This window comes from Chryseobacterium sp. JUb7 (assembly GCF_024806495.1).
Classification (GTDB): domain Bacteria; phylum Bacteroidota; class Bacteroidia; order Flavobacteriales; family Weeksellaceae; genus Chryseobacterium.
The window spans coordinates 1-115,343 of sequence record NZ_JANUFF010000008.1 but is presented as its reverse complement, the minus strand read 5'-3'; the positions used below and the strand labels follow the sequence as shown (position 1 = coordinate 115,343).

The 115,343-nt window shown below is 35.6% G+C and carries 92 protein-coding genes and 1 pseudogene (1 of these 93 running past the window's edge); 39 read left to right on the top strand and 54 right to left on the bottom strand.

The window, feature by feature from the left end; genetic code table 11:
* From M2373_RS15220 to M2373_RS15105, 24 genes are all read left to right on the top strand, one after another.
* A protein-coding gene (locus M2373_RS15220; RefSeq protein ID WP_259111902.1) for a DUF3526 domain-containing protein crosses the window boundary here: on the top strand, positions 1 to 847 show its 3' portion. Its footprint begins 599 nt before the window's first position; only the last 847 of its 1,446 coding nucleotides appear in the window; its start codon lies off the left edge, out of view; it ends in the stop codon at positions 845 to 847.
* Entirely contained in the window at positions 848 to 2,194 is a 1,347-nt protein-coding gene (locus M2373_RS15215) for a DUF3526 domain-containing protein (protein WP_259111901.1), read from the top strand.
* Positions 2,188 to 2,883, top strand: coding sequence for an ABC transporter ATP-binding protein (locus tag M2373_RS15210; RefSeq protein WP_259111900.1), 696 nt, complete (start codon positions 2,188 to 2,190; stop codon positions 2,881 to 2,883). Before M2373_RS15215 ends, M2373_RS15210 begins: the two co-directional genes overlap by 7 nt.
* A gap of 364 nt (positions 2,884 to 3,247) precedes the next feature.
* Positions 3,248 to 3,607, top strand: a complete 360-nt coding sequence (locus tag M2373_RS15205) for a prevent-host-death protein (RefSeq protein ID WP_259111899.1) — start codon at positions 3,248 to 3,250, stop codon at positions 3,605 to 3,607.
* A 177-nt stretch (positions 3,608 to 3,784) separates the two neighbouring features.
* On the top strand, positions 3,785 to 4,126 hold the full coding sequence (locus M2373_RS15200; RefSeq protein ID WP_259111898.1) for a nuclear transport factor 2 family protein: 342 nt from the start codon (positions 3,785 to 3,787) through the stop codon (positions 4,124 to 4,126).
* Between the two features lie 88 nt (positions 4,127 to 4,214).
* Positions 4,215 to 4,805 carry a hypothetical protein gene (locus M2373_RS15195; RefSeq protein ID WP_259111897.1) on the top strand — a complete coding sequence of 197 codons (591 nt, stop codon included), beginning with the start codon at positions 4,215 to 4,217 and terminating at the stop codon, positions 4,803 to 4,805.
* 322 nt (positions 4,806 to 5,127) lie between these two features.
* On the top strand, positions 5,128 to 5,685 hold the full coding sequence (locus tag M2373_RS15190; protein WP_259111896.1) for a hypothetical protein: 558 nt from the start codon (positions 5,128 to 5,130) through the stop codon (positions 5,683 to 5,685).
* Between the two features lie 55 nt (positions 5,686 to 5,740).
* Entirely contained in the window at positions 5,741 to 6,193 is a 453-nt protein-coding gene (locus M2373_RS15185; protein ID WP_259111895.1) for a lipocalin-like domain-containing protein, read from the top strand.
* Positions 6,194 to 6,216: 23 nt separating this feature from the next.
* Positions 6,217 to 7,185, top strand: a complete 969-nt coding sequence (locus M2373_RS15180) for an NAD(P)H-quinone oxidoreductase (RefSeq protein ID WP_259111894.1) — start codon at positions 6,217 to 6,219, stop codon at positions 7,183 to 7,185.
* A gap of 150 nt (positions 7,186 to 7,335) precedes the next feature.
* Positions 7,336 to 7,809, top strand: a complete 474-nt coding sequence (locus tag M2373_RS15175) for a Dps family protein (RefSeq protein ID WP_259111893.1) — start codon at positions 7,336 to 7,338, stop codon at positions 7,807 to 7,809.
* A 68-nt stretch (positions 7,810 to 7,877) separates the two neighbouring features.
* The gene (locus M2373_RS15170; RefSeq protein ID WP_259111892.1) at positions 7,878 to 8,573 is read left to right on the top strand and encodes a LytTR family DNA-binding domain-containing protein; all 696 of its coding nucleotides are present in this window, start codon (positions 7,878 to 7,880) and stop codon (positions 8,571 to 8,573) included.
* Between the two features lie 75 nt (positions 8,574 to 8,648).
* Complete coding sequence (locus M2373_RS15165; protein ID WP_259111891.1) at positions 8,649 to 10,856, top strand: hybrid sensor histidine kinase/response regulator; 2,208 nt, start codon at positions 8,649 to 8,651, stop codon at positions 10,854 to 10,856.
* Positions 10,857 to 10,887: 31 nt separating this feature from the next.
* Positions 10,888 to 11,439, top strand: coding sequence for an antibiotic biosynthesis monooxygenase (locus M2373_RS15160; protein WP_259111890.1), 552 nt, complete (start codon positions 10,888 to 10,890; stop codon positions 11,437 to 11,439).
* 502 nt (positions 11,440 to 11,941) lie between these two features.
* Positions 11,942 to 12,763: an alpha/beta fold hydrolase gene (locus M2373_RS15155; protein WP_259111889.1), complete on the top strand. Its 822-nt coding sequence runs from the start codon at positions 11,942 to 11,944 to the stop codon at positions 12,761 to 12,763.
* 258 nt (positions 12,764 to 13,021) lie between these two features.
* Positions 13,022 to 14,068 carry a cupin domain-containing protein gene (locus tag M2373_RS15150; RefSeq protein WP_259111888.1) on the top strand — a complete coding sequence of 349 codons (1,047 nt, stop codon included), beginning with the start codon at positions 13,022 to 13,024 and terminating at the stop codon, positions 14,066 to 14,068.
* A 5-nt stretch (positions 14,069 to 14,073) separates the two neighbouring features.
* The gene (locus tag M2373_RS15145) at positions 14,074 to 14,766 is read left to right on the top strand and encodes a YoaK family protein (RefSeq protein ID WP_259111887.1); all 693 of its coding nucleotides are present in this window, start codon (positions 14,074 to 14,076) and stop codon (positions 14,764 to 14,766) included.
* Between the two features lie 10 nt (positions 14,767 to 14,776).
* On the top strand, positions 14,777 to 15,238 hold the full coding sequence (locus tag M2373_RS15140) for a redoxin domain-containing protein (protein WP_259111886.1): 462 nt from the start codon (positions 14,777 to 14,779) through the stop codon (positions 15,236 to 15,238).
* A gap of 2 nt (positions 15,239 to 15,240) precedes the next feature.
* The gene (locus M2373_RS15135; protein ID WP_259111885.1) at positions 15,241 to 15,747 is read left to right on the top strand and encodes a thioredoxin domain-containing protein; all 507 of its coding nucleotides are present in this window, start codon (positions 15,241 to 15,243) and stop codon (positions 15,745 to 15,747) included.
* Positions 15,748 to 15,774: 27 nt separating this feature from the next.
* Positions 15,775 to 16,455, top strand: coding sequence for a YoaK family protein (locus tag M2373_RS15130; protein WP_259111884.1), 681 nt, complete (start codon positions 15,775 to 15,777; stop codon positions 16,453 to 16,455).
* 497 nt (positions 16,456 to 16,952) lie between these two features.
* Positions 16,953 to 18,353 (top strand): glycoside hydrolase family 28 protein, encoded by a 1,401-nt coding sequence (locus M2373_RS15125; protein WP_259111883.1) that lies wholly within the window; start codon positions 16,953 to 16,955, stop codon positions 18,351 to 18,353.
* Between the two features lie 5 nt (positions 18,354 to 18,358).
* Positions 18,359 to 21,967, top strand: coding sequence for a DUF4450 domain-containing protein (locus M2373_RS15120; RefSeq protein ID WP_259111882.1), 3,609 nt, complete (start codon positions 18,359 to 18,361; stop codon positions 21,965 to 21,967).
* Between the two features lie 192 nt (positions 21,968 to 22,159).
* Positions 22,160 to 24,295, top strand: coding sequence for a hypothetical protein (locus tag M2373_RS15115; RefSeq protein WP_259111881.1), 2,136 nt, complete (start codon positions 22,160 to 22,162; stop codon positions 24,293 to 24,295).
* Positions 24,296 to 24,601: 306 nt separating this feature from the next.
* Positions 24,602 to 25,648 carry a GntR family transcriptional regulator gene (locus tag M2373_RS15110; RefSeq protein ID WP_259111880.1) on the top strand — a complete coding sequence of 349 codons (1,047 nt, stop codon included), beginning with the start codon at positions 24,602 to 24,604 and terminating at the stop codon, positions 25,646 to 25,648.
* Positions 25,649 to 25,849: 201 nt separating this feature from the next.
* Positions 25,850 to 26,293 carry a nuclear transport factor 2 family protein gene (locus M2373_RS15105; RefSeq protein WP_259111879.1) on the top strand — a complete coding sequence of 148 codons (444 nt, stop codon included), beginning with the start codon at positions 25,850 to 25,852 and terminating at the stop codon, positions 26,291 to 26,293.
* A 97-nt stretch (positions 26,294 to 26,390) separates the two neighbouring features.
* Here M2373_RS15105 and M2373_RS15100 read toward each other — a convergent pair whose 3' ends face one another.
* From M2373_RS15100 to M2373_RS15030, 15 genes are all read right to left on the bottom strand, one after another.
* On the bottom strand, positions 26,391 to 27,542 hold the full coding sequence (locus M2373_RS15100; RefSeq protein ID WP_259111878.1) for an alpha-hydroxy acid oxidase: 1,152 nt from the start codon (positions 27,540 to 27,542) through the stop codon (positions 26,391 to 26,393).
* Between the two features lie 75 nt (positions 27,543 to 27,617).
* Complete coding sequence (locus M2373_RS15095) at positions 27,618 to 29,003, bottom strand: FGGY-family carbohydrate kinase (RefSeq protein ID WP_259111877.1); 1,386 nt, start codon at positions 29,001 to 29,003, stop codon at positions 27,618 to 27,620.
* Between the two features lie 430 nt (positions 29,004 to 29,433).
* Positions 29,434 to 30,714, bottom strand: a complete 1,281-nt coding sequence (locus M2373_RS15090; protein ID WP_259111876.1) for a sugar isomerase — start codon at positions 30,712 to 30,714, stop codon at positions 29,434 to 29,436.
* An 89-nt stretch (positions 30,715 to 30,803) separates the two neighbouring features.
* A complete protein-coding gene (locus tag M2373_RS15085; protein WP_259111875.1) occupies positions 30,804 to 32,906 on the bottom strand; it encodes a bifunctional aldolase/short-chain dehydrogenase in 2,103 nt (700 codons plus the stop codon).
* A 295-nt stretch (positions 32,907 to 33,201) separates the two neighbouring features.
* Complete coding sequence (locus M2373_RS15080) at positions 33,202 to 35,283, bottom strand: RagB/SusD family nutrient uptake outer membrane protein (RefSeq protein WP_259111874.1); 2,082 nt, start codon at positions 35,281 to 35,283, stop codon at positions 33,202 to 33,204.
* 18 nt (positions 35,284 to 35,301) lie between these two features.
* Positions 35,302 to 38,343 carry a TonB-dependent receptor gene (locus tag M2373_RS15075; protein ID WP_259111873.1) on the bottom strand — a complete coding sequence of 1,014 codons (3,042 nt, stop codon included), beginning with the start codon at positions 38,341 to 38,343 and terminating at the stop codon, positions 35,302 to 35,304.
* Positions 38,344 to 38,653: 310 nt separating this feature from the next.
* A complete protein-coding gene (gene rhaT, locus M2373_RS15070) occupies positions 38,654 to 39,742 on the bottom strand; it encodes an L-rhamnose/proton symporter RhaT (protein WP_259111872.1) in 1,089 nt (362 codons plus the stop codon).
* A gap of 500 nt (positions 39,743 to 40,242) precedes the next feature.
* Positions 40,243 to 41,391 (bottom strand): glycoside hydrolase family 88 protein, encoded by a 1,149-nt coding sequence (locus M2373_RS15065; protein WP_259111871.1) that lies wholly within the window; start codon positions 41,389 to 41,391, stop codon positions 40,243 to 40,245.
* A 377-nt stretch (positions 41,392 to 41,768) separates the two neighbouring features.
* Positions 41,769 to 42,545 carry a rhamnogalacturonan acetylesterase gene (locus tag M2373_RS15060; RefSeq protein WP_259111870.1) on the bottom strand — a complete coding sequence of 259 codons (777 nt, stop codon included), beginning with the start codon at positions 42,543 to 42,545 and terminating at the stop codon, positions 41,769 to 41,771.
* Positions 42,546 to 42,548: 3 nt separating this feature from the next.
* Positions 42,549 to 44,429, bottom strand: coding sequence for a rhamnogalacturonan lyase (locus M2373_RS15055; protein WP_259111869.1), 1,881 nt, complete (start codon positions 44,427 to 44,429; stop codon positions 42,549 to 42,551).
* 241 nt (positions 44,430 to 44,670) lie between these two features.
* A complete protein-coding gene (locus M2373_RS15050) occupies positions 44,671 to 45,468 on the bottom strand; it encodes a DUF4350 domain-containing protein (protein WP_259111868.1) in 798 nt (265 codons plus the stop codon).
* A 244-nt stretch (positions 45,469 to 45,712) separates the two neighbouring features.
* Positions 45,713 to 48,484, bottom strand: a complete 2,772-nt coding sequence (locus tag M2373_RS15045; RefSeq protein WP_259111867.1) for a glycosyl hydrolase — start codon at positions 48,482 to 48,484, stop codon at positions 45,713 to 45,715.
* A gap of 173 nt (positions 48,485 to 48,657) precedes the next feature.
* Positions 48,658 to 49,980 carry a rhamnogalacturonan acetylesterase gene (locus M2373_RS15040; protein ID WP_259111866.1) on the bottom strand — a complete coding sequence of 441 codons (1,323 nt, stop codon included), beginning with the start codon at positions 49,978 to 49,980 and terminating at the stop codon, positions 48,658 to 48,660.
* Between the two features lie 3 nt (positions 49,981 to 49,983).
* Positions 49,984 to 52,839 (bottom strand): glycoside hydrolase family 2 TIM barrel-domain containing protein, encoded by a 2,856-nt coding sequence (locus tag M2373_RS15035; protein WP_259111865.1) that lies wholly within the window; start codon positions 52,837 to 52,839, stop codon positions 49,984 to 49,986.
* A complete protein-coding gene (locus M2373_RS15030) occupies positions 52,839 to 54,218 on the bottom strand; it encodes a glycoside hydrolase family 28 protein (RefSeq protein ID WP_259111864.1) in 1,380 nt (459 codons plus the stop codon). The genes M2373_RS15035 and M2373_RS15030 overlap by 1 nt, the downstream gene beginning before the upstream one ends.
* A gap of 396 nt (positions 54,219 to 54,614) precedes the next feature.
* On the opposite strand from M2373_RS15030, the gene M2373_RS15025 reads away from it, so the two are divergent.
* Positions 54,615 to 55,559, top strand: a complete 945-nt coding sequence (locus tag M2373_RS15025) for an MBL fold metallo-hydrolase (protein WP_259111863.1) — start codon at positions 54,615 to 54,617, stop codon at positions 55,557 to 55,559.
* A 61-nt stretch (positions 55,560 to 55,620) separates the two neighbouring features.
* Here M2373_RS15025 and M2373_RS15020 read toward each other — a convergent pair whose 3' ends face one another.
* The 3 genes from M2373_RS15020 to M2373_RS15010 form a co-directional block, all read right to left on the bottom strand.
* Positions 55,621 to 56,694 (bottom strand): NADH:flavin oxidoreductase/NADH oxidase, encoded by a 1,074-nt coding sequence (locus tag M2373_RS15020; RefSeq protein ID WP_259111862.1) that lies wholly within the window; start codon positions 56,692 to 56,694, stop codon positions 55,621 to 55,623.
* Between the two features lie 64 nt (positions 56,695 to 56,758).
* Positions 56,759 to 57,145, bottom strand: a complete 387-nt coding sequence (locus M2373_RS15015) for a nuclear transport factor 2 family protein (RefSeq protein ID WP_259111861.1) — start codon at positions 57,143 to 57,145, stop codon at positions 56,759 to 56,761.
* 121 nt (positions 57,146 to 57,266) lie between these two features.
* Complete coding sequence (locus M2373_RS15010) at positions 57,267 to 58,151, bottom strand: AraC family transcriptional regulator (protein ID WP_259111860.1); 885 nt, start codon at positions 58,149 to 58,151, stop codon at positions 57,267 to 57,269.
* Between the two features lie 224 nt (positions 58,152 to 58,375).
* On the opposite strand from M2373_RS15010, the gene M2373_RS15005 reads away from it, so the two are divergent.
* The 5 genes from M2373_RS15005 to M2373_RS14985 all read left to right on the top strand — a co-directional run bounded on the left by M2373_RS15005 (position 58,376) and on the right by M2373_RS14985 (position 62,810).
* Positions 58,376 to 59,464 (top strand): NADH:flavin oxidoreductase, encoded by a 1,089-nt coding sequence (locus tag M2373_RS15005; protein ID WP_259111859.1) that lies wholly within the window; start codon positions 58,376 to 58,378, stop codon positions 59,462 to 59,464.
* Positions 59,465 to 59,794: 330 nt separating this feature from the next.
* On the top strand, positions 59,795 to 60,160 hold the full coding sequence (locus tag M2373_RS15000) for a DsrE family protein (RefSeq protein WP_259111858.1): 366 nt from the start codon (positions 59,795 to 59,797) through the stop codon (positions 60,158 to 60,160).
* Positions 60,161 to 60,243: 83 nt separating this feature from the next.
* Entirely contained in the window at positions 60,244 to 61,128 is an 885-nt protein-coding gene (locus tag M2373_RS14995; RefSeq protein ID WP_259111857.1) for an AraC family transcriptional regulator, read from the top strand.
* Between the two features lie 41 nt (positions 61,129 to 61,169).
* The gene (locus M2373_RS14990; protein WP_259111856.1) at positions 61,170 to 61,640 is read left to right on the top strand and encodes a nucleoside deaminase; all 471 of its coding nucleotides are present in this window, start codon (positions 61,170 to 61,172) and stop codon (positions 61,638 to 61,640) included.
* A gap of 207 nt (positions 61,641 to 61,847) precedes the next feature.
* Entirely contained in the window at positions 61,848 to 62,810 is a 963-nt protein-coding gene (locus M2373_RS14985) for a beta-1,6-N-acetylglucosaminyltransferase (protein WP_259111855.1), read from the top strand.
* A gap of 99 nt (positions 62,811 to 62,909) precedes the next feature.
* Here the strand turns inward: M2373_RS14985 and M2373_RS14980 are convergent, their stop codons facing one another.
* Positions 62,910 to 64,895 carry an ATP-binding protein gene (locus M2373_RS14980; RefSeq protein WP_259111854.1) on the bottom strand — a complete coding sequence of 662 codons (1,986 nt, stop codon included), beginning with the start codon at positions 64,893 to 64,895 and terminating at the stop codon, positions 62,910 to 62,912.
* 190 nt (positions 64,896 to 65,085) lie between these two features.
* A complete protein-coding gene (locus M2373_RS14975; RefSeq protein ID WP_259111853.1) occupies positions 65,086 to 66,216 on the bottom strand; it encodes an alpha/beta hydrolase-fold protein in 1,131 nt (376 codons plus the stop codon).
* A 379-nt stretch (positions 66,217 to 66,595) separates the two neighbouring features.
* Here M2373_RS14975 and M2373_RS14970 point away from each other — a divergent pair, with 379 nt between their 5' ends.
* A complete protein-coding gene (locus tag M2373_RS14970; protein ID WP_259111852.1) occupies positions 66,596 to 67,984 on the top strand; it encodes an MACPF domain-containing protein in 1,389 nt (462 codons plus the stop codon).
* Between the two features lie 56 nt (positions 67,985 to 68,040).
* Here the strand turns inward: M2373_RS14970 and M2373_RS14965 are convergent, their stop codons facing one another.
* Positions 68,041 to 69,918: an amidohydrolase gene (locus M2373_RS14965; RefSeq protein ID WP_259111851.1), complete on the bottom strand. Its 1,878-nt coding sequence runs from the start codon at positions 69,916 to 69,918 to the stop codon at positions 68,041 to 68,043.
* A gap of 645 nt (positions 69,919 to 70,563) precedes the next feature.
* Here M2373_RS14965 and M2373_RS14960 point away from each other — a divergent pair.
* From M2373_RS14960 to M2373_RS14950, 3 genes are read left to right on the top strand one after another with little or no spacing between them, the layout of a single operon-like run.
* Complete coding sequence (locus M2373_RS14960; protein ID WP_259111850.1) at positions 70,564 to 71,316, top strand: hypothetical protein; 753 nt, start codon at positions 70,564 to 70,566, stop codon at positions 71,314 to 71,316.
* A gap of 19 nt (positions 71,317 to 71,335) precedes the next feature.
* Positions 71,336 to 72,079 carry a hypothetical protein gene (locus tag M2373_RS14955; RefSeq protein ID WP_259111849.1) on the top strand — a complete coding sequence of 248 codons (744 nt, stop codon included), beginning with the start codon at positions 71,336 to 71,338 and terminating at the stop codon, positions 72,077 to 72,079.
* Positions 72,080 to 72,109: 30 nt separating this feature from the next.
* Positions 72,110 to 72,877, top strand: a complete 768-nt coding sequence (locus tag M2373_RS14950; RefSeq protein ID WP_259111848.1) for a hypothetical protein — start codon at positions 72,110 to 72,112, stop codon at positions 72,875 to 72,877.
* A 101-nt stretch (positions 72,878 to 72,978) separates the two neighbouring features.
* Here M2373_RS14950 and M2373_RS14945 read toward each other — a convergent pair whose 3' ends face one another.
* Together M2373_RS14945 and M2373_RS14940 are read right to left on the bottom strand one after the other, a co-directional pair.
* Positions 72,979 to 73,605 (bottom strand): response regulator transcription factor, encoded by a 627-nt coding sequence (locus M2373_RS14945; RefSeq protein WP_259111847.1) that lies wholly within the window; start codon positions 73,603 to 73,605, stop codon positions 72,979 to 72,981.
* Positions 73,605 to 76,595: an ATP-binding protein gene (locus M2373_RS14940; protein WP_259111846.1), complete on the bottom strand. Its 2,991-nt coding sequence runs from the start codon at positions 76,593 to 76,595 to the stop codon at positions 73,605 to 73,607. The genes M2373_RS14945 and M2373_RS14940 overlap by 1 nt, the downstream gene beginning before the upstream one ends.
* A gap of 231 nt (positions 76,596 to 76,826) precedes the next feature.
* Between M2373_RS14940 and M2373_RS14935 the strand changes: the two genes are divergently transcribed.
* Entirely contained in the window at positions 76,827 to 77,540 is a 714-nt protein-coding gene (locus M2373_RS14935; protein ID WP_259111845.1) for a hypothetical protein, read from the top strand.
* 322 nt (positions 77,541 to 77,862) lie between these two features.
* On the opposite strand, the gene M2373_RS14930 is transcribed toward M2373_RS14935, so the two are convergent.
* Both M2373_RS14930 and M2373_RS14925 read right to left on the bottom strand, forming a co-directional pair.
* Positions 77,863 to 79,404 carry a T9SS type A sorting domain-containing protein gene (locus tag M2373_RS14930; RefSeq protein WP_259111844.1) on the bottom strand — a complete coding sequence of 514 codons (1,542 nt, stop codon included), beginning with the start codon at positions 79,402 to 79,404 and terminating at the stop codon, positions 77,863 to 77,865.
* 268 nt (positions 79,405 to 79,672) lie between these two features.
* Positions 79,673 to 80,992 carry a sorbosone dehydrogenase family protein gene (locus tag M2373_RS14925; RefSeq protein ID WP_259111843.1) on the bottom strand — a complete coding sequence of 440 codons (1,320 nt, stop codon included), beginning with the start codon at positions 80,990 to 80,992 and terminating at the stop codon, positions 79,673 to 79,675.
* Positions 80,993 to 81,906: 914 nt separating this feature from the next.
* On the opposite strand from M2373_RS14925, the gene M2373_RS14920 reads away from it, so the two are divergent.
* Positions 81,907 to 82,833: a YihY/virulence factor BrkB family protein gene (locus M2373_RS14920; protein WP_259111842.1), complete on the top strand. Its 927-nt coding sequence runs from the start codon at positions 81,907 to 81,909 to the stop codon at positions 82,831 to 82,833.
* A gap of 244 nt (positions 82,834 to 83,077) precedes the next feature.
* A complete protein-coding gene (locus tag M2373_RS14915) occupies positions 83,078 to 83,563 on the top strand; it encodes a hypothetical protein (protein ID WP_259111841.1) in 486 nt (161 codons plus the stop codon).
* A 106-nt stretch (positions 83,564 to 83,669) separates the two neighbouring features.
* On the opposite strand, the gene M2373_RS14910 is transcribed toward M2373_RS14915, so the two are convergent.
* The 6 genes and pseudogenes from M2373_RS14910 to M2373_RS14885 form a co-directional block, all read right to left on the bottom strand.
* A complete protein-coding gene (locus M2373_RS14910; RefSeq protein WP_259111840.1) occupies positions 83,670 to 85,469 on the bottom strand; it encodes a hypothetical protein in 1,800 nt (599 codons plus the stop codon).
* Positions 85,470 to 85,790: 321 nt separating this feature from the next.
* Positions 85,791 to 86,372, bottom strand: a complete 582-nt coding sequence (locus M2373_RS14905) for a TetR/AcrR family transcriptional regulator (protein WP_259111839.1) — start codon at positions 86,370 to 86,372, stop codon at positions 85,791 to 85,793.
* 73 nt (positions 86,373 to 86,445) lie between these two features.
* A complete protein-coding gene (locus M2373_RS14900; RefSeq protein WP_259111838.1) occupies positions 86,446 to 87,198 on the bottom strand; it encodes a glucose 1-dehydrogenase in 753 nt (250 codons plus the stop codon).
* A gap of 144 nt (positions 87,199 to 87,342) precedes the next feature.
* Positions 87,343 to 87,855 (bottom strand): methylated-DNA--[protein]-cysteine S-methyltransferase, encoded by a 513-nt coding sequence (locus M2373_RS14895; protein ID WP_259111837.1) that lies wholly within the window; start codon positions 87,853 to 87,855, stop codon positions 87,343 to 87,345.
* Positions 87,827 to 89,265 (bottom strand): annotated as a pseudogene (locus tag M2373_RS14890) (MFS transporter). Before M2373_RS14890 ends, M2373_RS14895 begins: the two are co-directional and overlap by 29 nt.
* A gap of 1 nt (position 89,266) precedes the next feature.
* Positions 89,267 to 89,830, bottom strand: a complete 564-nt coding sequence (locus tag M2373_RS14885; protein WP_259111836.1) for a TetR/AcrR family transcriptional regulator — start codon at positions 89,828 to 89,830, stop codon at positions 89,267 to 89,269.
* A gap of 200 nt (positions 89,831 to 90,030) precedes the next feature.
* Between M2373_RS14885 and mug the strand changes: the two genes are divergently transcribed.
* Entirely contained in the window at positions 90,031 to 90,543 is a 513-nt protein-coding gene (gene mug, locus M2373_RS14880) for a G/U mismatch-specific DNA glycosylase (protein WP_259111835.1), read from the top strand.
* A gap of 3 nt (positions 90,544 to 90,546) precedes the next feature.
* Here the strand turns inward: mug and M2373_RS14875 are convergent, their stop codons facing one another.
* From M2373_RS14875 to M2373_RS14860, 4 genes are all read right to left on the bottom strand, one after another.
* The gene (locus M2373_RS14875; RefSeq protein ID WP_259111834.1) at positions 90,547 to 90,948 is read right to left on the bottom strand and encodes a hypothetical protein; all 402 of its coding nucleotides are present in this window, start codon (positions 90,946 to 90,948) and stop codon (positions 90,547 to 90,549) included.
* A 105-nt stretch (positions 90,949 to 91,053) separates the two neighbouring features.
* Positions 91,054 to 91,902 (bottom strand): cupin domain-containing protein, encoded by an 849-nt coding sequence (locus tag M2373_RS14870; protein WP_259111833.1) that lies wholly within the window; start codon positions 91,900 to 91,902, stop codon positions 91,054 to 91,056.
* 5 nt (positions 91,903 to 91,907) lie between these two features.
* Positions 91,908 to 93,875, bottom strand: coding sequence for a hypothetical protein (locus tag M2373_RS14865; protein WP_259111832.1), 1,968 nt, complete (start codon positions 93,873 to 93,875; stop codon positions 91,908 to 91,910).
* Positions 93,876 to 93,932: 57 nt separating this feature from the next.
* Positions 93,933 to 94,808, bottom strand: a complete 876-nt coding sequence (locus M2373_RS14860) for a DUF2608 domain-containing protein (protein WP_259111831.1) — start codon at positions 94,806 to 94,808, stop codon at positions 93,933 to 93,935.
* 592 nt (positions 94,809 to 95,400) lie between these two features.
* Between M2373_RS14860 and M2373_RS14855 the strand changes: the two genes are divergently transcribed.
* Positions 95,401 to 96,432 carry a YncE family protein gene (locus M2373_RS14855; protein ID WP_259111830.1) on the top strand — a complete coding sequence of 344 codons (1,032 nt, stop codon included), beginning with the start codon at positions 95,401 to 95,403 and terminating at the stop codon, positions 96,430 to 96,432.
* 184 nt (positions 96,433 to 96,616) lie between these two features.
* Here the strand turns inward: M2373_RS14855 and M2373_RS14850 are convergent, their stop codons facing one another.
* From M2373_RS14850 to M2373_RS14760, 19 genes are all read right to left on the bottom strand, one after another.
* Positions 96,617 to 96,958, bottom strand: a complete 342-nt coding sequence (locus M2373_RS14850) for a YfbM family protein (RefSeq protein ID WP_259111829.1) — start codon at positions 96,956 to 96,958, stop codon at positions 96,617 to 96,619.
* Positions 96,959 to 97,166: 208 nt separating this feature from the next.
* The gene (locus M2373_RS14845) at positions 97,167 to 97,769 is read right to left on the bottom strand and encodes a 3'-5' exonuclease (RefSeq protein ID WP_259111828.1); all 603 of its coding nucleotides are present in this window, start codon (positions 97,767 to 97,769) and stop codon (positions 97,167 to 97,169) included.
* A 356-nt stretch (positions 97,770 to 98,125) separates the two neighbouring features.
* Entirely contained in the window at positions 98,126 to 98,905 is a 780-nt protein-coding gene (locus tag M2373_RS14840; protein WP_259111827.1) for a hypothetical protein, read from the bottom strand.
* A gap of 140 nt (positions 98,906 to 99,045) precedes the next feature.
* Positions 99,046 to 99,501 (bottom strand): hypothetical protein, encoded by a 456-nt coding sequence (locus M2373_RS14835; RefSeq protein WP_259111826.1) that lies wholly within the window; start codon positions 99,499 to 99,501, stop codon positions 99,046 to 99,048.
* 178 nt (positions 99,502 to 99,679) lie between these two features.
* On the bottom strand, positions 99,680 to 100,183 hold the full coding sequence (locus M2373_RS14830; RefSeq protein ID WP_259111825.1) for an SMI1/KNR4 family protein: 504 nt from the start codon (positions 100,181 to 100,183) through the stop codon (positions 99,680 to 99,682).
* Between the two features lie 162 nt (positions 100,184 to 100,345).
* The gene (locus M2373_RS14825) at positions 100,346 to 100,864 is read right to left on the bottom strand and encodes a DUF2911 domain-containing protein (RefSeq protein ID WP_259111824.1); all 519 of its coding nucleotides are present in this window, start codon (positions 100,862 to 100,864) and stop codon (positions 100,346 to 100,348) included.
* Between the two features lie 35 nt (positions 100,865 to 100,899).
* Positions 100,900 to 102,591, bottom strand: coding sequence for a sodium:solute symporter (locus M2373_RS14820; protein WP_259111823.1), 1,692 nt, complete (start codon positions 102,589 to 102,591; stop codon positions 100,900 to 100,902).
* A gap of 100 nt (positions 102,592 to 102,691) precedes the next feature.
* Positions 102,692 to 105,187 carry a PIG-L family deacetylase gene (locus tag M2373_RS14815; RefSeq protein WP_259111822.1) on the bottom strand — a complete coding sequence of 832 codons (2,496 nt, stop codon included), beginning with the start codon at positions 105,185 to 105,187 and terminating at the stop codon, positions 102,692 to 102,694.
* Positions 105,188 to 105,343: 156 nt separating this feature from the next.
* Positions 105,344 to 106,021: a hypothetical protein gene (locus M2373_RS14810; protein WP_259111821.1), complete on the bottom strand. Its 678-nt coding sequence runs from the start codon at positions 106,019 to 106,021 to the stop codon at positions 105,344 to 105,346.
* 463 nt (positions 106,022 to 106,484) lie between these two features.
* Entirely contained in the window at positions 106,485 to 107,003 is a 519-nt protein-coding gene (locus M2373_RS14805) for a hypothetical protein (protein ID WP_259111820.1), read from the bottom strand.
* A 67-nt stretch (positions 107,004 to 107,070) separates the two neighbouring features.
* Positions 107,071 to 108,225: a hypothetical protein gene (locus M2373_RS14800; protein WP_259111819.1), complete on the bottom strand. Its 1,155-nt coding sequence runs from the start codon at positions 108,223 to 108,225 to the stop codon at positions 107,071 to 107,073.
* 227 nt (positions 108,226 to 108,452) lie between these two features.
* Positions 108,453 to 108,854, bottom strand: a complete 402-nt coding sequence (locus M2373_RS14795) for a hypothetical protein (protein ID WP_259111818.1) — start codon at positions 108,852 to 108,854, stop codon at positions 108,453 to 108,455.
* Between the two features lie 423 nt (positions 108,855 to 109,277).
* Positions 109,278 to 110,231, bottom strand: coding sequence for a DUF6624 domain-containing protein (locus M2373_RS14790; protein WP_259111817.1), 954 nt, complete (start codon positions 110,229 to 110,231; stop codon positions 109,278 to 109,280).
* A gap of 287 nt (positions 110,232 to 110,518) precedes the next feature.
* Positions 110,519 to 110,968, bottom strand: a complete 450-nt coding sequence (locus M2373_RS14785; protein ID WP_259111816.1) for a hypothetical protein — start codon at positions 110,966 to 110,968, stop codon at positions 110,519 to 110,521.
* 360 nt (positions 110,969 to 111,328) lie between these two features.
* A complete protein-coding gene (locus M2373_RS14780; RefSeq protein WP_259111815.1) occupies positions 111,329 to 111,850 on the bottom strand; it encodes a hypothetical protein in 522 nt (173 codons plus the stop codon).
* Between the two features lie 198 nt (positions 111,851 to 112,048).
* Positions 112,049 to 112,528, bottom strand: a complete 480-nt coding sequence (locus M2373_RS14775) for a DUF2947 family protein (protein ID WP_259111814.1) — start codon at positions 112,526 to 112,528, stop codon at positions 112,049 to 112,051.
* A gap of 272 nt (positions 112,529 to 112,800) precedes the next feature.
* On the bottom strand, positions 112,801 to 113,391 hold the full coding sequence (locus M2373_RS14770) for a DUF6624 domain-containing protein (protein WP_259111813.1): 591 nt from the start codon (positions 113,389 to 113,391) through the stop codon (positions 112,801 to 112,803).
* 83 nt (positions 113,392 to 113,474) lie between these two features.
* On the bottom strand, positions 113,475 to 113,621 hold the full coding sequence (locus tag M2373_RS14765; RefSeq protein ID WP_259111812.1) for a hypothetical protein: 147 nt from the start codon (positions 113,619 to 113,621) through the stop codon (positions 113,475 to 113,477).
* Positions 113,622 to 113,743: 122 nt separating this feature from the next.
* A complete protein-coding gene (locus M2373_RS14760) occupies positions 113,744 to 114,712 on the bottom strand; it encodes a YhcG family protein (protein WP_259111811.1) in 969 nt (322 codons plus the stop codon).
* Positions 114,713 to 115,343: the final 631 nt, after the last annotated feature.

Here is a 115,343-nt window from a genome sequence, read left to right as displayed (position 1 = left end):
AGCATTGATGTCGGATACCACAACCCGGGCCGATGTTTTCACCAGATTAGCGGCTTTACTTCCGGCCTATATGATCTATTATTTTTTCATCAGCACCTTAACAGTTGTTATATCTGCAAACAGCAGAGCATTATCATCAGCTCTTATCAGTCTTATCGGCTGCTGGCTTTTTCTGATAATCTTTCTGCCAAAAGGCATTCAGTTTGCAGCTCAAAATGTATATCCCATTCCGTCCCGTATTGCTTTTGAAACCGAGCTGGAAAAGGATATTCTGAAATCCGGAGACAGTCACAATCCTGATGACTCTCATTTTAAAATGATAAAAGACTCTTTACTTGCCCATTATAAAGTCAGCAATACTAATGAACTTCCCTTTAACTACAGTGGTTTTGTCATGAAAGAAGGTGAAAAAATAAGCTCAAGAATATACATCAGGCATCAGAAAGCATTACAGGACATTTATAACAGGCAACAGAAATTCTCAGATCTCTCAGGATTTCTGGATCCTGCCATTGCTGTTAAAAATTTTTCAATGACCGCAACAGGAACCGATCTTTTCTCTTACACTCAGTTTCAGAAACAGGCGGAAGAATACCGCTACAAAATGGCTCAGCGCCTCAATGATTTACAGATTGAACACATCAGCAATGTAAAGCCCGAAAAAGGCGGTCCTCCAGCAATCATTGATAAAGACAACTGGAAAAAATTCCCTGATTTTAATTATCAGTATGCTTCTTTTTCTGAAAGTATCAAAAAACAATGGATGCCTGTCGCAGCGCTATTTTTTTGGCTGGCCGGATGTATAATTATCATAGAAATAAGTGGAAGAAAATTAAAATTAATTTAAATGAATCACTATTTATATAAACAGTTTTACCGCAACAAAGCATACATCATTGCCTTGCTGTTTTTATTGATTGCCGGATTAATGGCAATTTATACCGGAAAAAAATTTCTGGACCGAAACGAAGAAATCATTGCTAAAAGCGGCATATTTCAGAAAGAAAGTATTGAGAGAAATGCAAAATTTCATAAGGATGATTTAGGGCTGGTGCTTTATTATATTAAATTCAATTTAGTCAATGAAGCTCCTAAACTTGCGGCCTTAAATATAGGAATGAGGGATTTAAACCCATCGATACAGGGAGTTACCATAAGAAATCTGGAAGAACAGCGTTATAATTCAGATTTTTACAATCCTGCCAACGCTGCTGTCGGAAACTTCGATTTCAGTTTTGTTCTGGTATTCCTTTTTCCTTTGATTATCATTGCGTTTTGCTATAATCTTATTTCCGAAGAAGAAGAACACGGAACCTGGAAGCTCCTTTCGGTGCAAAGTGTCAACCTGAGAAGACTTCTGGATATGAAAATGTTTATACGATTCATCGCCATAAGTATAATTTATCTTCTATTGATCATTATTGCAGCTATTTGGATAAAAATCCCTCCAGATCATTATTTTATTGCTTTTATCATAAGCGGATGGCTGTATATTATCGTTTGGTTTGCACTATGCCGATGGATCATCTCATTCCGAAAATCTTCAGCCCGAAATGCATTGCTCCTTCTGATCATATGGGTCAGTACGAACTTTATTATCCCGATGAGCACTAATATGGTGATTCAGAAACTCTTCCCTGTTCAGGAATCTCTTAAAGCTGTAATGCAGCAGAGAGAAGGCTATCACAACAAATGGGATGAAGCTAAAAACCCGACTATGGAAAAATTTTATGAGGTATATCCTCAATTCAGAAAATTTACGGCAGAGGAAAACGAAGCATTTACATGGACATGGTATTATGCCATGCAGCATATGGGTGATCTGGAAGCGGCAGCATCTTCAAAACAGTATTCGGAAAAAATGCTTACCCGAAATCAGATTTCTCTGTATCTGGGGTATTTTCTTCCTAATATCCATACACAGCTAGCAGAAAGCTATCTTTCAAAAACCGACATGAGCAATCATCTGCAATATGCCTCTGCACTGAAGAAATTTCATGAAGAAAAGCGTTTATTTTTCTATCCTCTTATTTTCTCCGGAAAAAATGCAGACTCTGTCAACTGGACACAGCAGGCGGTAAGCATTTTCAGATCTTCTGAAAAAATAAATTTCACCCAGCTTTTCTTGCCCTATCTGCTTTTCATTGGTCTATTTATCATCCTTCCATACAATAAATACAGAAAATTATGCTAAAAACAATTAATCTTCATAAAAAATATAACGATTTTACAGCTCTTCAGTCTCTTAATCTTGAGATACAAAAAGGTGAAATTTTTGCCCTTCTCGGACAAAACGGCGCGGGAAAAAGTACGACGATCAATATTCTGTTGGGGCTCATTCAGGCCACTTCAGGGGATGCTTTCATTAATGATATATCTGTAAAAAATCATCCTGAAAAAATAAAAAAACATTTAGCCTATATCCCTGAAACTGTACTGTTGTATCCCAATCTTACAGGAATTGAGAATCTGGATTTCTTTTCAAAAATTGCAGGATTCAATTATACTAAAAATGAACTGTCAATTTTATTACACCGTACCGGATTGCAGGAATCAGCCCATGAGAAAGCATTGGGAGGATATTCAAAAGGGATGCGTCAGAAAGTAGGCATTGCCATTGCTCTCGCTAAAGATGCGAAAGTCCTGCTGCTTGATGAGCCTACTAGCGGACTTGATCCCATTGCGACCTCGGAGTTTACAGAAATTATTCGTCAGCTCGGCAAAGAAGGCAGAACCGTTTTAATGGCCACCCACGATATCTTCAATGCGGTGAGTGTAGCCACCCATATCGGAATAATGAAACAGGGCGAACTGGTTCAGAACTTGCCTTCCAAAGCATTTACAGCTGAGGAATTACAGAATTTATACCTCAAAACAATTTAATTCAGATTTTGATGTGAAAATCCGGAGAAGCTGTCCCATAACTATTTTTGAATGTCATGAAAGCCTACTGGTGAAGTTCAGAAATATATAAAAGAATACAAGACCTTAATTTTAAGAAACTTTAACTTAAAATATGCTGTTTCGGGCTGCTTTTCCGATTTTCCAACTCATCTTCTTATTTTATTTTAAAATTTATGAAATAGAAAAATACCTTTTACAACATTGATTTTCTTAGAGATAGAAGCAAAAACAAGATAAACGTTCATTATTTATTGATATTTGTAAAAAGATTTATTTGTACTTACTGCCCATTTTATTTTGAATCCTTTCAGCTTCTGCCTAAATTTGTAAAAAATTTAAATTAATGAACTATAAACTTGAGCTCAATACGCAAGAGCCTAATTCTAACATTGTTTTTAACACAATCGTATTTGATGCGTTCAAGGTCAATATAGTGGAAAGATATATCGGAAAGATGAATTATAATCCGAAATTATTCGAAGTTATATTTAAGGTCAGAACGCTGAATGACGAACTTATCAATAAAAAAGACGGTAATGTAAAGGTAAAAATAAAGGACGCCGACTTTGATACTTACCACAGATTAACGAGCCGACTGAACTCTTATGATTACAAAAATAAATTAATCAACAGAACGGAGGTAGATCAGGAATATGTTCATTTTATTCTGAGTTTGGTGATTATGAATTATCAGCTTAACTAAGCTTTTATTAAACTTATCCAAGGCTTCTCCAGAAAGTGCTATAAGAATACTTGATCTTTATAAATCCAAAGATTCAGTATTCCAAAGTGAATGTAATTGACGGCATACCGTTTGAATATTTGAAATAAGAAGTCATCTGACAGTCATTCTGTTGACTGTTATCATAACAACACTCTTATGGATAATAAAACAATTTTAGAAAAAGCCAATGCAGCCATTGCGGAGGGAGATCATGAGACCTTCCTCTCCTACTGCACAGAAAATACAATCTGGACCTTTGCAGGAGATCAGATACTTTCCGGTAAAGAGGAAGTACGCCGTTATATAGCTGATGCCTACAGAAAACCTCCAAAATTCAATGTAGATCATCTCATTGGCGAAGGAGATTATGTAACTGCAGTGGGTACAATAAGTTTATTCAATGAAGATTCCGAATGGACAGAATATCATTATTGTGATATCTGGAAATTTGAAGCCGGAAAGATGGCTGAGCTGAAAGCTTTTGTCATTGAAAAATAAATTTTAAGATCAATTGTTCAGGTCTTGCAGCATTTTAGATCAAGATTCTGAAATGTGAATAACAAACAAAGGTTTAAATAAAGTCAGCATGAAAAATATAGTATTGATTGTCTTCATTTTTACCGGAATGATCACTTATTCGCAGCAAAAAGAAAAACAAAACCACTTTACAGTACTTGTCCGTGAAGCAGAGGGCGACCTCAACAAAGACGGATTAATGGATAAAGTCACAGTTTCAATGGATACTGTTGATGCATCACAACCGCTGAAATTAGAAATATTTTTCTTACAGCCCGATCATCAGTTTAAAATCATAATCTCTTCGGCAGATATCCTGGACTCCCAATATCCTAACGGAAAATATGGTGGAAATCAAATTCCTGATATCTCTATTGAAGATGGTTATTTTATCTTATATTCAGAAATTAAAAATGTTCATAATCAATATAAATTTTTATTCAGAAACGGAAAATTTGAATTGGTTAAGCTCTCAAAAGTGAGCTGGGATGGTAAAAATACAACGACAGAAACTGAATTTGATTTTATCAAAGGAAAAAGAACCGAAATTGCCCAGGCCTTAGGTTCAGAAAAACCAATCAGGAAAGATGAACAGAAAATTTCCATAAAGCCATTACCCGATCTTCAGAATTTAAAGACATTTGAAAACAGGCTGAAATAGCCGTATTTACTAAAATAAAAAATAGCCTGATGTTTAAAATATCAGGCTATTTTTTTATGAACACATGCTCTAAACTTTTCTTAGAGCTTTTCCAGCTCGCCGTACTCGCTATTTTCTGTATTTCGGCGAGCCTCTGGCTCGCCGAAATACAGAAAATGAGCTCAAACAAATACTTTGATCTGGGCTAGGATGACAATTATCTTCTCAACGATTGTTTTTTTCTTTTCAACGACAATTATTGCCTGTTGGATGAATAGCAGCTCCTGTTCTTGGGGGATATCTCTAAATTTACATCAGTTAAAACAATTAAAAATAAAACATTATGGAAATTATTCAAACATCAGAAAACGCATTATCTCACTCTACTGTAACAGCGATTATTAATGCCCCTATCGAAAAAGTAAATATTGCAGACTGGTTATTAAACTTACCGGATGCCGAATACCAGAGATGCTCAACTCAGCATATCGGAGCTGCAATCTCTACGACATTTGATGGCGAACCGGTGTCTTTAAATGTAGAAACAATCGGTGATGCCTTAATGGTACAACATTATGTAGCCGATGTTTACCGTCCGGATTACTGCCGTATGCTTTCAATTTCAGATTCCATTACTCAAAACGGCCGCACAAAAGTTCAGGTTTTATGGGAACTGAAAGCTACAAAAATTGACGAAAACACCTGTCTTTACACCAATGAAATTCACGCAACCGCTACTCCGGAAATGTTTGAATATATAAAAGAGCACGGTGTTAACTTAGCTGATGCAGCAGCAGCAAGACAGGCAGCTTCTGATGCACATAACCACGAAGAAACACCAAATTTTGCAAAAAGCATCGAAAACAAAGCACTGACAGGAAAATATAATCAACCTTTTTAATAAAAAAAAATAGAAATGAGTGTACTTCGGTACGCTCATTTCATTTACAAAAGTTATGGAGAAAACATTATTTGAAAAACTGACAGGTACATGGACTTTGGTAGACTTAATTGAAGTTCCTGTGAATAATGATAAAATAGCGCTCCCTATGGGTGAAAAACCAAAAGGATTGATCATTTACAGTAGTGATGGCTACATGTCAGCGCAAATTATGAATCCGGATCGTAAAAATTTCATTCAGGAACAGTGGACAAATGCCAATCCGGAAGAGTATACGCTGGAGGCTTCTACCTATCTTTCTTATTCAGGTCCTTTTCATACTGATGATGAGAAGCAGATGGTGAGCCATACTCTATATGTTTCGCTTTTTCCCAACTGGACGGGACAGACTCAAAACCGTAAAGTTCTTTTCAAAGACGGATTGTTACATCTGGAAAGTGAAAAACCATTCATGAACAATTCACGGATGGTCATCCATAAGCTTACCTGGAAAAGAGTGAAAATTTAATATAAATCTTAATTATAACACCTATGAAAGCAGTAGTTATTACAAAATATGGCGCTCCGGAAGTGCTGAAGTTACAGGAATATGCAACTCCTGAAATCAATGGAGATCAGGTTTTAATTGAAGTAAAAGCAGCAGGACTGAACCGTTCTGATATCTTTCAGAGGGAAGGAAATTATCCCGCTCCTCAAGGTATGTCTGCCGAAATTCCAGGTTTGGAAGTTTCCGGAACTATCGTCCAGTGTGGGCCTCAGGTGGTTGGCTTTAAAGCAGGCGACCATGTATGTGCACTTCTTGCAGGTGGTGGCTATGCCGAATACGTCAGCGTACGCGAAGGTCAGTGTCTCCCGATTCCTTCAGCCTTGAGCTTCACAGAGGCAGCCAGTCTTCCGGAAACCGTTTTTACCGTCTGGTCAAATGTTTTTCAACGCGGAGCACTTAAATCCGGAGAAAGCCTTTTAATTCACGGCGGAAACAGTGGTATTGGGATTACAGGCATTCAGCTGGCTCATGCATTGGGTTCAAAAGTCTTCGTAACGGTCGGTTCAGAAGAAAAAGGTAAGAAATGTCTTGAGCTGGGAGCTGACGCCTATATTAATTATAAGACACAGGATTTTGAAAAAGAACTGCAGGAGGAAGGTATTGATGTTATTTTAGATATGATCGGAGGCAGCTATTTAAGTAAAAATGTGAATATTCTGAATCCGGAAGGCAGACTCGTTCATATCAATGCTGTAGACGGCAGCCATGTTGATCTCGACATCTGGAAGGTCATGCTGAAGCGCCTGACTATAACGGGAAGTACATTAAGAAGCAGAGAATATGATTTTAAAAAGCAGCTTGCCGGAGAGATTCAGAAATATGTCTGGCCTTTGATAGAATCCGGAAAATTTAAACCTGTTATTTTTCAGACTTTTCCGTTTTCTGAAGCCGCAGAAGCGCACCGTATGCTTGAAAAAAATACACACACAGGTAAAATTATACTTGTCCGTTAAATGATTAAGCCGAGCCATCAAAACATAATACCTTTTCAACGATCCATAATGCCTGTTCGTCGAATTTGAAATGATTAAAACAGGCTTACAATCTACCTTTACTTCACAAAACGAGCAAAAATGCTTTATAAACTCTAAAAATCAATTATTATGAAAACAAAAATTGGAATTACAGAAAAAAATACAGAAGCCGTTTCTAATGAATTGGCAAAATTATTGGCTGACGAATTTGTACTTTATACTAAAACCAGAAATGCGCACTGGAATGTTACCGGTGATAATTTTCATGCCATGCATATTTTCTTTGAAAATCAATATAAACAGTTAGATGATCTTATTGACAGTGTTGCTGAGCGTATGCGTAAAATCGGACATTATGCTCCTGCAACGATGAAAATTTATCTGGAACTCACACATCTTACCGAATACAGTGACAGAACAAATGATGGCTTAGGCTACATGAAAGACCTTTTGAGTGACCATGAAAGCATTATCGACTTTTTGCGTGGAAATATCACCCCTTTTGCTGAAAAGTATAAAGATTACGGAAGCAGTGATTTCATTACCGGCTTAATGGAAACCCATGAAGAAATGGCCTGGATGATCCGCTCATACTTCAGATAATCGAAGGTCTGAAACATAAAAAACAGAAACTAATAAGTATATTTGTATGAAACCATAAATATACCACCATGAAAGCCCTGATCGTTGATGATAATGATATCGCAAGAGCCACACTGGCTCATCTGGCAAAACAAATTCCCGGCCTTACAGTTGTCAACCAGTATTCCAATGCTATAGATGCCTATAATCACTTGCAGAAAGAGCAAATCGAAATATTATTCCTGGATATTGAAATGCCTGAAATGACTGGTATTGAACTCACAAAAAACCTTTCAGGAAAAGATACTATTATCATTTTCACCACATCAAACAGAGAATACGCACTGCAAGCTTTTGAGCTGAATATTGCGGACTATATTTTAAAACCTGTAATGCCGGCAAGATTTTTACAGGCGGTGAGCAAAGCTCAGTCTATACTTGAAAGCAGGAAAGAGAATATCCAGATGACTCAGGATGAGTTTTTATTCGTGAGAGATTCCAATATTACAAGACGTTTAAAACTTGATGATATTTTTTATGCAGAAGCCATGGGTGATTATGTAAAATTCTACACCCGGGAAAAAATGTTTGCGATCCACGGAACGATGAAAAGTGCGGAAGAGCGCCTCCCAAAGAATGATTTTATAAGAGTTCACCGGTCATACATTATCTCTGTGAGTAAGATTGATACCTTACAGGATGGCGGAATTATGATCAACGGAAAATTCATTCCTGTTGCTGATGCTTACAGAAAAATACTCAATACAAGAATGAACGTTTTTTAAGAGAAATCGATTGCATTATCAGCTCCTTGTTCTCAATCTGACTGAATCAGCTCTCAGTCATTATACCTTTTATTTATGATCAATACCTCTTTTATCATGGGAAACAAACGGTTTAGTTATTTTATCATTCTTACATTCATTGCAGGAACTGTATTATTGGTAGCTGTTCAGATCAATTCGGCTAAGAATACAAAAGCACTTATCCAAAATAATAATACTCTCTTGAATGAGCTGCGTTCGAGCAATCATCTGAGAGAAATAGACCGCGATATTTTGGGAGTTGAAAGCAGAATAAGGGCATCTATTGCCACTAATGACACCACCCACCTGGAAGGTATTGACCAGAAAATAAATCAGATAGAAAACTTTCTCGATTCTTTATCAAAAGACAATGTAGATGCCGAGGAAGAACGCCTTATACACAGACTCAGTGTTCTTGCCATGGAGAAAAAGACCACTAAAGAAAAATTATTACAGCGGTATAATTCTTTGGGAAATATGGATGATCAGACCTCTATTGCCAATCCTCGTGCAAGAATGATTTCAAATGAAATTACAACAATTACGGCAAAAATCTATGAGACCAGAAAGCTGCATATGGTAGAGCTCAGTAAACGGAGTGAGGAAATGGGAAGAAAAGCAAGACTGTATGATAATTCTCTGCTTGTACTTCTTGTTCTGAGCGGCGGCGTTGTAGGATTTCATATCCTCCGCCAGTTCCGCAGACAGCAATTATTGATAGAAGGGTTGGATATTGCTGAGAAAAAAGCGTCTGTAGCAGCACAGACCAAAGAAAATTTTCTGGCCAATATGAGCCACGAAATACGGACTCCCCTGAGCGGAATTTTAGGGTTTACCAATTTGCTTCAGAAAAGACCACTGGATCAGACCTCAGCAGAGTTTGTATCGTCTATTCAGCGATCCGGAGAAAATTTAATGACAATTATTAATGATATTCTTGATTTGTCTAAAATTGAAGCCGGCATGATGCGAATTACTCCTGGAATATTCAGTATCAACGGATTGATCAATTCAGTAGAAACCTTTTTTGTAGAGCGGGCCAAAGAAAAAGGACTCTCCATTTCAAGCAAAGTAGATCCTTCAATTCCCGATACCCTGAACGGTGATGCAACGAGACTGACACAAATCCTGGTAAATCTCATCGGAAATGCGATCAAATTTACCCACCAGGGAAGCATTGCTATTGAAATTTACAACAAGAATCAAACTGAAAATGAAGTGGTTATCGGATTTAAAATTTCAGATACAGGAATCGGAATCGATAAAGAAAAACTGAATGAGGTTTTTGAACGCTTCAATCAGGGTGAAGATTCCACGACCAGAAATTATGGCGGAACAGGACTTGGACTGTCAATTGTTAAAAGTTTAATCCTATTGCAGCGTGGACATATTGAAGTAAGCAGTGAACAGGGAAAAGGAACAACCTTTCATTTCCACATTCCTTATAGCATTGCAAAAGAACAACTTAACACCCTTCCTGCTATGGATACCAATTATTTTAAAGATAAATCAAATATTCCGTTAAGGATTTTGGTTGTAGATGACAATGTTATTAACCAAAGCCTGATGAAACACCTGCTGATGCAATGGAACATCGATTTTGATATTGTATCCAATGGTCTGGAAGCCGTGGAATATCTCGAAAAAAATGACAGTGACCTTGTATTGATGGATATACAGATGCCACAAATGGACGGCTATACTGCTACCCAGCAGATCCGGGAGGTTCTGAAACTGAATATCCCGATTATTGCGATGACTGCCCACGCCCTAGCAGGGGAAAGAGAAAGATGCCTGAGCCGGGGAATGAATGAATACATTTCCAAACCTATAAAGGAAGAAGAACTTTTCAAACTTATTTCCAGCTTCGGCATGCAGGATCCAATAACCGCTGAAACAAAGCCTGAGGAAAAAGTGACCGCATTTCAGTATATTGAACTTACCTATATGCAATCTGTAAGCGGAGGTGATCTCACTTTTGAAAAAACTGTTACCCAACAGTTTATTGATCATATTCCGCATCATTTGCAACAACTTACAAATGCGTATCAAAAGAATGATTTTACCACTGTAAAACTCAGAGCTCACGATATGAAATCGAGTACAGCTATTATGGGAATTCTCTCTCAGCTGGAAGAAAAACTGAATATCCTTGAAACAGCTACAGAGCAGAATCCAACTGTTCAAAAAACTTTGGAAGAGGTGAAAACACGTATTAATCTGGCTGTTGAAGAAGCAAAAGTATATGTAAAATCATTATAATACTTAAACCCATCTAAAAAACAAAATCATTATGGAAAATCAAGGAGCATCTGTTGTGATTACCCATCATATTTTGGATGGCAAACAAAAGGAATATGAGAGCTGGCTGGAAGAAATTGTTCCGCTTACCAGGCATTCGGAAGGTTTTATTGATCATCAGATTGTACGTCCGATCCCGGACCTTACTTTTGTATATACGGTTATTATCCGTTTTGATACCATTGCCCATCTAAAAAACTGGATGGAATCTGATGCCAGAAAAAAACTGATTCAAAAAGCCAATCCATTTTTCAGAAAAAATGACCGTTATCAGATAAAATCGGGGCTGGACTTTCTGTTCACATCTGAAACAGAAGGCAATAAAATTCCGGTACGCTGGAAACAATATTTGGTAACCTGGTCTGCAATCTACCCCTTATCGATCATAATACCACTTATTTTATTTCCATTATTAAGATTTTTAAAAATCCCTGCAAACCACTATTCCGATGCGCTGGTTAACTCAGGAATCATTGTTTTATTGATGGTATTTGTAGTTATGCCTAATTATACAAAACTGATAAAAAAATGGCTGTATAAATAATCGGTATTAATACAAACAAATTATTAATAAACTGAGTTGGAGATAAGACATTGAGTTTTTATGATATGAGAAAGTTTGAAGCTGAAAAAAGGAAGTTATAGAAACCTAAATCATAACTCTAAGAGAACTTGGAGCTCATAAAAGACTAACAGTAACCTCCCTCCAGAGGCTTCCAACTACATCATATGGATTTCTTAGCCCGAACTCAGGTTAATGAAAAAAATAAGTCCGCTTTAATTTGATATTGAAGTGGATTTACTCATTATTAATATTGCTCTCAGCAATGTCAGGAACGGTAACAAAGCTCTTTCCCAATATCATAAAAACACACCAGCTATTCCCTGTCTGATCCCAACGATTCTTTTTGCCCATTCACCGAACACAGCATAAAAACAGGCTGTATGTGCACTAGCTTTACAGTAGTAAAATAAGCGATTCAATTACACAATACGAAGAAGCTTACAGTCAATAAAATTTATAATAACATTAAAACCGAAAAACGATGAGTACACTAAAACTAAAAGACGGAACAAAGATTTTTTACAAAGATTTAGGAGAAGGGCAACCAATTATGTTTCACCACGGGTGGCCTTTATCGGCTGACGACTGGGATGCACAGATCATGTTTTTCCTCCAAAAAGGATACCGGTTAATCGCCCATGACAGAAGAGGTCACGGTCGCTCAAGCCAGACTGCTTCAGGACATGAAATGGAAACATACGCTTCAGATGTAGCAGAGCTTACAGAATATTTAGACCTGAAAAATGCCATTCACATCGGACATTCAACCGGCGGTGGCGAAGTGATCCGCTACGTCAATAAGTATGGTAAAGACAGAGTTGCAAAAGCTGTTTTAATAAGCTCCGTACCTCCTGTAATGGTAAAAAGTGAAAACAATCCTGATGGTGTTCCTATTGAAGTTTTTGATAATATCAGAGACCAGACCCTAAACAACAGACAACAGTTTTACATCGATCTTACTTTTCCTTTTTACGGCTACAACAGAGAAGGAGCCAATATAAAAGAAGGTATTCAGAGAAACTGGTGGCGACAGGGAATGATGGGAAGTATTTTAGCACACTATGAATGTGTAAAAGCATTTTCAGAAACAGATTTTACCGAAGATTTAAAAGCCGTAGATATTCCGGTACTGGTTTTACATGGTGAAGATGACCAGATTGTACCTTACCAAAATGCCGGTGTAAAATCAGCCAAATTACTGAAAAACGGAAAATTAATTACCTATCCCGGTTTTCCTCATGGCATGCCAACCACAGAAGCTGCAACCATTAATAAAGATATTCTTGAATTTATCAAATCTTAATCAGGATATAATTTCAGAATTAAGTAAAAAAAGTGAACCTGCAGGTTCACTTTTTTCATGTATACTCTTTAACAATGAGTCTGTTTGAACTTTTATTTTCAGTCTTACAAAGCAATCTTTCGTGCTTTATCATCACTCTTTTTACTCTTAACGACTCTTTTTGCCTTTTCACCGAACGTGACTTCAAAGTCGATTGTTTCCTGACTAACTTTACGGTAGTAAAACAAACAATACTAATCATCATTAAAAAATAATATTATGAACAACGAATCATTAAGCTTCAGATACGAGTTAGAAAAAAAAGAGCCTCGTACCAACGACGGAGGAACAACCAGAGGAGCATCCGTAACAGATTTTCCGGCATCCATAGGCATTGCAGGAGTATCCATGAGATTACAACCGGGAAGTATGCGTGAGCTTCACTGGCATGCCAACGCTGCAGAATGGGCTTACGTTATTTCAGGGACTGTACGTACAACCATCATACATCCGGATGGACACAGCTATACAGATAATTTCGAGCCTGGGGATGTCTGGTATTTTCCAAAAGGATATGGCCATTCTATACAGGCTACAGGAACCGAAGAATGCCACTTTATACTAATCTTTGACAACGGAAATTTTTCTGAAGACCATACCTTCAGTGTCACAGATTTTGTTTCATCGATGCCTCCTGAAATTGTAGCCCAAAACTTAGGTTTAACATTAGAGGAAGTATCAAGATTACCTCAGAAAGAAGCTTATTTTGCGGCCGGTATTGTTCCGGATGAGCTATCATTTAATGCAGCTCCCCGTTCTGAAGAATCAGACATTGAATTAACCAATCTGCACCGTTATCCTCTGCATGCACAACAACCAAGAATTATTCCTGGCGGAGGTTTACAAAGATTGGTTACCCGACAAGAATTTCCTATCAGCACAACAATGGCAGGTTCAGTTCTAGAATTACAGCCTGGTGCTTTAAGAGAAATGCACTGGCATCCCAATGCAGACGAATGGCAGTATTATATTTCCGGACAGGCGGAAATGTCAGTTTTCTTAGCAGAAGGTACCGTAGTAACAGAACAGTTCAATGCAGGTGATGTGGGATATGTTCCAATGGGAGCCGGGCATTACATTAAAAATACTGGCAATACGGTTTGTAAAGTGCTGATCGGATTCAACAGCGGAATTTATGAATCTATTGATTTAAGTGAATGGCTTGCCGGAAATCCTAAAGATGTTATCATCACCAATTTCGACCTTGAAGATGATGAAATAGAGAAATTCCCGGCTAAGAAGGTATTCATTCAACCTGAAAAATAATCAGTTTGCTTTCTCCTACAAAAGCTTCTGTAGTGGTTGACACGATCAGAATGCAGGAAAGGCTGGCCATACTCCTTGCTTTCATTGCAGGCTATATGGATGCAACCGGAATTATACGGTGGAAGACCTATGTCTCTTTTATGAGTGGAAATACAACACAGCTGGGTACTGCGCTTTCAGGACAGAAATCCGAAATAATTGTTACCTCAGCTGTTGTCATCGGTTGTTTTTTACTGGGAATTTATGCGGGAACCTGTTTATCATTATGGAAGAAAGTTAAGATACGGACACTGCCATTTTATTTGGTTGCCGGTATTTTAGCAATATATCTGATGATATCACAGGCTTATAATATTCCTCCCATTCCTTCGGTTGCCGTCATCGGCTTTTCTATGGGAGTAATGAATACCATTGTAACGTCTGTAGGCAGCCAAAAGGTAAATACAGATTTTGTAACCGGTACACTAAACAGTCTGGCAATCAATACAGCTATGCTCAGCATGACGGATGATACCATGGAAAAAAAACAGTATAAAACTAATATTATCCATTTATTACTGCTGTGGACAGGCTTTTTATCTGGTGCATTCAGTGCTGGTATACTTCTTCCATTGCTGGAAAGCTGGATTCTGGGTATTCCTATCCTTTTATTATTAACCTGTTCATTGATCGTAGACACTTCAATTATTAAAATTTAAAAATAATACCATGCTTCAAAAAAATACCGTTGCGCCCGATTTCACATTGTTCGCGACACCAGATCAAAAAATTACGCTTTCAGAGTTTAAAGGCAAAAATATAATTCTGGCATTTTATCCTGCAGACTGGAGTCCTGTGTGTAGTGACCAAATGGCACTGTATAACGAAATACTGAAACTCTTCAGGAAATACGATGCTGAAATTTTCGGAATTTCTGTAGACAGTAAATGGTCTCACCTGGCCTTTTCTCAATCCAGAAATCTCCATTTTCCATTATTAGCCGACTTTGAACCCAAAGGAAACACTGCCATAAAATATGGTGTCTATAATACTGAGGAAGGGGAATGCAACCGGGCTCTTTTTGTGATCAACAAAGATGGAATAATCGAATGGAGCTATCTTTCACCTATGGCAATCAATCCGGGAGCAGATGGAATTTTAGAGATTTTAGAAACACTTAAAACAAAATAATCATGTCACTACAACCAGCCGTCAGCAATACTGACCATATATCAGGCAATTCAAACGCCGAATTTACCATTGTTGAATACGGAGATTATCAATGTCCATATTGTGGAGCAGCATATCCTGTTTTAAAACAATTAATAAAAGAATTCGGAGATCAGATAAAATTCGTCTTCAGAAATTTTCCCCTTTCAGAAATGCATCAGTATGCTCTTCCGGCAGCACTTGCAGCAGAAGCAGCAGCATTACAGGGTAAATTTTGGGAAATGCACGATGCTATTTACGAAAATCAGGAATCCCTGAATGATCTGTTTCTGTTTAAACTAGCCGAAAAAATAAACTTAGATCTTGAAAAATTCAAAACAGATATTCAAAAACCAGAATTATCAGATAAAATAGACGCCGATTTTGAGAGCGGGGTCATGAGTGGAGTCAACGGAACCCCTTCTTTTTTTATCAATGGCAAAAAATTTAACGGTGGGGCTGAAGATTTATTAAAGCTTCTTAATGAATAAAGATTACACTTTTTTAAACCTTTACCGATGAAAAAAGATGCCGTTTTATATTCATCTCTTGTTATGGCTTTCAGTGCTGGCTTTGTAGATACAAGTACTTTTACAGTTGCTGACGGCTTATTTTCAGCGCACATTACAGGAAATCTTGTTGTTTTTGCCTATAAATTAAGCGATCATCCAGAACTCAGTGATTTTGTCAATTTAATCAGTTTTCCGGTTTTTATAACAGCAGTTATTCTGACGGCGAAAGTCAATGCCCGTTACAAAAATCAAAAAGGAATATTTGCTTCAATCGGTATACTTCTGATATTTTCAGGAATCATCGCTTTTGGTCTTAAACAGCAAGATATTTCTACAGGTTGGGTATACCGAACTATGTTAATGATTATTGTCTTTTCAATGGGAATTCATAATACAGCTAATAGATTATATGCCGATACTGTATTTGGTCCGACAACTGTAATGACCGGAAATATCACCAGAGGCATCATTGATTTTTTCTTATACCATTCTACCCAGCACAACACTAAAAAACTCGTTGATTTACAGCAAACTACCATTCTTTTAACGGCATTTTTAACAGGATGCATCTCAGGAGCTTTAGTCTCGTTTAATTTCGGATTGGTTTCAATGTTGATTCCAGGAATTTTACTAACTGCTTATTATCTCTTTTTCCATCAACATAACATTGTAAATGAAATCAAATAATTAGAGCCTGTTTAAATTCTATTAAACTCAATATATTGATTTTCAACAACCGTAATTATGGTCTTCGACAGGTTTAGACTGATAAATCGTATGATTTAGCCGTGTCAGATTGAGCTCAGCCTGTCGTGAGCTTGACGAACTATCGAAATCTTTTAGAGTTTTTTAAAGCTAAATTTCAACATACTTTTAAAAGCTTTTTTGAAATACAAAATATGTCTTGCGCTGTATCCTTAAAATCTAAACGAGTCCAGAATTTATCAGTATGGTTTAGTCTTAAAAATAAGTTCTCTCTTCACAATTTATTTATTTTATCTTTGGAATAGCGCAATCGATTGCAATAAAATTGGTTTTTTAAAATAAAACTTAGCATAAAAATTATCCTGCCGACAGTGCAGGATAATTTTTAGTCATAATTATTTTAGATTGCGGTAATCAAAGGAAATTATTTTAATATAATAGAAGAAACCTTTAATAAAACTAAACAATTCCATACTATCATGAAAAAATATGCTTTACTCCTTTTTGTAATGTTACTGTCGGGTTCAAGTTCGGCCCAATATAAAGCGTGGACTTCAGCGCAACAGCCTCTACAGGAAATTCAGGCATTGAAAAAGCAAATCGTAAAGCCTAATTTCAGAAAAAAAGACTATCTGATTACAGATTTTGGTGCCATCGGTGATGGAAAAACCAAAAATACGGAAGCCTTCAAGAAAGCCATCGAAAAATGTAACGCAGAAGGTGGCGGACGGGTTGTTGTGCCCAAAGGAATTTTTCTTACAGGTGCTATTTATTTAAAAAGTAATGTTAATCTTCATGTGAGTGAAGGCTCAACTATTTTATTCAGTCAGGACAGCAACGACTACCCTATTGTTTTAACACGTTGGGAAGGCATGGAATGTATGAATTATTCGTCTCTCATCTACGCCTATGAGGAAGAAAATATCGCTGTTACCGGAAAAGGAACATTGGACGGAAACGCTGACTTAGATCATTGGTGGTTCTGGTGCGGTGCCACAAAATACGGATATAACGAATCTCGTCCGGGAAGACAGAACCCTGCCCGTGCAAAACTGCATGAATATATGGCTCAGAGAAAGCCTGCCAGAGAAAGAATCTTTGGTGACGGATATTATTTGAGACCCAATTTCGTTCAGCCTTATAAATCAAAAAACTTTTACATGGCAGATGTTTTGGTGAAAAACTCTCCAATGTGGAACCTTAATCCGGTACTTTGTGAAAATGTTTTGATTGAAAGAGTTAAAGTAATCAGCCACGGACCAAATAATGATGGTTTTGATCCTGAAGCATGTAAAAATGTGTGGATTAAAGATTCTTATTTTGATACCGGAGATGACTGTATTGCCATTAAATCCGGAAGAGACGAAGACGGAAGAGATATCGGAAGACCCGCAGAAAATCATATCATCGAAAACTGCGAAATGAAAGACGGTCATGGTGGTGTAGTGATTGGAAGCGAAATTGCAGGTGGTGCAAAAAACATTTATGCCATTGGAAATGTAATGGACAGTAAAAATCTTGACAGAGCATTAAGAATTAAAACCAGTTCAAGCCGTGGTGGAACCATCGAAAATGTATTTTTCTATAATACAAAAGTGGGTGCTTATAAAGAAGCAGCAGTACGTTTCAATATGCATTATGAAAAACCGGGAAATCATATTCCGACTATCAGAAATATCTGGGTGGAAAATTTAACAGTTGATAAAGGCGGAAAATACGCTGTCTTCTCTGATGCTTACGAATCTTCACCGGTAACAGATTTCACTATGATTAATGCTAAAATGAATGGCATCGAGATCCCTTATAAAGTGGATTATCTTAAAAATGTGACCTTAAAAAATGTAACCGTTAACGGAAAACCTTTAACTGAGCTAAAATAGGTAAGATGCGAAGAAAAATTATTTTCGCCGGACTGATTGTTTTATCAGCATTCTCGCAATCATTTTCTCAGTCTAAACATTGGCAAAAAAATGAAAGAGATCTGCATTATAAAGAAGACAGAGGCGACTTTTTATTGGTTAACGGAAAATATCGTTTCAACCGTGCGTTGTACGGTAATAACCGCGCGTCAAGAGTAGAAGCCGGAGACTTGCCGGAATTCGCACTCTATCTTCCGGGAATGGGCGGAAATCTTCAGTTCGTTATCCAAAAAGGAAATTCTATTAAGAAATTAATTCATACAGAAAAAATTGAAACCCGTTATCGTCCGGGATCAATGTTATATACAATTAAAGATCCTGTTCTTGGATTTGGAAGTGTAAAACTGACCGTTTTAGCACAGTCCAAAGAAGAAGGTTTGGTTCTAAAAATGGAAACTGAAAATGTAGATTCTTCAACTAAAATTTACGCAATTTACGGCGGAGCAAGCGGAACGACTTTCAGCAGAAATGGTGATATTGGAGCAGATCCCGAATCCGGGTTTTATCTGCTCCCTGAATATTGCCTGAATAATCAATTTAAGATTAATAAAAACCAGTTTCAGTTAGATTATATAAACAAGAAAAAAGAAACTCAGATCGTCAATGGAAGCTTTTCAAACGCCAGTTCACTTCAATTAACAGATGCTGAAACGTTAGAAAAACTTTCAGAGTTTACTCAAAATAAAACAGACAAATCACCAATTGTTTACGCTTCCTATTCTGCACAAAAACAACCTGTTTATATTCAGATTGCGAAAGGAAAATCAGATAAAAACTTTTCAGATGAAGAGTTAAGGAATATTTTTAACGAATCTGAACGATCTCGTTTAAATTTAACTAATCGTATTCAATTAAAAACGCCAGATTCAGATCTCAATAATTTCGGATCTACTTTAGCCATTGCCGCAGACGGAATTTGGGAAAGTCCAACGTATCTTCACGGTGCTGTTGCCTGGCGAATGAGACTCAATGCCTGGCGTGGCGCTTACGTAGCGGACGTTCTAAGCTGGCACGACCGTGCAAAAGAACATTTTGAAAGTTACGCTAATTCTCAGGTTTTGAATCCAGATTTCGCGCCGGTTGAGATGGATACCAATTTGCATTTGGCCCGACACGCTGAAAAAATGGGAAACTCAGTATTCTCAAGCGGATATATCTCAAGAAACCCGAATGATAATACAAAACCGCATCATTATGATATGAATCTGGTCTTTTTTGACCAGCTATTTACGCATTTCAATTATACCGGAGATCTTGAATTTTTAAAGAAAATGTGGCCAACGATGGTTCGTCATATGGATTGGGAAAAACGAAATTTCAAGCGGGGTGATCTTTACGATGCTTATGCCTCGATCTGGGCAAGTGATGCGCTGCAATATTCGGGTGGAAAAGTAACTCATACAACAGCTTATCATTACCGGGCCAATCGTGAGATGGCTAAACTCGCTAAAATCATTGGTGAAAATCCTCAGCCTTATGATAAAGAAGCTGAAAGTATTTTAAAAGCCATGAAAAATCAGCTTTGGATTAAAAACAAAGGATATTTTGCTGAATATAAAGATGCGCTGGGTAATCAAATTGTTCATGACAAACCGGGAATATGGTCTATTTATCATGTTTCAGATGCTTATATTTTGAATGAATTTGAAGATTATCAGAATCTCCAATACGTTAATCATCATATTCCAAAAATTCCGGTAAAAGTAAAAGGGGGCGGGGATAAAAACTACTATACTCTTTCCACAACCAACTGGCAGCCATACGACTGGTCGATCAACAATGTCGCTTTAGCAGAGAATTTACAAACTGCGTTGGCGTATTGGCAGGCCGGAAGAAGTGAAGACGCTTATCAACTTTGGAAAGGCAATTTAGCAGAGAGTATGTATTACGGAATCAGTCCTGGAAACTTTGAACAGTTGTCACATTATGATGCTTTTCGTGGTGAATTGTACCGGGATTTTGCCGATCCGATCGGCGTTGCAGCACGAACGTTGACGGAAGGACTTTTTGGAGTGTATCCTAAATTATTAGAAAATAAAATTGAAATAAAACCCGGCTTTCCAAAAGACTGGAATTTTGCTGAGCTGAAACTTCCGGATTGGGAATTAAAATTTAATCAAAACTCAAAAAATACTGAATATTTTTTTAAATCAAACTACTCGAAATCGGTTGCTTTGCAAATGCAGATTCCGGTGAATCATGCTCAAATAAAATCAGTAAAAGTAAATGATAAAAAGGTGGACTGGAAGATCAAACCTAATTCAATTTCACAACCCATTATTCAGTTTGAAACGCCGGCTGGCAAAGAATTTACGATTGAAATTATTTACTCAGGAAAGGAATTAAAAAACGACCAGACGAATTATGTTAATTATATTTCTGAAAATCTTCAGCTCAATTTAGATCCAAAAAAGAAAATAAAGCAAGTATATGACCCACAAGGTTTAATTAAAAATTCCCCTCCTTTGGAGGGGTGGATTCGACCAAAGGGAGAAGACGGGGTGGTTAAAAATGATTTTAATTTAATTCAGGAAGAAAGAAAAGGAACTTTTTTTATTCAGGTTGAGCAAAACAGAACAACTTGGTGGCAACCCATCAATGTTGACGTTCAATATCCTTTACAAATTAAATGGATTAATAAAAAGCTGCAAATTCAATTAAAATCTGCAAATTCAATTAATGGAAACCTGAATATTAATGGTTTTTATAAAACTTTTTCAATTCAGAAAAATCAAAATACATCGATTGAAATTCCTGCAAATATTGTAAGCAAAGGAACCAATTCTATTGAACTTGAATATAATGGAATTAAACAAAATATTGAAATTACCGATTGGGAAATTGAAAACACAGGTGAATTCAATAATATTTCTTTAGCTTCAAAATACAATGAAAAAGTGACCGAAATTTTCAGTCAGAAATATCTTTCGCCAAGGTTAAATGTTCCGACATTACAGCTTCCGTGGCAGGGAATCGGAAATTGGTGTTATCCATTGATCACGGCTCAAATCGATGATTCCGGATTGATGAATAAGAGAAAAAACGGGAAGGTTGATTTTCTTGGAATTCCTTTTTTAATTGATCCATCAGAGAAAAACATTGTTTTTACGAGTCAATGGGATAATTTTCCTACATCAGTTGAAATTCCGGTTTCAGGCAAAGGAAAGAAAATCTATTTTTTGATGGCGGGATCTACCAATCCAATGCAATCACAGATTATGAACGGAAAAATAACCGTTCAATATGTCGATGGTTCAAAAACGGAACTAGAGCTTACAAATCCTATCAACTGGTGGCCGATCGAACAGGATTTGTTTGATGATAATTATGCCTTCGAAATTCCGGATGATAAAATTCCGTATCGGGTAAAATTGAAAACGGGAGAATTATACAAAGGCGGAACTTTATCCAAATATTCAGGCATTAAAGGATTTACAGATCGAGCAATTGATGGCGGTGCAGCAACGATTCTGGATTTGCCTATTGATCCTAATAAAGCATTAAAAAATGTACAATTAACAGCAGTGAGCAATGATGTCGTTATCGGAATGATGAGCGCGACTGTTCTGAAATAAATTAAATGCGATGAATACAAGAATAAAAGTTTGTGTTTAGTAAAATATTCGTGTCCGAGATAAATTAAAAATAAGAAATATCCCAACATGGATTTCGACAGGCTCAATCTGACAGTGACGAAAGTTAGTATTAGGATTATCAGGCTGAGCTTGTCGAAGCCTTAGTGATATAAAGATTAAATAAATTAAAAAATGAAGAAACTAGTTGTCTGTTTAAGTCTTTTCTGCATTGGATTTTCCTCCCTAAATGCACAAAAAATCGACCGTAAAAAAGTGGTTCAGAGACATAATATAGTTAATATAAAAGCGGATACTTTATCAACCTTAACCGTTGGAAACGGAAAATTTGCCTATACTGTTGATATTACCGGAATGCAGTCTTTCCCTGAATACTATAAAAACGGAGTTTCTCTGGGAACACAGTCTGAATGGGGTTGGAACAGTTTTCCCAATACAGAAAATTACAAATTTGACGAAACGCTGAAGTCTTACGACTTTAATAATGACGGACGAAAAGCATTATACAGCGTTCAAATCAAAGAACCGGAACGCAATAAAAAAGCAGTTGAATATTTCCGTGTGAATCAACACCGTCTACAATTAGGAAATATCGGAATTGAACTCTATAAAAAAGACGGTCAGAAAGCCAAAATTTCAGATTTACAAAACATCAGTCAGAAAATTGATTTGTGGACAGGAATTATTACGAGTGAATTCTCGTTGGAAGGATCTCCTGTAAAAGTATGGACAGCTGCTTTCCAGAATTCTGATAAAATCGGAGTTAAAATTGAATCAGATTTAATTAGTCAAAAAAGATTAAAGGTTTTTGCACGCTATCCCTACCCTAGCGGGCAATTTTTAGATGAAGCCGCTTTTTATGGTAATGAAGATAAACATTCCACAAAATTGATTTCTTCAAATCCAACTCAGGGACTGATTGAACATACATTGCAGACTGCTGATTATTATACGCAACTATATTTTACAGAGGGGAAATTAAGTGAATCCGGAAAACACAATTTCGTTTATGAGCCTTCCGCTAAAAATAAAACCCTTGAATTAAGTGTTGAATTTTCAGCTAAAAATTTAAAAACAGTAAAAAGTTTATTTGCTGACGCTGAAAAAGAAAGTACTTCAGGTTGGAAAAACTTCTGGGAAAGCGGTGCAGCAGTTGATTTTGAAGGAAGTACAGATCCAAGAGCCAACGAATTGGAGCGTCGGGTTGTATTGTCTGAGTATTTGACCAAAGTGCAGTGTGGAGGAAGCAATCCGCCACAGGAAACAGGACTTACTTTTAACAGCTGGTACGGAAAACCCCATACAGAAATGCATTGGTGGCATGGTGTTCATTATGCTTTATGGGGAAGACCTGAAATTTTGGAGAAGCAATTGGATTATTATTTCAGATCGTTTGACAAAGCAAAAAAATTAGCAGAAAGACAAGGTTACAAAGGTGTTCGCTGGATAAAAATGTCGGATAACGACGGGAATGAAAGTCCGTCTTCTGTTGCTGCTTTTCTGATTTGGGAACAGCCCCATTTGATTTATATGACCGAACTTCTGTATCGCAGTAATAAAGACAAGAAAGTACTGGAAAAATATAAAGATTTGGTTTTTGCAACGGCAGAATTTATGGCCGATTTTGCGACTTACGACAAGGCAAAGAATCGTTATAATCTGGGTAAAGGAGTGATTCCTGCACAGGAAGTTTTCCCGGCGAAAGATACCTACAATCCGACTTATGAAGTAGCCTATTGGGATTGGGCATTAAAAGTTGCTCAGGAATGGAAAGAAAGATTGGGACAGCCAAGAGATAAAAAATGGGATGATGTGATTGCAAAACTGGCCCCGCTTCCTGTTCAGGACGGCGTTTATCTGTCAACGGAGTCTGCAAAAGATTCTTTCACTTATCCTAAGTGGATGACCGATCACCCTGCAGTTTTGGGAGCTTTGGGGATGGTTCCCGAATCACCGAAACTGGATAAAAAAATAATGAAGAATACGTTGGATATTGTTTGGGAACGATGGAACTGGAGTCATACATGGGGCTGGGATTTTCCAATGACTGCGATGACTGCCGCAAGATTAGGGCTTCCAAATAAAGCATTAGATGCACTTTTCATGAATATTCAAACCAATACCTATCTAAAAAACGGACATAATTTCCAGGATGGCAGGCTCCGGATTTATCTTCCCGGAAATGGTGGGGTTTTAACAACCGTAGCCATGATGCTTGAGGGCTGGGACAACTCTACCGGTGAATTTCCGGGTTTTCCAAAAGATGGAAGCTGGAAAATAAAAGCAGAAGGTTTCAAAAAAATGCCTTAAAAATTTACATTCATACTTAGTTGAAGTCTGTTCTGAAAAGGGCAGGCTTTTTTATTTAAAGTATTATACTCCGAGATTAAGATTGAAACTAAGGTTAAGGTTAAGCATAGCTTCCGGTGATTTTTAGAATTTAAACTTATATACAACCTAAAATACAATTAACTAAAAATCAATTATTTAAATTAATTCTTAAAATTAAACATGACGAATATCAGTTATTGTAAATTTTTGTATCTTTTCTGAATCGTTAATCTCTTTATTACATTAGTTTTTTTAAACTAAAATAATCCTTTGTACCGAAAAGCCATGGCAGAAACGTTTGAAATAAACATCAATGAACACTCCAGAGTTCCAAAATATAAACAGATTGTAGATTCTATCCTAAACGGAATTGATGGTGGAGAAATTCAGATCGGTGAAAAGATCCCATCCATTAATGAATTAAGCGAGTCTTGCTTTCTGTCGAGAGATACCGTTGAAAAAGCTTACAAAGAACTTAGGAAAAGGCAAATTATCGAATCGGTAAAAGGGAAAGGATATTATATTTCGCGTGTCAATAAAAACGATATCATTAATATCTTCTTTTTGATCAATAAACCTAGTACTTACAAGATGATGATCTATAATTATTTTGTTAATGCAATCGGTTCCAAAGGCAATGTAGAAATGTATATTTATCATTGTGATGAAACGCTTTTCATTAATTCTCTAAAAAAGAACATTGGCGGCTTTGATTATTATGTCATTATGCCACACTTCCGGGATGAGCAGTCTAAACATACCAGCTCTACACAGGAAGTTATTGATATGATTGAAAAAATTCCGAAAAACAAGCTTTTAATGCTGGATAATACCAAACCTAATATTTCTGGAGATTACGGTTCTATTTTTCAGGATTTTGAACATGATATCTACAATGCCTTACTGGAAGGTCTAGACAAGATCAGGAAATACGAAAAAATCATACTGGTTTATCCCGATAAATCCATTCATCCCTATCCTTTCCGTATTGTCCGTGGTTTTGAGAAATTCTGCACAGATTTTAAGCTCGATTATGAAATTCTTGATGAAATTTATCCTGATATGGAATTGCAGGACAAAGATATTTTCATCACCATCCGGGAGCGCGATCTGGTAAATTTGGTGAAACAGATCAGACAGAAAAATCTGAAATTAGGCGAAGATATCGGAATTATTTCTTACAATGAAACACCTTTGAAAGAATTACTCGGAATTACGGTGATTACAACAGATTTTAAGGCAATGGGGGAATCTGCAGCCTATATGATTCTAAAAAATAAAAAGGAGTCTGTGAATAATGTCTTTAAATTTATTCAGAGAGATTCTTTATAAATCAACCTAATGTTAATAAGATAATTCGTCGGTTCGAGTGTTTTTCGTAATGAAATGAAGAAAAATGTATCGAGAACTGATTTAATCCAACAAAAATCTATTCGAAGGCACGTTTGATTTCCCATATTATTTTTGATTAATGCGACAAAAGCGCAATCGATTACGCAAATATTTGAATTAAGAAAAATATATAATTTAATTATGATTAAAAAATTAATTTTAGCCATGAGTTTTTTAATGGCAATTACTATTTCCGCACAAAAAATAAATGATAAAGATGCGGTCACCGCTTCTGCTGAAAAATTGAGACTCGCCATGATCAGTGGTGAAAAACCAGCATTAGAAGCTTTAATATTACCGGAATTAACCTATGGACATTCGGGAGGTCATATTGATGATACAACAGAATTTGTAGAGAAATTAGTCAGTAAAAAATCAGATTTTGTAACGATTGATATTACGAATCAAAAAATTGATATTGTGGGAAATACAGCAATTGTTCGCCATCATTTTTATGCGACCACTGCTGATGCAGGAAAAGCTCCAGGCGATGTAACACTGGATATTGTTTTGGTTTGGGCAAAGGTCAAAAAAGACTGGAAATTATTGGCAAGACAGGCCGTGAAATCTGAGAAAAAGAAATAATAAATTGGCTGGAAGCTTGAAAAGGGAAGCTGGAGGTTGTTGAACGCGTAATTCACTAACTTCCTGCTTCCCTCTTCAAGTTTCCTTGCCTAAGAAACTACTTCACTCTAAAGTTCTGTAAATCCTCCGGTTTTTCACAGCAAACCTGCTCCATTACCTGCCTGAACTGCATTTTAAGCATTTCAATAATATGATCACCTCCTTTATCACCCAAAGCACCGACTGCATACATAAAAGTACGTCCCATAAAAGCAAATTCGGCACCACAGCTTAATGCACGGGCAACATCAGGTCCGGTTCTTACCCCGCTGTCCATCATTATTTTGATCTGATTTTTATATTTTTCACTGATTTCTTTCACCACTGCAATTGTTGACTCTCCTGCGTCCAGCTGTCTTCCGCCATGATTGGAAATGATCATTCCGTCGAATCCTAAACGTACTGCTTCTTCAGCATCTTCATTGGAAGCAACCCCTTTAATGACCAGTTTTCCTTTCCATTTATCACGGATTGCTTTTATTCTGTCCGGATTTAATCTTCCTGAGAATGTAGAATTCATAAACTGCCCCAATTGTTTTACATTCATGTTTTTTTCCATGTATTTTTCCATCGTCTTAAAACTCGGAACTCCATGTTTCAGAATTTCCATACACCATTCCGGTTTTGCCAAAGCCTGAGAAACATTTCTGAAATTCAATTGAGGCGGCATGGCTAAACCATTTCGGATTTCTTTGGCTCTGTAACCAAAAGTAGGAACATCAGCCAAAACGCATAATACATCATAACCAGAGGCTTCGCAGCGTTCCAGAATATCATCCCGTAACCACTCTTCTCTTGGATGATAGAGTTGATACCAGGCTTTTCCTTCCGTTAATTCTGCGATTCTTTCGATACTACTCGTTGTAACGGTACTTAAAATAAACGGAATATTATGTTTAAAAGCCGCTTTTGCTAAAATTTCGGGAGCATTAGGCCACATCAACCCTTGTAAACCAACAGGAGAAATTCCGAAAGGGGCTGAATATTTTACACCAAATAATTCGGTTTCCATATTCGCTTCTGCATAATTATTATTCAGATAACGGGGACGAAGCAGAACTTCCCTTAATTCATCGGTATTCCGGTCTCTGTTAATATTTTCGTTGCAACCGCCATCTAAATATTCGAAGGCAAAGCGGGGCATTCTTTTTTTAGCTCTTTCAATGAGAAGTTCAAGCGAAGCGTAACGGGTATCAAATGGAAATGACATAATTGGTTGTTGGTTGTGTTTGGTTGATTGTTGTCAGTTTTTTAGATTTTGCCATCAACTGACAACTAATATATTTTATAAATTAAAAATTAAAGGTTGAAGCAGATTCATCTGATAATGCTGCTGCAAAAACGTCTCATCAATTTCTTTATTGGAAATCACCATCGACGCTCCCAGTGCAGATCCCAGCGGAGAATGTGTCGACATCACGCTATAATCCTGAAAATGGTGAGACATCAGCTTCATAAATACATCATTATCCGTAAATCCGCCATCAATATAAATGGTTTTAATTTCTGAATTTCCGATAGCATTTTTAATCGTATGAATCTGTAAATCCATTAATTCTATCATTAATTGATGATAAGCTTCCTCAAATGTAGCAAAAGAATTTAAATCTGTTTCACTGATCATTTTTCTTTTTAAAATAATCCCTTCAAAACGGAAATAAACCGCCTTATGTTTCATCAGACGAAGATATAAATCCTGATCAAACTGCACCTCTCTGTGGAAACCATATTCTTTTCCGTAATGAGCACACAGTTTTTCAACCTGAATTTTATATTCATTTCCCATGAAAAAGCGGGACGCTTTTACCCTCTTCCCATCGATTCGCATATAATTCAGACAATTATTTTCAATGTCTTCATCGGTTAAGCTTTCATCATTAAAAGGATTCAGGGAGATACTCCATGTTCCTGTTGAAAGCAGTAAAAAGGGCTCTTTTTTACTTAAAATATAGGGCAATAATGCAGAAGAACTGTCATGAATTCCAACGCCTATTTTAATTTTTTTGTTTTTATAAGAAGTGTTCATACTTGCTGAAGTAGGAACAACCGGAGCCAGTAAAGCATCGATCCCTTCTTCATAGACCCACTCATGATAATCATTTTTATCATAATTCCACAGATTGGTATGGCAGCCTATCGAAGTAAATTCCGACACACAGATTCCGGTAAATAAATACGATAAATACTGAGGTAAATGAAGACTGTAACGAATCTTTTTGAATACTTCGGGATGTTTGTATTTCAGCCAAAACAATTGCAATCCAGAGTTCAGCATTCCGGCTTGCGGAGAAGCCGTTTCACGGGCAATTTTCAACTTACTCCCATGCTTTTCATAAAATAAATCAAGGATTTCCTGATCCATCGGTTTGGTATAATTATACAGTGGCGTCAGAATATTTCCTTTCTGGTCCAGATGCACAAAACTTGCTCCGTAAGTGGAGAAATTGATAGCCTTTACTTCAAAATTTTCATCATCCAAAATAGCATTAAAATTATCTTTAATCCAGTTTTGCAATGCAACAAGATCTTCTGTGGGATAACCATCTTCATCTGTTGTGAGCGGCAGCTCCGTATATTCACGAACAACTTCTTTATAATTTTTATCAAATAAAAAGAATTTTTTATTGGTCTTTCCAATATCAAATACGATGGTTACCTTTTTTTTAGACATTCTTGGGATGAATTTATTTTTTGTCATTGTGAGGAGCGAAGCTAGCCTGTGCTGAGCTTGTCGAAGTAAGCAATCTCTTATTAAAACGTAAATTTTAAATCTTGAAATTTATACTTTTTGAACTTTCTTAATACAAAGTCCACAAAGATTTCATTTGAAATACTTTAGTCTTTACGTTCGCAAGGGCGTTTCACTCAGCAAATGATAATTATGTTTTTAAATATTCATTTAAATTAATTATTTTCAACACCATTAAGGAGTGTTCAGATATTAAAATTTATAAAGAAAAAAATCCACTAATTTCCGAGACAATACTGTCTAAAACCCTAATAATCTAAACACTTTCAACCTTAATGATTAAAAATATAAGGATACATATAATTAACTTTCAATTGCACCTGAAAGTTGAAATTATCAAATTTATGCAGGATTACAATCCTGTTGCTTTAACATTTAAACCTCTTTCGGAAATTAAATTTTCTCTTACTTTAAGATTTCTGTAAGCCGCAATCGGATCAAGCGCTGCACCTGTCTGTAATCTTGCTGCTTTTAATAATGGGCGAACATCCGTTCTGTAGGCATTCTGTAAAATTTCCTGTGCACGAACGACGTCGTTATTCAATTGCGCATCTTTCAATGCTTTTTGGTCTACTAATAATGCCTGAGCATAAGCTATTAAGATCGCTTCCAGTGACTGAATCAGATCTTCCAGAGGGTCTTTGATGTTGTGACTGGCATCGATCATCCAGGCCGGATAAGGATTTTGAGGATTATTTTCAATTCCGTAAACCAGTTCATTGAATATCAGGAACAAAGCATACGGTTTAATAGATCCTACCGTCAAATCATCATCTCCATATTTGCTGTCATTAAAGTGGAATCCACCTAACTTTCCTTTATACATAAGGGTGGCAACGATCTGTTCAATATTGGCATTAGGCAAATGGTGTCCTAAATCTACCAAGGTATAAGCCCTTTCTCCACAGGCATTGGCCAGCATAAAAGAAGTACCCCAATCTTGGATTGTGGTGGAATAAAAATTAGGCTCATAAGGTTTATATTCGATGAACAGCTTCCAGTCGTCAGGCATTCCTGCGTAGATTTCCTTTAAACTCTGTTCGGTTTTTGACAAAGCCGTCTGGAAATTCAGCTGTCCCGGAAAGCTCGCTCCGTCTGCCAGCCAAACGGTTAAGCTTTTAGATCCTAATTCTTTTCCGATCCGGATAACTTCTTTATTATGTTCTACGGCATACGCTCGCGAATCTTCATTCACGGCATTTAGAGATCCGAATTTATAAGATTGTTTTGCTCCAGGCTGATCCTGAAACGTATTGGAGTTCATTGCATCAAACAAAAGTCCATGGGATGCTGCTTTTTCTTTGATGGCAGCCACATCATTGGGAATATCCCAGGGAATATGTAATGAAACTGCTCCTGCCGTATGGGTTAAGGCATGAATCAATCCTACATCATCTAATTTTTGTTCTAAAGAAGCAGGTTCGCCACCATAAGAAAATCTTCCGAAACGAGTTCCTCCGGCTCCCAGGGCCCAGCTTGGAATGGCAACCTGAAAATCAGCAATCTTGTTGACAATTTCAGCAACATTGGCTCCTGATTTCGTTAATTTATTTTGTAGAAAACCAAAATCTGCCTGAAAATTTTCAGCTTCATTTTTATTGTATTGTTCAATGATATCTTTTCCTATAATCATGATTTGATTTTTAAAACTTTTAAAATTGAGGGTCTGCCCTTTGACAAGCCCTCAAATTAACAAATTAATTACTTTTGAAAAATAATATTTTACCTAGGAAAGGCATTCGCCATCCCTCCATCTACATTGATGATATTTCCTGTACTTTTATCTAAAATAGCCACACAAGCAAAAACTCCGTTGGCGATATCTTCAGGAAGAATAATTTCGTTTAACAAGTTTCTCTTTGCATAAAATGCAGGCAATTCCTCAACAGAAATTCCGTTGGCTTTTGCGCGACCTTCTGCCCAAGAACCTTCCCAGATTTTGCTTCCTACAATTACTCCGTCAGGATTTACAACATTCACACGAATTTTATCCGCCGCCAATTCTGCAGCCAATAATCTGGTCATGTGCTGTTGAGCTGCTTTGGCTGTTCCGTACGCTACATTGTTTGGTCCGGCAACTAGCCCGTTTTTGCTTGCAATATTAACGATATCTCCGCCTAAGCCTTGTTTTTTAATGATTTCAACTCCATTTTTCACCATTAAAAACTGCCCTTTTACCAACACATCTTCCAGTAAATCCCAGTCTTTTGTTGTGGTATCTTCCAAAGATTTTGAAATCGCCAAACCTGCTGAATGAACGATGATATCTACCCCTCCGAAAGCTAAAACAGTTTCTTTAAAGGCATTAGCAATCGCCTGCTCACTGGTAACATCACAAGGAACAGCTACTGCCTGATCTTTGCTGTATTTTGCAGTAACAGAATCCAGAGCTTCCTGATTCAGGTCTGTAAAAACGACAACGGCCCCTTCCTGAACCATTTTATCAGCAATAGCCTGCCCTATTCCACCTCCTGCTCCTGTAACAACCGCAATTTTTCTTGAAAGAGGCTTCTCTTTAGGCATTCTTTGCAGTTTTGCTTCTTCAAGCAGCCAGTATTCGATATCGAACGCTTCCTGTCTTGGAAGAGAAGTGTATTCTGAAATAGCTTCTGCACCACGCATTACGTTGATTGCATTAACGTAAAATTCGCTTGCCACACGGGTGGTTTGTTTATCTTTTGAGAAACTGAACATTCCTACTCCCGGATAAATAATGATGACCGGATTCGGATCACGCATTGCGGGACTGTTGGGATGTTTACACGTTTCGTAGTATTCTTTGTATTCTTCTCTGTATTTTTCAAAAAGAGGAGTCAGTTTTTCTAAAATTGCTGCAGAATCTGACAAATCTTCGTTGGGTGAAAGACTTAAAATCAACGGCTGGATTTTCGTGCGTAAAAAGTGATCCGGACAAGATGTTCCCATTGGCGCCAGACGCTCCAGATCATTACTGTTAATGTATTCCAATACCGTATCGCTATCTGTAAAATGACCTACCATTCTACTTTCAGACGATGCTAAACCACGTAATAAAGGCATGATTTGAGCGGCTTTTATTTTACGGTCAACTGCATGAAGAGATTCAATCTTCTGACCTCCAAAAACCTGTCCTTTTTCTTCTATTTTCTGAGCTATATATTCTGAGGCCATTTCAATGACTTCCAAACTGTTGATATAACATTCATAAGAAGTATCTCCCCAGGTGAACAATCCGTGACTGCCTAATACAATTCCTCTGATTCCAGGATTATCGTTTAAACATTTTTCTAACTGTAATCCTAAGTCGAAACCAGGTCTTTGCCAAGGAACCCAGCCCATGGTATCACCCCAGATTTCTTTAGTAATTTTTTCACTGTCTTTTGCAGCGGCTACCGCTATCAGTGCATCCGGATGAAGGTGATCAATATGTTTGAATGGAAGAAGCCCATGAAGAGGCGTATCAATAGAAGGTGCTTTGCTGTCTAAATCGAAAATACAGTGATTGAACAAACCTACCATTCTGTCTTCATCTTCTAATCCCTGATAAACATTTTTTAAGTTTCGTAGTCTTTCTGTATACAATCCGGCGATTCCTTTTCTTGTAAGCGTTCCGATATCACCACCTGAACCTTTTACCCACATTACCTCAACTTCTTCATTGGTCAAGGGGTCTTTCTCGATGGTTTTACAACTTGTATTTCCTCCTCCATAGTTGGTGATTCTTAAATCTGCCCCCAGAATGTTTGAGCGGTATAAAAATAAAGCAACCTGATCGTTTCCTAAAGCTGATGCTTTGTTTTCATCCCATAGATAGTCTACGTATTTGAATGTTTTTACTTTTTCCATTGTTTGTCTTATATTTCTAAATTGTAACCCAAAATTAGACTGTTATATTTTTTACAGCATCCCGTACTATACTGGTAAATACTGAATTTAAAGATAAATTAACGTTTGGTTTTTTTAGCTTAATTCGTCTTTATATCAATCTTATTAGAGTTATTCACGGTTAATATTTTATGATTTGGTGATTTTTTAAAATTTAATCATTAAGAAAGTTTAAAATATTCTTGAAGTCAACATTAAAAATATTTCTACACTCATGTTATCTTAATATTTAAATAAGTTTTAAATGGTTATTTAATTAATATCCCGGAAGCTGCGTAAGATTCGGATTATCAACCAAAGGATGCCCTGCGGAAGCTGCTGCGAAAGGAAGCAATTCTGTTTTATTAGGTACAAATCCGTAGAAAAGACCATCTCCTCCACCTTCGATCCAGTTTGGATACGTACCTCCGTTTTCAGCAGAACCTGTTGGCTTAGTGTAAATAATATTTCCGATCTGAAGCTGATTAAACCCTGCTACAAATCCGGCTGCTTTTCTTGCATTTCCATTGAAAGTACTTGTATAGGCCTGGAACATATTGGTAGGATACCATTTGTCTCCAACCGCTACCGTCTGTCCGTGTGCGGTTACAATATTGGCTAAAGCTGTTTGATATGCAGCTAAAACAGCAGCTGTCCCGTTCACAGGAACATTCGTAATTGTTGCAATTTCTGTAGGATTCGTTATATCAATATATTTTAATGCTAAATATGGATCTCCGTAAATCTGTGCATTTTTTTCAAGCTTATAAAGACGGTAAACAGGCGTGTTGGCATATTGTCCGGTTTTATTGGACAGGTTTTTCATGGCCTGTTTTGTGGCATCAATTTCACTGGCCAGACGATTCATACGAATCAAATCTGTACGAAGATTAAATTCTCCTGCAAATTCCCACTTACGTTCCTGAACAATAGCCGATTCAAAAGCCATCTGACCTGATGGAGCTGCCAGAGATCCGATTCCGGCACGGTTTCTTACCTGCATTAAAGCGGCAGTTCCCGCCGCAGTAGGTCCTCCGTTTAAGTAGTTTTGAGTTTCTGCATACATTAATAAAACATCTGCATATCTTAAAATAGGGATATTTAAATTACGGGCATCAGCTGCCTGAGGCGCAACACACCATCCCATTCTGAATTTTCCGGCCAAGATACACGAAAATGTGGTTCCGGCATTGACCCAGGTATCATTTGCATTTCCGGTATTTAAGAAATAAACACTGTATGAAGTACAAGAAACATCCCTACGCGTATCTCCCTGATTAAAAGACAAATAATAACTCGGAAGTACAAATTGTAAAGCTTTTCTTGATCCATAAGTTCCACCACGGGAACCTTCGTTGGCATAAACTCCAAACGCAGAGTTGGTATTGGCTCCATATTCCGCAATCTGCCACATGATCTCCGAATTGGTTACCGGAAATTTTCGCTGACAGAAATTGTACCACAATGCCTCGAAACCGCTTTTCCCGCTTTGAGCCTGAACCAGAGAATTGGTTCCGCCATTAACAATAGCTGCACAGGCATTATCTGCAATCTGATACAGTTGCTGAACTCTTGTGTTATCATTTCTGCGGGACATCATTGCCCCACTTCCTGTATTCAGGTCCCAGCGAAGAGAATATCCTGCTGCATATAACGCAATTCTTGCCAATAGGGCATTAGCAGCCTGTTTGGTTAAACGTTCTGTCGTTGCATATCCACTCTGTGCAAAATTGGGAAGGGCTGCCACAGATTCCTGAAGCTCACCAATAATACGGTCGTAAATTTCGTCACGTGAAGCACGTTTAGGATATAATGTAGCCGGATCATTAGGATCCATCTCGTCCAAAGGTCTAAATACAGAAGGAACATCTCCGTAAACACGAATTAGATTATAATAACAAAATGCACGAATTGCCTTCACTTCAGCCAGTAAAGCATCACGTTTTGTGCTTGCTTCCATTTTGCTAAGTCCGCTTACTGCAATATTGGTTCTTTCAATAACAGCATACATCGCTGAGTAAACTCCTGTTACCGTATTCGGTGTATACGCATCGTATTTATAATTACAGATATTGTATTTTGAATTATTTGTTGACCCGTCTTCAGCAGAGTGAATCACTGTGTCACCCGCTCCCAGCTGGTAATACATTTCCGTAGGAACCAAGCCTCTGTAGCAGCCCAAGACAAACATCTCAGCAGTATCTATACTATTAAAGACCGATTCTGTATCTAATGAATTATACGCAGGCTGATCAAGAAAATCATCGCTGCATGAATTCATCAATAAAACAGCAACAAAAACTGAGGGAAGTATGACTAGTTTTCTTAAAAATCCGGGAGTATTATATATATTTTTCATGATTCAAATAATTATAAATTAAAAAGTTAAATTAAGACCAAGCACATAACTTCTTGAACGAGGATAGGTAGAGCTGTCATAGCCCGGTGTAACAGTCACGCCACTTGCTGCCGTAACTTCCGGATCATATCCTGAATACCCTGTGATAGTCGCTAAATTATTCACCGTAAAATAGATACGGGCATTGGTTAACATCACTTTATTCAAAAAGTTTTTAGGAAAAGAATATCCCAATGTAACCTGTGCAATTCTCAGATAAGAGCCATCTTCTACGTAATATGATGAAGGATAGGCGATATTGGCCGTATTTGTATTGCTTAAGCTCCAAAGGTTTGACCCTTCGTTTGGATTCAGCTCTTTTAATCTCACCAAATTCGTTGTTGCCTGCCCAGTATTCGGATCAATCAAATGATAATAGTTGTTCCCGAATTCTGAAGGCACATTCTGGAACATGGCATAAGGACTTAAACTCTGTTTAGTCGCATTATAAATATCATTACCAACGCTGAACTTCATAAACACTGCTAAATCAAAACCTTTATAAGAAAAGTTATTACTGATCCCACCGATAAAATCAGGAGTTCCGTTTCCGATTTTCTGCATTTTTCTCGTAAACTGGTCACCAGCTTCATTATCAGCTGCAAATTTCATATCTCCGGGCTTAGGAGTTCCGTTAGCAGGCTTTACAACGCCTGGGTTCAGGCTTAATGATCCGTCTGGGTTTTGTGTAAAATCATCAGTAGTGTATACTCCCTGATAAACATATCCGTACATATCTCCCAATTCCTGTCCAACGGTCGCATAATATGTTACCATCCCTGTTCTGCTGCCTCCTACACTGAAAGTTTTATTTAACTGACCGTTTTCAAGAGAAAGAACCTTAGATTTATTGAAAGATATATTCAGATCTGTTGTCCATCGGAAATTTTCTGATTTGATATTCACAGTATTCAGTGTAAACTCCATCCCTCTGTTTCTCATGGAACCGATATTCTGATACTGTCTTGTATATCCTGAAGAAACAGGAAGTACACTTTCAAACAACATTTTACTGACATTGTTGTTGTACCATTCTGAAGTTAGCTTCACTCTGTTGTTAAAGAATGCCAAGTCTACTCCGACATTGGTTGTTCTCAGTTCTTCCCACTGAAGATCACGGTTTCCCCAGTTTGTACTGGTAACATAGGCAGGAAGTCCCTGTGTATTATTCATCGGATAATCGGTAAGTAAAACATTGGTTCTCCACAAGTTATTAGAAACACCATTGTTACCTGTTACCCCGTATTCTACTCTTAATTTAAAATCATTAACAATTTTATTGATTTTATGATCCTGCCAGAAGCTTTCCTGAGAAACACGCCATGCACCCGCTATTGATGGAAAATATCCCCAACGCGAGTCTTTTTCAAATTTTGAAGAACCATCGGCACGTATTGTTGCCGTAATTAAATAACGGTTGTCATAATTATAATTGGCGCGTGCAAAATATGAAAGTAAGCTATTACTCGATCTGTCAGTATTTTTATCGGCAACGGTTGCATTTCCGATATCATCCAGTCCGAAATTAGGATAAGGAAATCTGATCAGCCTCATGCTGCTACCTTCAGATTCTTCATACCAGATTTCATTTCCGATTAAAGCATTTACTTTATGTTTTTCACCGAACGTTTTATTATACGTTAAAGTATTCGTGATCTGATAGCGGAATGTTTCTGCATTGGCGATATTTCCGTTGATTCCTGTATTCACAGGATCTGTAAGAAAAGCTCTGGAGTTCTGATCTGAAAACGAAGTTGACTTGCTGTTTGCCCAGCTATACTGTCCGGCTGTTCTCCATGTAAAGTTCTTTAAGAAATCAAATTCAATACCTGCATTGGCTACGAATGTTCTGGTACGTTTGTTTGACGTTGACGCCTGCGTTTCTATGAATGGATTTTCTGTATCAAAACCGGAATCCAAAGCTGAATAATCCGGGAAAGTCTGAGTATTGAATAACTGATCCTGCGTGAATAATGTTCCTCCGTTAATCGGCTGAAGAAGAATTTTTTTCATTCCTGAATAAGATCCTCCTCCGTTTACAGAATTATTGGTAAACATAGTATTGAAATCCACTCTTACTCCTTTATACAATTCTGAATTGATATTGGCACGCAAAGAGTTTCTTGTTTCACTGAAGTTTTGAAGAAGTCCCTCCTGTTTATTGTAATTATAACTGATGAATGCCTGTGTTTTGTCATTTCCTGCGGAAACATTCACGTTGTGATTTTGGGTCACTCCCGTTCCGCCCAACATTTTTTCCTGCCAATCCAGTGCATAAGCAGATCCGTAACGGTCGGCAATTCTCTGATAAGCTCCTGTATAAAACCCCGGACTATCCGTTCCTAAGCTATTATCAAAAGCGTTGCTCCACTGCGTTGTTTTTCCCTGAAGTTGTGCAAGCTCGTACTGATATTTTACAAATTGCTCGGAATTGGAAACCATATCCAGCTTCTTGGAAAGCATATCAAACGACATGAAAGTATTATAGTTAATGACCGTTCTTCCTTTTTTCCCGCTTTTAGTTTTAATTACGATAATTCCGTTTGAACCACGGGCTCCGTATATTGCAATCGCAGAAGCACCTTTCAGAACATCGATACTTTCAATATCATTAGGGTTAATCACATTCAATGCATTATCCAGCTGGAAACCGTCTACAATATAAAGCGGATCCGAACTTTGAGTAATAGAAGAACCTCCTCTTACCGTAACGTTGGCACTCGCTCCGGGAGCACCTCCTGCTGTGACGATATTCAGACCTGCCGCTCTCCCCTGCAAAGCCTGCAAAGCATTCATTGCCGGTGTAGCTGCCAGTTCTTTTGCAGAAACTGAGGATACAGAACCTGTAAGATCAGATTTTTTTACTTTTCCATAGCCGATAACCACAACCTCTTCGATCTCTTTCGTTCCTCCTTTTGCAGTATCTTTAATTTTTGTTTGCCCAAAGACAAAACCAGACGCAAGCAGAAATAAAGGTGCAATTAATGGCTTTAAATTCTTATTTGTAATTTTTAAAGACATATATTAAGTTTTAGTAACATTCAATTATTATGGAGCCAATGTACACTGTTAAAGAAATTCTGGCATCCTGCAATATCCTGCATGCAAATATTCATAATTTATCATAATTAGCTATAAATATTTAAAATAAAAATTAAAAATAACTCTAATTTTAGCATATAATTTTCAATTCATTAAAAACTTGTGAATAAAATAAATTTTCATTAACACAAAAAAGGCAACTGAAAAAGATCAGTGCCTTGGATTGAGTTAAAATTCTAACTCTGAAACTATATGAATGAAATAATATTTAAAATAATCGGACAGATTCCTATCGCAAAGAATTTCCATATCCTACGATCAAAATAGAGACAAACATCACGACCATCCCAATGGCAATGGTAGAAATGGTTTTTTTCGACACTCCTTTCCATTCTTTAATGATAACACCCCATAAATTTGCTATTAAAATGATAAATGCCATATGTAGAATCCATGAGCTTGGGCCGTTCCCCATTTTACTCTCACCCATTCCATAGAAGAAAAACTGTAAAAACCACATGGTTCCGGCGAGTGCACAGAAAATAATATTAGCCACAACAGGCACATTCTTTTTCTTGTAGTCGGTGTAAGATTTATTTTTAAACGAAAGATAAAGACAGCCTATCAAATTGGTCGCCATTCCGCCCCAAAGCACAACAACATACGTTACGTTATTTTGGAAGAGAAACTCTCCCTGCCCCGGGTTGGCTACTTTCCATGCTTCATTCGCGATGAGTGCCATTGGCTTTCCGGCTTCCAGTCCAAAGTTGAAACAGGCACTTAAAACTCCCGAAATGATAGAGACTATTAATCCTAATCCAAATTTATATTCTGTTTTTACCTGGGTTCCATGCGGATCTAAAGAATCTGTCTGCAGTTCTTTTTCCTTCATCATTCCCGCTTTTCCGCTGATAACGATTCCGACAACGCAGACTAAAAGTCCCAATAAAACAAACTGTCCCCATTTGCTGGAAAACATTAATCCTATATTATCTTTTCCCGTTTGTGGTGAAAACTCATAATATATTGAAGGAACCAGTGATCCAAATATCATACAAAGTCCCAAAATAATGCTGCTTCCTAATGCTACGCCCAAATACCGGACCCCCAAACCGTAAGTAAAACCGCCTACTCCCCATAGAGCACCAAATAGAAACGTTAATCCTAATATTGATGAACTTTCATTTTGAATAATTTCCCAGAAATTTGGGATCGTTAAAAAAGCTGCCAATGGCGGAACGATGATCCACGAGACAATTCCTCCAATCAACCAATAGGTTTCCCAAGACCAGCCTTTGACTTTTTTATATGGCAAATAAAAACTTCCGGAAGAAAAACCTCCCAAGAAATGAAAAAAAACTCCTAATAATGCGTTCATACTTTTTTCTTATGATTGAATTTGAAAATTAACACTATGGAATCGATTGCGCATCTTGTAGTGTCATGCACATGATTTTATAATTTTATTTTTGGTAATAAAAATAAGATTTTTTCCGGATTCCGGTAATATCTGATAATTCAAGAAGTGTTTACAAACCACTTGTTTTTTAACGCAAAGATTTTCAACTCAATACCTTTTATCTTAGTGAGCAATGAGAACAAATAAACTTGTTTTCTAAGCAATCATTTTAGAAAATTTTTTTACCATTTTTTAGACTTAGGTTAATCAAGTTTGAATTTTAGAAACCTAAATTGTTTCAAAAAAATAAGGCTTTAATCAAAATTTTTAAGTTTTGACTAAAGCCTTATTAATAGACCTAATTTTATTAATCAGAATATATTTTCCCACAGATTTCTCAGATTTCCACAGATGATTACGTATAGTCTTTGCGTTTAAAGTACAAAGTCTGTTAAATAAATCGGTGGGAAAATAAAAAATTATTTCAATTTATAAACCTCACTTGCAGCAAGCAGTACGCAACCCAATCCATAATCTTCAAAATCAGGCTCTTTACCTACAGAAAGTGGCTGTCCGTCTTTTGGTTCTTTTCCTGTTCCCTGAACCCATCCTAAAAATCCGTTCGGCTGAACAGAATCTTTTACAATGGCGTTCCAGGCTTTAATAACAACCGGTAAATATGTTTTTTTGTCAATTAGGCCTTTATTAATTCCATACGCCATTCCATACACAAAAAGAGCCGTTCCTGTTGTCTCTTTTCCACCAAAATTTGTTGGATCATGAAGGCTTACATTCCAAAAACCATCTTCTCTCTGAATCGGAAGCACGGCCGACAAGAGATCTTTATAATCCTGTAAATATTCTTTATAATGAGGATCAGATTTCGGAGTATCGTCTAATGTTCTCGCCAAAGCAGCTACAACCCAGCCGTTTCCACGGCTCCAGTAGCAATCTTCGCCATTTGGTTCTTTGTAAGGTGGCACAAAGCTTTTATCCCGCCACCATAATTTATCTTTTGCATTGTACAAACCATTTCCACCATGCTTATATTTTGTATAGGCATACATTTCATAATTTCTGTCGAAATACTTTTTGTCGCCAGTGATCCTTCCTAATTTCGTAAAAATTGGCATTGACATTTGTAAAGCATCAATCCACCACCAGTCATCAACCTGCTTGGTTGCAATCATGCTGTCTATTGAAGCTTTTACAAATTTTATTCTTTCAGGATTTTTTTTACCGTCAATTTCGTAAAGATCAATATAAGTCTGTCCACATGCCTGATGATCGGCATTTCGGGTATATGTTCCGCGCATCATGTCCCAATTATGTTTTTGAGACCAATCCATCGCATAGTTGTAGTATTCTTTTTTAGGATCTACCTTATACAAAGCGATTAAGCCTTCATAGTATACTGCTCTTGTCCAAAGATTACTTGGCCACACTTTTTTACCGACAATTTCTTTTCCTGCATCAGGCCATTTGTTCATAAAATATCGGTTGGTACGTTCTGCAACCTCTAAAACTTCCTTTTTATTGGGAAGAGTCGTTTTTGATTTCTGAGCAGGAAAGGAAGAAAAACCTCCTATCATTAGAGCAAAAAAACTTGCTGTTAATAATTTTTTCATGATATTTTTTATTTTTTATTTAAATTGATTTGTTGGTTGTTGGTTTAACGCAAAGGGCGCAAAGATTTTTTTTGACTGCTATTTGTTTTTAAGTTCGCAAAGGCGTTTGACTACGTCGAATCTTCGATTTCACTTAAACAAGATCACAAAGAATTTTAATTTTATAAACTACATTCTTAGACCCTGTTCAAATTTCTTTAAAGCATTTTTATCATATTGATTTCCAGCAAGTAATAATTCTAGTCTTCGACAGGTTCAGACTGATAATCCTAATACTAAATGTATGATTTGACGGTGTCAGATTGAGCTTAGCCTGTAGTGAGCTTGTCGAACTATCGAAATCTTATATATTTTTTTAACTAAATTTAAACAGGTTCTTATTTTATATATTTTTTCAGTTCACAACCTTTCAGTTGCTTGATTCCTTCCGTTACTAATTCCGCATTAAGGACAGCTCCTTCTTTATTGGTGTGGGTATGATCTTTCGGGAAAAATACTTTTACTTTTTCAGAACCCATTTTTTCATATTTTTCGATGACCATTTCATTTAAATGAATAAAATAAGCTCCGGTTTGTTTTGCTGTTTCTTGTGCCCAAACTCCATATTTATCTTTGTCTATTTTACCATTTTTATTAAAATTATTTCTCGGGACCGGAGAAAGTATGATTGGAATGGCTCCTTTGGCTTTCGCTTCATTTACATATTTTCTCATGTAATGACCATATGTATAAACGGTTTCATTGACCTTTCGAATCGGATTGTAAATATCCTGTGTTTCTTCTCCAATTCCTTTTATTGAACCTCTCGCTCTCAAAGTATCTGCCAATTCTCCGCCGTCATTATGCCCAAATTGCATCAAAACATAATCTCCTTTTTTAATCGTTTTCATGATAGAATCCCAACGGCCCTCTGTTAAAAATGTCCGGCTGCTTCTTCCTCCTTTTGCATGGTTCTGAATTTCAATTTTATCCGTATTGAGATACAAATTCATAAAACTTCCCCAACCCCAAAGTGAATCAGCACCTTTCCCGGAACCATTCTGTACCGTGGAATCACCAATAATATAAAGAACAGGTTTTACCTTAATTTTTTGAAATGAAGCTGCCATAAGCACAACTAAAGCAACAACAGGAATGATAATTTTGATTTTCATAAACTATTTTTTAGGAATTACAGTAAAAATATTCGGTTTTGGAACTTCTTTTACTGATTCATCCAGATAATAATCCGTGTGTGGCGGCTGATTATAACCTACATTTTGCCAGACAATACTCAATCGATACTGGGGATTGTGCATCAAAGTGTACAAGCGATGCTTTGTGGGAATCGTCGAACTGAAAATCCTTAATTCCTGATTATCGGAAGTTCTGTAAATCAATTCTTCGCGCCAGTCACCGAATAAATCGGCAACTAAAGACGGATTTTTCTTGGTTCCGTTATTTGATTCGCAATTAAAGTTTTTAGCATCAAATATCACGTTTGATTTTGAATTTTTCCAGTCCCATTTTGAAACTGTCGTTCCGTCTAAAATTTCGCTTAAAAAATCTCCATCCCAGTAAATTCCCATATTACAAGCCGGGGCTTTATCTCCTATTTTATTTCCTTTGGCGTCATAAAGACCTTTCACCCCTGCTCCGGCAGCCCAACATTCTGAACCTGCATAACGAGGATCGATATTTAATGACAAACCTCTTCCCGGCCCTTGAAATTTACTTTTCGAACTGTATTCCAAAGAAGGCAATTTCCACAACACTTTTCCTGTTTTCCCATCTCTGAAATGCGCACCCGCATCATCAAATCTCTCCTGAATATCAAAAATTTCCAATCCCGGATTAGACGGGTCGAGATCACCGACATGCAACGCATCACCGTGACCGTAACCAGTACTGTTCAATACTTTTCCGTCATCATCAACAGTCATCGCTCCAAAAACAACTTCATCTTTTCCGTCATTATCAACGTCGGCAATGCTTAAATTGTGATTTCCCTGACCTCGATATTTTTTATTTTCTTCCGAACTTTCTGTATCAAAAAGCCAGCGAAGGCTCAGTTTTTTATCTTTAAAATCCCAGGCTGCAATAGCCGTTCTTGTGTAATATCCTCTCGACATTACAATACTCGGTGTTTTTCCATCTAAATAAGCAACCCCTCCCAAAAATCGGTCGATGCGGTTTCCTTTGGCATCGCCCCAGGTTTCGGTCATTTCTTCGTTAGTTGGATGTAAACTTCCTGCAAATCTAGGAACTTCGTAATTTACGGTGTTGATTTCGGCCCCGGTTTGCCCGTCAAAAACGGTTAAATATTCGGGTCCTGAAAGAATAAATCCGTTTTCGTTAACGTAGTTTTTTGTCGGATCTCCGATAAATTTTCCTTTACCATCTTTGCTGCCATCTGCCGTTTTCATGATGATTTCAGCTTTACCATCCTGATCTAAATCATACACTAAAAACTGCGTGTAATGCGCTCCTTCTCGTATATTTTTACCTAAATTGATTTCCCATAACAATGTTCCGTTCATTTTATAAGCCTGAATAATCGGAGGATCTGTGATTCCTTTTTGGCTGTTATCATGCGACATTCCGGTTTGATGAAGAATGATTTCGTACTCACCATCTCCATCCAGATCAGCCACAGAAACGTCATTTGGAGTATATCCTGAAGGTGTTTTCAACGGAATTGAAAAATAGTTTTTTTGATTGGCGGTATATTTTGCAAAATCCTGATCAACTTCTTGATTTTGAGTATTGGATTTAACAAAATAGGTGTAGTTTTTTGCTTTGTTTGCCGTTTTATCCAAGAAATTGGTTTCATTAAGCAATGGCTTTGAATTTAATTTTATGGTTGAATTATTTTCCATACGATACACATCAAAATGAGTGTTCTGAGCTTCAGTTCCCAGCAATCTCCAGCTTACAAAAACTCCGGATTCTGCAGGAATTGCTACGATTCCTCTTTTCAGATATTCCATTTGTCTTTGGGCTGAAACGAATTGCGAAAAAAGAAATGCAACTGCAATATATTTTAATTTTATATTCATAATTCTACAGTGATATTAGTAAAATTTTTATGTTTTGGCTGAAGCCATATTTTTCAACCTTTTCTATAAACAGGCCCTATTTTAATCCTTGTCAAGGTTTTGAACCTTGACAAGGATTTTCACCGAATCTCTCGCAGCCCGACTTGAACGGAGCTCTTCGACAAGCTCAGGATAAACTACAGCCAGATTAAGTTGCCAAAAAATCAAGTAAAAAATATTCAATCGATTGCGCAACTGTTATTTATTTTACCTGTTTCAACAACCATTTCACCCATTCTTCAGTTCCCTGATAGTTGGTAAAATCGGTTGGCAATTTTTTACCGTCGATATATTCGTTGTAGCACCAAGGATCACCCAATGCGAAAACGGTTCCTTTTCCAACTTTTGCGATCGCTCCGATGTTTTTACCTTCTGCAGTTAAAAATGCTTTTGCAGGAGATTTTACATCTATCGTACTTACTTCTTTCATGTATAATTTCTGTGCCGAAAAAACAGGATTTCCCTGTTCAACAGTCACTTTTCCTTGTTCGAATTCTCTTCCTTTCACTCGATTAATACTGTCATCATTAAAGTGAATTCCAAATTTTTCCGCCAATTGATTGAAATGTACGAATTCTGAATTGCCATTATCATTACTTAACAAGACTAAAACGCCGCCTTTTTTCACCCATTCTTCCAGATTTTTAATGGTTGTCGGATCTATTAAATTGGCTTTTCCTCCATAGGCTTCTTTATCTATGTCTGCGTCTACGATGATGTAAACATTGGCATTTTTTAAATCATTTTTAGAAGGAGCAGTTGTAAGCGTCGTGATTTCCGCACCTTGTTTCTGGAAAATCTCGCCTAATAGAGAGAATCCGCCGTTTGTCGTATCATTCCATGTATAATGCCAAGATTCCAGCACTTTGGTGTCTTTATTTTCCTTTTTTTCATTGTTAAAGAAGTTATCTAAAACTACTTTTGGCTTATTTTGAGCATTGGAACATCCGAATGTTACTAAGGCTCCTAATGCGAATATTTTTAATATTTTTTGTTTCATGTTTTTGAATATTTTTTATTTAACGCAAAGTACGCTAAGATTTCTTTTACTACTATTCGTTTTAAGTTTGCAAAGGCGTTTCACTTAAATAAGGCTGCAAAGTTTGATTCTTGTTTACTTTTTAATTAAGGCTTCGACAGGCTCAGCCTGACAACGCTAATAATTAAACATGTAGTATTAGAAATGTCACACTGAGCTTGTCGAAGTGTCTTTTTTTTAACTTATTTCCGTTTTCAAATTAATTTTATTTTGAATAATACAAAGGTATCAACTGAATGTCACCATCCAAACCGGAAGGCTGAACTTTCCAGTCGGAAGCATCAAAAGGCTTATAATCAATATTAACGAAGTTAATTTCATGATAATTCCGCCACTGAATTTTATGCTGATCCATATAACGGATTCTGTTCACCATTAAGTTTGAAACTTCAATCTGAATGGTATTTTTTCCTTTTTTCAGATATTTCCCAACGTTGATTTCAAAAGGAATACTCCAGACAATTCCTGCTTCCTGACCGTTGATCATTACTTTCGCACTTTCATATAACTTGCCGAATTTCAACAAATAATCATCCGCATTTTTTTTATTTAAATGTAAAGTTGTTGTGTAAATTCCTGTTCCGGAAAAGCTCTGTGTTGAAGCGTCATCCGAAAAGTTAGTCCAAGGTTCTAATTTCTTTAAAGTTCTTGTTTTTGGAAGTTCAGGGCCACCTTCTTTAAATGTCAGTTGCCAAGATTGGTTTAAAACAATCGGAGCATCTATTTTTTCAATATATTTCCACTTTGGAATTGATGAATCAATATTTTCTGACGTTTTTATGATTAAAGATTCACCTGATTTCAATTGAACTTTAACCGAATTATTCTGCGTTTCAGCGACACCAAAATCACCATTTTCAGGATTCATCAGCGCCACTTGTTTTCCAGTAAAATTCAATGGAACGAACTGATTGATTTCTTTTGAAGTATGATTGACAATATAATAATATTTTCCGCCATCAAACTGTCTTCTGATGAATTTTAGTCCTGTATCCGTTAATTTTTCTCTTTCAATTTTTAAATATTCCAACCCTTTTTCAACATCAGAACTTAAAACAATTTTCCCTTTTCCGAAGATTGCGACTTTTACATCATTTTGCTGATTAAACGGAATTTTATTCCACAACGATTTTAAGTTATTTTTTCTTTTGTCTGATTCGAAAAATCCGGGAATATCCTTTGGTTCACTTTGAAAAATGACGGAAGCTCCGTTTTTAGCTAATTCTAAGATATTGTTAAGCGTAGAATCCGGTAAATACGTTAATTCAGGAATAATTAAAACCTGATAAGAAGCTCCTTTTCCAATCTGGATTTTCTGATTTTCCGACTTTGATTCACCAATCATTTTATCCGAAATCATATCTAAAGAATAACCGGATTTACCCAATTTTTCAAGATTTTCGTAAAACGGAGTCGGATGCAACCACTTTTCAATATTATGAATTTTGAATGCCATATCTTTTCCTTTCGGACTCGCCCATTGATCATAAACCGGCCAGTACATCAGGATTTCATTATCTGATTTTCCGCTTTGCAAAACAGATTGCGTTCGCTCGATGTAAGAATTTAAGCCTTTTATATTGGGCCACAAACTGTTTTCGGGAACGAAATTCGTCGAAGCATAAAACAGCCAACCCGGAAACTGAACATCAGCCGGCGTATACGTAGTTCCGTGATAAAAAATATGGTTGATACCCGACAGAAAAATCTGCTCGGCTTCAGGTTTTACCTGCGACCAAGACGTTTTGAAATGTTCCGTCAACCAAGTAAAAGATTCATTGGAAATCAGAGGTTTTCCGGTAATATTGGCTGCCGAAGATGCAAATTTCAGCATATTAATGTCAGGAACTTCCTTTGTGTTGATATCTTCAACATTTCTTTTCAAACCTTGAATATCAAATTTTGTACTCCCAAAAGTTTCAGATTCAGGGATGTCGACTGCCGCGTATAAATCCAGCAAATTTCCCGGTGAACCGTGTGCCTGATTGGTATTTTTGGAATTTTTGGAATGAGCCCACTTCGTAAAATTATCAGTGAAGTTACTCAAAATCAATTCGCTCATCGTTTCGCGATAATCGGATTTTATTCTGCCTGTCATTTCATTATCTTCATCACTCACCAAATATTTGATGTACGGACTTAGATCATACCCTCGTCTTTTTTTAAATTCATCTTTAAAATCAGCAGTCCAGTCTGCATTGTAAACCTCGTAACTATCGTTAAAAAAAGAACGGATTCCATAATTTGAATTCCCAAAAGCCTTGTCGAAAGTTTTGAGATAATCTTTCGTTGCATCGGGAGAAAAATGGTCTAAAGTATACCCTTCTCCACCCGGAGCAGCACGTTTTACTTTTTGTAATGTTTTACCTGTAAAAACCGCATAGATTGTCCAGTTTCCTGAACTTGGTTTCCAGTTTAAAGTTCCGTCTGTATTAATTTTATCCGTTAAAACTACCGCTTCATTTTTTTCGTTATAAGCGGTTACAATATCTAATTTTATCGTTTTTAAAACCTTTTGCTTTTCATCTTTTAAAGCAATCTTTTCTGCTAATTTTTCACCTAATGAAATCGTGTAAGTCTGAACGATCATTTTTGTGGCAGCATCATTTTCATCCACTTGTGGCCCTCCGATTGGCCAACCCGTTCCTACTGCCATATCAACACCCATATTCAGGCTTTGGGCTTTATCAGTCGTGAACTGAAGCATTTTCATCCATTCCGGAGAAAGGTAATTGAGGTATCTGTTTTCAAAACCTTTTGCACCATAAATCGGGACAATTTCTACTCCGCCAAAACCAGCTTTTGAAAGGGTCGTCAATTGTTTGTCCAATCCTTTTTCATCAACAGCGCTTCCCATCCACCACCAACGCGTCCATGGCTGAGCGGTATTCGTCGCTTTTGGCCAGGGATTTTGTGCTGAAAGATTTCCGAAAGCAAAACAGAGAACGCTGAGTTTGACTATATTTTTAAATTTCATTTTTGATTGATGATTTTAAAACGAATTATATTCGATTTTATATTTCTTTTTTTTGCCCGATATTATTTATATTTCACCGAGGTTTACCCGATGTTATTCATATGACAACGGATTTCACCCGGAGCTATTCATGTTGAACCACTTCGTGGTTCCCCTCTTTAACTGCAATTTTTTTAATTTCCATCAGGTTTTAAAGATTCCATAAAAATAGATTCCGGCCAGTGAAATTTTTCAACATCATCAGGTTTATTTGGTTCAAAATTTTTATAATTTTTCGAGATATATTTCTTCAAAGGAAGATTTTGATCAACGATAGATTTTACGACACATTTCGCCAATTCGTAAGCTCCATACGTATTAAAATGCGTATCATCTGCTAAAGCTTTCGGTTGATTCGGATAAGAATTGGCAGGATAATAGACAAATGCTTTTTTTGAATTTTCCGGTCCCATTGCTTCGAATAATGTTTTGCTTAATGCATTTAAATCAATTAGATATACATTTTCTTCTTTCGCAATTTCACGCATCGCATCCGGAAAATCATCCAATGTATTCACAATTTCATTATGCTGATCAAAAACATGACGGTTCATGGAAGTGACCAACACAGGAATCGCACCCAATTGTTTTGCCTTTTGAATCCATTCTTTTAATCTTTTTCTATATCCCGATTTTTCGCTGTATCCATATTTTTGATCGTTGTGTCCAAATTGAATGAAGAGATAATCTCCGCGTTTAATTTTATTCCAGATTTTATCGATTCGGTGGCGGTCTTCAAAGGCTTTTAAAGTTTCTCCGCTTTCGGCATAATTGGCAATGACCACTTCATTCGGAGCGAAAAAATACGGCAGCATCTGTCCCCACGAAGCCCAAGGTTCATATTGAGCATCCACAACGGTTGAATCTCCTGTTAAATAAATAGTTTTCGCCGTTTTGTTAGGTTGAATTATTACTGAGCACACTTTCGGAGCTTTATCATTAAATTCAATCGTCAATAGATTATCCCAATGTAAATATTTTGTTTCTCTAGGTTTTAGTTTTACAATCCCTATTTTGTCCCCGTTTTGATTTCTGATAATACTATCTTTTACGTGAACTGTGATTTGTTTTTCGACAACTTCGCCTTGTCTTGTTTTGAAATCATTTAACATCAGGCGTCGGTTTTCTACACGAATAGTGGTTTCAGAAGTTCCTTTTGTATCGCCTAAATTCAGTTTAATATCATAATTTCCTTCGGGAATTGCGACCGAAAAATAAAAAGGTTTATCGCTCGTGATGAAATCTCCCGTCAAAGCATTTCCACCGTTGTCAATGGATTTTAATCCTGAAATATCCATAAAACCATAACCTGTTTTTTTATCAAATTTTGAAATGGAGCTGATAGGAATAAATCCGTTTTCGACTCTGTTTCCACCAAAATCAAATTTGAAAGTAGTTTGTTGAGCAAACATCAACGAACAGATAAAAAGCATTAAAAATCCAACTCTATTTTTCATAATTTAATCCGTTAAAATATTTTCTTTTGGCATTATAAACTGCATTTTTTCATCGCCCAAATCCGGTAATCCAAAATAGAAATATAAGGTTCTTTTAAATGTTCCGTTCAGATGATTCGGCTCACTTTCCGGTCCTAAAGATTCGGTTTTATCGTTAATGTTAAATGCCAAAACAGTTCCTAATGGCGGAATGGCATCCAAAAATGAAATATTTCCGCTTGGCAGTTTTGGATAACCTTCTGTACCGTAAATTCCGTAAAAATCAAAAAGTCTCACGAACATTTTTTCTTCTTTTGTTCCAACCGTTATTTTTCCTTCTGCTGTATCCAATTGTAACCACGAAACATCATCAAAATATCCTTTAAATTCTGGATAAATCCACGGCGATTGCCCAGTTCGTGTTGAGTTTTTTAAATTCTGCCAAACATTATAAGTCTGTCCCTGCAAACGGTTTTTCCAAACGTGATAAGGTCCTTTCCCCAACCATTTTGCGCTGATCACATAATTCTCAGGCTCATCAAAACTTACGCCTGAAAATTGATAATCTCCAGACAAAGAATATTCATAATTCAATTCTAAAATTCCGTTCGGATTCAGTTTCCAGATTATTTTATTTCTATTTTTGTAATTGACTTCAATCAGTTGACTTTGTCCTTCTGCAAAAGATTTTATCGATGATAACTCCATTGTTCCGTTCACGAAAACCGGTCCGTTTTTGAAGGTCATTTTTTTGCCTTTTTTATCGACAATGACAGATTTTAATAACCCGTCTCTTTTTCCGATGGCAAATTCTTTTTCGTCCGATTTTAAAATAAATTCAGCATCATTTTCGACAATAGAAACTGGGAACTCTTTACTTAATGATTTTGAAAACTGTTTTGAAATTTCATTATTAGATTTAATTTTCCAAGTCCAGGTGTAAATTTCTTTTCCAAAAGGATCTGTTGCAGTCAATAACAATCCTTCATTTTCTTTCCAGTTTTGAGGAAGATTTAAATTGATATTTCCTTTTTCTGTCGGTTGAATATTTGGAGAATCTGCTTTTCCTGTTTTAATAATATCAAAACCCGATTCGGATGAAAATGGTGTTTTGAATTTAACCAATTTCCATTCAAACTGGCAATCCTTTAAATTCGTAAAATGATAGCGGTTTTCAACAAAAATATTTCCATTAAAATCATTTGATAAAGTTTTCAAATCAATTTTTACCGGACTGTAAATTTCACGGATGGCGTAAAAACTTCCTTCTTTCTCGCGATGTGGCCCTAAAACTCCGTCAGGAGCATTGATTGCGTTCACATCAATCTGATTGTTGAAATCCGTTCGCACCAAACCTTCATCCACAAATGCCCAAAGAAAACCTCCTGCTCCTTTTTTGGAATTCCAGTGCAGTTCCCAATAATCGGCTAAAGAAGTTCCGCCACCGCCGTCATCCTGAGCGTGTAAAAACTCAGTCGGCATATAAATATTTTCACCTTCGAGAATCGTTTTTGTGCTGTAATAATCTTCGTAATGATTGCAGTCGATTCCGTTGAAAGCATTTCCAGGCTTATGATGCGCATGAATAACAGGACGGTTTGACAAGTCGTATTTTGCAAATTCTGTATCCAAATCAAAATTATGCCCGCCTTCATTTCCGTTGCTCCAAAAAATAATCGAAGGATGATTTGCATCTCTTGTAACCATTTCTTTCACGAGCTTTTTGCCAACTTCGGTACTATATTTTTTTTGCCAACCCGCCAATTCATCCAACACATACAGTCCTAAAGAATCACAAATCTTTAAAAATGATTTATTGGGCGGATAATGAGAACATCGAACGGCATTCATATTCATTTCTTTGATGAGCTGAACGTCCATTAAATCGATATTTTCCGTCACTGCTCTACCCGTTTCTGGCCACCAAACGTGACGGTTGATACCTTTCATTTTTACCTTTGTTCCGTTGATGAAAATTCCGTCACCTTTACGGATTTCAATGGTTCTGAAACCAAATTTTTCTTCAGTTTGACTGATTATTTTTTTGTTTTTATGTAAAGTAAATCTTGCTTTGTACAAATTAGGTGTTTCTGCTGTCCAAAGTTTTGGATTTTTAATGGAAAACTGAATCTGTCTTAAAGTATCCCCTTTTTGAATTTGGATCTTAGATTCGCCAACCAAATTATTTTTAGCATCAAATAATTCCACTTTTATAGTATTGGCAGAATTAATTTCATTTAAATGAATATTCGAACGAAAAGTTCCGTCGGCTTTGGCATCAATCGCTGTTGATAAAATATGTTCTTTCGGATTGGCTTCTAAATAGACAGGACGGAAAATTCCTCCCAAAATCCAATAATCTGCCAAACGTTCAGCGTTATTGACCGATTTATCAGCCGACATTTTAGAAACTTTGACTTCTAACATATTTTCTTTTCCGAATTGTATTTTATCGGAAACATCATATTTAAATTCATAAAAAGCTCCCTGATGAATGGGTCCTGCTAATTTTCCGTTAATTTTCACTTCTGTGTCGGTCATTGAACCTTCAAAAACGATGTTAATGGTTTTTCCTTTCCATGAACTGGGAACTGAAAATTTGTGTTTGTATAGACCTGTCTCATCGTGAAACTTGAAGTTTTTACCATACGTTACATAATCCCGACCGTAATTATAAGAACCAAAACCCTGCTGTTCCCAATGAGAAGGGACATTTATTTTGCTCCAAACTCCCGATTTCCTACCTCCGTTGATCCAAAAATCCCATTCTTTGGTATGCTCAGCATCTCTCCCGCTAAGAAACTGTATTTCCTTAGACTGAGCATGCAGGATCTGTGAACAGAAGCATAAAAAAACGAATATTTTGGAAAAGAAACTCATTATTTCGCAGCAATATCGGAATCGTCTTTTTTATCGTAAGTTTGGACTAAAGAAGCCACTTTTGTTACACTGACTTTAGTTTGTTTTAAATTTTGAATTGCATTTAAATTCTGCTCTTCAGGCTTCAATGTTTTAATTTTAAGATTTTCAAAAGTGAAATCTTTTAACGCATACAAATCAGACTTTTCAATAGAAAAAGCCGTTTCACAAGTGATGTCGATATTTTTTAAAACAATATTGTTGGCCAGTCCTGCCTTCGGTTTCTCTTCACCTTTTAAGTCAAAAAACTGGTTCCAGCCTTTTACATATAAGAACGTTTTTACGTTTCCTTTGATATTGTCAAGCGTAATGTATTCGTAATGTTGTGGAGTATCTGGTCTCATTTTAAGATGCAATAATCTTGATGCATCTTTCACCGTTGAATTTCTGAAAATGATATTGTAATTGTGGATCGATTCGCTTCCGCAAGTCAGCGCAGAATGACAAAATCCAAAAGTATTATCTTCTATAATAATGTTTCTGTTTTCACCATTATTCGGGTCTTTATCTGATTTCGGACCTTTCCCTCCTTTCAAAGCTATAGCATCATCATTTACAGATAGATAACAATTTTTAACCAAGAAATTAGTACAGGCATCAATGTCGATAGCGTCTGTACTTGGTGCTTTTACAGGTTCTTTTGGTGCTAAAATCGTTAGGTTTAATAATTTTACGAAGTCACTTTTATAATAATGCGTGCTCCAAAACGGAGAATTTTTTACCGTAATTCCTTCAATCTGAATATTTTTTGAATTGGAAACATAGATAATTCTGGGTCTCATTTCATCCATATTGGTACATTTAGGATTCCATTCACGTCTTTTCCAAAATGATTTCCAAAATCTTAGCCCGTTTCCGTCAAGCGTTCCTTTTCCTGAAATGGTAAAACCGTCCAAGCCATCTGCGTTAATTAAAGCCGGAAAATATTTCACCGTTTGACCTTCCATTCTGGTGGTCACCACCGGAAAATCATTGATATCGTCGCTTCCTTTTAATTTTGCTCCACTTTCTAAATACAAATGCGTTCCCTGTTTAAAGAAAACCGAACTGATCAAAAAAGTTCCTTTTGGAACCACAATAACTCCGCCTCCATTTTTTGCCGCCTGATCAATAACTGCCTGGAGCTGTTTTGTTTGAAGAATAGTGCTGTCATTCTTTACTCCGTTGTCTGTAAGGATATACTTTTTTCCTAATTTATTGATATCTGTAGGTTTATTTTCTTTAAACCATTTGGAAATCGCCGTTCCATCGGGAAATTTATCCTGACTTTTAACTTCTGCGGAAGAGAAAAAAAGTATAGATGAAGTAAAAAGGAGTTTTGATATATTGTGAAATTTCATAGTCTTTTTCAGTAAATCCTGAATTTATTTTAATTAAACCAATTAACAAAAATAAAAATATACATTTTACCTATTGACAGCATCCTGCTCTTTCATGTGGGAAGTTTTTTGTTGTTGGTTTCTGGTTTCTGGTTAATCGCAAAGGCGCAAAGTTTTTATTTAAATTTTACTTTTAAGGCGCAAGAGTTTTATCTGTGATAAAATTTATCATATCCATATCGTTTGTCATTTCAAGAGATTGCTTTACTTCGACAAGCTCAGCACAGGCAAGCTTAGTTCATCGCAATGACGATTCAATTAAAAAGCATCAAATAAAATTAATCTAACCAAACATAAAAAATAACGTAAATTTGCCGTGAATTACCATGAAGATTCGATTTTTAAGTTTTAATTATAATGAAAAAAATAAGATTTTCTCTATTTACTATCCTTTTATCGATTGCTTCCCAGGCACAAAATTTTGATATTATTCCATTAGGAATTTACGGTGGTGAGCAGGAAGATAATTTATCTGCTTACTTGGTCGGAGCTCCCAATGACAGTTCTTTTCTGTGTCTTGATGCAGGAACCGTGAATGCAGGAATCCGAAAAGGAATTGAATTGAAAAGTTTGCATGGTACCTCTGAAACCGTTTTGAAAGATCAGATTAAAGGATATTTCATTTCTCATGGTCATTTGGATCATTTATCCGGATTGATCATTAATTCTCCCGCAGATTCTAAGAAAGATATTTATGCGATAAATCCGGTGATTCAGATTTTACAAAATCATTACTTTATTAATGATACGTGGATTAATTTTGCGGATCAGGGCCAAAAACCGATTCTTGGAAAGTATCATTATAACGAACTCAAAGAAGGAACAGAAATTCCGGCTCAGAACACTCAATTTTATTTAAAACCTTACGAATTGAGCCATGTGAATCCTTATAAAAGCAGTGCAGTACTGGTAAGAAAAGACAATCATTATCTGCTGTATTTTGGAGATACAGGAGCTGACCGAATTGAAAAATCTGATAAATTGAACACCATTTGGAACGACATCGCTCCATTGATAAAAAAAGGACAGCTAAACACGATTTTAATTGAAGTTTCTTTCCCGAACAGTCAACCCGAGAAGTCACTATTTGGACATTTAACGCCTAATTTATTAACCGAAGAATTAGAAAAATTAAAGCAAAAAACAGGGCAAAAAAATCTTGAAAACCTGAATATCGTTGTTACTCACAGAAAACCGACAGGTGATAATCCGGAGATTATAAAAAAGGAATTATTGGAAAACAATCCATTGAAAATCAATTACATTTTCCCTGAGCAAGGTAAAAAAATCAGTTTACCTTAAATTTAAAATATTTAACAATAAAAAAGGATTGTCATTTTTGGACAATCCTTTTTCTATCTATTTATTTAAACGCTATTTCATAAGGTTTAGGCTCTATATTCTGAGCACGTAATTCTCTTGTTGCATTCAGTGAGAAATAAGGATTTCTTAATAATTCTCTTCCGACAAATATGAAATCTGCATCGCCATTTGCCAAGATAGTTTCGGCCTGTTTGGAAGAATCTATTAAGCCTACCGTTCCTACAAAAACTGAATTATTTTTATCTTTTTTAATTGCGCTGGCAAACGGCAGCTGATATCCTGCACCAACAGGAATTTTAGCATTGGGAATACTTCCTCCTGTGGAAACGTCTACGATATCAACTCCTGTTTCTGATAATTTTCTGCTGAGCTTAATGGAATCTTCTAGAGTCCAGCCTCCTTCAACCCAATCTGTAGCCGATATTCTTACGGCAATCGGAAGATCAGATGGCCACACTTTTTTTACTTTTTCTATTATTTCAAAAAGCATTCGGGTTCTGTTTTCGAAACTTCCTCCATAATCATCTGTCCGTTTATTGGTTAATGGAGATAGAAATTCATTCAGCAAATATCCATGAGCACTGTGAATTTCAAGCAGCTCAAACCCTGCTTTTAAAGCTCTTTCCGCAGCGTCAGCAAAAGCATTCTGAATATTCTGAATCTCCTCCAAATCCATTTCTTTTGGAATCTGACTTTCAGGTGAGAAAGCAATTGCAGAAGGTGCAATAATTTCCCATCCATCCTTATCTTCAGGAAATAGCGTTTTACTTTCTGCACCGGAAACCCAGTTGCTCGCTTTTCTTCCGGCATGAGCAATCTGTATTGCAGGAACACTACCTTGTTCCCTGATAAATTTTGTAATTCGCTGTAAACCTTCAATATGCTCATCCTTGTATATTCCAAGATCACCAACAGCTATTCTTCCATCAGCACGCACAGCGGCGGCTTCGATCATTATCGTTCCGGTACCACCCATAGCACGGCTTCCGTAATGTACGAGGTGCCAATCTGTAGCAAACCCATCCACCGCAGAATACATACACATTGGCGACATAATGACACGATTTTTGAATGTAACCGATTTTATGGTTACAGGACTAAATAATATTGACATAAAAAATTGAGTATTAAATAAATATTGCAGCTGATTATCTGCCCGACAATATTTTGAGAATAAATTATTTGTTATATAAATGAAAGAGTTTAGCAACTACTTTCCATTCGCCATTGATTTTGATTAATGAATGATAATCTGTAAAATCTTCGCCCGCTGCATCTTTTTCCATTTCTACACGAACAACGGCTGTAGTTGGTGTTTGATGAAGTATACTAAGATGTGTCTTAATATTAGGAGCAGCTCCGAGCTTTTCTACGTAAGCATACAGGTTTTCAATACTTCCTTCTGATAAATCGTTTCCTAAATGACCATACATCACAGCATTTTTGTAAAACGTTTTTTTCAGTTGGTCTATATTACCCGTTCTCAGACCGTCTACATATCCTTGCACTACTTGTAATACCGCATCATAATCTTCCACAGTATTGATATTTTTGTTCTCTGACATAAAATTATATTTTAATTATATATATTGAATTTATCAATACAAAGTTATGTCGGTTTTAAAAGTTAAACTTTTCCATATAGCCCAATCTTCTTTTCTATTTGGCTCTATGATGATGATATATTTAAGTTAACTTTTCAATTTCTCTCATAACTGTAGGAGCCTGTCCGAAATGTTCTTTAAATATTCTTGAAAAATGCGAAACATTTTCAAATCCTAAAGAATAACAAATTTCAGAAACACTCATTGGAGTACTTTGAAGAAGTTCTTTAGCTTTATTTAATCTTTTTTCTCTGATCCAAAGAGCTGGTGAAGTATTATAAATCTGCTGAAAATCTCTTTTGAAACTCGAGAGACTTCGACCTGACAAATAAGCCAGTTCTTCCAAGCTAATTGGGGACGCGTAATTATTTTCTACAACATTCCGCACATCAGAACGCACGGGCTGATGAAGCTGCAAAATCTGGTAAAACATATTGCGGTTGCAGATACTTACATCGTAAAGCATTTCCATCATCTTAAGTCTCAGCTGACCTTGATGAACTTCTGCACTGTCAAAAAAATAAGGTTTTAAGGAATTTGCAAATGCTACGAGACACTCGTTCATCGGAGATACTGCCGTTTTAATCTCTCCTTCAGCCTTTATTTTTGGCATTTCAAGTTCCGTTGTCGCAAGAAAAGATTGTATAAGTTCATCTTTCAGAGAAAACATAAGACTATCATATATATTATCATTTTCAGGATTTCCTTTTTTCTCATACCGAACAGAAGTCGCTTTTTTCAGCAGAATCATTTCGTTTTTATGGACGGTATAGGTTTGCTTTCCATAAGACAATGTAATGGTTCCGTCAAGCACAAATAGCAAAAGATGCTCCTGCAGATACATCGTTCCCTCTGCTTCCATACTGTGAATGCACTGCTCTATAACAGAACAGCCGTCCAATAAAAGACTCGACTGAGGAACCGGACCATCAATTAACGAAGTGGGCATTTTGATAAACTTCTTCATTTAGCTTAAAGTTTTAATAACAAATTTAGGGAAGAAAAAGCATTCATTCTTTTCTATTTGGTTCAAATAACAATACTAATTGTGTCAGTTTTTCTTAATATAGAATTTGTTTTCAGAAAAATTGTCCATCAAATAACAAAAAACATCCATTTTTCGCAACCTTAGATCAGGGCATCTTTGCAACAGACAAAAATTTGTATTAATAAAACATCAAAATAAGAAAAATGTCTGTTTCAGATTTATTTAAACCACTCACATTGCTCCATGGTCCGGCAATGAGAAACCGTTTTATGCTGGCACCACTGACCAGCCAGCAAAGTGATTATGACGGTACCGCTTCGATATATGACCAATCCTGGATTGAGCAGCTTTCAAAAAGTAATTACGGATTGATTCAGACCAGTGCTGCAACTGTAGAGGCAGGCGGTATCGCATTCGAACGGCAGCTGGGTATCCACAGTGATACCCATTTGCCAGGCCTTACTCAAATGGCCACAACCATCCGTGAGGGCGGTGGATTGTCTGCCGTACAGCTACATCACGCCGGGCACCGTGCCCAACCGAAACTGGGAGGAATCCCCTCTCCTGCTTCAGATAAAACACTACCCAACATCAAAGCGATTACTACCGAAGAGGTCCAAAGAATCCGTGACAGCTTCATTGCCGGCGCAAAGAGAGCACAACGTGCAGGATTCGATGGAATATCTGTTCATGGGGCTTTCGGATGGATTCTTTCGGAATTCCTGTCTCCCAATCTAAATGATCGCAGAGATCAATATGGCGGCAGTCTTGAAAACCGTGCCCACTTCACTATTGAAGTTATTGAAGGAATCCGTAAAGCATGTGGCCCGGATTTCCAGATTGGATGGCGGTTATCGATTGAGCGTTATGGGCTGCTTCTGGAAGAGTTACGGGAGATCACTGCTGATATTTTTGACCGTGAGCTGATTGACTATCTGGATCTGGCTTTGTGGGATTCGGCTCAAATCGTCCGTGAAGGCACCTTTCAGGGAAAGACCATGCTCAGCGTTTTTACAGAACTTCCCCGAAAAGGAGTTCGTTTAGGCACTGCAGGAAAGATTATGAGTGCCCAGCGTGCCGGAGAACTCCTTGATGAAGGCTGTGATTTTGTATTGATTGTCCGTGCAGGGATTCTTCAGCGGGATTTTCCTCTTCAGGTAAAGGCAAATCCAATGTACGACAGTCCATCGCTTCCCGTGACAGCCGATTATCTCCGCCAAGGAGGATTAAGCGAACGTTTTATCGATACTATGCGAGGATGGCAGACCTTCGTAAAACCAGGTTCTTTATAGGAACCTATAACCAGCAATCAGAACAGGCGAACCTTAATGAGAAGGTTCGCTTTATTTTTTCAACATATTGCTAAAGAATTAAAGTGATTGATTTATAATTTTTACGGATATACAATCAACGACTGCTATCCTAGCCCAGATTGAAGCGGCATCCTTTTGGGTTGCGGGCGCAGCGCAGCCCGTAACCCAAAAGATACAGCGGAAAGCTGGAAAAAGCTCCTTCAAAAACAACTCAGTGATGACAAAAAATCTCCATTACAAAGTAAAAATCATCCATTCTTTAAAACCCGTTATTGCCACATCTTTGCAGTGTAAATAAATTTTTATCAAATGAAAAAAACAGCAATTATTATTCTTTCTGATCCTAAATCCGGCTCAGAAGAATCAATGGGAAGAGTATTCAATGCTTTGGCATCGGCTTATGAATTCAAACATGCAGATGAAGAAGTAAAGATCATTTTTCAGGGTACAGGAATAAGATGGCCCGAACACCTTGAAAAACCTGAACATCCGATCAATGGTCTTTACACCGAAGTGAAAGATTATGTACACGGTCTTTCAAAAGGCTGCGTTGCCGTATTCGGTACAGAAATTTCAGGATATGATTTGCTGAATGAAAATGAAGTACCGGGAACTCCGGGTTTACCCAGTTTACTTAATCTCAGAAATGAAGGCTATGATATTTTGATTTTCTAACTTCCTTTAAAACGGTCCTCATGGAAATCTGGGGCCGTTTTAATTCTGAGATTATAAAAAATATTAATTAAATTGCATCTATCATGTTATCACAATCTGTATATACGCTCGTCAATCAACAGAATGGAAATTTGGCATTCAAACTATTTGAGTTTGATAACAACAGTTATTTCGATCATATTCAACGCAATAACTATTTCACTCTTATATTAATCACTTCCGGGGAAGGGCTTGCGAAAGTTGATTTTTGTGATTACTCGTTTAAAGAAAACACCTTATTTGCTTTCTATCCTTATCAACCCTTTATGCTGTGTTCAAAAAAACCATTAATGGGTATCTCGATACAGTTTCATCATGATTTTTTTTGTATTTACCGTCACCATCAGGAAATTGCGGCCAACGGTATTTTATTTAATAATATTTATCAGCAACCTTATGTTGATCTTGATGAAAGTTCTAAAAGTACTATTCTGAGCCTCATTCTGGGAATTGCCAATGAATTGAAAGATGAAGCTTTCCGAAAAGATGAAGTTCTTGTTTCTTATCTTAAAATTCTACTGGTAATGGCCACCAGGCTAAAACTTGAGCAACAGTCTCTTCAAAATGCTGAGGATCCCAACGGAAAACAGCAATTTATCATTCAAAATCTTAAAAATGCGATAGAAGATAATTTCCGGATCAAGCATTCTGCCAGTGATTATGCTGATCTTCTTCATCAGACTCCCGCATCTCTGGCACGCATCACCAAGAATCATTTTAATAAGACTCTTTCTGACCTCATCACCGAACGGATTATCATTGAAGCCAAAAGAGAGCTGTATCTAACGGATAAAACCATAAAAGAAATCGCCTACGAACTGGGATATGAAGACGAATACTATTTCAGCAGAGTCTTTAAAATCAAAACAGATATATCGCCTCAGGTTTACAGAAATACCATCGGGTTCAATAGAGCTGAATCTAAATAATTAAATGAAAATTATGTTAATTAAACTATCAAAATAAACAAATGAGCAGCAACGATAAATATATGTCCGAATGCATTGAACTTGCTAAACAGGCATTGGAAAAAGGAAATCCTCCAGTCGGATCTTTACTGGTTTTTGAAGATAAAATTATAGGCAGAGGAATAGAGTCCGGAAAGTCATCGGGAGATATTACTCAGCATGCAGAGATTTTGGCTGTTAAAGATGCTTTGAGCCAAGGATATGGAGATATATTAGATCAATCGGTGATGTTCTCTACCCATGAACCCTGCATTATGTGTTCTTATCTCATCCGACACCATAAAATAGCAAAAATTGTTTTTGGAATCTCTGTACCTTTGGTCGGCGGGCAATCGTCTGATTTTAAAATTCTTGAAACTGAAACTATTCCCAAATGGGGTAAGAAACCTGAAATTGAATCAGGTCTGTTACAACACGAATGTGAGCTTTTAAATAAACAGTTTGCAGACTATCTTTCTAAAACAGCTCAATAAATTTTCTGCACTAGCTTTACAAATAGTTTTGATTTGCACTCAATACTATTGGGAAATCTGCCTGGTATTGTATTTAATATTCTTCAAACTCAATATTGATTTTATTATTTACAATAAAACCCGTTTAATTTCCGTACATTTATAGAAATGTCTATTAATACTTTATAAAATAAGTTGTAAACATTAGTAATTTTTAAATAAAATAAAATGAAAAATGTTTACGTAGGCGAAAGCAACGGGCATCGTGTTGGTGAAATACCAAAGAAATCAATCAGTATAGCCTATTTAATTTTAGTGCACCGTTTACCCAACCAATTCAAAAAGCTTTTTAAGGCGATCTATGATTCCAGTAATTTCTACCTTATCCATATTGATAAAAAAGCAAATCAGGAAATCGGTGAAGATATAAAGAAGTTCCTGCAACAGTATAAGAATATACACATCCTTGACAATGAAAATGTTATCTGGGGAGGATACAGTATGGTTCAGGCCGAATTGAACGGTATGAAATATCTATTAAACATGGATGCGAAATGGGATTATTTCATCAATTTAAGTGGACAGGATTATCCGTTAAGATCTCAGAAAATCATTCAGGAGTTTTTATTAGAAAACAACGGTAAAAGTTATATTAAAATTGATAATCAGGAGAAAGTAAGACCCGAAACCATGAACAGGATTGAAAATTATTTTGAAGAATCAGAAGATAAGATCTCCGATAAAACTCATAAAAGAGGTTTTATGAAAGATGTAATCCCCTATATTGGCGGCCAGTGGATGATTTTGACAAGAAGTTGCTGTGAATTTATCAATAGCAGCAGTGAAGTGAAAAAGTTTGAAGATTATTATCTGAATACATTAATTGCTGACGAATCCTTTTTTCAAACCGTTTTAATGAATACATCATTTAAAGGAACTCTGATAAATGATGATAAGAGAGCCATTATTTGGATTCCGGACGGAGATATTAAATTACGCCCTAAAACTTTCACTAAAAATGATCTCGCTTTCCTACAAAAAGGAAATCATCTCTTTGCCAGAAAGTTTGATGATAATGTTGATAATAAAATCATTGATTATATTAACATTCAATATAACGAACCTTTCAAAGCCACGATAAAACTAAATACCATTAATCATATCAGCACAGGTTTTAATCATCTGAACTAAAGACTGCTGAACTTTAATATTAGCCTTTATCAAAACCGATAGAGGCTTTTTTATTTCCGTTAAATTCAGAAAATACCTCATCATAAAAAACTGTAAGTTCTACCTTCTTTGCGGAAGCTTAAACCAAAAAGTACTTCCCTCTCCCATTTTGCTGTCTGCACCTATCTCACCCGAATGTTTCTTGATGATTTCCGAACAGATATACAATCCCAAACCAAGCCCCGAATAAGATTGGCCAAGATGACTGGCACGATAGTAACGATCAAACAAATGAGGAATATTATGTTTTTCAATACCGGGACCGAAATCCTGTACCGATACCTTTATATAATCTTGTGAAGACTCGATATTAATATTGATTTGTTTAGAATCCGGAGCATATTTAATGGCATTATTAACAAAATTAATAACAACCTGCTCAATCCGATGTTCATCAGCAAATACTTCAAGATCTTTAGCTCCTTCCAAGATCAGTTCATACTGTGCTTCCAGTCTTACGTGGCTACAGCTTTTACTCAGCATATCATACAAATTAAAACTGGTAGGCTCCAGCATGAGCTGATCCTGACTCATTCTGCTCATATTCAACAGATCATCTACAAGGCCGCACATTTTTTCTATACTCTTATCGGACTGCTCAATCAGCTTAAGATGTGTTGAGGAAAACGGCCGGTCTTTTATACGATTGAGGAGCTGTATAGAAGCTTTAGCAGAAGTGAGAGGCGTCTTGAGTTCGTGACTTGCCACACTGAGAAAATCATCTTTACGCTGTTCTACGAGCTTTTTATCTGTAATATCCGCGGTCATTCCCACCATACGGTTCGCAATTCCGTTTTCATCATATCGCGGACGTCCATGCGCCTGTATCCAATGTATAGAACCATCTCTCCATTTCACCGGATATTCTGCTTTGTATATACCGTTTGTCTTAATAGCTTCCTGCACCAATGCCCGAACACCTTCTCTATATTCGGGAATCATAGATTCAAAAAGATCCGGATAGTTGAAATCTTCATCGGGAGAATAGCCATAATTTCTTTTAAACTGTGCATTACTTTGCATCATGCCTGTAGGAAGGTGTACTTCCGTGGAGCCTAAGCTGCTTGCATCAAGCGCAATCTCAAGGCGGTTATTCATTTCAGTCACCGACTCTCTGGCAATCACCTGATCTGTTACATCGCTGGCTACAATAAGAATAGAAGTAGTTCGGTTATTTTCATTAAGAATAGGCTGGTAAACAAAATTGAGATACCGGTCTGTCAAATTACCTTCAACTGAAAGCACCGCTTTTAATTCCTGTCCGTAAAAAGGTTCTCCTGTTTCGTATACATTTTTTAAAATACTTATAAACCCCTGGCCATCAAGTTCCGGCAACGCTTTTTCCAAAGGAAGACCAATCACAGATCTGTTTTTCCCCCAAATAGCAAGTGTCATATCATTTGCGATATCAATGGTAAAATCTTCACCTTTTAATGAAGCCATTGCTACGGGAGATTTTTCTACTAAAATTCTAAAATGTTTCTCATTTTCAGCTAATGTAAGATTAGCGGTGAGCAACTCTTTTTTGACGTTCAGAAGCTCATCATGTTTAGCCATCAGATCTTCATTAGTAGCCATATATTCCTCGTTCAATGCAGACAGATTATCTATTAATTTCTGTTCAGCATTTGATTTTTCTTCTATGATCTTCCTGGCATGCATTCTTTCTGATACTTCAAAGGCGGTATGCAGAATGTAGCTCGTTTGCCCTTCGGTATCTAATATAGCCTTATATTCAAAATCGAAATAAAATGTCTGCAGTGTCCCTTCAATTTCAAGAGTAGCAGGATAGTTTTTCGCAAAATAAGTTTCACCGGTTTGCCAAACCTTTTTTAAAATATTCAGAAAAGGCTGATCATGCAGTTCCGGGATAGCATCATTAAAAAATTTTCCCACCACAGATCTGTCTTTACCCCAAAAGCTTAGCATAGCCTGGTTGGCACTTACTATTCTAATGTCGGCTCCTGTATAAACAGCTGTTGCATTTGGAGAATGAAAAAGTATTGAAAGTAGCTCCTCAGGCTTGATCAAATCGGGTGAATTCATATTTTTAAAACTATACAAATATAATTATTAAATAGAGTACTCATCGCATACGAACACTCGATTCGTTAAGTTAAATTAATAGATTTTATCACAAGCTCATCACTTTGATATCAAACGGAGTTTCCAAACGTCTCTATTAAAGATTTAAATAAGCCTCAAACTGATTTTTCACCCTAAACATCAAGGCAAATTATTTAAAGATTTTCTGCACAAACTGATAAAGACATCTTCGCCAGGTGAGCCATTCATGATAGGTCTGAGGAGATTTATACTGAATGTAAGGATAATTATTCTGATTAAAATAACTTGTTATTGTGTGATTAAATTCTAAAAAACGGGCGTCTTCTTTTTCACCGATGCCGATAAAAAAGAATGGCTGATGTTTGGATTTCAATAAATTACTGACTGGCAACTCTTTAAAAGGTTCATTTTCTGTTCCCTCGTAAATAACAGAACTGAAAGAACCAATAGCTGAGAATAATTCCGGATGGCTTGACCCTATATACATCGCCTGATAACTTCCTCGGGAAAGTCCGGCAACAGCTCTTTTACCATCAGTTTTATATTTGCTTTCGATGTAAGGAATCAGTTCCTGAATCAGGATTTTATCCAGGTTTTTGGCAGAAAGAACAGTTCTTGGATAGTTATCCGGTAATTTTTTCTCTTCAGGAGTTAGGGCCACTCCATAATCCATTACGACAATCATTTTTTTCGCCTTTTCTTCAGCAAAAAGATTATCAAGAATATTTTTGATATATCCTTGCCTTTCCCAGCCTGTACTATCTTCACCAGTACCGTGATACAGGTATAAAACAGGAAATCTTTCAGTTTTGTAGCCTGGTGGAAGATACACTTTTACAGCTCTTTTACCCTTTGTAATCTTTGAATATATATTGTCGTCAACAATTTTTCCGTGTTTCACATTTTTCTCAAAGAAGAAATCTTCACCTGACGGAATTTCAATTCCACTTGTCGGCTGACCGTAACCGAAATAAAGTTCTGAATTTGGGTCATTGGTACGGAGACCGTCTACATTGAACCAGTAATAATGAAATCCAATTTCCATTGCTGAGGCTGCAATATTCCAGAAACCATCGCCATCTTTGACTGCCGTAGATTTTACGTTTTTCATTCCGTCTCCACCATCTAAAACAACTGATTTTGCATTTGGAAAATAGACCTTAAACAAAGCATGACCTTCACTATTAACCTTTGGATACTCTTTTCCTCGTAATGCAGTCAAAGAAGTTTTATATTCCTGAGAAAATACCATTGCTGAATACATACCAAGAATGGTCGTTAATATTTTAAAATTTCGCATTTAATTCTTTTTAAAAAACTTAGAAAGTAGTGTAATTTACGGATTTGTCATAAAAAAACAGTCATTACAGAGGTTTTTGAAGGATAAATTACTCAAGAATCAGTTAAAAGCAAATTTTCAGTTTATAAACTTAGTAACTCCTTCCAAGCAAAAAAATTATTACCAATCAGAATAAATCCAAAAACTTTAAAGAGAAAAGTTTACACTGATAAAATAATGAAATAAAAGAATTCTTCCTTAGCAATTTATTTCTATATCTTTTATTAACAATACATTTCACCAATAATAAATTCCCATTTTAGTGATTCTTATCATCTTAATATAATTTCATATACCAACTATATAAGGTACTTTTAGCGAAAACTTTTAATCATTTTTTATGAAAAAACAAATTTTATTCAGCATCAGCACACTTATGATGCTTTTTCTTGGTTCTTGTTCCAGTGAGGAACTAACGAATGAAGTAACAGATGGTGATCATTCAAACTCCACTCTGCATTCAAGGTCTCCCGGCGATGGTGCCTATGATATTCTGGGCTATGGCTATAATGCCGCCGGAGAATATGCCAATGCTAATTCTGCAGGATTTCAGGTGATTGATGTTGAACGTTTCCGAACGGAACAGGCCGCACGAGTATTAACAGAGAATACCAATTCCCAGGAATATACCGAAGAATATGGTGAAAATGCTTCTGCATATGCTAAAAATGTATCCCAAAAGATCGATGCCTCCGCTTCACTGTTTAAAAAATCTCTTTCACTAGCGGTAAGCGGAAGTCTTAGCAGCAGCTATAAATTTGATGCAAAGTACATTTATGGAAGCTATAATTTAGTGATCAAACAGAGAAGATTCAGACTGAATGCTGCCAACACAATGCTGGCGGATTATATAACTCCTGAATTCAGCCAGGATTTACAGACAAAAACCCCACAGCAAATTGTGGCAGATTACGGAACCCATGTAGCCCTGGATATTTACACCGGAGCTAAGATGGAAGCAATGTTTCAGGCTGAAACGACAAACGAAAACAGAGAAACAGCGGCAAGAGTAGGAATAAAAGCAGGAATGAAAGACATCTTTGATATTGATGCTTCCAATACTGTAAATACCTCTTCATCCAATATGAATTATTCTAAAAAACTATTCTACAGAACCAGAGGCGGAGATCCGTCAAAAGGTTTGGTAGGTGATCTTAATTTAGACCAGTCCAATCCTAAAATTAATATTTCCAACTGGCAGAACAGTTCTACTCAAACTAATGCTGTTTTGGTAGATTTCGGACAGAACGGGCTAACTCTGATTTATGAATTTGTAAAGGATCCTACAAAAAAAGCACAGCTTAAATCCTACGTAGACCAATATCTAATCGATAACAGAGTGAATCTGGAGTACAACGCCGTGCCGATTTATGGCTTCTACAGCGGTTCTGATAAAGACCATTATCTGTCAGTACTTCCGGGAGTTCCTAACCACTATGTGGCTGAAGGTGAAGCCTTCAGAGCTTATAACTATAAGGTTCCTAATACTGTTCCTATCTACCAGTTTTACAGCACTTCAGACAGAGATCATTATTACTCCACTTCTCCGGCGATTCCTAACAAGTATGGATATGAGAAAATTGCGTTCTATGCAGCTCCGTCTTCGGCATTTCCAAATAAGCCTGTTTATCAGTACTACAGTGGTTCAGACAAAGACCATTACTATACTAAAATTCTAGCAACACCAAACAAATATTACTATGAAAAGGTTGCTTTTTATGGATTCTAATCATTAAGTTAACAAAAAGAAGAAACCATCTCAAATTTGAGATGGTTTCTTCTTTTTTAGATTTGCTTTTCTTTATGAAGCTTTCCGGTATACACTTGTGCTCCTCCCAACCAGGTTTCCAGGACAGGAATATTTCTCATCTTCATGTATTGTGAAGATTGGGTTGTTAATGATAGCGGATCCTGTTCCAAAATAACGAAATCAGCAAAATAGCCTGTATCTAATGATCCGGCCCATTCATCAGCATAACATTGCCATGCAGCATCATATGTTACAGCGATCAAAGCCTGTTCGGGAGTTATACGTTCTTCAGCATTGAGTACTTCAATATTAGCTCTGTCCTCTTCCATAATTCTGGTGATAGACTGTTCCATCATTCTCAATGGTCCCAAAGGACTCACCTCATTGTCGCTGTGAAGACTAATTCTCATACCAACGGCCAGTGATGACGCGCAGAGGTCAAGCATTTTTACTTTTTCCCCGAATATTACTTCACTAAAAGCATAGCCCCAATAACCTACATGCCCAATAAGAAAACTTGGTGAAACCCCCATTTGCAGCATCTCTGTAATCTGATCTGAAGTGAGAAGCGAACAATGTTCTATACGGTTACGAAGCTCCGGCCCTCTGTATTGCGCAAGCGCACTTTGGTAAGCATCAATAGCGAATTTCACTGCGAGATCGCCATTTGCATGAACCATAAGAGGCCAGCCCTTACCCGCCACCACAGTCTTGATTAATGTATTATAACTTGGAGGAATAGTTGTTGCAGGAATGCCTGACTGCGGAAAATTAAAAATTCCCGTATTATTAGCCGGAGTACACAGGTAAGGCTTACTCTGATAGCCGGTGAGTCCTTGATTTGAACCATCTGAAACGACTTTTACATGTCCATAATATACAGGTTCATAACTGCTTGGCTGAGTATACGTCCCCAAACTATTAGCAGCCTCCTGACCTGAACACATATATGCCCCACCAGTACGTACCAATTCTGTATTGCTTTGCAGATAGGAAGTCAGTACTTTCTTAAAATTACTATTGAGTCCCGCATCATACATAAAAGTAACTCCTCTTGAATTTGCCAATTTAAAAAGTTCGGTAAGATAGGTATCAATATTACTGGCCATAGCAATAATCTGATTTTTTACTACTTCCAGCGCCGGGGTCATCTCCAGACTCTCCTGCAGCTGGCCATTGGTTGCTGTGATATAATCTTCAGCGGATGCATACAATCCCTGCACCGTACTGCTGTTGTTATATACATAAGTTAGAGCACTGGTATTTAAATAAAGAGTATGCATAGAAGCGCTTAATAGCATCATGGATACTTCAGAATTAATACTGTCGAGCACCGTATTATCGATGGTTTGTAATTCATTGACTCCATTTGTCGGTACGAAAGGCATCAGCGAAGGATCTAAACCTTTTCCTAAAATAACATCTTCAGAATTGGCAGGAATATGTCTGTTTATAATCTCTCCCACAGATTTAAGGTCATATTTTTTTAATAAATCCTGGCCTTTGAAAGGGCTTACATCTACCCATTCTTTCATCATTGCGGTCGGAACGATGTGAACATGTGGTTCAATCAAACCAGGAAGCAAAGTTTGTGTAGCTTCTAGTTCTTTAGTTCGATATTCCGGATAAGTCTGATCCATAAATGCTTCTACATCGGCTTGTTTACCTGTAACAACAATATTTCCGCCGGCAATTCCAATGGCTTCTACAGGATCTGTTGAACCTCCGATCATAGGTCGAATGATACCTCCGGTGATCATAAGGGTCTGTGACGGATGCTGGGTAGCCGTCCCTTTTCCTTTCATCTTAGCCAGATTTTCGGGACTGAAGATATCTTCTTTAAGAACTTCTAAAACAGGATTGTTGCAGCCACATTGTGTGCAACCGTGAGCATGGGTGTGTGATTTTTTCATAAAATTGATTTGGTATATATTTATAAATCATTTGATCGTATAGGCATAATAAAACAGGCCTGTCATTTCGAAGGCTTATTCTATAATTGAAATAATAAAAGGACTAAAGGTAGAATATTACCAGTGGGTAAATCTTGAAATATCTGTAGTTTTCATTGTATTTTGAGGTATTAGTTTAGGCACTAAAAGTATAAAAAAAATCATTCTGTTATACTTTTTTATCACTTAAAATAAATTATCAACTTATTTTAAATAATTAATTCACAATACGTTTAAATTTTTCACAATCATTTTCAGTTTCTGAAAAATTAAAAATATCCCACCATTAGGGGATTTTTAGCTCATCTATTTTCTGAAAATAAAATTTAACTGGAAAAAAGATCAAAACAGAAAAACAGGATTTGTAGTATTAATTCTACAAAATATAGTTTTCTTACTACAAGATTCTGTCTTATAAAAAACAAATCCGTCCTAATTTCGCACTGAAAAAAAATTGTTCCTTCTGTAATCAAAATCAGGCATGAGAATGGATAACACTGTTCTCCTAAAAACAAACAGAAAGTCCTTTTCCAAAGAATAAGGGGGAGGCTTTTTGTTTTTAACGGTTAAAACTAAAAGAAAAAATAAAGACTGTAAAATACTGACATGAACAAAATTTACTTTTCATTATTAATAACAGCTTTTGGCTTAGCAAGCGGTCAGGTTGGAATCAATACAGCTACTCCTGATCCATCTGCAATCCTTGATTTAAGCCAATCTTCAAAACCCGGAGGTTTAAAACTTCCTGCAGTAGCCCTGCAATCGACAACGGATGTTACTACAATTCCGAATCCGGCAAACGGGTTAATGGTTTTTACAACAGCAAATGCAGGAACAGGAATCAATGCAATAACAGCAGGGAGTATTTATAAATTTAATGGTACAGTCTGGAAAAAATTAAGTACAAAAGATGAAACCCTAACTGGAAATGTTCCCAGAGTAGTAGCATTCGGAAAAAAGACTACCGTGACAGGCTGCAATGGAATAAATGTTGCCAATTTTGCGCTTGACCAGATCAGCAACCCTTCCCTTCTCACCAGTACGGGAGCATTCACAGCTCCACAAAGCGGATATTACAGTTTTTCGGTGTACAGCAAACAGTATATGCAGGCTAATCCTGACCAGGCTTACAATACGGCTCCATTTATTTTTGCAGCAGGATTAGAAGCTTTCACCTACAAATTCAGAGGGAGTGGCTTGACTGATCAGGGAGCATCTACATCGGGCATTGTATATTTGGGACAGGGACAGGTGACTCCGCCATGGCAATGGACTTTCGGGACAGGCAATATTTGTGGAGCAAATGGCAGAATAAAAGAGCAGAGTGTAATCTGGGAATTTATCGGCGGTACATTATAATTATAACAGGAAAGAAAAAATGAAAAATAAGAAGCTTCTTTTTACTTTAATACTCGGTATGGCGAGTGTCACGAAAATGTATTCTCAGGTCGGCATCAATACCGCTACCCCACATCCGTCTGCATTGCTGGATATAAGTTCTCCTAATAAAGGTTTTTTAATCAATAAAGTTCCTTTACAGTCAAGAAACGATATTACAACAATTCCTAACCCTAAAAGAGGAACTTTAATTCTTGCCGCTTCAACAGTTGGATCAGGAAATACCCAAATTACAGCTGGAACATTATACAAATTTGATGGAGCTGCATGGCAGGAACTCTTGGAAAACAATACCAATTCACAGAACTTTTTATTTCCCAGTGTGGTTGCAATCGGTAAGAAAACTACGACAGATACTTCTTGTACAGGTATTACAACGGCTAATTTTGCACTGACAAGTCTGAATGCCGTAGACGGAAGTACACTATCTTCTACAGGAGCACTTACCGCGGGCAGAAAAGGGTATTACTATTGGTCTGTTAATATCAAACAGTTTATGCTTAGAAGATCTTACAATCCTGCGATATATCCCGGAATGTTAACTTATGCCTTTCAGTTAGGATCTACAGGAGCAAGAGGATGGCAGTCTAATAATTTTTCGGGATCAGTCTATCTTAATCAGGGACAGACCTCAGAAGGCTTTACCTGGGATCTTGGCGGAACCTGTGTAGATGATGATCAAATTGGAGAACAGCAAGTTGTATGGATTTACATGGGAGAATAAATTTCCAAAAAATTTTAAAGAATTGAAATCATGACAAAATTAAATAAGCAACTAAGTTTACTCTTTATCCTTGCCGCTTCCAATATATTTTCTCAAGTTGGCATAGGCACCGCAAGCCCTAATCCTTCTGCAGCCCTTGAACTCGCTGGTGCAAATAAGGGATTAATATTACCCCATGCGGCATTAATATCAAAAACAGATATTACGACAATACCTAACCCCGCAGCAGGATTAGTCATTTACAATACGAGCAACAGTACTTCTTCTATTGCAGATAACATCAAAGTTTATGCGGATATTCCATATGTATTCAACGGAACACAATGGCAGGATATGATGGATGACGTGAAAATCAATACATTTATAACACTGCCTGAAGTATTTGCAAAAGGAAGAAAAACAACAACCGGCACCTCTTGCATAAATCTTAACGGCGCTCCGTTTGCGTTAAACTCCCAGGATGCAAATATTGCGGCTGACGGCAGTATTATTGCGGAAAAATCGGGATTCTATAAATTCACGATCAGTACAGGAATTACTGCTCAGCCACTACAGTACAATCCCGTTCTGGCCTATCTGGGCGGTACTACGGCAAATGACATCAGATTTTCTTTTGCTTTCAGAGGCGAACCTACAGGATATGCTAACAGAAATGTCTCATATTCTTCTGTGGTTTTTCTTAATGCAGGAGATTCCTCAGGATATTTTCAGTGGATCTTAGGCAATAATTACACATGTGATACAAGTACCAGAATCAATCAGCAGGAGGTAATCTGGCAATATCTCGGAAACCTTTAAGGAAATTCCTTTTTTATATCGATTTTAGAAGTGAAAAGTCTCATTTTTGAGGCTTTTTGCCTTTACCGCATTTTTTTTAATATTAACGAAATAAGCCTAAGTTATTTTAAAACTCCCGAGCTGTATTTTTCATGCAGTTTAATAATTTCTACCAGAGTTTTAATATTAAGCTTTTCGTAGATCCTCTTTTTAAAAGTACTTACCGTAGACATTTTAATATCCAGTTTATTGGAAATTTCAAGATTTCCATTGCCTTCTGCAAGCAGTTTGAAAATCTGCAGTTCTCTTTTTGACAAACTGTAAAGCGGTGTTAAATCTTTGGTATTATTGATAAGAAGATATGCAATTTCCTGTGAATAATAATACCCCTGTCTCAAGATGGCTGTTACAGCATCTACTACATTTTCACTTTGCTGCTTATTAAGATATCCGTCTGCACCTTCATTGATATATTTGATAGCCGTTTTTTCATCATACGCAGAAAACATCAATATTTTCAGATCCGGATCCAAACTTTTAATCTCCTTTATCATTTCCAGATAAATACTTCCCGGCATATCAATATCGAGCATTAAAAGGTCATAACGGCTGGCAGAAACTTTGTCTTTTACACTTTCATAATTTTCGGTGAAATCTATTTCCAGGTCTTCATAAGCAGAATGCAACAGTAACGAAGCTCCCATTCTTACAACATAATGATCATCGGCAATAAGTATTTTTTTGTGCATTAATTCTGATTTTGTATGATTATTTCTACTTGGGTACCCTTAGGAATATTATCTTTAAAAATTATTTTTCCATCAATTTTCTTTAAGAGATGAATCACAAGATGAAGCCCCAGACCTTGACCTTTAAGAGAAGATGGTTTATTTTTCAGATCACTGATAAGATTATTGTAATATTGAAATAGTTCCTCTCCCATACCTGCTCCGGAATCTGAAATACTGACTCGTTTAAAATTTCCTTCTTCTTTGGCGTCCAGAATAATTTCACCTCCAATCGTATTTTTTACCGCATTATCCAGTAAATTATGAATAATAGCAGCTATTATACTTTCATTTACATTCAATTTAATATTTTTTGGAGAATTATTGATAATAAGCGTGTTATTTTGAGAAGAAATTTCCTCAAACAATCTTTTTTTAGCTTCTAACAGCTCGAAAACAAAATAACTGCCCTCCTGAAAAATCTGACTTTCATTATTAAATAATTCAGTATAATTTTTCAAATTCAACGTAAATTTATAAAGCTCTTCCGAAGATCTGTAGATGGTATCAAAGTATTGCTTCTGCAGTTTTGGGTTATCTGTTTCAGATAGTTTCTGAGACATTACTGAAAGATATTTTATAGGAGTTGTAATGTCATGATTAATCGTCTGGATCAGATTTTTCTGATATTCAGATTCGTTTTTCAATTGATCCTGAGTGGTTTTCAGTTCATCATTTTTCTGATGAACAATTTTCTTTAGCTGACTATTTTTCGTGGTTAAAATTCTCGTTCTTAAAAAAATAATAAGAAGTATGATGCCTAAAAATAAAACAGATCCTAAAATTCTAAACCAAAGTGTCTGATAATAAAGTGCAGGTACACTGATCAGGATTTTCCGGTAAGCAAATTTACCATCCGGAGAAATCAAAACCCTTATATCCAATGTGTATTCTCCCGGTGGAAGGTTTCTTACTATATATTCGCGATCTTTGAGCCGTTGCCATTTTGCAGGTACATCTGCATTTTGCAGACTTGCTTCAATATAAAGATTATCGCTGTTGGAGTAATAAGGAATGTCGATATATACAGAGGCCTGATTAAAATCATTTTCAAGATTCAGTGTGTCTTTAAAATACATATAATCTGCACCTTTTGACCGCGCTCTTTCAACATAAATATTTTCAGCTTTCGGATAATAGGATGGGATTTTAAGAGGATCAAAAAATACGTATCCGTCCATTGAAGGAACTACAAAATCTCCATTATCCAGCTGTGTAAAAGAATTAACCGCGCCATTAAATTCATTGATATTAAAGCCGTCTTCTTTGGTATAACGATAGTAAACAACCTTTGTTGTATTATTTTTTGCATACTCAAGAAGCGTATTTTCAGGAATTTTAAATAATCCGTTATTACTCGAGATCCACAAATACCCTTTTGAATCTTTCATCAGATTATTAGGATAAGACAGATAACCGTCTTTGTCGAAAGGCATTTGGGTAAATTTCCCGTTTTTATAAAGATACAGACCTTTTCCTCTTGTGAGAATCCAGATATTTCCGTCTTTTGTTATGATTGTGCTCTTCAAAGACAGATTGGGAATGTTTTGTTTTTTTATCGTTTTTTTAGACAGCGAAATAATATACATTTTATCATCACAACCTACCAAAAATTCATCTTTGTTAATAAATACTGAAGTGCTTATTTCAGATTTAAAAGCAAAACTCCCAAGAAGATTCTGTAAGCTCCCGTTTGAGTAAATTTTCAGATAATATTGCACTCCATCTTCGGTTTTTAACAGATAAAAACCTTTGTCTTCAAAGATAGCTCTGGCTTTATTATTTTTCCCAATATCTACAGAATCATATTTTTCATAATTGTATTTGGAGAGTCTTCTGTAAATTTTTCCGTCTTTAGAATAGAGAATATTGTTACTTTCATCATACACAAGACACCATTCATCTACCGTATTAAAATGATAATCTTTAACCAAAGAATTTTTGTCATAAACCCTCCCCTGAAAATTAATAATTTTATCATATCCAAAAGGAAGCATAGAATACTGAACCCTGTTTTCTAATGTAGGATTTACTTTTGGAGTGACAAATGAAGGAACTTTGACAATATTTAATCCTTTATTTAATGTTCCTATGTACATTGTATTGTTTTCTTTGTCATACAGTAAACTGTAAATCATGGAAATATCAATATCATTGTTTTTCAGTTCGAGGATAGGAGTTGTTTTCAGATTTCCATTTTGAAGTTCAGAAATGTAGATTTTCCCTTTATTAATGATGAAATTCTGACAATTCATATCCTGCCAGAAAATCTTACTTGAAGGATCGTTATACAACGAATTATCAGAATTAAATACAGAAATATTTTCCTCAGAAAATTTCAAAATTCTTTTATTGATAACATCTCTGAAAAATAAATACTCTCCAAAACGGAAAAAATTTTTCTGATTTTCTTTCTTAAAATCGAGGGGAATTATTTTCTCTTCTCCTGAATTTTTCCTGTAAATAATATTTTTCCCATCAAAGAAATAAGTTCCTTTTTGAAGCTTTATAAATCCATTATCTACAGTGGTAAAAGAATTATTTTTAATAAAAACAACATATTCTTTATTTTTGAAAATAGTCCGTTCTGTTACCGTCTTTAATAAAGGGGATTTCTTATCTGTAATTGTAATTTTTCTACCTTTTATAATCAGATATTGAAATTGTCCTGAATTGTTAAGGATAATATGATCTGATTTCACATTTCCCAAAAAATTTACGAAACTGAAATTGGTGAGCTTAAGATTTTTATAATTGATGAGGTTTTGTCCGTCATACCTTAAAATTCCGCCATCAGTACAGATCCAGATAAAACCACACTTGTCTTTTACAATGTCTTTGATGCTATTTTGAGGCATGCCGTTATCCGTATTGAACCATACGGAAGAATACTGCTGACCGAAAACCGTAGAAATGAGTAAAAGTGAGAATAAAAGTAAAAGCTTCCTCATTTACTGGTGATATATCCGGCTGCAAATGTACAATGAACATTTAACATAATTTTTAATTTTTGTAGAATTCTTTCTACAAATGATAGTTTTTTCTCTACAGGATAAATTTAGCCAGAATTTTTATTGAAATTAAATTTACACCATTAAATATGTTTTTAATGAAAAATTTTAAATATCGATTAAAAACACGTTTAAAAATTAAATTTTTATAAAAATAAAAAATCAACATTTATGAAAAACAAATTTCTACTGATTTTTTCATGCGTGGTGTTCGGAATATCTTCTGCACAAGTGGGAGTGGGAAATCCAAATCCAGCCGTGAATCTTGATGCCAGATCAGCAACAGGAAATTCTGCCATTGCTTTTGGAAATACCAACCAAACAGCAATGGCCGCGGGAGCCGGAGCGATGAAATATGATAATACAACAAAGCAAATGTTTTACAGCGACGGTACAAACTGGGTGTCTATGGCTGCCAACCAAACGACAACGTCTTTTATTCCTAAAGTAGTAGCTTCCGGAAGAGCAAATGCCGGTATGGGTACTACAGCCGGAGGTGCTTTTAATAAATGGACTTTCGGGCAAATTTTTACCAATGATGGCAATTGGAATACGACTACCAACACGTACACGGTTCCAGTAGGTGGAGATGGTTTTTATCAGTTTAATCTTGCAGGAGGTATTGTTTCAAGTTCAGGCGCCAATCAATCAAACTGGACGATATCGATCAATAGCGGAGCGCAATTCTGGACGCTTAATTCTGTTAATAATTTCGGAGCTGGATTTACCTCTTACCGAGGAGGTTCTGTAGCGATATTTTTAAATGCAGGTTCTACGATTAACTTTGGCTCCAATCACTGTGCGGGATGTAATAGCCCGGCAGAAACTTATTCTGTTGCTGTTGGTGCTACTTTTACCATTACCAGCTTAGGTTCTAATCTTTAATAATGAAATTTCCCCTCATTTTTCATTATGATTAAAAATACAAATGTCTATATAAAATTATTGGGAGGCTTCCCGGACGTCTATTTAATTCTTTAATTTTAGTTAGGTTATGGTAAAGTCTGTTCTTTGGAACAGGCTTTTATTTTTCATTATACGTGTATCAATGCTATAAGTTCTCTAAACTCTATTTTACGTCTATCTTCTCTCTAATCTTATGGTTAATTGAAGCATGATAAACATAAAAAAGCCCCTGAAAGCATCTAACTTTCGGGGGCATTTAATGTTTTTATAGAATATTATTTGACTCTGTGAAATTTCTAATTTATTTCTTAATCACCTTTTTACTTAATTCACTGCCAATTTTAATATAATATATACCAGAACTAAGATGCGAGATATCAATTTTTTCAGTTTCGTGCTGAGCGCGTTGCTGTAAAATAAGTTTTCCCGTTCCATCTACAATCTCTATAATCTGATTGAAAATTTTCTTATCCAAATGACCGATGGTTACTATATCTTTAACAGGATTAGGAAATACGGTAAATTCAGAAATCTTATTTTTTTCAGCTGTGCCCAATACACTCATCTGAGTATGAAATCTGTTAAGAAAACCATCAGAAAGAGTTGAATATTGGTCATTGGTGATATATCCTGAAATAAGCAATTTCTGATCCGCCTGTAATATACAGTCAAACGGACCGTTAGTTAAATAACCATGATTAATTACCAGCCTTCCGTTAGTAGCAAAACTATTGTCAATAGCTCCGTTAGGTGTAAAACACGTCACTGAAAAAAGAAGAACACTTCCCGGACCGTTGATTCTTCCTAAAGCAAATATCCTTCCCTCGTTATCTGTAACCATTCTGGAAACCCCAGACTCCTGATAATTTCCCGATGAAGTACCTGTCGTAACAGTACCTCCAGTACCAAAAGCAGGATCTAACTGTAAATTGGAATTGAACTTAAAATATTTATTCTGCCCTGAAGAAGTAACCCCCGCAAAAATCATTGACTGATCTGGTAAGAAGGTCATTACAGAATAGTTTCCTGTAAGATCGGAAGCATAAGATTTAGCTCCTGTTGTATTAAAAGAAGTATCAAAATCTCCGTTTGGCATGAGTTTTACCAACCCGAAGCTGTTACCGATGGTTCCTGCTAAAAGAATATTCCCGTTTGGCAGAACTTTAACATTATACACTACTGATGCAATTGTTGCCGGAAAAGATTTCACCTGCTTTCCTCCAGTACCAAAACCGGTATCAAAACTTCCGTCAGCATTTAAACGGGCCACTGCAAAACTTCCTTTTGTACCGTCATAAGACATTCCTGCAGTAAGGATTTTTCCATCAGGCTGCACAACAATTTTATTGATTTCATCACTTGCATTTGCATACGATGAATATGCAAATGTTACTTTCCCGCCATTTCCAAAAGTAGTATCGAGAGATCCGTTAGGATTCAGCCTCACTATTCCGCAATAATGATCTGAATTAAAGGCATTAGGGTAAACATCTCCTCCTGCAAGGATTTTACCATCCGGTTGAATGGTTATATTTTTGAGCGATACAGTATATGACGGTAATGTAATACTCGAAATTCCATTGGTTCCGAAAGATAAATCTTTGGTCCCGTCAGAAAGAAATCTTTGAATGTGAAACTGTGTATCAAGATTTCCTTTTTTGTTTACAACAACTATTTTACCGTCCGACTGAACAGCTATATTCGAAAGTTTTACTTTTGAAGAAGACGGATCGCTGACAACAACTTTTCCATTGGTTCCAAAACTGTTATCATAATCTCCGGCAACCTGTGCTTGGGTTGATCCGGATAGAAACAGGATCGCAAAAAATAATTTTAATTTCATGGATTTATAATTTATTTGTGTGCAAAAGTATCTTATTAAAACTGAAATTAAAATTTGCTTTCAAAGAAATAATTACCCTACTCGATTTCAAAAGATAATTATCTTGGGACTAAGTCATAGAGAGCTTTCTATGATAAAAGCCTTACCTATTATCAGTTAAATATTTAGCCGCAAAAAAGTCTCCCTTCAGCAGGAGACTTATAATTTGTTTAATTCTGATATTCAATATCTCTGAAAAGCTTTTTTAAGCTAATTTTGCTTATACATCCTATTTTTTAGGGTAAGAAACTCTCCAGACAATTCCGCTTACATCATCTGCTACCAGCAAAGATCCGTCCTTAAGCTGAAGAACTCCCACGGGTCTTCCGTAGACATCTCCTTTTGCTTCATCTGCTATAAAACCGTTAAGAAACGGTTGATATGAGCCCGAAGCTTTACCATTTTTAAAAGGTACAAATGCCACTTGATATCCTACAAGTGAAGAACGGTTCCACGAACCGTGTTGTCCGATAAAAGCTCCATTCTTATATTTTCCCGGAAACTGACTCCCAGTATAAAATGTTAATCCTAAAGAAGCGGTATGACTTCCCAAAGGCACGTCAGGAACGATAGTTTTTGCTACCAGGTCAGGTTTTTCGCCCTTTCTTCTGGGATCTTCATTCTTCCCGAAATAAGCGTATGGCCAACCATAAAAAGCATTTTGCTTTACACTTGTGAGGTAATCCGGCACCAGTTCATCACCCAACTCATCTCTTTCATTCACAACGGTCCACAATTCTTCTGTTACAGGATTCCAGCTCATCCCTACAGGGTTTCTAAGTCCGGCAGCATAGATTTTTTCGCCACTTCCATCAGGATTTACCTCAAGAATATTGGCTCTTCTTACTTCATTTTCCATTCCGTTTTCTCCTACATTACTACCCGATCCTACGGAGATATAAATTTTAGACTGGTCCTTATTGGTCGTTAAATTTCTGGTCCAATGATTGTTATATCCTCCTGCAGGAAGACTCACTATTTTCTTACCCGGTTGGGTAAGTTTTACCTCTCCTGCTTTGTAGGGATATACCCAAAGTCCATCGGTATTGGCTACATAAAACCGATCTTTGATGATCAGCATTCCGTAAGGCTGGTTTAAGTTATCTAAAAATACAGATGAAGATTCGGGAATACCGTCTTTATTGGCATCACGATAAAGCAGTATTTTATTCGCCGATTTTCCTCCGACCTCAGCCCCGCTTTTTCCACTGATGTCATTTTTTATTTTCTCTGTAGCAGAACGTTCCGAATTGGACAATACCACAAAAATATCTCCGTTTTCTCCCTGAATCATGTTTCTGGGACTTTTGATATTTTCAGCAAATCGGGTTACGGTAAAACCTTCAGGAGCAGTTGGAGCCTTATCCTTTCCCCATCCTATCACATTGCTGAATTTATTTTTCGCATTTTTTTCATCCGGAGGCGGTAATTTCAACGTATCTGTTTGAGTGACGGCTTTATCGCCTTGCTGCGTCATGCCGGAAGTCTTTTTACTTTCCTTACAACTAAAAATAAGCAGTGCTACTGCCGGTAAAAGATAATTTTTCATAATTTTGAGATGTGGTGGTTAAGAATATTTACTAAAAAAACAAAAACCATTCCTTAAAAGAAACGATTCAAGCAAATAATATTAAATATTTTCTAAGCTTCAGAATGATCATTTATAAATTCTCTCTTATTTTTTCAATCAGTAATAATCTAAATCTGCTTCTTTGAATATCAAATTTTAGTAAAGAGCCTGTCTAAATTTTTCCGTTCTGCGGATTTGCTGTTTTAGTTTTTCGGCGAGCCTTTGGCTCGCCGAAAAACTAAAAACAAACTAAAAAGCCTTCCAATTTAGTGATCGCATGACAATTTATTCAATCGTGAGAATAATACTACAAATTTTCCCATTCTATAATCACCTGAATATGAATTCTTTTCATACTATCTTCTAATCCTATGCTTAAGATAACAAACCTGTAGAAATAAATTAAAAAATTAGAATAATTTCAAAAATATTCCAGTAAAAGTATTAGATAATTCACTTTTCCCCTCAGTCTTTTCGAAATTCTAAAAAGCAAACGAAATTGACAATACAATCTATAGATAAGCTGGATTGGCTATTAAAATATTTTGCTTTAAATTTGCAACTGATTCTCATGTTTAATTTGAGTTTTCATGGTTATTAGTTTTTATCCCCGATCCAATCGGGGATTTTTTATTTGACAGAATGAAGAAGCTTTCAAGTGCTTTGCTCGTTCTTATTTAAGATCTGATTATCAGAGTAAACAGCAATAATCCTATTCTTTATTTCGATATATTTTTTACATACACTGCGTTAAATCAAAGAATTTTAAACTCAATTATTGCAAAATTGGCAAAAACCTTGCTAAGACTTTAAAGTATTCATGCATTAAAGATTTATTCTTATCATGAATAAAATCATTTAATTTCTACCACCAACACTTAAAATATAATGATATGATCAAGAATATTAAATTCTTCTGGGAGGTCTTAAAAGAAACCTTTACAGAATGGAATAAATCCTCTGCATCAGAAAACTCAGCAAGCTTAGCCTATTACGCCATTTTCTCAATACCCGGACTGCTGATCATTATTATCTGGATTGCAGGATATTTCTTCGGACAGGAAGCTATACAGGGTGAAATCAGCAAGCAGATCAGTGGTCTTATGGGGGCTGAAGCAGCTAAAAGCGTAGAAGGTATGGTCACCGGAGCATTAATTGACAAAGAAAATGTCGTCATGAAGGTAGTGGGAATCGGATCACTGGTTTTTGGTTCTACTACATTATTCTTTCAACTGCAAAAGTCGCTGAATAATCTTTGGGATGTAGAAGCAGCTCCGAAAAAAGCCTGGGAAAAATTCATTTTAGACCGAGCCAACTCATTGGGAATGATTCTTATTCTGGGTTTTTTATTGATGGTAACCATGATATTATCTTCAGCCATCAGCCTGTTTAACAACTTCATTACAAGGTATTTCGGATTAGAAACGTATTTAATTGTTGAAGTCATTAATTTTGCCATTGGGTTTGGAGTCGTTATGCTGCTGTTTGCCCTTATGTTTAAAATGCTTCCTGATGCAGAAATCAGCTGGAAACCGGTCTGGAGAGGCGCATTCATGACTGCAGTTCTTTTTACACTGGGTAAATTTTTATTGAGTTTGTATTTCAGTGAATTTAAGCCGACTTCAACTTTTGGAACTGCGGGAACTGTTATCCTGATCATGCTGTGGATCAACTACTCCTGCATGCTTGTTTTTTTCGGTGTGGAATTTACAAAAGTCTACAGCTATAAAAAAGGATACAAAATTGTTCCATCGAAATTTGCAAAATGGAGTAAAGCCAAATTATATGAACAAAATACCGGAGAAAAAACGGACTCATAAACTTTCCTTTTAGGTGTAAATTTAAAATTTAAGCTGTTTATTCAGATATTAAGAAACAATATATAGTTTCCCTGAAAATAATTTTAAACAAAAGAATAAATAATTAAAATTTTTCATAATTAATCTATATAAAATGGATAATATAAACACAAGACAACCCCATGTAGTGCTCCAGATTGTTGATCAATAGCTTTCCAATACAACCTTTTTTAACTATTTTTACGTCAAAATATTTAAATAATACATGAAAAAAATCGTATTTGCTGGAATAGTGGCTTTAGGAGGATTTGTAACAGCCAATGCACAATGCAAACCTGTATCTACACTTACAGAAAATTTTGACACCTGGAAAGATATCAATAAATGCTGGACTGTTCAGTCAGGAAAAGCCATGCTTTATCCTAATGATAAAAAAATTATTTTTTATTCGATGAATGACCCGAGAGAGAATATGTATTTAGTGACTCCAAAAATCACTGCAGGAACTTATACCCTTAGTCTTGATGCTTCAGACAACGGAGGTGAAACTACTCTTGAACTGTTTTCGATCAATACCCCATCGGATACAAAATCATATGTTTCAATAGCTAAGCCTGCAAAAATAACAGGAGAGAAAAAAACATATACGATCTCTCTGAAAAAAGACAGCCATTTGGGACTTAAAGTTTTACTGAACGGCGTACATCAGGCAGTTTATATAGATAATCTTTCTTTGAAGGCAAAAAAATAAACCTTTGATTAAATAATCAAAAATTAAAAAGTTCGATTCCTTAGGCCGGAATCGAACTTTTTTAGTCTTATTACTGAGTTAGTCTCAGCTTTATCTTTTTTAATTATCAATTTCCAAAATTTACGAAATGCGGAACTTCTGTCGCAAGATTATTGATCGGTAAAAGATTGTTTCGGTTACTGTTAAAATCAAAAACTGAATTATTATCAAAAGGAACTCGCGGATAATAGGTAAAAGAAATCTGTATTCTGTTGAAAACCAAATAAGGATTATTGATCAAAACACCAATTCCTATTTTTGTATTGGCCTGTGTTTTCAACAGCTTATCATCAGGCAGCCCCAACCAGCCAACCGCTGCTGTTAAATAAGGACTGAAATGGAAATTCTTCCATGTTTTATTGACAAAAAGCTGCAGCTGATATCTTAATACGAGCTTTTTGGTCCCGATATAATCCGAATTATAAACCGGAAATTCATCTGTTGCAGAAAGATTAATACGGTCTTTATAAGAATAATTATGCTGTGGATTTCCTAATGCTAAAGTAGGAGAAAAGAAATGTCTTGCTTTGGCAAATTTCCAATCCGCAAGATTTGTAAAATAAGTTCCGTCCAAACGAAAAGACTCGCGGTTTCGGGGATCTTCATTAAAAAATCTGCCAAACTGAGCTTTCACATTAAAATAACCAAGCCTGGTAAAACTTCCGTAAGAAGCCGAAATTCCCGCATATGGCATGGCTTCATTACTCCTTGATAAAACACCCGCCGTCAGATTCACCGAATTGCCATAAGCAATATCTTCCGGCAGATCATATTGAAAAATATTTTTCTGCACCGAGAAATTCCGCTTAATAAACCCAAGAGACATTAAAAAGCTGCTGTAAGAACTGAAATACTGGTATTGATCTATTCCCGGATTGTCTTTGTACTGATAATTCTGAAATCTACCAATCAATGCGATATTACTGGATACTTTTTCATTCGGATCGGATGAAACAGGAATCTGATAACCTCCCCATAAATCCTGACTGTAAACTTTAATCTGAACTTCCGGGAAAGCGGTATCGGTTTTTATAGGAAGCAAAACATTCCGCATAAAATATTCGAAAGTAAAACCTCCGGCCCATTTCGTTAAAGGTGAGAAAAAGTCTCTTCTGACATTGAAATTTATTCTTTCATTTTTAAAAAAATCGCGTTCTCCCAAAACCTGGGCATTGATATAAGAGCCAAAAAGATTGTAGGCGGTATAGCTTCCTAAAAGATAGTCCTGTTTTTCTTTGGAGTCGTTTCTGTAAAGAAGATCCAGCTCGTGTCCCAGTCCCAATACATTTTCTTCAGTAACACCCAAACCAATTTTGCTTCCGGAATAGCTGAGCCTCGGCTTCAGACTCCATGAATCTAAAACTTTTACAACAACATCGATGGAGTCTTTGGTAGAAGTACTGTCGGCAACATTTATACTCACTCTGTTGATAAAGGGCATTGTTCTTAATAAACGTTCGGATTCGTATAGTTTCTGCGCGTTATACGCTTCCCCTTCTTTGAAAAGCAAATAATTATTAACAGTAGAAACCTTTGTGTTGGAATGGAGATGATTCGTAAACCAATCGTACCATTTAACCTTTTCTTTTTTATCTTCTGAGCTGTATCCAAAAGGGTCAATGGTTTCTATCCGGATATTTCTGATATATTTTCCCTGATAAGTTTCCTGCGACAGTTTCTCCGTTTTTGATTTAACAGAAGCTGAATCGGCCTCTCTACGAAAGATAAAACGGTGGAAAAATTTGGTGACTTTTCTCTTATCTGAAAATTTTTCTATTTTGTAATAGAGAGAATCTTTTTTCTCCTGTGCAGGTACAAAGAAAAAACAATTTAAACCAAAAATTAAAATTACAACCCGTTTATTCATCAATAATCTAAAATTCATTAAAATCTATCATATCAATTTACAAGCCAATATAAGGGGAAACTTCAGTAATTTTAATCGCATTTTCGATTTCCGATGAAGAGCAAAATCTCATCAATAAAACTTTTGCAGGATTTTAAAAATAAAAACAGCATTCATATATGAAAAAAGCTCCTGAAACAGAAGCTTTTTAGGACTGAAACGTAACGTTTCTGAACGTTTTGTAAAGATGAATCAGATTTCAGATCCAGTTGATTTTCCTTTTTGGATTTTACCTAACAACATCTTTTACAGTTTGATCAATACTCATCGTGACATCTATTTTTATAACACAGACATCACTGCTTTCACAATATCATCATACCTCTGTTTATCATGTTCTCCGGTCCGCGCCAAAACCCTGATTCCTGAATAATTGTTAAAAATAAATCTCGCTAAAATCCTGGCATCCATATTTTTAGAAACCTGTCCCAAATCCTGACCTTTTTGAACCGCCTGTGTAAAAATGTCTTCCATTACTTTGATGTTATCCTGTACAATTTTCGCCACACTTGTATCATGCATTGCGAGTTCAATAGAGGTATTGACCATGAAACATCCCTTTGTAATTCGATCTTCAAGGCTTTCAATAACCGCCTGCTTAAAGATATCGTGTAGAGTTTTTTTTATATTTTCGGAAGTCTCTAAAAGCTGTAAGATATGATCCTGAGACTGTTTCTGATATTTTTGTAAAGATGCCACAAACAATTTTTGTTTATCTCCAAAAGTATCATATAAGCTGGAACGACTCAATCCGAGATGCGTTACCAGATCCTGAGCCGAAGTTCCGTTGTAGCCTTTGTGCCAGAAAATCTCAATCGCTTTGTCTAAGACCTTATCTTCATTAAATTCTTTAGTTCTTGCCATGATCTTTCACTTAATGTATTCTGCAAAAGTACAAAATTAACGGAACATTCGTTCCAAAATGTAAGAAAAAAATTTATACTACAGCATTCACCGTTAATCCACCATCAACCACAATTTCTGCTCCTGTGATAAATGAAGCATCATCCGAAGCAAGAAAGCTTACTGTTTTTGCAATTTCATTCGCCTGAGCAAAACGTTTCAATAAAATTTTCTCTCCTAAAACGGCTCCAAATCCTTCTACTTCTTCTTTTGCCAATCCTAACTTTCCGTAAAGCGGAGTTTCAACAGGTCCGGGAGAAACAGCATTAACTCTGATTTTTCTTGAAGCCAGTTCTACCGCAAAAACTTTATTTAAAGATAAAACAGCTGCCTTACTTGCTGCATAAACACTTGAATTTGGCATTCCTAAATGTGCATTTACAGAAGTATTTAAAATAATAGAAGCTCCATCATTTAGAATAGGTAATAATTTTTGTACTGTAAAATAGACCCCTTTTACATTCACATTCATAATGCTGTCAAAATGTTCTTCCGATGCTGAATCTAAAGGGGCGAAAGCTGCTGTTCCTGCGTTTAAAAATACAATATCCACTTTTCCAAACTGCGAAGAAACCTTCTCCACCAAGCTGTCTATTGATTTTAGGTCAGTCTGATCTGCCTGAATTCCTGTCACCTGCAATTCTGCTTCAGCCTGTGCAAGAGATTCTTTATTTCTTCCTGTTACAATTACTTTTGCGCCTTTTGCTGATAATTCTGCAGCAGTTGCAAATCCGATTCCACTGTTTCCGCCAGTTACGATAGCTACTTTGTTTTCTAAATTTTTCATTTTTAAAATGTTTTAAATGATTGATTGTTAAATTTTCTGAGACAAAATTACAATAACGGAACGATCATTCCATTATGATAAGTGTTAAACTTTTGTTAAATTTAACTTATTGAAAATTAAAGCTGAATCTTTTTAGAATGGCAATTAAAATAAACTTTGCATTGTAAATCCCTGTTCCAGGTCAAGTAAAATAGACTTATTCGCCAGTCCACCCGCAAAACCTAATAATTTTCCGGATGCCCCCACTACCCTGTGACAGGGAACTATAATAGAAATCAGATTTTTATTTAAAGCTCCTCCAACAGCGCGAACGGCTTTGATATCACCAAGAATTTTGGACAGTTCGCCATATGTTTTTGTACTCCCGTACGGAATTTTCAACAGAGCTTCCCATACTTTTATCTGAAATTCGGTTCCTTTAAAATCCAAAGGAATATTAAAACAAGTTCTTTTTTTCTCAAAATATTCGTTTAATTCCTTTTCTGTCTGTAAAAGTATCGGATGATGGTCATCTTGTTCCGGAATGGGAAGCTTGGTTCTTTTATAATCTTCGCCTTCCCAGATTATAGCTACAAGCCCTTTATCAGAAGCAATAATTCTGATAAATCCAACAGGCGAATTAACGTCCTTATATATCAGCTGTTTCAGATCTTTCATTTTTTTCCTGTAATTTTCCCGGTATTTCGGATGCTATTTTCGTGCCCGGAAGCAGTTGCAGCATTAATCCTACCATAACAACACAAATTAACAAACAGATAATGCCGAAATGATAAGCCGCTTGCCACCCATCTTTTGAAAAATAAAAAAATACACCGCCAATGATGCTCACTCCCAACGCCGAAGCCGTTTGCTGAAAGGTAGAATAAATTCCTGCCGCTGCCCCCGCGTATTGAGATGGTACATTTTTCAGTGCTATATTTAATAATGAAGGTAGTACCAATCCGTTTCCGAATCCCCACATTCCCATTAATCCGATAATCATCCAGATACTGATTCCCGGTTTCCAGAGCGTCATCTGAAGATAAAATGCTGCCAATAAAATAACAACACCGATCTGCAACACTCTTTTCCCGAATTTAACAATTAATCGGGAAGCCATTACAGAAGAGCAAATAAATAAAATTCCGGGAACAATAAAATACAATCCTGAATCCAGTGCTGAAACTCCAAGTCCGTTTTGCAGATAAACTGCACTCAGCAGAAGATAAGCTGTATGTAACATGAAGTGAAACAGTACGGCAACCAGGCCAATATTGAAATCTTTTATTCTAAACAACCTGACATCAATTAAAGGGTTTTCATTCCTGGAAAGTTTGATTTTCTGGTTATAAATAAAAAACATAAATAGTAAAACTGATACCGCAAGCAATCCAAAACTCCACAATGGCCAACCTGCTTCACGTCCCTGAATTAAAGGATAAATAAGCGAAAATAAAGCCAGTGTTAAGATCAATATTCCAGTATAGTCAAATTTTGTACTTTGATGTTTTACAGTTTCAGTAACATACTGATATGTTGCCCAAAGTGTTACCATCCCTATTGGTAAATTAATAAAAAACACCAATCTCCACCCTTCAATAAACCAATGTGTATCAGACAAATACCCACCCAAAACCTGTCCGATTACGGCTGCCGTTCCGAGCGTTATTCCATATAATCCGAATGCTTTGGCCCGTTCTTTAGTATCCGTGAATAAGACCTGAATAAATGCGATCGTCTGCGGAACCATGAACGAAGCACTCAACCCCTGAAAAAGCCTTGTAACATTTAGCTGAAATGCTGTCTGTGACAATCCGCAAAGACAGGATGCAACCGTAAAAGCAAACATCCCCAAAAGAAAACCTTTTTTCTTCCGAAGTGATCTCCTGCCCTTCCGCCGGTTATCAGAAAAGCGGCATAACCAAGAAGATAGCCTGCGATTACCAGCTGCATTTCACCATCTGTCGCATGAACTCCCCTTTTGATGGTCGGAATGGCTACATTAATAATAAATACATCGATTACAGAGAGCAGCGGTGCTGATAATACGATGATAAGTTCAAGCCATTTATTCTTAATTTCCTTCATTTTAAATTAGCTTTTCAATAATTTTTTTTGCAGATTGTATTTCATCGGAATTTTTAAAAACGGAAGCTGTAACAATAGAACCTTCCAGCATTACATAAATTGTTTCTGCCAACTCTTCGTCTGACAGGAATTTTTTATGCACCGAATTTTCAACAAGACTTTTTATAAATTCCTTACTGTGAATTTTTGTTGCCTGTATTTCCTCCAAAAAACGAGGATCATCTATTCCTGCTTCATCATTGGCTTTGATAAAGGGACAGCCTCCAAATTTTCTGATTTCCTGCCGTTTCGTATGATGGTCGAAAAGAGTCAGGATCTTTTGTTTGGGATCAGCAACTTTATTTACAGCAGCCTCTAACCTGGTAAACCAAAGTTTGTGCGTACGCTGAACGTAAGCGATCAACAGATCTGTTTTCGTTTCAAAGTGTTTGTATAAAGATGCTTTTGCAATATCAGATTCCTCAATGATTTGATTGATTCCTGTATTACTGTAGCCTTGTAAGTAAAATAACCTCTCAGCCGTGTCCAGTATTTTGTCGACCACGACCTGTCCTCTCTGTTTCATAAGACAAATCTACAATTAAATAGACAGACTTGTATATTTAATTTTTATATCATTTTAATTCTCATCATCTATAGATCTGAAAGGGTGACTTAAATCTTGATGCCATATCAAAGAAATTATAAAGTAATTCTATATGATGATTTGCCTATTAATTAACAAACGACTAATATTGACAGAACATTTGTAAATCATTAATTTTTATGTTAACAGATATTATTTCGGAAAATCTCAGTGTTATTTTTTGCGGAATTAATCCCGGCTTAAAATCTGCTTCGGAGGGTTATCATTTCTCAGGAAAAAGCAATCGTTTTTGGAAAATTTTACATTTGGCAGGTTTTACACCCTACCAAATTGAAGCAGTTAATGATAAAGATATTTTAAAATTCGGCTACGGTTTAACGACCGCAGTGGCGAGACCTACTGTGCGTGCTGACGAGCTTTCGAAGCACGAATTTATACGTTCATTTGAGATATTCCAGGAGAAAATGGAGCGCTATCAGCCAAAGTATATAGCCTTTTTAGGAAAACCTGCTTACGCTGTATTTTCAGGCAAAAAACAAATTATGTGGGGCAGACAGAATGAAAAAATTCAAGATGCAACAGTTTGGGTACTGCCTAATCCCAGCGGTCTGAACCGTGGTTTCGGTATTGATGATCTTACCCTCCATTACACTGAACTTTATCATGATACAATACGACAGGATATAACCTGACTATCAACTTATTATTTTTTGCAGCTCTTCAAGCAACAACTGCTTCTCTGCTTCAGTCAAATTATTATTGTCTCCATCCAATGCATATTCAATCTGATGCATATCCTGTTTACACCATTTTATCATTCTGACAATTCCGGTTTTAGTAATTATTCCTTCGCTATTTTCAAATTTTGGAGGTGATGACAGATGAACCAATTTGGCATAATCTCTCAAAGCAAGCACTAATTTTCTATTATTTTCTTCTTGCTGCAATCCATATTTTATAAAATGAGTCTGGTCTGAACATATTGCTTTAATTTGTATCCCATCAAACTCTGTCTGGTCATACTCATCAAATACCGACCACAGATATTCCTTACTATCAACAGAGGTTCTATTTTTATTTTTTTTGTTTATTGCCATCTTTTTTAAAAGGTATATGTGAAATCTCCTGAGCTTATGATAAACTCAATAAAAACCTCATCCAGCAAGATGCCGAATGAGGTTAAGCCGTGACTCCCTATAAATTTAAGAAAGTTCGTCGATTACAGCAGTATATTCCGGGAAAATTTGTTTCAGATGATCCAGGAAAATTTTTCTTTCCTTGTCATCTTCCGGTAAAGATGTACTGCAACCCTCCTTAAAAGCCGGTGCTAAGCTACAGCTGCTTAAATTAAAATCTTTATTCAGAACTTTAGCACCAAACCATGTATTTTTGGGTACTATGACCTGTAACTTCTCTCCTTTAGCTATATTTCGACCTAAGACTTTAACAGTAGCTGTCTTTTTCAATACATCGAAAATATAAATTTCCAAGGCAGAGCCTTCATGAAAAAACCATTGTTCATCCATAGTAAGCTTATGCAATTTTAGCTTTGGAAGGTTATCTATCAGAATAAAATTCAAAGAATAGGTACTATCCTTGTCGGCTTCATGAGTACTGTCAATACCAAAATAACCGACACGATCTACCAGCTTAAGCCCTAAATCTTTAATCCACGCTTCTTTTGTTTTCTGCAAAGAGAAGTTAACCGTAGTCCCCAGAATCTCAGATTCATCTGTCGGACATCGCCATAATCCCTTTTGTGTAAGAATAGGCTGCTGAGATCCGTTCGGTAACTCTATTACTTCGCGATGATTCAACAATGGCACACCCGCTTTTCTTACTGCCGCATCATCTTTTACATGATCTGCTCTATCATCTATTTTGCCTACAATATCAGAGGCAGAACTCCCCACTAATTTCGCAAAGTTTTCATTACAAAATACAAATCTGGAATCAGCATCCTTAATGCAGGTATAAACCCCATCCATATTTACTACAGATATTAAATCCGGACTTACTTCTAAAAGTTTAACTGTTTCGTTATTATCCATGGTGCTTAAGATTTAGATTGATCAATTAAAGTAAGTACAGCAGTAGGCTCAGGATTTTTACTCTTAAGACGCTTTTGTTTAGCTGCAGACCGTTTATCAGCTAATTGTAACGCCATTGCGGTCATGGTTAAAGTCGGATTCCAGGCACCGCTCTGTGCCCATAATGACGCTCCTGTTATGAATAAATTAGATACAGCTTTATCATCATTGTCCAGCAGCTGATAATCTAAATTGACTACATGCTTAATACCATTTTTATTTTCTATAGGTAATGTAGAACCTTCGTGTACCATCGCAGGAACATGTGGATAAGGTGTACGGTCTTTTTTCTTCACCCATGAGTTTTGCATTTTATCTCGTTTTTCCAATTCATCTTTAGAATATTTGCCCACGAGAGATTCTTGGTAATAGTTAAGATCGCTATACCAGTATTCCGGATTATCAAATACATAATCAAGAATAGCATAGGCTGTTTCCCCCATATCATCCCATGTTTCTTTATCTAACGGACTAGGATTACAGCGCAATAAGCTTGCAGTCGTAGGATCAGTATCTTTATTGGCATTGAAAGATGCATTTTCATTATGAATATCTAATTCGCCTAAGACTGCACACACTAGGATGATATAATCCTCTGAGCCTTTCAATTGCTCAGGAGAGGCTGTAGACACTACATCAGGCATATAACGCATTGCCGTCTCTTTATTAGCTTTTGGATCAGGATCATGAATAATTGACAATTGAATATGAAACTGTTGCTTATTTTTCGCAAAGAAAGGTAAGTAAATGGCCCCCATCTGCAGATTGTTATTTTTTGATAGCTCTGAAAATTTGTCTTTCTTTACTCTGGCAGTGATGGCAGAGATAGTATGTGCAGTGAAATGGTTACCAGCTAATTTATGGTTGAATGATTTCTGGATCAGGGTAGCAGGTGGCATGGCTCCGGTTGCTAATATCAATTCTGCATCATTCAATGCAATGGTACCTCTCGTTGTCAATAATGCATAAGCTTTATTATTTTCATTAGAAATTTCTTCTACGATACATTCTGTCACAATATGTAATCTGTTTGGATACATATTATTACGTCCTTTTCTTTTTTTAATAACCGGATCATCATCCTTATCATCTTTATTAATTACAAATGCAGTGCTGTCTACCAAATTAAGAATAGCTGTCGGAGTAGAAAACTTATTAAAATCAATCCCTTTATCCTCACCATCACCACAAGCTAAAGAAGCATACTCTACCTTCATAAGCTCCGCTTCTGTTTTGTTGTTAGAGTTAAATTCTTCTCTTTTGTCCTTCAACTTTTTGTAAACAGCATCTTGCAATGCTCCGTATTCCGGCAATCGTAATTCACTTAAATTCTTGTTCAGCCCCATTTTTTTTAAATTCTCTGAAAAAGGCAAGTCATTTGACTTATGAACATGCAATAACTTAAGAGCTTCATCAAAATAAGATGTCTTATTATTTTTTTTTGTTAAAGACTCAAACAGCTCCGGAGACCATTTTTCAGCCTGGCGTTGTTCGGGTTGAGGGCACCAGGCGCTCCATAAGAAACTTCTACCGCCAAAATATGGCAACATACCATGCTGCGTCACACGATAAGGTGCTTTCTCAAGCATCGTAGACTGAGATAAACTCCAAGGAAAAGTTTCAGAAATAGGACCAACTAATTTCTTATAGCTTGCTCCTAAATTCTGAAAATGGGTAGGTAATAAAAAGCCTCCACGCTCAATCATGAGAATTGTAGCTTCACTTTCATTTTCCAGAATTCTTTTAGCAAAGGCATACCCACAGAAGCCCGAGCCAATAATTATATAGTCATAAGAATTGTTTTCTTTTGCTTCTTTCCATTGACCCTCAGTCAGGAAATAAGCGTGATTCATGATGTCCTGAATATCAGGTTTCTGAGGACCTGGAGTCGGATATCCGTTACCCAGGTTTTTTGATGATGCATAATTTGCCATAGTTATTTAGTTTTTTTTTATGGTTTTTATTAGTTTTTATATTTAAATATCCCTGAATTACTTTTTCAGAACCAGTTCAGGATTTAATTGTTTTTTAGTATAAATCATATACAAAAAGCTCTGCCAATAAGCGCTTGCCACTTCAGATTCTATAGGTTTGATTCTTTCGTCATTCAAGAAGTAATAATGCATCTTTGCTTTATCCAAAACAAGATCATTATGGTGTATAGGAGTAAGATTATCTATATACTCTTTTGCCTGTTCGAGCTTTCTGTACGTGTCATCAAAATAATATATATCATAATTTGTACTAGTAGGAAAATTCGCGGTGATAAAAGAGTTGATTGCCAATCCTTTGTTACCCCCTTTTGTGTAAATAACATTATTCGCCATCTGAACATCCGGTGGGACTGCTATCTCTTCTTTAGTTTTATACATAAACCGATAGCCTGCATTATATAAATTAGCATCTGTCTCGACAGCAATATTAATAGCCCGGGAAGTAAGTCCAAAAACCAATGTGTGCTCCTTTTTAGAAATTTTGTTTATTAAATCTCTGGCTTGTATACAAACAGGACTTACCGGCAGATACTTATAATTTGTCACAGAAATAGAATCATATAATTCATCAAAAAAAATCTTGGTATATGCAGGATTAATTTTAGTTTTTATTGAATCGCTAATCAATGACGACCAGTCATCACTGCCGTATTTTCTGTTGTTAACAATAAAGAGAGTGTTATCGAGATCGAAAAAAATAACTTTGGTAATACCGTGGGCAGCCTGTTGATTAATCGCTTGGTAATAAGGTGAACATTTATGATCAAAACCTACCATAACAGTATCTATAGTTTTTTGACTGTAAAGGTTCAAAATGCCGGCAAAACAAAGCATAAAAGCTAATGAAAGTTGTTGGGTAGATAAGAGTTTCATAACGAGTATAGCGTTTAAAGTTGATTTCGAGAGTAGATTAAGCCAATTATAAGAAGAGTAATACGGTACCAAAACTTTTTTACATTGGTTTCCGGCGCTACTTCTTTTGACATTATACCCTGTTGATATTAAATAACATATTAAAAACTCGTGTTTCCTGAAGCCTTGGTGTGAATTAGTTTAACTTGATGTCGGTCGAAATAAATGCACGTGTCGAAAGCGCTCCCCCAGGTGGAAAGTTCTAATATGATATTCATGGTGTATTATTATTCGATAAAAGTAATAAATCGAAAACAAGATCTATTAAGTATTTATACCTAATTTGTGGTATGTACATCATATCATCAGTGATTTGAGCAGCAGCAATAATGTAAAACCACTAGTTCACACATCGACATTAAAACATTAATTTACAAATACATTACACATCAAAAAAACATATTAAATATCATTTTTTGAGACTAAATTATACCATTATTGGTTACTGATACAGATTGTGTTTGTCAGGATTTCAATTTTCCGGCGACTATTATTTAAACATTCTAAAGGTTGGGATGTATAAATAAAATTAAGTTATACAAATTGAAAAGCTATGAAAAACTATTATTTAAAGAACCCTTTAAAAGTTAGGACTACTATTTTATTTCTGGGACTTACATTGGCTTATTCTTGCAATGACGATTCTATGGATTCTGTAGCAAAACGTACCGAAGAGAAAATTGTTGTTGCCAATCGGAATGGCAAAAGTATCAGCTTTATAGATGTTGATACCAACAAAACGACAAACACGCTATTGATCCCAAATTCAGAACCAATGTATGTAGTATATGTACCTAAAACAGATAAAATTTATGTCGGAGACAGGTCAGAAAAAAAGGTGCATGTAATAAACCCTGAAAATAAGCAGGTTGAAAGGTCAATTGCTGCCGGAGAAGGAATTTTCCACATGTGGGCAGATGGACAGGGAAAAAAGCTTTGGGTGGTAAACGATATAGAGAATACAATTTCTGTTATCAATTTAAGTACGAATACGGTATCAAAAACCATTGCTATTGACATGAAGCCTCATGATGTATTTGTAACTCAGGATGGAAGCAAGGCATTTGTATCTGTTCTCACAGGAAATCCGGCATCGGATAAGGTATACATATATTCTACAGATTCGTATTTGAAAACAGGAGAGCTTACAGTGGGTAAAGAACCGCATTTATTTCATTCAGCAAGCAATAGGTTATATGTTCCTTGCCAATCTGGAAAAGTATATGCTTTCGATTCTCAGACCCTGAATTCTATATTTGAAAAAAATTATCCGGGAGCCCACGGAATTTTTCATTCACCCAATCAAAATAATATTTTTGTAAGCAATATTACCGGAAATCAGCTGTATTCAATCAATTCAGCAACAGGCGAAGAAGCAAATACACCAGCACCTGTTTCCAGTACTCCTCATAACATTGTCGTCAATAACGACGGAAATAAAATGTTTGTAACAAACTCAGGAGTGACTTCTACCAGCTTATCTGTTTACCATATCAATTCCTCCGGAGCAATAGCCCCGTCAGCATCTGTAAATGTAGGAACCAACCCTTTCGGATTAACCTACTATAAACGAGAACTAAACTAAATTACATAATGATGAAAAATTATTGGAACAAAGCACTGTCTTTTGAATCTTATCTTGATTTAATATCAGAAAAGACAGTATCGGAAGCAAAACAGAACATACAGGATAAATATTTTGCAGCTCTTGAGAGATCAAAATATATCGTTGAAAACTATGTTCCCAGTACTACTCAAATCATTGATTTTCAGAAAAAAGATTTTAATGGCAAGATTTTAATTGCCGAAATTTCATTATTCAATTCAGCAACCTGTTCAGGTGTCAAGTAATGAGCCGGTCCATAACCTAAATCTTGTTCTTCGCTAATTAGTTGGCCGCTGAATAAAACTTTCACAAGATTATGTTCAGCGGTTGCCAGACTTTGTTCAGTCAGTAAATATATAATTCCGTCCCACGATTTGTCAATATCAACTAAGTTTTCGTTTTCCGTTTCATCATCATAGATTTTTTCTTCCAATAATGAACTATTTTTCAGATATTCTTGAAGTTCAGATTTTGTCACTCGAAGCAAATTTCCTATCATGCTCATAAGTCAAATTATTTTTTTGTTTAAATTTTAGTTTTTTTCTGTTAGCAAGACTTTTGGCAAGTTTTCAGCTAGCATTCTATATTTATGATCAACATTTCAAAACTTTGGCGGTGTCAGACATTTCGAAGCCGAAGCGTTCAACTAAAATACAAATATCTATAGAAGTACAAAATGCGAATTTTATACTTTCTGCTTCATTAACAGGCAATTATTTTTCATTAAGAATTTGCTGTAATATTAATGCTGTTGCTTTTGCATCGTGTAATGCCCTATGAAATTTAAAATCTTCTTTTAGATTCATTTTTTCTAAAACTCTTTCTAAAGAAATTCCAGATGTAGAGATGTTTTTTTTTGCCAGCCAATAAACACCCAGCGCTCTGATATCAAAACCTCCACCAACAAAATATTTGTTATAATCAAATCCAAATTCCGTAAATTCTTTCCTCAAAAGCGGTAAGTCGTAGTACAATCCCCAACCGGCTAAAGTTGATTTATTTTTTTCTCCGTACCAATCTAAAAATAAGAGAATGGCTTCATCAAAATACTTTTCATTTTCAACCATTTCATTTGTAATGTTTGTAATGTCAGTGATTTCGGGTAAAATTGGAAAATGTTTCGGTTTTATTAAAATGGAGAATTCGCTTTTTATTTCAAAAGTTTTCTTATCTAATTTTACAGCTCCTATTTCTATTATATTCGTTTCATTTATTTCATTTTTTCCAAAAGTTTTGCAACTTCCTTCTAAATCATAAATCACTAAATCACTTGAAAATTTCATATCCCTTTTAGTTGTTTTTGAGTTTCCTGCCACTACCTTTTCAAATTACACAATAGGAAATGAGAAAAGCAATAAGCTTTATAAATGTTTTTGGATTTCAGTTTTAAAGATTTCTATGTTGTCATTAACGATATTCATATTAAATTTTTTACTGAATATTTCTCAAAGATATCTTCTCACTACGCAATCTATTAGCATATCTAATCATTTTGTAGTTTTAAAAAAAAAATATCTTTTAAACATGGTATAGATTCCGCGATTGATGTTCGTATATTGGTGTGTGATGAAAAAATAAAATGTTTAGTCTCGGATGGTGAAAAACCTGTTCAGGAAACATTAATTTTACACTTTATCCAGCCATTGAAAAACCATTTGGAAGACTGCGATTATCATTTATAGTTTATTACATTTTCTAATTTAAGTTCTTTTACATCTATTTTGACTGACAAAGGCGATTGTATTAATTTCAAAAAACTTTCATTCATATTCGTTCCGGAAATTACACCTAAATCATTTTCAATGGCAATTTCTATGAATTTGCAGAAATCGGAAAAATATTTTTCTGCGTCTTTCCCTGTAGAATATAAATTTTCTTTATCAAGCCATAAAAGTTGTAAATCTTCATTCGTTACCCAGTTTATCAATCCATTACAATTTGATGCAACAGGATAAAATATACTACCTAATTCATTATTTGTAAAGTCAGAAATGATGTCTTCAGCAATAGATCCCGGTTTTGCACCAACACATGCTGTAAATATAGTTCGGCCTAAAATTAAATGAGGGTTAAACGATGCGCATTCAGAGAAAATGATTAACGTCAAAATGAGATTAATATCTTCGATTATTGGTTCATTTTCTCTATAAAAATCATCTTCATCTTTATATAATTTTTTAATAAAACTACTGTACTCTTCATTTACGCTTTTTTTTCTATTTTTAATATTAAATAAAGTTTCGTGTATCTTAAATTCATCATCTAAAAATTGGCTAAATTTAATAATATCAGTAATTCTTTCTTCATTTTGGTCACTATTACCCACTATATATTTTCCAAATTCTGAATTGAAATAATTCCTCAGCAAATACCCTTCGCCCCGTAAGTCAGGAACAATTTTTGAATAGAATTTTTTGTCATCAAAATGATGTAACGTATTCCAACTACCCATCGATTTTGCTATTAAGATTAAGGAGAATTTTTGGTAAATTGAATTTAATATTATTCATGCTATCGTTTGGGAGATTTAAAATTATATTTCCTCACATTAAACCGTATTTATTTAATAGTTTTTTTTAAAAATTAATAATTTTATTTCTTTCCAAACAACTTATTAACTCGATTAATATTTAAACCAACTGTCTCTCGTTTCAAATCTTCATTGGTAGCCTTATTTACAAATTTAAAACTAACAAAATTGACAGCGTAAAAATCAAGAGTTAAAACACCTTCTGGAAAAGTTAAAATTAATTCTTGTTTTTTCTTTTCTTGTATCTTTTCAATTATAAGTTTATGCAATTTATCTAATGTATCTTTTTCAGTCGAAAAAATAAACTCGTAAGATTTTGATGGATTTAAAACAGAAGCGTTATTTCCAATTGTATTATAATCTAAATAAGAAATTTTAGCTTTTGTTTTATCTGAATTTTCATAAAGCTTTATTCCTTCAAAATACTTTCCAATTTCTTTCCAATTATTGTTTGATACTGTAAATTGACCAAAAATTACTCCAGAGTATAATACAAATAATAAAAATATTTTTTTCATAATCCAGTTTATTCTATATGTTAATTTTATTGTCCGATGTATTTTTTATAGTGACTCAATTAATATTATCGTTGCCTTTTTCACTATCTATTTTGTATTTCTATTTACTGTTCAGTTAAAGTTATTCTACATTATAAACAGTAATTCAATATAGCTATCATAAATAGAAAATAATTTTTCATTTTTCAGTACCATCATAATTATAGATATCCTTACTCCAATCGATCAAAACTTCATTGACCCAATCAACAAAACTATTATTTGATACTTCCACATTTTCAAAATCATCATATTCCAAATCCCATTGCCAAAATACTACAGGACATATTCCGTCAGCTAATTTGGATAAATCCAAACAATAATGATTTCCACGTCCATCAGGTGAAAATGGGAAAAAATAGCTTGGCATTGGATTATCAACATCAAAATGTTCAAATTTATAGACTATATCCAGAGAATTTTCTTTTAAACTGAAAGATAAACCATAAATTTCAGTTCCTGCAAGAATAATTCCGTTGTGTTTCTTGGCTATAAACTTAAAATCTATCGGTAATTCATAACCGATATTATTCTCAAATTCTTCTATTCGAAAATCTTTAATATTGTCCCCTAAATATAAAATCTCTTTTGAGAAGTTATAAAGTTCTTTTAAAGCTTTTTCACATACATCTATTATCATCATTTTTTAAGACTAAAATTACTTAATTGCTATCCTATCATTTTGAGTGTTTTATACCAGAAATTTCAATGCAGACAACTTCAATATCCTTCAAAATAATTCAAATCTTCCCTATTATCCAAAAAAATCCCGAATGAACGGGATTTTAATTTCTTATCTATAAATTTATTTTATCTCTACAGGAACTGAGATTTTATCCCAATCCATTGTAAATCCATTATTGTTTACTTTATAAATTAAAGTTTCCTGCGTTGCTGGTAAAGCTTTTGTTTTTACATCAACACGTAAAGCATCTTTAGCTTCTTCGTATTTATAAGCACCCCATTGTTTTGACTCTTTGTTGAAAACCGCAGTCCAAGTTCCGCTTTCTTTAGGAATTAAGAAAAAGCTATATTTACCTGCAGGAAGTTTTTTACCCTGAACGGTAATATCCTTGCTGGTCTCGAAAGTAGTGGCTTCATTAGCACCTGCACGCCAGACTTTATCATAAGCTACTAAATCACCCCAGATTTTACGTTCCTTAACAGAAGGGCTGCTATAAGCTATTGTAACGGTTGCATCTTTAATTTTTCCCGTTGCAGTAGCTGCAGGGCTGGCAGGCTTTTTAGTATCCTGTGCAAAGGCATTCACTGAAACCGTCATTGCAGCAAAAAGTACAGTAGCAGATTTAATCATTGTTTTCATACTATTTTTATTTATTTGTTTTTATTATTGTTCGTTTACGAATTTACGGCTTTCGGCTTATAAAACAGTAATCCGATTGCAGAAAATATAATGACTGCCGCTGCCCCTATTACGTTAAGCCAAAGGAAAGAAACGATATCAAACTGATAAACGGCAATAACCGCAATTTCCGATAAAATGGCAGCAATAAATACATTCGAACCAGTGATTTTTTTATAGTAAAATGCGACCAGAAAAATCCCCAATATCGGACCGTAGAAAAGAGATCCTAATACATTAACGGCTTCAATAAGGGAACCCATTTGAGTGGCAAACATCGCTACACCGATTGAGAAAATACCCCAAGCTAAAGTATGCAGGCGACTGTACCTCAACTCAGTGGCATCGTCAGGAGTTTCTTTTTTAAATATCAAATGAACATCTTTTAAGGAGCAGGCGGCAAGGGAATTCAGCGCTGCTGAAATTGAACCCCAGCTGGCCAGAAAAATAACGGCAAACAGTAAACCGATCATCCCTACAGGCAAGGTATTTTTTACGAAATACAGGAAAATGTAATTGGTATCTGTTTTCTCTGCATTATAGTTTGAATGATTAATAGCTTCCTCTACCCTGCCGTGAAGCTCTTTTACCTGGGTCTGTGTGCTTTTAAAATCCTGAATTGTTTTTGTGAGTTGGGGAGATTGAATTTCTTTCAGTTTTAGAATTTCTTTCGACTCTGCGTTAAATTTAATTTGTAAATCCCGATGCTCTTTTTCAAAAACTGCTGCCTGTTCAGGTTTTGTTTCCTTTAAATATTGATAAGAACGCTCGTTAAAATAAATCGGGGCCGGTTTTAAGGAAAAGAAGGCGAAAAGCAGAGCACCGATCAGAAGAATAGCAAACTGCATCGGAATTTTAACCAATCCGTTCAACAGCAAGCCCATTTTCGCATTGGTATTGTCCTTCGCGGTAATATACCTGCCGACCTGACTCTGGTCAGTCCCAAAGTAAGAAAGTGCCAGAAAAAAACCGCCAATCAATCCGCTCCAGATATTGTATTTATCTTTCCAGTCGAATTCTGTGGTGATTACATTGAGTTTTCCGGATTTTCCCGCCAGATAAAGCGCGTCGTTAAAACCAATTCCATTCGGCATATTTTGAATAAGTAAATATCCTGCAAAAGCCATGGTTCCCAGAATAATGAGAAACTGTAATTTTTGAGTGTGAGCGATTGCTTTTGCTCCTCCAACATAGGTGTAAATCAACAGAATGCCACCCGTTAAAACATTGGTTAAATAAATATTCCAGTTTAAAACGCTTGATAAGATGATACTCGGAGCGTAAATGCTGATTCCTGTTGATAATCCTCTGGAAAAAAGAAAAAGCAGTGAAGTGAGTACCCTTGTTTTTTTATCAAAACGGTTTTCTAAATATTCATAGGCGGTGTACACATTTAAGCGTTGAAAAATCGGGATGAAAGTGATACAGATCACAATCATCGCCAAAGGCAGACCAAAGTAATACTGCACGAAACGCATCCCATCTGTATAAGCCTGACCCGGTGCCGAAAGAAATGTAATCGCACTTGCCTGAGTCGCCATAATACCGATCAACACAATGTACCAGGGCATTTTATTATCCGCTTTCAGGTAGGATTCGTTGCTTTTTTGGCCACGACCGATGAATACGCCGTAAACCACTACCGCAACCAGTGTAACAATAAGAACTGTCCAATCTATCGTACTCATGCCCAGAATTTAGTGAAGAAATAATAAAATGCGATCTGAACTACTAATGCAATCGCTAATAGTATGTACCAGGTATTCCAATTTTTAAGTTGCTTGTTCATTAGTTTTTCTGTGCAGATAAAAAGTTTAGAAATAATCTTGCCGCACCAACATTTCCCGCAGGTAATTGTCTGAAAAATGCCAACGGAGTATAAATGAAGTTACCTTTTCCGTATTGGGCATATAAAGTTGATCCCCGCAGAGGCTCTTCATTGGTATCGTGCATTTCAAAAAGCGGTTCATACGCTGCATCCCATTGATTAGGGAAATAAGCGCCACGCTCCTGTACCCAGCCTTTAAAATCATCTGCAGTAATTTTGTTCGGAAAGTTCAGTAATTTATGATTTGGGTTTAAAAATTTGACCTCAGCATTTTCTTCAGTAACCCGCTTATTGGCAATACTGAAATTGTACATCCCCAATTGGTTAACGGTTGTATCCTGGTTGGTGTTATACTGCATGACCAAATTCCCCCCTGCTTTTACATAAGACCATAAAAAAGGCATCCAGCGTCCCAGTTTTTTCTCCGTATTATTGGCACGAACACCCAATACAATGGCATCATACTGTGAAAGTTTATTTTGGCTTCCGCCAGATTCATCTAAGTTGCCATAAAAATCTTCATCTTTCAGGACATCTACCTGAATTCCAGCAATACGTAAAAATTCAGGAATGAAATCTCCTGCACCTTGAACATAACCCACTTTTTTAACCTTAGTCTGGATATCGCCTTTCATTACAACTACATTGGCAGGTGTAAAATATTGTAAGGAAGGCAAATGAGGGTATTGAATTAATACCTGTTTTTTGTTATAAGTGACTCCATCTGCAACAAAATTGGCATCCAATTGTAACTGATTTGATTTTATTGAAGCAAGTTTAGCTTTTGGAATGACATAATCAACGGTAAAATCTTTTCCATTGATTGATTTTAAATCTCCTCCGCCTAATCTTTCTCCATTATATAACAAGTTTATTTTTCCATTATTAAACTGTTTATTTGAATTAACCTTGAAATTTAAACTCAAATGCAAATCTTCATTTTCTTTGACTAAATAAAGTGGTTGTGTAAACTTCAGTTCCAATGCTGGAACAATGCGCAAGGCTTCGACCACATCGCCACGCACCGGATCTAATTTCTTGAAAGATAAAGGAAGTTTAACCTGAAATTTTTCCGAGCCTATTTTTAAATTAAGCAAAACATTCAATGGTGATTCCGCCTCAGGCAAGCCGACTAAAGTATCATTCGGAACAGAGAAAGTGGCCGCATCTTTGGCTGGTTTTGTCAACCAGTAAGGTTCTGTGAGTGCTGCATCAGCAGGAATCTGAATATCGTGCTGAATGGTAATTAAAGAATCTTTTGACAGTTTTCTGTTGAAATTTTCTGACTGACTTAGCCATTTTACATCTTCTAAAACAACAAAATTTGCAGCTCTTGAAATCAAATTTAATCTAAAATTATAATGATCTCCGGCAACAGCTTCAGCCTGATTGGTAACCACCTCGCCCATAAACCCGGCACAGCTTAAAATGATATTGTCGAGAGATTTTATTTTATCCTTTTTTAAATCTGAATCTTTTAATGCCAAAACTTTTTTTCGCAAAGCAAGTAAAGCAGGTAAGCTATGGTCTGGCTCGTTGAAATTGAAATCTGAAATAATTTTATCTAATGACTGGTCAATATCAGCATTTCCATTTGAGGTCCATGTTTTAACGACTCCATCAAAAAGTGTTGATTTTGCAGCCTCACCAGCAACATGGGCAAAATATTCTGTTTTTATTCCAGCGACAGACTGTGTTCCTGCACCCTGGCTTTTATGTAAACTTCTGCTTAATCCTGCCAATTCACCATAGCCCATTCCGAGTTGTGCATCATATTGCCCAACCGTGACTTTCAGTTGATTTTCTGCAGTCGTATTGTTGTTACCAAATCTGAAAGTATTCCAAAGTACGCGTTTTGGCTGCCATACATTAACATATTTTAATTGATCTGGGAAAGCATTTTTATCTCCTGCCAGCTTAAAAGCTTTTTCCGCAACCACAGCCGAAGTCGCATGTTGTCCGTGTCCTGCCGCAGCAGTAGGCGGAAAACGACAAATAATAACATCAGGACGGAATTGACGGATTACCCAGACTACATCAGCAGTAATGCTATCTGCATCCCACTGTTTAAAAGTATCAGTCGTATTTTTAGAAAACCCGAAATCAATCGCACGCGTAAAAAACTGTTGAGCACCGTCTAATTTTCTTGCCTCTAAAAGCTCATGGGTTCTGATTAAACCTAATGCAGCACCTTGTTCTGTCCCTAATAAATTCTGACCGCCATCACCTCTGGTTAAAGACAAATAGCCCGTTTCTACATTTTGGCCGTTGATTAACCAGGAGAGCAACCCAGTATTTTCATCATCGGGATGAGCTGCGAGGTATAAAACTTTAGGTAGGTGTTTTAGGGTTTTGATTTCGCGGTAAATTTCAGATGATTTAGATGGCCGAATTTGTTGAGCCGAAAAAACCGTACACAATCCAAGGATAAATACAGTGCTTACTTTTTTGAACATATGAATTTGCTTTGCGGGGCAAATATAAGTAAATCATCTTTCTTTCAACCTTAAAAGAATTATAGTCTGAATTCCATAAAATTAAATAAATATAATTGCGCATTATATTAAACCAATTTATTTATGAATTAGAGATTCAAAGAAGATAAAAACTACTTATGCTTTTCTAATTGTATTCTGCGTAAGATAGATATAATTAAACATACAAAATGTTGCCGCCGCCCCGAAAGTATGCCATAAGAAGTGTGTTCCGAAACTAAACCATTCCCATTTATCGGCAATACGGAAGGTCAGGGCTAAAACAAACGACAATAAAGCAAAGCCTACCCATTTGCCGGCTTTCCATTTGGTATAGATTAAATAATTCAATACCGAAAAGAGTACAAATGAAGCCATAATTGCATAGTTTACATTGATAAAAAGAGAAGTATTACCTATCAAAATCCAATTTCTCAAAGCAAACATGAGGAATAGATATCCGAGAACCATTAAAACAGCATAATACCATTTGGTGCTTTGAGCTACAAAATAAAATCCGGCAGACAAACAGAGCAACATGATGGGCATCCAATCCATCATAATAAATACCGGCCATTGTCTGAATGAATGGTAAATAGTTCCTCCTATGGCACCAATATATAATAAAACCAAGCAATATATTAAAAAAGGATATTCTTTAAAATTACCTTTAATTTTAATGGTCCAAAAAATGGCTAATGCTAAAAAAAATACAGCCGTTATTGCATTTAACGGCTCAGGAAAAAACTGAGCCATATCTGTTTCTTTATATAACATGCCTCCGTCCGGAGGTAATTGATGAATAGGCATTGTCATTTTTTATATTTGTTTATAGGTATGTTGCAGAACGCAAGATGCAAGCAAAGCCTATTTTATTTGACATTCGTAAAGTATTCTACAAACCCGTTGTGCATTTTGATTTGTTTTCGTCACTTCGAGTAGGTTTTTGAAAAAAATCGTATCGAGAAGTTTGTAATTTTGAAGATAAATCTGTTCTCGATACATTTTTTCTCCACTTTGTTACGAAAAAACACTCGAACCGACGAATTTAATCCCAAAATTCCGCAAAATGCACAACGTGTTTCTACAAATACTTATTTACTTCTCTAAATATAAAAAAATCTTTATCAACAGTTTTATTTTCCATTTAAAACTTGTAAAAACTGACAGCTTAAAACTATAAAATATCATCGCTTATAAGGCTTCAAACATTTTGTAATTAATGATGATAAAATCACCAATGGTTAAAAAAGTAAAATCAATGCCAGGCGATTCTTTTTTATTTTTCCCATTCAAATTTGTAATTTTCGTCTTTTAGAATCCCGTTTTTATATAATTTTTGAGTTCTGTTTCCTTTCTTGTCAAAATATGACCAGACTCCTTCTTTTGTATTGTTATCATTCCAGCCACCATTTTGTTTATCATCTCCATTATCATAGTAAATGGTCCATGCTAAAAATTTTTCTTCATCTGTGGTATTTTCAAGTTTTTTTGGTGTCAGGATTTCTTCAGATTCAATCTCTAAAACATACTTCTTTTTGTTGTTTCCGTTGAGTATCAAAATATTTCCATCTACATAGCATGTACCATTGGTAATTGGAGTGGAAAATACTTGATCACCAGAAAATTCCATACGCTCTAGTTCAAAGTTCTGATTTTTTATCGTTAAAGAAAGTTTTGATTTTGGACTAAAATATTCAGCAAATTTCGGAAAAGGTGATTTTTGCATTTGTCTGGTACAGCCAAACCAAAAAAATAGAGGAATAATAAGAATCGTTGTATTAAAAAGTGTTTTCATAAATTTATAGTACATGATTGAAGATGGACATTTAGTGAAACGTTGAGAGACCTGTACGCATTGGGTTTTATTTTGTGATTTCCTGTAATTCAATTTCTAATTGTTTCTTTTCTTTTTCTGTATAAAATTTAGAATTGACCAGTGATTTGCTGAATTCTTTTATTGTTTCAGAATAGCTCTGCTTTAATTTTATCTTAGCTTTTATGATATTTAGGTAAGCTTCTGAAAAATTCGGATAAGAGTGTAGTAAGATTTTCCATGCCTCAATTGCTTTGCTGTTTTGTTTTTCATTATAAAAATACCAACCTTTGCCATTTAAAATGCCTAAAGAAAAGTTTAGGTTTGTCCCGTAGTTTGACTGTATTTCTTGATCAAGAGTTTTTTTTATACCTAAATCTATTTGTTTGTTTGAAATATACTTTGACTGAATAGCGTACCAATCTTCAAATATTTCATAGAGTGCCGTATTGATCAGTAATCCTGGAGTGGCATTATGGTCTGCTTCTTTAAAACGGTACCCTTTAATATCTAAAAGTGGATTATCAATATTCTTCTTTAGAATAGAATCCATTTTATGGAAATCTTCAGGATAATCGTTTCCGATTCCAAAACGATAATACTTTTTATACTTGTAAGAATGTCTGTTTAATTCGCTTATTGAATGGGTTATGTCAATATTTTTCTGAACAAAAAACGGACTCATCGAAATAATCGCATTCAAATCATTTATTCTTGAATTGAAAAGTGAAGTGGTAAAATAACCATACCTTGAATGACCAATTAAAATTCTAAAAGATGACGCTTTGTAATCTCGTTCTGCAAGTGGGATTAGTTCTTCAAAAATGAATTTTTCATTCTCAATTCCACGACCATTTGGGTCAGAAATTTTGTACTGTGTTTCAATATAACGATAGCGTTGTTCTGATTCCACACTTATAATTACAGATGAAGGCATTTGTTCATTACTGGTCAGATAATCAATGGTATTGAGGATATAGTTATTACTTCTTTTATTTTGCTTATCAAATACAATAATCAGTGGAAAATCGTTCTTTATCTCTTTTTGCCATTCTACCGGAACTAATACTGAAATCTTTTTCTCGAATCCGAGATTGGTAGAGTGTATTACAGTATCTTTTAATTTTTTATATCTTTCATAGTTTTGAGCAAGGAGATAAGAGGATATTAAAATAAAAAGAAATACCAGATTTTTTTTTATCATCAAGTTTTTTTTAATGTCTGCCAAGTTTTGGAATTTCAGATTGAATATATCTAAATAATTATGTGAAAGATAAATAAATATACTATCAAAAACAATTTTATTTCGTTCCAAATGAAATAAGCCAAAGTTCCAAGCTCACCCCTGCTGGCGAGAGTGAGACGACCGTACTACTTTATATCGTTTTTTGAGATCTATAAAGTGGCTACTAACGTTTTATTTTTAATCACTTATTGCAAATTCTTCTTACCAGAATTCTCTCTTGCATTAATTATTATATAAGTTAAGTAGCTTACTATAAAAATAGTCAAAGGGATTTGAAATGCTAAATAGTTGAACACCTCAATTGGAACCTGTACTAATCTGCTAATGACTGGTGATAACATAAGTATGAAACTTACAATAGTAACATCAATTCTGGTTTTCCCTGTAGTTAGGTTTAAAATAATTCCTACAAGCCCAAATATTGCAAACAATTGGTCAATATTTCCAAAGTCAAAAGCTGCAAATATTAGCCATATTATAAATGGAATTCCACTCATCCATCCTGCCAAAATGATCATTAAATAAGAAATAATCGATATCCACTTAAAAACATTTTTTATCCCTCGATTTGCGTTAACTTTATACATATTTGAATTGAAATAATCGTTCTTTGAGATTAATTGATTCTATTTAAGTCTAATAATTATTTAAACTTTAATTACCTATACTAGACTATAATTTATTGTAGTCTTTCCCAATGTATGAGCAGATGAACAGTTAACTGTATTTTCGAAAAAATTTTCTATATCTTCTTTGGTATTAAGTAAAAGGATTTTGGCTTCTCTGGCATCTAAAAAGTTTACTTCAATCATAATTTTTATTGTATTAATTTTTTTTCATCTATTTGATTTACAGTTTTTTTTGAAAATTAACTTCATCTATTGCTTGGCGAGGTTGCGAACTTTGGAGCCTATTCTTTTCTATTAAATATTAAATTTCTTGCGAAACGTAAACGTGAATTTCCAACAAAATTCGCAATCTTACCAAACGTCTGTTAGCAGATGTTTTTCCTATTTATTTAATTTTTCTAATTCGGGTAATTCACTTTTGTACTTTTCAACATCCCAAATTAAATTCCAATTTTTAATATAGTCAGCGATTGAACCTAAACCAACTTCTGTCCTTCTTTTATCTACATTGTCAGGATCAATTAAAGGTAAAATATACTGAGTGTTAGTATTTGGATTTATCCCTATCTGGCTTCCGTAAATTTGCTTTCTACCTTCTCGAATTTCTATTCTATCAATTAACAATGCTAATGAACTTGAACTTGCATTTCCTTTTGTGACAGCTTCTTTCATCATGGGTAAATATTTTTTCTGCGTTTCTAAATCTGAGTGTTGAATGACAAGAAATAATGCACTATTGGCTTGTGCACCAACTTTGTCTTTACCAACCCAACCCTTTTCATCTAATATTTTTTTTACTTTTAATAAGTTTATTGAGTCTTTCTGATTTGCGATTTTCCAAAGGTCCTGCATTTCTTTAGAATCCTGACCGAATTTTTTTTGGGTTTCATTCATTTGAATTCTATATTTTTGATCTTCTTCAAAAATTGTAAGTAATTCAGTTTGCAATGGTTTGTCATAATTCGCTTCTATAAGCTCTAACTTTTTTTCTAACTTTTCAATGGTTTTTTTCCATTCTTTTTTTGAGTGTAAATTTTCTAAATCAGTATCGGATTTTAAGTGTTTTAAATTTGTCCAACCTTTTTCTATTGATAAGTTCAACCATTTAAAAGCGTTTTTTGTGTTTCCAGCCAAAGATGATGAGCACGCTCCATTATATAAATGACTTGGGTTTTTGTCTTCAATTTTAAATGCTTTGCCATATAAATCAGTAGACATTTTGTAATCTTTTGCCTGATATGATTGATGAGCATCACTTATTAATTTTGAATATTCTTGAGCATTAACGCTTGTGAATAAAAGTAACAATAACAAAGTATAAATATTGTTTCTCATTTTTTTCTGTATTAAATTATTAAATTTTAGATATTTCCGTTCTGCTTTTTTATGTCTGCTAACTGTCAAATTTATGCATTGCATCAATCTGATTTATATAATATTCGTAAAGCTATTTATGCTTCTAATATAAAATTTATTTTGATTGTTTTTTGAGATTTAGTCTATAATATAAAGTTTTGATGCTTACTCAAAAAACGATTTCCAATGAAAATGGTTATCTCGTAAACTTTTTTATCTGCGGGTTTTCTATTTGTTCAAATAAATCTTCCAGATAGCTGCAGTTTTTATTCTGTTTTGTATAAAGTCAAAGTTTGTTCAAAATTTTCATCATTAATTGCTTCTGGTCTTTTTCCGTCAAAACTCAAAACCATTAACATTTTCGTATGATTAACCGGAATTATAATACCAAGAATTCTACCTTTCTCAATATTATCCTTGAGTGCAATAATGTCAATTTGAATTGGGCTTATTTTCGTATTTATTGTATATTTCATTTCTCCTTTTTCGCCATCATTTGGACCGCCCCGAATTATGAAATTTTTCCCATCAATTTTTTCTCCATTTATAGTCATCGAAATATATCCGTCTTTTGTAAAAATTGTTTTACTTTCATTACTCCAAAAGTCAGTTAAATTCCAATTTCCTATTAAATCAAGTTCTACTTCTTGAGCGGAAACATCCAGATTCAAGATCAAAACAAATAAGAAAAATATTTTTAATAACCCGTTGTGCATTTTGTAAAATTGTGGTATGAGATTCGTCAGTTCGAGTGTTTTTTCGTAACAAAGTGGAGAAAAAATGTATCGAGAAAAGATTCATATTCAAAATTACAACCTTCTCGATACGATTTTTTTCAAAAATCTACTCGAAGTGACGAAACAAATTAGAATGCACAACGGGTTTTTAGTATTATTTTATTAAGATTCATGTATTATTTATGGGACTTGGTTTTATCTATATTTAGTGTTTAGGTGGCTTTGTGACGGAGAAACAATCGAAGAACTAATCTTTAATTTTTCGAAAAAAAATCTCACAACTGCCGTTGAACATTGCAGCTTAGCACCACTATTACAAAACCATTATTAGCGATAGTTTTAGTCAATTTTGATATTATTTTCTTGTTCGAAACAACCCACTTTGTCAATGATTTTATTTGCGATCTCTTCTTTAGAAAATCTTGCAATATTTACAATTTCTTTGAGCAAATTATAATAATTTCCTCCTATTGCCATTTGTTCGAAAGCAAACTTTGTGGCATATAAATATCTGTCAATCCAATCTTCTGTGAACTGGTCTATAATATTCTCATCATATTTTTTCACTTTAATTCGATAATCATAGTCGCCAATAAATTCAATTTCTGTATCGTTTATTGTGTCTATTGATACTGTATCGTCCAAAAAGTATTGTTTAATCTTTAAGCATTCGTTGTTTGCATCATTGGGGTTCTCCATCCATAAAATTAATGATACATTGATGTAATCATATTGATTTTCTATTGTATTTCGCAAACTATATTTATCCGCCTGTCTAAAGAAGAGTAAAATATTTTGCTCACCAATTACATTAGCGGATTTCAGATAGAATAATTTGTTTGAATCATTTAAAATTTTCATTTCGTTTCCGTTTCAATATTAACTTAGTTTTTTATAGATCGTTTTTTGAGATCCCTTTTATCCATAATTACCATTTCACACCTTGGCACGGGCACGTATTTCGAAGCCGAAACTTTAAACTAAAATACAAATTTTTACCTAAGGTGTAAATTGAAGATTTTCCGACCACTACTACCAAATCCTTGCTGTATGAGGTATTTATGACTTATTTTTTATCCAAATATTTGCAACTTCACAATGATTATAAAATAATATCCAATTTGTTCGTTCAGATATTATTGTCACATCATCTGAACCTGGATACAGAAAGTCAGTCCAATATTTTATGAATATATTTTTTTTTGTTTTTAATGTTAGTTTTCTTTCCCAAGAAATGATTATATCTTCATTAAATGGTTTTAAATATTTTTCTACCTGATTTCTAAATCTCTCCACTTTGTCCTTATTCTCAGAATTTGCAGAAAACCAATCTGTTTCTAAATATTTTCCCATTCTGTTTGATTCAATTTCATAATAATCGATTACTTTGTTAAGTCTTTTAGATTCATTTTCTGATAGAGCTAAAATTTCTTTTTTATCGTAATCTGAGATATCAGAATTATGACCTTTATCAAACCTCCATCCTAATTCGAAATCACTCAAGGGAATTATTTCTCTTTTGTCAATTTGTATATTCAATTCCTTGCTTTTTGTTTAGATATAATGTATTAGCTACTAAAATTTTTCATCCTTTTTTGAGATTTTAATAGCAATTAATAACGTTTGGAGTATTGGCGAAGTGCGGGCTAATAATGGACTGAAAGTTCAATTTCGACCAAGTGAAGGCAATGCTTTTTCAATGAAGTAAACTTAAAAAGACTACTTAATTGAAGCAGTTGCGAATAAAAAAATAACAATTTCAACTCAGACTGAACCCCGCTTTTTGCCACTACTAAGTTATGTGTAGTATTTTAATTCGGATTGAACTGAATATTGAAATACTTTAAATAATCCTCTATTGGTTCCATTCCCATTTCTTTTCTTCTTTCGTTCACAGTTTCAGGATTTTCTAATGTATACAATTTACCATTTTTTATTTGTGAACCATATATTTGGGGTTTTCCTTCGTCCATTAACATCCTATCTTTCATCAATGCGTATTGTTGTTTAGATAAGTCTCCATTTTCAACCGCTTTTTCTATTTGTGGAAAATACTTTTTTCTGATTTCTTTAGTACTATGTTGCAGTCCCAACCAGATTGCATCCATTTGTCTTTGCCCCACCTCCTTTAATGTTGGCATACCACACTTTTCAATAATGCTAATTACTAATTCTTGATTCCTATGATCTTCTTTAGCATATTTGATAAGTTCATTTGATTTTCTAATCCTTTGGTCACTTTCTAAAACTTCGCTCAAGATTTGACGTTTTTTGCTGCAATCGACTTCAATAATATCTACTGAACCTACATAGACAAATTTATCCTTATTCATATAAAGGAATATTGATATCATTAAAACAAGAGCTGTTAATATGCTAAATAATATTTTTTTTACTTTCATTTCTATTTATGGTTATTTTTAGTTTTTTCCAACTTAATTATTAGTTCAAAAATCTAAAATACAGTTTTAATTTCAAGGGTTTGTTATTTTTTAATTGCCATTTTTTTAATTTCTTCATCAGTATGATTATCCAAAATTTTAGCATACCTATAAAATGTTGCTCTTGTCAAGCCAAGTGGTTCATAAATTTCTTTCGGAGCTAAAGTCTGGTTTTTATATATAGACCTCATAACTAATAGTTTGGATATAGTGTCTTTTGTATATCGTTTTTTGAGACTTTTTACGTTTTACAATACATTAAACATTCCGCAATGTAATACATGAAAATATACTTTACAGAATATTTTGTATGTTAATGTTCAAATAACTCATGTAATTTTTTCTGAAGTAATTTTTTATCTGGGAGCTGGGTTTTATATTCTGAAACCATGGTAGGAGAAAGGCTTCTACTCAAAGCATATTCTACAACCTCATTATCTTTGTCCTTACACAACAGGATTCCAATGCTTGGATTCTCATTTATCTTTTTCACATCTCTATCAAGCGCTTCAAGGTAAAAATTAAGCTGCCCCAAATATTCTGGTTTAAATTTATCAGTCTTGAGTTCGAAAGCTACCAAACACTGTAGTCCTCGATGATAAAAAAGCAAATCAATATAAAAGTCTGAAGAACCGACCTGAACTTTATATTCTTTCCCGACAAATAAAAAATCTCTGCCTAATTCGAGGATGAAATCTTTCATTTGTTTTATTAAACCTTTCTGTAAATCATTTTCAGAATGGATATCCGGCAAGTTTAAGAAATCAAAAACATAAGTATCTTTGAAAGTATTTATAAGTTTTGAATCCATTTCTCTCAACGATGGTGAGAGTGTAGAATGACCGATCATGGATCTTTCAAACAAACTCGCAGAAATCTGTCGTTCTAATTCTCTCTTACTGTAACCCTCTTGTTTAGTTATTTTGAGATAAAATTCTTGTTCTTCCAGTGTTTTACACCGAGAAAAGATAACCATATTATGACTCCAGCTAATTTCTCTCACCATTGGTGAGAGTTTTGGAGAATCTTTATAAGTTTCATAGAACTGTTTCATTCTCCACAAGTTCTTATCTGAAAAGCCTTTTATTTCAGGCTCCGTCTTAATAATGAACTCTGATAGCTCTTTTACAACAGACTGTCCCCATTCACTAACTTCTACTTTTTGGCTAATGTATGCTCCAACATTCCAATACAGACTTATCAATTCTGAATTCACAGTCTTTATAACATTATTTCGAGCATTCTTAATGATTTGAATAATATCGGAAAATTGGTCTTTCATAGAATATACATCATATTAATAATAACAAATTTACTCGAATATTTTATAAAAAGAAATCTGTAAAAAATCCTTAAAAATCATAAAATATTTATTTAATCTACAAAATACATCAAACGTTCAGGAATCTAATAAAAACAGGACTATTTAATCGTTTTTGAGATTTATATTTTCATCTTTTCCAAAACTGTAAATGAAAAACCGTAGTACTTCTACTACGGTAATTTGTGGAAAGAGAGGGAGTCGAACCCTCTGGAGCTGTCTTAATAATTTCATTCTTAATTTGTATCTATTTATTAACGACGATCTTTCTGCTCCCCAAAATTGCTCCCATCCACCATATCGTATTATTTTTCATATTATTAAAATTTAATTGTTTTAAAAGTCCGAATAAACTAACTCCTCCCAAGGCAAACTGAAAAAAAGTAGGAAGTGGGCAACCAAATATTTACATAGATACAAAAACTAGAATTATTGATATCCATTTTTGTAGATCTAATATACTTCTTTTGATGGTGTGAAATTACCAATGAGCTAGTATTCTTTTAGACAATACGAAATTGTAGATATGCATTTTGGCTTTCTGTGCATATTAGCCATTTGGATATAAAAAAAAGAGAGCTTTGAAAACTCT

What these genes read in the sequence shown, in the direction of transcription:
- M2373_RS15215 (WP_259111901.1), top strand. Translation starts at nt 848, where the DNA reads ATGAATCACTATTTATATAAACAGTTTTACCGCAACAAAGCATACATC.
- M2373_RS15210 (WP_259111900.1), top strand. Translation starts at nt 2,188, where the DNA reads ATGCTAAAAACAATTAATCTTCATAAAAAATATAACGATTTTACAGCT.
- M2373_RS15205 (WP_259111899.1), top strand. Translation starts at nt 3,248, where the DNA reads ATGAACTATAAACTTGAGCTCAATACGCAAGAGCCTAATTCTAACATT.
- M2373_RS15200 (WP_259111898.1), top strand. Translation starts at nt 3,785, where the DNA reads ATGGATAATAAAACAATTTTAGAAAAAGCCAATGCAGCCATTGCGGAG.
- M2373_RS15195 (WP_259111897.1), top strand. Translation starts at nt 4,215, where the DNA reads ATGAAAAATATAGTATTGATTGTCTTCATTTTTACCGGAATGATCACT.
- M2373_RS15190 (WP_259111896.1), top strand. Translation starts at nt 5,128, where the DNA reads ATGGAAATTATTCAAACATCAGAAAACGCATTATCTCACTCTACTGTA.
- M2373_RS15185 (WP_259111895.1), top strand. Translation starts at nt 5,741, where the DNA reads ATGGAGAAAACATTATTTGAAAAACTGACAGGTACATGGACTTTGGTA.
- M2373_RS15180 (WP_259111894.1), top strand. Translation starts at nt 6,217, where the DNA reads ATGAAAGCAGTAGTTATTACAAAATATGGCGCTCCGGAAGTGCTGAAG.
- M2373_RS15175 (WP_259111893.1), top strand. Translation starts at nt 7,336, where the DNA reads ATGAAAACAAAAATTGGAATTACAGAAAAAAATACAGAAGCCGTTTCT.
- M2373_RS15170 (WP_259111892.1), top strand. Translation starts at nt 7,878, where the DNA reads ATGAAAGCCCTGATCGTTGATGATAATGATATCGCAAGAGCCACACTG.
- M2373_RS15165 (WP_259111891.1), top strand. Translation starts at nt 8,649, where the DNA reads ATGATCAATACCTCTTTTATCATGGGAAACAAACGGTTTAGTTATTTT.
- M2373_RS15160 (WP_259111890.1), top strand. Translation starts at nt 10,888, where the DNA reads ATGGAAAATCAAGGAGCATCTGTTGTGATTACCCATCATATTTTGGAT.
- M2373_RS15155 (WP_259111889.1), top strand. Translation starts at nt 11,942, where the DNA reads ATGAGTACACTAAAACTAAAAGACGGAACAAAGATTTTTTACAAAGAT.
- M2373_RS15150 (WP_259111888.1), top strand. Translation starts at nt 13,022, where the DNA reads ATGAACAACGAATCATTAAGCTTCAGATACGAGTTAGAAAAAAAAGAG.
- M2373_RS15140 (WP_259111886.1), top strand. Translation starts at nt 14,777, where the DNA reads ATGCTTCAAAAAAATACCGTTGCGCCCGATTTCACATTGTTCGCGACA.
- M2373_RS15135 (WP_259111885.1), top strand. Translation starts at nt 15,241, where the DNA reads ATGTCACTACAACCAGCCGTCAGCAATACTGACCATATATCAGGCAAT.
- M2373_RS15130 (WP_259111884.1), top strand. Translation starts at nt 15,775, where the DNA reads ATGAAAAAAGATGCCGTTTTATATTCATCTCTTGTTATGGCTTTCAGT.
- M2373_RS15125 (WP_259111883.1), top strand. Translation starts at nt 16,953, where the DNA reads ATGAAAAAATATGCTTTACTCCTTTTTGTAATGTTACTGTCGGGTTCA.
- M2373_RS15120 (WP_259111882.1), top strand. Translation starts at nt 18,359, where the DNA reads ATGCGAAGAAAAATTATTTTCGCCGGACTGATTGTTTTATCAGCATTC.
- M2373_RS15115 (WP_259111881.1), top strand. Translation starts at nt 22,160, where the DNA reads ATGAAGAAACTAGTTGTCTGTTTAAGTCTTTTCTGCATTGGATTTTCC.
- M2373_RS15110 (WP_259111880.1), top strand. Translation starts at nt 24,602, where the DNA reads ATGGCAGAAACGTTTGAAATAAACATCAATGAACACTCCAGAGTTCCA.
- M2373_RS15105 (WP_259111879.1), top strand. Translation starts at nt 25,850, where the DNA reads ATGATTAAAAAATTAATTTTAGCCATGAGTTTTTTAATGGCAATTACT.
- M2373_RS15100 (WP_259111878.1), bottom strand. Translation starts at nt 27,542, where the DNA reads ATGTCATTTCCATTTGATACCCGTTACGCTTCGCTTGAACTTCTCATT.
- M2373_RS15095 (WP_259111877.1), bottom strand. Translation starts at nt 29,003, where the DNA reads ATGTCTAAAAAAAAGGTAACCATCGTATTTGATATTGGAAAGACCAAT.
- M2373_RS15090 (WP_259111876.1), bottom strand. Translation starts at nt 30,714, where the DNA reads ATGATTATAGGAAAAGATATCATTGAACAATACAATAAAAATGAAGCT.
- M2373_RS15085 (WP_259111875.1), bottom strand. Translation starts at nt 32,906, where the DNA reads ATGGAAAAAGTAAAAACATTCAAATACGTAGACTATCTATGGGATGAA.
- M2373_RS15080 (WP_259111874.1), bottom strand. Translation starts at nt 35,283, where the DNA reads ATGAAAAATATATATAATACTCCCGGATTTTTAAGAAAACTAGTCATA.
- M2373_RS15075 (WP_259111873.1), bottom strand. Translation starts at nt 38,343, where the DNA reads ATGTCTTTAAAAATTACAAATAAGAATTTAAAGCCATTAATTGCACCT.
- rhaT (WP_259111872.1), bottom strand. Translation starts at nt 39,742, where the DNA reads ATGAACGCATTATTAGGAGTTTTTTTTCATTTCTTGGGAGGTTTTTCT.
- M2373_RS15065 (WP_259111871.1), bottom strand. Translation starts at nt 41,391, where the DNA reads ATGAAAAAATTATTAACAGCAAGTTTTTTTGCTCTAATGATAGGAGGT.
- M2373_RS15060 (WP_259111870.1), bottom strand. Translation starts at nt 42,545, where the DNA reads ATGAAAATCAAAATTATCATTCCTGTTGTTGCTTTAGTTGTGCTTATG.
- M2373_RS15055 (WP_259111869.1), bottom strand. Translation starts at nt 44,429, where the DNA reads ATGAATATAAAATTAAAATATATTGCAGTTGCATTTCTTTTTTCGCAA.
- M2373_RS15050 (WP_259111868.1), bottom strand. Translation starts at nt 45,468, where the DNA reads ATGAAACAAAAAATATTAAAAATATTCGCATTAGGAGCCTTAGTAACA.
- M2373_RS15045 (WP_259111867.1), bottom strand. Translation starts at nt 48,484, where the DNA reads ATGAAATTTAAAAATATAGTCAAACTCAGCGTTCTCTGTTTTGCTTTC.
- M2373_RS15040 (WP_259111866.1), bottom strand. Translation starts at nt 49,980, where the DNA reads ATGAAAAATAGAGTTGGATTTTTAATGCTTTTTATCTGTTCGTTGATG.
- M2373_RS15035 (WP_259111865.1), bottom strand. Translation starts at nt 52,839, where the DNA reads ATGAGTTTCTTTTCCAAAATATTCGTTTTTTTATGCTTCTGTTCACAG.
- M2373_RS15030 (WP_259111864.1), bottom strand. Translation starts at nt 54,218, where the DNA reads ATGAAATTTCACAATATATCAAAACTCCTTTTTACTTCATCTATACTT.
- M2373_RS15025 (WP_259111863.1), top strand. Translation starts at nt 54,615, where the DNA reads ATGAAAAAAATAAGATTTTCTCTATTTACTATCCTTTTATCGATTGCT.
- M2373_RS15020 (WP_259111862.1), bottom strand. Translation starts at nt 56,694, where the DNA reads ATGTCAATATTATTTAGTCCTGTAACCATAAAATCGGTTACATTCAAA.
- M2373_RS15015 (WP_259111861.1), bottom strand. Translation starts at nt 57,145, where the DNA reads ATGTCAGAGAACAAAAATATCAATACTGTGGAAGATTATGATGCGGTA.
- M2373_RS15010 (WP_259111860.1), bottom strand. Translation starts at nt 58,151, where the DNA reads ATGAAGAAGTTTATCAAAATGCCCACTTCGTTAATTGATGGTCCGGTT.
- M2373_RS15005 (WP_259111859.1), top strand. Translation starts at nt 58,376, where the DNA reads ATGTCTGTTTCAGATTTATTTAAACCACTCACATTGCTCCATGGTCCG.
- M2373_RS15000 (WP_259111858.1), top strand. Translation starts at nt 59,795, where the DNA reads ATGAAAAAAACAGCAATTATTATTCTTTCTGATCCTAAATCCGGCTCA.
- M2373_RS14995 (WP_259111857.1), top strand. Translation starts at nt 60,244, where the DNA reads ATGTTATCACAATCTGTATATACGCTCGTCAATCAACAGAATGGAAAT.
- M2373_RS14990 (WP_259111856.1), top strand. Translation starts at nt 61,170, where the DNA reads ATGAGCAGCAACGATAAATATATGTCCGAATGCATTGAACTTGCTAAA.
- M2373_RS14985 (WP_259111855.1), top strand. Translation starts at nt 61,848, where the DNA reads ATGAAAAATGTTTACGTAGGCGAAAGCAACGGGCATCGTGTTGGTGAA.
- M2373_RS14980 (WP_259111854.1), bottom strand. Translation starts at nt 64,895, where the DNA reads ATGAATTCACCCGATTTGATCAAGCCTGAGGAGCTACTTTCAATACTT.
- M2373_RS14975 (WP_259111853.1), bottom strand. Translation starts at nt 66,216, where the DNA reads ATGCGAAATTTTAAAATATTAACGACCATTCTTGGTATGTATTCAGCA.
- M2373_RS14970 (WP_259111852.1), top strand. Translation starts at nt 66,596, where the DNA reads ATGAAAAAACAAATTTTATTCAGCATCAGCACACTTATGATGCTTTTT.
- M2373_RS14965 (WP_259111851.1), bottom strand. Translation starts at nt 69,918, where the DNA reads ATGAAAAAATCACACACCCATGCTCACGGTTGCACACAATGTGGCTGC.
- M2373_RS14960 (WP_259111850.1), top strand. Translation starts at nt 70,564, where the DNA reads ATGAACAAAATTTACTTTTCATTATTAATAACAGCTTTTGGCTTAGCA.
- M2373_RS14955 (WP_259111849.1), top strand. Translation starts at nt 71,336, where the DNA reads ATGAAAAATAAGAAGCTTCTTTTTACTTTAATACTCGGTATGGCGAGT.
- M2373_RS14950 (WP_259111848.1), top strand. Translation starts at nt 72,110, where the DNA reads ATGACAAAATTAAATAAGCAACTAAGTTTACTCTTTATCCTTGCCGCT.
- M2373_RS14945 (WP_259111847.1), bottom strand. Translation starts at nt 73,605, where the DNA reads ATGCACAAAAAAATACTTATTGCCGATGATCATTATGTTGTAAGAATG.
- M2373_RS14940 (WP_259111846.1), bottom strand. Translation starts at nt 76,595, where the DNA reads ATGAGGAAGCTTTTACTTTTATTCTCACTTTTACTCATTTCTACGGTT.
- M2373_RS14935 (WP_259111845.1), top strand. Translation starts at nt 76,827, where the DNA reads ATGAAAAACAAATTTCTACTGATTTTTTCATGCGTGGTGTTCGGAATA.
- M2373_RS14930 (WP_259111844.1), bottom strand. Translation starts at nt 79,404, where the DNA reads ATGAAATTAAAATTATTTTTTGCGATCCTGTTTCTATCCGGATCAACC.
- M2373_RS14925 (WP_259111843.1), bottom strand. Translation starts at nt 80,992, where the DNA reads ATGAAAAATTATCTTTTACCGGCAGTAGCACTGCTTATTTTTAGTTGT.
- M2373_RS14920 (WP_259111842.1), top strand. Translation starts at nt 81,907, where the DNA reads ATGATCAAGAATATTAAATTCTTCTGGGAGGTCTTAAAAGAAACCTTT.
- M2373_RS14915 (WP_259111841.1), top strand. Translation starts at nt 83,078, where the DNA reads ATGAAAAAAATCGTATTTGCTGGAATAGTGGCTTTAGGAGGATTTGTA.
- M2373_RS14910 (WP_259111840.1), bottom strand. Translation starts at nt 85,469, where the DNA reads ATGAATAAACGGGTTGTAATTTTAATTTTTGGTTTAAATTGTTTTTTC.
- M2373_RS14905 (WP_259111839.1), bottom strand. Translation starts at nt 86,372, where the DNA reads ATGGCAAGAACTAAAGAATTTAATGAAGATAAGGTCTTAGACAAAGCG.
- M2373_RS14900 (WP_259111838.1), bottom strand. Translation starts at nt 87,198, where the DNA reads ATGAAAAATTTAGAAAACAAAGTAGCTATCGTAACTGGCGGAAACAGT.
- M2373_RS14895 (WP_259111837.1), bottom strand. Translation starts at nt 87,855, where the DNA reads ATGAAAGATCTGAAACAGCTGATATATAAGGACGTTAATTCGCCTGTT.
- M2373_RS14885 (WP_259111836.1), bottom strand. Translation starts at nt 89,830, where the DNA reads ATGAAACAGAGAGGACAGGTCGTGGTCGACAAAATACTGGACACGGCT.
- mug (WP_259111835.1), top strand. Translation starts at nt 90,031, where the DNA reads ATGTTAACAGATATTATTTCGGAAAATCTCAGTGTTATTTTTTGCGGA.
- M2373_RS14875 (WP_259111834.1), bottom strand. Translation starts at nt 90,948, where the DNA reads ATGGCAATAAACAAAAAAAATAAAAATAGAACCTCTGTTGATAGTAAG.
- M2373_RS14870 (WP_259111833.1), bottom strand. Translation starts at nt 91,902, where the DNA reads ATGGATAATAACGAAACAGTTAAACTTTTAGAAGTAAGTCCGGATTTA.
- M2373_RS14865 (WP_259111832.1), bottom strand. Translation starts at nt 93,875, where the DNA reads ATGGCAAATTATGCATCATCAAAAAACCTGGGTAACGGATATCCGACT.
- M2373_RS14860 (WP_259111831.1), bottom strand. Translation starts at nt 94,808, where the DNA reads ATGAAACTCTTATCTACCCAACAACTTTCATTAGCTTTTATGCTTTGT.
- M2373_RS14855 (WP_259111830.1), top strand. Translation starts at nt 95,401, where the DNA reads ATGAAAAACTATTATTTAAAGAACCCTTTAAAAGTTAGGACTACTATT.
- M2373_RS14850 (WP_259111829.1), bottom strand. Translation starts at nt 96,958, where the DNA reads ATGAGCATGATAGGAAATTTGCTTCGAGTGACAAAATCTGAACTTCAA.
- M2373_RS14840 (WP_259111827.1), bottom strand. Translation starts at nt 98,905, where the DNA reads ATGGGTAGTTGGAATACGTTACATCATTTTGATGACAAAAAATTCTAT.
- M2373_RS14835 (WP_259111826.1), bottom strand. Translation starts at nt 99,501, where the DNA reads ATGAAAAAAATATTTTTATTATTTGTATTATACTCTGGAGTAATTTTT.
- M2373_RS14830 (WP_259111825.1), bottom strand. Translation starts at nt 100,183, where the DNA reads ATGATGATAATAGATGTATGTGAAAAAGCTTTAAAAGAACTTTATAAC.
- M2373_RS14825 (WP_259111824.1), bottom strand. Translation starts at nt 100,864, where the DNA reads ATGAAAACAATGATTAAATCTGCTACTGTACTTTTTGCTGCAATGACG.
- M2373_RS14820 (WP_259111823.1), bottom strand. Translation starts at nt 102,591, where the DNA reads ATGAGTACGATAGATTGGACAGTTCTTATTGTTACACTGGTTGCGGTA.
- M2373_RS14815 (WP_259111822.1), bottom strand. Translation starts at nt 105,187, where the DNA reads ATGTTCAAAAAAGTAAGCACTGTATTTATCCTTGGATTGTGTACGGTT.
- M2373_RS14810 (WP_259111821.1), bottom strand. Translation starts at nt 106,021, where the DNA reads ATGACAATGCCTATTCATCAATTACCTCCGGACGGAGGCATGTTATAT.
- M2373_RS14805 (WP_259111820.1), bottom strand. Translation starts at nt 107,003, where the DNA reads ATGAAAACACTTTTTAATACAACGATTCTTATTATTCCTCTATTTTTT.
- M2373_RS14800 (WP_259111819.1), bottom strand. Translation starts at nt 108,225, where the DNA reads ATGATAAAAAAAAATCTGGTATTTCTTTTTATTTTAATATCCTCTTAT.
- M2373_RS14795 (WP_259111818.1), bottom strand. Translation starts at nt 108,854, where the DNA reads ATGTATAAAGTTAACGCAAATCGAGGGATAAAAAATGTTTTTAAGTGG.
- M2373_RS14790 (WP_259111817.1), bottom strand. Translation starts at nt 110,231, where the DNA reads ATGAGAAACAATATTTATACTTTGTTATTGTTACTTTTATTCACAAGC.
- M2373_RS14785 (WP_259111816.1), bottom strand. Translation starts at nt 110,968, where the DNA reads ATGCACAACGGGTTATTAAAAATATTTTTCTTATTTGTTTTGATCTTG.
- M2373_RS14780 (WP_259111815.1), bottom strand. Translation starts at nt 111,850, where the DNA reads ATGAAAATTTTAAATGATTCAAACAAATTATTCTATCTGAAATCCGCT.
- M2373_RS14770 (WP_259111813.1), bottom strand. Translation starts at nt 113,391, where the DNA reads ATGAAAGTAAAAAAAATATTATTTAGCATATTAACAGCTCTTGTTTTA.
- M2373_RS14765 (WP_259111812.1), bottom strand. Translation starts at nt 113,621, where the DNA reads ATGAGGTCTATATATAAAAACCAGACTTTAGCTCCGAAAGAAATTTAT.
- M2373_RS14760 (WP_259111811.1), bottom strand. Translation starts at nt 114,712, where the DNA reads ATGAAAGACCAATTTTCCGATATTATTCAAATCATTAAGAATGCTCGA.